Origin of the sequence: Solwaraspora sp. WMMD791, from assembly GCF_029581195.1 — a bacterium.
Lineage (GTDB): Bacteria > Actinomycetota > Actinomycetes > Mycobacteriales > Micromonosporaceae > Micromonospora_E.
Window position 1 is genome coordinate 2705001 of the sequence record NZ_CP120737.1, and the last position, 115343, is coordinate 2820343.

The 115343-nt window shown below is 70.9% G+C and carries 98 protein-coding genes, 3 tRNA genes and 2 pseudogenes (2 of these 103 cut by a window edge); 51 read left to right on the forward strand and 52 right to left on the reverse strand.

The features are described 5' to 3' along the window. From clpX to O7623_RS11930, 5 genes are all read right to left on the reverse strand, one after another. Positions 1 to 1253, reverse strand: the 5' portion of a protein-coding gene (gene clpX / locus O7623_RS11910) for an ATP-dependent Clp protease ATP-binding subunit ClpX (RefSeq protein ID WP_282228674.1). 37 nt of this gene lie to the left of the window's left edge; the window shows 1253 of its 1290 coding nt (coding positions 1-1253); the start codon lies at positions 1251 to 1253; the stop codon falls past the left edge of the window. 211 nt (positions 1254 to 1464) lie between these two features. Then, positions 1465 to 2127 (reverse strand): ATP-dependent Clp protease proteolytic subunit, encoded by a 663-nt coding sequence (locus O7623_RS11915; protein ID WP_282228675.1) that lies wholly within the window; start codon positions 2125 to 2127, stop codon positions 1465 to 1467. A gap of 11 nt (positions 2128 to 2138) precedes the next feature. Then, positions 2139 to 2783 carry an ATP-dependent Clp protease proteolytic subunit gene (locus O7623_RS11920; RefSeq protein WP_282228676.1) on the reverse strand — a complete coding sequence of 215 codons (645 nt, stop codon included), beginning with the start codon at positions 2781 to 2783 and terminating at the stop codon, positions 2139 to 2141. 213 nt (positions 2784 to 2996) lie between these two features. Next, entirely contained in the window at positions 2997 to 4349 is a 1353-nt protein-coding gene (gene tig, locus O7623_RS11925; RefSeq protein ID WP_282228677.1) for a trigger factor, read from the reverse strand. Positions 4350 to 4514: 165 nt separating this feature from the next. After that, a tRNA-Pro gene (locus tag O7623_RS11930) sits at positions 4515 to 4588 on the reverse strand. A 167-nt stretch (positions 4589 to 4755) separates the two neighbouring features. Between O7623_RS11930 and O7623_RS11935 the strand changes: the two genes are divergently transcribed. Continuing rightward, positions 4756 to 4829: transfer RNA gene (locus O7623_RS11935), tRNA-Gly, on the forward strand. A 54-nt stretch (positions 4830 to 4883) separates the two neighbouring features. On the opposite strand, the gene O7623_RS11940 is transcribed toward O7623_RS11935, so the two are convergent. From O7623_RS11940 to O7623_RS11950, 3 genes are read right to left on the reverse strand one after another with little or no spacing between them, the layout of a single operon-like run. Beyond that, entirely contained in the window at positions 4884 to 6101 is a 1218-nt protein-coding gene (locus O7623_RS11940) for a site-specific integrase (RefSeq protein ID WP_282228678.1), read from the reverse strand. Continuing rightward, a complete protein-coding gene (locus O7623_RS11945) occupies positions 6101 to 6319 on the reverse strand; it encodes a helix-turn-helix domain-containing protein (protein ID WP_123603018.1) in 219 nt (72 codons plus the stop codon). Before O7623_RS11945 ends, O7623_RS11940 begins: the two co-directional genes overlap by 1 nt. Before the next feature lie 20 nt (positions 6320 to 6339). After that, a complete protein-coding gene (locus O7623_RS11950) occupies positions 6340 to 8148 on the reverse strand; it encodes a replication initiator (protein WP_282228679.1) in 1809 nt (602 codons plus the stop codon). Between the two features lie 44 nt (positions 8149 to 8192). Between O7623_RS11950 and O7623_RS11955 the strand changes: the two genes are divergently transcribed. Further along, positions 8193 to 8507 (forward strand): CPCC family cysteine-rich protein, encoded by a 315-nt coding sequence (locus O7623_RS11955; RefSeq protein ID WP_282228680.1) that lies wholly within the window; start codon positions 8193 to 8195, stop codon positions 8505 to 8507. On the opposite strand, the gene O7623_RS11960 is transcribed toward O7623_RS11955, so the two are convergent. From O7623_RS11960 to O7623_RS11990, 7 genes are all read right to left on the reverse strand, one after another. Continuing rightward, positions 8492 to 9124, reverse strand: coding sequence for a DUF2637 domain-containing protein (locus O7623_RS11960; RefSeq protein ID WP_282228681.1), 633 nt, complete (start codon positions 9122 to 9124; stop codon positions 8492 to 8494). The genes O7623_RS11955 and O7623_RS11960 overlap by 16 nt on opposite strands. Beyond that, entirely contained in the window at positions 9124 to 10563 is a 1440-nt protein-coding gene (locus O7623_RS11965) for an FtsK/SpoIIIE domain-containing protein (protein ID WP_282228682.1), read from the reverse strand. Before O7623_RS11965 ends, O7623_RS11960 begins: the two co-directional genes overlap by 1 nt. A gap of 222 nt (positions 10564 to 10785) precedes the next feature. Next, positions 10786 to 11016 (reverse strand): hypothetical protein, encoded by a 231-nt coding sequence (locus O7623_RS11970; RefSeq protein ID WP_282228683.1) that lies wholly within the window; start codon positions 11014 to 11016, stop codon positions 10786 to 10788. After that, on the reverse strand, positions 11009 to 11182 hold the full coding sequence (locus O7623_RS11975) for a hypothetical protein (protein WP_282228684.1): 174 nt from the start codon (positions 11180 to 11182) through the stop codon (positions 11009 to 11011). Before O7623_RS11975 ends, O7623_RS11970 begins: the two co-directional genes overlap by 8 nt. Before the next feature lie 100 nt (positions 11183 to 11282). Further along, a complete protein-coding gene (locus O7623_RS11980; protein WP_123603022.1) occupies positions 11283 to 11708 on the reverse strand; it encodes a hypothetical protein in 426 nt (141 codons plus the stop codon). Between the two features lie 136 nt (positions 11709 to 11844). After that, a complete protein-coding gene (locus O7623_RS11985) occupies positions 11845 to 12576 on the reverse strand; it encodes a GntR family transcriptional regulator (protein ID WP_282228685.1) in 732 nt (243 codons plus the stop codon). 277 nt (positions 12577 to 12853) lie between these two features. Beyond that, positions 12854 to 13093, reverse strand: a complete 240-nt coding sequence (locus O7623_RS11990) for a hypothetical protein (RefSeq protein WP_282228686.1) — start codon at positions 13091 to 13093, stop codon at positions 12854 to 12856. A 962-nt stretch (positions 13094 to 14055) separates the two neighbouring features. On the opposite strand from O7623_RS11990, the gene O7623_RS11995 reads away from it, so the two are divergent. The 3 genes from O7623_RS11995 to O7623_RS12005 all read left to right on the forward strand — a co-directional run bounded on the left by O7623_RS11995 (position 14056) and on the right by O7623_RS12005 (position 16354). Then, positions 14056 to 15375 carry a hypothetical protein gene (locus tag O7623_RS11995; protein WP_282228687.1) on the forward strand — a complete coding sequence of 440 codons (1320 nt, stop codon included), beginning with the start codon at positions 14056 to 14058 and terminating at the stop codon, positions 15373 to 15375. Positions 15376 to 15390: 15 nt separating this feature from the next. Next, positions 15391 to 15942 (forward strand): GNAT family protein, encoded by a 552-nt coding sequence (locus O7623_RS12000; RefSeq protein WP_282228688.1) that lies wholly within the window; start codon positions 15391 to 15393, stop codon positions 15940 to 15942. Positions 15943 to 16015: 73 nt separating this feature from the next. After that, the gene (locus O7623_RS12005; protein ID WP_282228689.1) at positions 16016 to 16354 is read left to right on the forward strand and encodes a hypothetical protein; all 339 of its coding nucleotides are present in this window, start codon (positions 16016 to 16018) and stop codon (positions 16352 to 16354) included. Positions 16355 to 16426: 72 nt separating this feature from the next. Here O7623_RS12005 and O7623_RS12010 read toward each other — a convergent pair whose 3' ends face one another. The 3 genes from O7623_RS12010 to O7623_RS12020 form a co-directional block, all read right to left on the reverse strand. Then, positions 16427 to 19042, reverse strand: a complete 2616-nt coding sequence (locus tag O7623_RS12010; protein ID WP_282228690.1) for a tetratricopeptide repeat protein — start codon at positions 19040 to 19042, stop codon at positions 16427 to 16429. Beyond that, complete coding sequence (locus O7623_RS12015) at positions 19043 to 19456, reverse strand: hypothetical protein (protein ID WP_282228691.1); 414 nt, start codon at positions 19454 to 19456, stop codon at positions 19043 to 19045. 301 nt (positions 19457 to 19757) lie between these two features. Continuing rightward, the gene (locus O7623_RS12020; RefSeq protein ID WP_282228692.1) at positions 19758 to 19958 is read right to left on the reverse strand and encodes a hypothetical protein; all 201 of its coding nucleotides are present in this window, start codon (positions 19956 to 19958) and stop codon (positions 19758 to 19760) included. Positions 19959 to 20302: 344 nt separating this feature from the next. Between O7623_RS12020 and O7623_RS12025 the strand changes: the two genes are divergently transcribed. The 3 genes from O7623_RS12025 to O7623_RS12035 all read left to right on the forward strand — a co-directional run bounded on the left by O7623_RS12025 (position 20303) and on the right by O7623_RS12035 (position 21948). Next, a tRNA-Ser gene (locus O7623_RS12025) sits at positions 20303 to 20419 on the forward strand. A gap of 90 nt (positions 20420 to 20509) precedes the next feature. After that, positions 20510 to 20848: a hypothetical protein gene (locus O7623_RS12030; RefSeq protein ID WP_282228693.1), complete on the forward strand. Its 339-nt coding sequence runs from the start codon at positions 20510 to 20512 to the stop codon at positions 20846 to 20848. A gap of 500 nt (positions 20849 to 21348) precedes the next feature. Then, the gene (locus tag O7623_RS12035) at positions 21349 to 21948 is read left to right on the forward strand and encodes a hypothetical protein (protein WP_282229391.1); all 600 of its coding nucleotides are present in this window, start codon (positions 21349 to 21351) and stop codon (positions 21946 to 21948) included. 85 nt (positions 21949 to 22033) lie between these two features. Here O7623_RS12035 and O7623_RS12040 read toward each other — a convergent pair whose 3' ends face one another. Further along, on the reverse strand, positions 22034 to 22240 hold the full coding sequence (locus O7623_RS12040; protein ID WP_282228694.1) for a tautomerase family protein: 207 nt from the start codon (positions 22238 to 22240) through the stop codon (positions 22034 to 22036). A 25-nt stretch (positions 22241 to 22265) separates the two neighbouring features. Further along, positions 22266 to 23024, reverse strand: a complete 759-nt coding sequence (locus tag O7623_RS12045) for an SDR family NAD(P)-dependent oxidoreductase (protein ID WP_282228695.1) — start codon at positions 23022 to 23024, stop codon at positions 22266 to 22268. 104 nt (positions 23025 to 23128) lie between these two features. On the opposite strand from O7623_RS12045, the gene O7623_RS12050 reads away from it, so the two are divergent. After that, entirely contained in the window at positions 23129 to 23977 is an 849-nt protein-coding gene (locus O7623_RS12050; protein WP_282228696.1) for a helix-turn-helix transcriptional regulator, read from the forward strand. 60 nt (positions 23978 to 24037) lie between these two features. On the opposite strand, the gene O7623_RS12055 is transcribed toward O7623_RS12050, so the two are convergent. The 13 genes from O7623_RS12055 to O7623_RS12115 all read right to left on the reverse strand — a co-directional run bounded on the left by O7623_RS12055 (position 24038) and on the right by O7623_RS12115 (position 40325). Then, positions 24038 to 25162, reverse strand: a complete 1125-nt coding sequence (locus O7623_RS12055) for a DegT/DnrJ/EryC1/StrS family aminotransferase (RefSeq protein ID WP_282228697.1) — start codon at positions 25160 to 25162, stop codon at positions 24038 to 24040. Between the two features lie 30 nt (positions 25163 to 25192). Beyond that, positions 25193 to 26494 (reverse strand): oligosaccharide flippase family protein, encoded by a 1302-nt coding sequence (locus O7623_RS12060; RefSeq protein WP_282228698.1) that lies wholly within the window; start codon positions 26492 to 26494, stop codon positions 25193 to 25195. Further along, complete coding sequence (locus tag O7623_RS12065) at positions 26473 to 27663, reverse strand: glycosyltransferase (RefSeq protein ID WP_282228699.1); 1191 nt, start codon at positions 27661 to 27663, stop codon at positions 26473 to 26475. Before O7623_RS12065 ends, O7623_RS12060 begins: the two co-directional genes overlap by 22 nt. Continuing rightward, positions 27660 to 28877 (reverse strand): glycosyltransferase family 4 protein, encoded by a 1218-nt coding sequence (locus O7623_RS12070; protein ID WP_282228700.1) that lies wholly within the window; start codon positions 28875 to 28877, stop codon positions 27660 to 27662. The genes O7623_RS12065 and O7623_RS12070 overlap by 4 nt, the downstream gene beginning before the upstream one ends. Positions 28878 to 28899: 22 nt before the next feature. Beyond that, positions 28900 to 29934: a sulfotransferase gene (locus tag O7623_RS12075; RefSeq protein ID WP_282229392.1), complete on the reverse strand. Its 1035-nt coding sequence runs from the start codon at positions 29932 to 29934 to the stop codon at positions 28900 to 28902. Positions 29935 to 29936: 2 nt separating this feature from the next. Then, the gene (locus O7623_RS12080; protein WP_282228701.1) at positions 29937 to 30803 is read right to left on the reverse strand and encodes an FkbM family methyltransferase; all 867 of its coding nucleotides are present in this window, start codon (positions 30801 to 30803) and stop codon (positions 29937 to 29939) included. Next, positions 30794 to 31831 carry an NAD-dependent epimerase/dehydratase family protein gene (locus tag O7623_RS12085; protein ID WP_282228702.1) on the reverse strand — a complete coding sequence of 346 codons (1038 nt, stop codon included), beginning with the start codon at positions 31829 to 31831 and terminating at the stop codon, positions 30794 to 30796. The genes O7623_RS12080 and O7623_RS12085 overlap by 10 nt, the downstream gene beginning before the upstream one ends. Further along, entirely contained in the window at positions 31831 to 33132 is a 1302-nt protein-coding gene (locus tag O7623_RS12090; protein ID WP_282228703.1) for a nucleotide sugar dehydrogenase, read from the reverse strand. The genes O7623_RS12085 and O7623_RS12090 overlap by 1 nt, the downstream gene beginning before the upstream one ends. Before the next feature lie 26 nt (positions 33133 to 33158). After that, the gene (locus O7623_RS12095; RefSeq protein ID WP_282228704.1) at positions 33159 to 33887 is read right to left on the reverse strand and encodes a sugar phosphate nucleotidyltransferase; all 729 of its coding nucleotides are present in this window, start codon (positions 33885 to 33887) and stop codon (positions 33159 to 33161) included. A 52-nt stretch (positions 33888 to 33939) separates the two neighbouring features. Continuing rightward, positions 33940 to 35544, reverse strand: a complete 1605-nt coding sequence (locus O7623_RS12100) for a hypothetical protein (RefSeq protein WP_282228705.1) — start codon at positions 35542 to 35544, stop codon at positions 33940 to 33942. A gap of 59 nt (positions 35545 to 35603) precedes the next feature. Further along, a complete protein-coding gene (locus tag O7623_RS12105; protein ID WP_282228706.1) occupies positions 35604 to 37814 on the reverse strand; it encodes an acyltransferase family protein in 2211 nt (736 codons plus the stop codon). Positions 37815 to 37940: 126 nt separating this feature from the next. Then, positions 37941 to 38780, reverse strand: coding sequence for an IclR family transcriptional regulator C-terminal domain-containing protein (locus O7623_RS12110; protein WP_282228707.1), 840 nt, complete (start codon positions 38778 to 38780; stop codon positions 37941 to 37943). A 90-nt stretch (positions 38781 to 38870) separates the two neighbouring features. Further along, complete coding sequence (locus O7623_RS12115; RefSeq protein WP_282228708.1) at positions 38871 to 40325, reverse strand: amidohydrolase family protein; 1455 nt, start codon at positions 40323 to 40325, stop codon at positions 38871 to 38873. A gap of 277 nt (positions 40326 to 40602) precedes the next feature. Here O7623_RS12115 and O7623_RS12120 point away from each other — a divergent pair, with 277 nt between their 5' ends. The 5 genes from O7623_RS12120 to O7623_RS12140 are packed head-to-tail and all read left to right on the forward strand — an operon-like array spanning position 40603 to position 44885. After that, positions 40603 to 41823 carry a CaiB/BaiF CoA-transferase family protein gene (locus O7623_RS12120; protein WP_282228709.1) on the forward strand — a complete coding sequence of 407 codons (1221 nt, stop codon included), beginning with the start codon at positions 40603 to 40605 and terminating at the stop codon, positions 41821 to 41823. Then, positions 41808 to 42647 (forward strand): citryl-CoA lyase, encoded by an 840-nt coding sequence (locus O7623_RS12125; protein ID WP_282228710.1) that lies wholly within the window; start codon positions 41808 to 41810, stop codon positions 42645 to 42647. Before O7623_RS12120 ends, O7623_RS12125 begins: the two co-directional genes overlap by 16 nt. Positions 42648 to 42685: 38 nt before the next feature. Then, positions 42686 to 43549, forward strand: coding sequence for an extradiol ring-cleavage dioxygenase (locus tag O7623_RS12130; protein ID WP_282228711.1), 864 nt, complete (start codon positions 42686 to 42688; stop codon positions 43547 to 43549). Beyond that, positions 43546 to 43908: a hypothetical protein gene (locus O7623_RS12135; protein ID WP_282228712.1), complete on the forward strand. Its 363-nt coding sequence runs from the start codon at positions 43546 to 43548 to the stop codon at positions 43906 to 43908. The genes O7623_RS12130 and O7623_RS12135 overlap by 4 nt, the downstream gene beginning before the upstream one ends. Further along, positions 43908 to 44885, forward strand: a complete 978-nt coding sequence (locus tag O7623_RS12140) for a zinc-binding dehydrogenase (protein ID WP_282228713.1) — start codon at positions 43908 to 43910, stop codon at positions 44883 to 44885. The genes O7623_RS12135 and O7623_RS12140 overlap by 1 nt, the downstream gene beginning before the upstream one ends. Before the next feature lie 59 nt (positions 44886 to 44944). Here O7623_RS12140 and O7623_RS12145 read toward each other — a convergent pair whose 3' ends face one another. Next, positions 44945 to 45835 (reverse strand): maleylpyruvate isomerase family mycothiol-dependent enzyme, encoded by an 891-nt coding sequence (locus O7623_RS12145; RefSeq protein WP_282228714.1) that lies wholly within the window; start codon positions 45833 to 45835, stop codon positions 44945 to 44947. A 128-nt stretch (positions 45836 to 45963) separates the two neighbouring features. Further along, positions 45964 to 47307 carry an APC family permease gene (locus O7623_RS12150; RefSeq protein WP_282228715.1) on the reverse strand — a complete coding sequence of 448 codons (1344 nt, stop codon included), beginning with the start codon at positions 47305 to 47307 and terminating at the stop codon, positions 45964 to 45966. A 70-nt stretch (positions 47308 to 47377) separates the two neighbouring features. Here O7623_RS12150 and O7623_RS12155 point away from each other — a divergent pair, with 70 nt between their 5' ends. From O7623_RS12155 to O7623_RS12210, 12 genes are all read left to right on the forward strand, one after another. Beyond that, the gene (locus tag O7623_RS12155) at positions 47378 to 48349 is read left to right on the forward strand and encodes a helix-turn-helix domain-containing protein (RefSeq protein ID WP_282228716.1); all 972 of its coding nucleotides are present in this window, start codon (positions 47378 to 47380) and stop codon (positions 48347 to 48349) included. A gap of 835 nt (positions 48350 to 49184) precedes the next feature. Continuing rightward, positions 49185 to 50324: a Glu/Leu/Phe/Val dehydrogenase dimerization domain-containing protein gene (locus O7623_RS12160; RefSeq protein WP_282228717.1), complete on the forward strand. Its 1140-nt coding sequence runs from the start codon at positions 49185 to 49187 to the stop codon at positions 50322 to 50324. Continuing rightward, entirely contained in the window at positions 50324 to 51331 is a 1008-nt protein-coding gene (locus O7623_RS12165) for a D-2-hydroxyacid dehydrogenase (protein ID WP_282228718.1), read from the forward strand. The genes O7623_RS12160 and O7623_RS12165 overlap by 1 nt, the downstream gene beginning before the upstream one ends. 4 nt (positions 51332 to 51335) lie before the next feature. Next, on the forward strand, positions 51336 to 52481 hold the full coding sequence (locus tag O7623_RS12170; protein ID WP_282228719.1) for a sulfotransferase: 1146 nt from the start codon (positions 51336 to 51338) through the stop codon (positions 52479 to 52481). Between the two features lie 78 nt (positions 52482 to 52559). Next, positions 52560 to 53765: an ABC transporter substrate-binding protein gene (locus O7623_RS12175; protein WP_282228720.1), complete on the forward strand. Its 1206-nt coding sequence runs from the start codon at positions 52560 to 52562 to the stop codon at positions 53763 to 53765. Next, positions 53762 to 55471 carry a thiamine pyrophosphate-dependent enzyme gene (locus tag O7623_RS12180; protein WP_282228721.1) on the forward strand — a complete coding sequence of 570 codons (1710 nt, stop codon included), beginning with the start codon at positions 53762 to 53764 and terminating at the stop codon, positions 55469 to 55471. The genes O7623_RS12175 and O7623_RS12180 overlap by 4 nt, the downstream gene beginning before the upstream one ends. Before the next feature lie 37 nt (positions 55472 to 55508). Next, positions 55509 to 56912: an FAD-binding oxidoreductase gene (locus O7623_RS12185; protein WP_282228722.1), complete on the forward strand. Its 1404-nt coding sequence runs from the start codon at positions 55509 to 55511 to the stop codon at positions 56910 to 56912. Next, positions 56909 to 58108, forward strand: a complete 1200-nt coding sequence (locus O7623_RS12190) for an aminotransferase class I/II-fold pyridoxal phosphate-dependent enzyme (RefSeq protein ID WP_282228723.1) — start codon at positions 56909 to 56911, stop codon at positions 58106 to 58108. The genes O7623_RS12185 and O7623_RS12190 overlap by 4 nt, the downstream gene beginning before the upstream one ends. A 21-nt stretch (positions 58109 to 58129) precedes the next feature. After that, positions 58130 to 58900, forward strand: coding sequence for a glucose 1-dehydrogenase (locus O7623_RS12195; protein WP_282228724.1), 771 nt, complete (start codon positions 58130 to 58132; stop codon positions 58898 to 58900). Next, on the forward strand, positions 58897 to 60336 hold the full coding sequence (locus O7623_RS12200) for a cation:proton antiporter (protein ID WP_282228725.1): 1440 nt from the start codon (positions 58897 to 58899) through the stop codon (positions 60334 to 60336). Before O7623_RS12195 ends, O7623_RS12200 begins: the two co-directional genes overlap by 4 nt. Before the next feature lie 14 nt (positions 60337 to 60350). Next, positions 60351 to 61721, forward strand: a complete 1371-nt coding sequence (locus O7623_RS12205) for a cystathionine beta-synthase (protein WP_282228726.1) — start codon at positions 60351 to 60353, stop codon at positions 61719 to 61721. A gap of 74 nt (positions 61722 to 61795) precedes the next feature. Further along, complete coding sequence (locus O7623_RS12210; RefSeq protein WP_282228727.1) at positions 61796 to 62692, forward strand: 2-hydroxyacid dehydrogenase; 897 nt, start codon at positions 61796 to 61798, stop codon at positions 62690 to 62692. Here O7623_RS12210 and O7623_RS12215 read toward each other — a convergent pair. Together O7623_RS12215 and O7623_RS12220 are read right to left on the reverse strand one after the other, a co-directional pair. After that, positions 62682 to 63128: a hypothetical protein gene (locus tag O7623_RS12215; protein ID WP_282228728.1), complete on the reverse strand. Its 447-nt coding sequence runs from the start codon at positions 63126 to 63128 to the stop codon at positions 62682 to 62684. The genes O7623_RS12210 and O7623_RS12215 overlap by 11 nt on opposite strands. Then, positions 63125 to 63421, reverse strand: a complete 297-nt coding sequence (locus O7623_RS12220; RefSeq protein WP_282228729.1) for a hypothetical protein — start codon at positions 63419 to 63421, stop codon at positions 63125 to 63127. The genes O7623_RS12215 and O7623_RS12220 overlap by 4 nt, the downstream gene beginning before the upstream one ends. On the opposite strand from O7623_RS12220, the pseudogene O7623_RS31350 reads away from it, so the two are divergent. The 3 genes and pseudogenes from O7623_RS31350 to O7623_RS12230 all read left to right on the forward strand — a co-directional run. Then, positions 63418 to 63531, forward strand: a pseudogene (locus O7623_RS31350) (GntR family transcriptional regulator); the annotation flags it as partial. The gene O7623_RS12220 and the pseudogene O7623_RS31350 sit on opposite strands and share 4 nt — an antisense overlap. Positions 63532 to 63583: 52 nt before the next feature. After that, the gene (locus O7623_RS12225; RefSeq protein ID WP_282228730.1) at positions 63584 to 63835 is read left to right on the forward strand and encodes a winged helix-turn-helix domain-containing protein; all 252 of its coding nucleotides are present in this window, start codon (positions 63584 to 63586) and stop codon (positions 63833 to 63835) included. 64 nt (positions 63836 to 63899) lie between these two features. Then, entirely contained in the window at positions 63900 to 64451 is a 552-nt protein-coding gene (locus tag O7623_RS12230; RefSeq protein WP_282228731.1) for a GNAT family protein, read from the forward strand. Here O7623_RS12230 and O7623_RS12235 read toward each other — a convergent pair. After that, on the reverse strand, positions 64398 to 65231 hold the full coding sequence (locus O7623_RS12235) for a helix-turn-helix transcriptional regulator (RefSeq protein ID WP_282228732.1): 834 nt from the start codon (positions 65229 to 65231) through the stop codon (positions 64398 to 64400). The two genes, O7623_RS12230 and O7623_RS12235, sit on opposite strands and share 54 nt — an antisense overlap. A gap of 157 nt (positions 65232 to 65388) precedes the next feature. On the opposite strand from O7623_RS12235, the gene O7623_RS12240 reads away from it, so the two are divergent. The 6 genes and pseudogenes from O7623_RS12240 to O7623_RS12265 form a co-directional block, all read left to right on the forward strand. Then, positions 65389 to 65934 (forward strand): DUF402 domain-containing protein, encoded by a 546-nt coding sequence (locus O7623_RS12240; RefSeq protein ID WP_282228733.1) that lies wholly within the window; start codon positions 65389 to 65391, stop codon positions 65932 to 65934. Between the two features lie 522 nt (positions 65935 to 66456). Then, the gene (locus O7623_RS12245; protein ID WP_282228734.1) at positions 66457 to 78060 is read left to right on the forward strand and encodes a non-ribosomal peptide synthetase; all 11604 of its coding nucleotides are present in this window, start codon (positions 66457 to 66459) and stop codon (positions 78058 to 78060) included. 13 nt (positions 78061 to 78073) lie between these two features. After that, positions 78074 to 78550, forward strand: coding sequence for a rhodanese-like domain-containing protein (locus tag O7623_RS12250; protein ID WP_282228735.1), 477 nt, complete (start codon positions 78074 to 78076; stop codon positions 78548 to 78550). 69 nt (positions 78551 to 78619) lie between these two features. Then, positions 78620 to 79495 (forward strand): ABC transporter substrate-binding protein, encoded by an 876-nt coding sequence (locus O7623_RS12255; protein ID WP_282228736.1) that lies wholly within the window; start codon positions 78620 to 78622, stop codon positions 79493 to 79495. A gap of 3 nt (positions 79496 to 79498) precedes the next feature. Continuing rightward, a complete protein-coding gene (locus O7623_RS12260; RefSeq protein ID WP_282228737.1) occupies positions 79499 to 80386 on the forward strand; it encodes an amino acid ABC transporter permease in 888 nt (295 codons plus the stop codon). Next, positions 80383 to 81141: pseudogene (locus tag O7623_RS12265) on the forward strand (amino acid ABC transporter ATP-binding protein); the annotation flags it as partial. The gene O7623_RS12260 and the pseudogene O7623_RS12265, both read left to right, overlap by 4 nt. A gap of 24 nt (positions 81142 to 81165) precedes the next feature. On the opposite strand, the gene egtD reads toward O7623_RS12265, so the two are convergent. Genes egtD through O7623_RS12285 form a run of 4 tightly spaced genes read right to left on the reverse strand, consistent with a single transcriptional unit; the run spans position 81166 to position 85440 of the window. Then, positions 81166 to 82128 (reverse strand): L-histidine N(alpha)-methyltransferase, encoded by a 963-nt coding sequence (gene egtD, locus O7623_RS12270; RefSeq protein WP_282228738.1) that lies wholly within the window; start codon positions 82126 to 82128, stop codon positions 81166 to 81168. Further along, positions 82107 to 82883: an ergothioneine biosynthesis protein EgtC gene (egtC, locus tag O7623_RS12275; protein ID WP_282228739.1), complete on the reverse strand. Its 777-nt coding sequence runs from the start codon at positions 82881 to 82883 to the stop codon at positions 82107 to 82109. Before egtC ends, egtD begins: the two co-directional genes overlap by 22 nt. Further along, on the reverse strand, positions 82883 to 84187 hold the full coding sequence (egtB, locus tag O7623_RS12280; RefSeq protein ID WP_282228740.1) for an ergothioneine biosynthesis protein EgtB: 1305 nt from the start codon (positions 84185 to 84187) through the stop codon (positions 82883 to 82885). The genes egtC and egtB overlap by 1 nt, the downstream gene beginning before the upstream one ends. Then, on the reverse strand, positions 84184 to 85440 hold the full coding sequence (locus O7623_RS12285; RefSeq protein WP_282228741.1) for a glutamate-cysteine ligase family protein: 1257 nt from the start codon (positions 85438 to 85440) through the stop codon (positions 84184 to 84186). Before O7623_RS12285 ends, egtB begins: the two co-directional genes overlap by 4 nt. Before the next feature lie 258 nt (positions 85441 to 85698). Between O7623_RS12285 and O7623_RS12290 the strand changes: the two genes are divergently transcribed. From O7623_RS12290 to O7623_RS12330, 9 genes are all read left to right on the forward strand, one after another. Then, complete coding sequence (locus tag O7623_RS12290) at positions 85699 to 86874, forward strand: carboxymuconolactone decarboxylase family protein (protein WP_282228742.1); 1176 nt, start codon at positions 85699 to 85701, stop codon at positions 86872 to 86874. 75 nt (positions 86875 to 86949) lie between these two features. After that, positions 86950 to 87972, forward strand: a complete 1023-nt coding sequence (locus tag O7623_RS12295) for a DUF1702 family protein (RefSeq protein WP_282228743.1) — start codon at positions 86950 to 86952, stop codon at positions 87970 to 87972. A 194-nt stretch (positions 87973 to 88166) separates the two neighbouring features. Continuing rightward, on the forward strand, positions 88167 to 89141 hold the full coding sequence (locus O7623_RS12300; protein WP_282228744.1) for a DUF1702 family protein: 975 nt from the start codon (positions 88167 to 88169) through the stop codon (positions 89139 to 89141). Positions 89142 to 89144: 3 nt separating this feature from the next. Beyond that, a complete protein-coding gene (locus O7623_RS12305) occupies positions 89145 to 91091 on the forward strand; it encodes a CRTAC1 family protein (RefSeq protein ID WP_282228745.1) in 1947 nt (648 codons plus the stop codon). A 5-nt stretch (positions 91092 to 91096) separates the two neighbouring features. After that, a complete protein-coding gene (locus O7623_RS12310; protein ID WP_282228746.1) occupies positions 91097 to 92104 on the forward strand; it encodes an enediyne biosynthesis protein in 1008 nt (335 codons plus the stop codon). Continuing rightward, a complete protein-coding gene (locus O7623_RS12315) occupies positions 92101 to 97884 on the forward strand; it encodes a type I polyketide synthase (RefSeq protein ID WP_282228747.1) in 5784 nt (1927 codons plus the stop codon). The genes O7623_RS12310 and O7623_RS12315 overlap by 4 nt, the downstream gene beginning before the upstream one ends. A gap of 5 nt (positions 97885 to 97889) precedes the next feature. Further along, complete coding sequence (locus O7623_RS12320) at positions 97890 to 98327, forward strand: acyl-CoA thioesterase (protein WP_282228748.1); 438 nt, start codon at positions 97890 to 97892, stop codon at positions 98325 to 98327. 21 nt (positions 98328 to 98348) lie between these two features. After that, a complete protein-coding gene (locus O7623_RS12325; RefSeq protein WP_282228749.1) occupies positions 98349 to 98885 on the forward strand; it encodes a flavin reductase family protein in 537 nt (178 codons plus the stop codon). Continuing rightward, the gene (locus O7623_RS12330) at positions 98882 to 100246 is read left to right on the forward strand and encodes a cytochrome P450 (protein ID WP_282228750.1); all 1365 of its coding nucleotides are present in this window, start codon (positions 98882 to 98884) and stop codon (positions 100244 to 100246) included. Before O7623_RS12325 ends, O7623_RS12330 begins: the two co-directional genes overlap by 4 nt. A gap of 483 nt (positions 100247 to 100729) precedes the next feature. Here O7623_RS12330 and O7623_RS12335 read toward each other — a convergent pair whose 3' ends face one another. From O7623_RS12335 to O7623_RS12340, 3 genes are all read right to left on the reverse strand, one after another. Beyond that, positions 100730 to 101149: an SgcJ/EcaC family oxidoreductase gene (locus O7623_RS12335; RefSeq protein ID WP_282228751.1), complete on the reverse strand. Its 420-nt coding sequence runs from the start codon at positions 101147 to 101149 to the stop codon at positions 100730 to 100732. Between the two features lie 73 nt (positions 101150 to 101222). Next, a complete protein-coding gene (locus tag O7623_RS31355) occupies positions 101223 to 101711 on the reverse strand; it encodes a hypothetical protein (protein ID WP_348775141.1) in 489 nt (162 codons plus the stop codon). Next, positions 101692 to 102474: an AraC family transcriptional regulator gene (locus O7623_RS12340; protein WP_282228752.1), complete on the reverse strand. Its 783-nt coding sequence runs from the start codon at positions 102472 to 102474 to the stop codon at positions 101692 to 101694. Before O7623_RS12340 ends, O7623_RS31355 begins: the two co-directional genes overlap by 20 nt. 802 nt (positions 102475 to 103276) lie before the next feature. Here O7623_RS12340 and O7623_RS12345 point away from each other — a divergent pair. Then, positions 103277 to 103930 carry a MerR family transcriptional regulator gene (locus tag O7623_RS12345; RefSeq protein ID WP_282228753.1) on the forward strand — a complete coding sequence of 218 codons (654 nt, stop codon included), beginning with the start codon at positions 103277 to 103279 and terminating at the stop codon, positions 103928 to 103930. A gap of 30 nt (positions 103931 to 103960) precedes the next feature. Continuing rightward, complete coding sequence (locus O7623_RS12350) at positions 103961 to 104989, forward strand: NAD-dependent epimerase/dehydratase family protein (RefSeq protein WP_282228754.1); 1029 nt, start codon at positions 103961 to 103963, stop codon at positions 104987 to 104989. Between the two features lie 22 nt (positions 104990 to 105011). On the opposite strand, the gene O7623_RS12355 is transcribed toward O7623_RS12350, so the two are convergent. Further along, on the reverse strand, positions 105012 to 106091 hold the full coding sequence (locus O7623_RS12355; protein ID WP_282228755.1) for a carboxymuconolactone decarboxylase family protein: 1080 nt from the start codon (positions 106089 to 106091) through the stop codon (positions 105012 to 105014). A 57-nt stretch (positions 106092 to 106148) separates the two neighbouring features. Here O7623_RS12355 and O7623_RS12360 point away from each other — a divergent pair, with 57 nt between their 5' ends. Then, the gene (locus O7623_RS12360) at positions 106149 to 106607 is read left to right on the forward strand and encodes a helix-turn-helix domain-containing protein (protein WP_282228756.1); all 459 of its coding nucleotides are present in this window, start codon (positions 106149 to 106151) and stop codon (positions 106605 to 106607) included. 27 nt (positions 106608 to 106634) lie between these two features. Here the strand turns inward: O7623_RS12360 and O7623_RS12365 are convergent, their stop codons facing one another. Beyond that, the gene (locus O7623_RS12365; protein WP_282228757.1) at positions 106635 to 108287 is read right to left on the reverse strand and encodes a GMC family oxidoreductase; all 1653 of its coding nucleotides are present in this window, start codon (positions 108285 to 108287) and stop codon (positions 106635 to 106637) included. Continuing rightward, a complete protein-coding gene (locus tag O7623_RS12370; RefSeq protein ID WP_282229393.1) occupies positions 108284 to 108814 on the reverse strand; it encodes a DUF5987 family protein in 531 nt (176 codons plus the stop codon). The genes O7623_RS12365 and O7623_RS12370 overlap by 4 nt, the downstream gene beginning before the upstream one ends. Before the next feature lie 409 nt (positions 108815 to 109223). Between O7623_RS12370 and O7623_RS12375 the strand changes: the two genes are divergently transcribed. Both O7623_RS12375 and O7623_RS12380 read left to right on the forward strand, forming a co-directional pair. Then, positions 109224 to 110024 (forward strand): TIGR03084 family metal-binding protein, encoded by an 801-nt coding sequence (locus tag O7623_RS12375; RefSeq protein ID WP_282228758.1) that lies wholly within the window; start codon positions 109224 to 109226, stop codon positions 110022 to 110024. A gap of 234 nt (positions 110025 to 110258) precedes the next feature. Next, positions 110259 to 110528 carry a hypothetical protein gene (locus O7623_RS12380; RefSeq protein WP_282228759.1) on the forward strand — a complete coding sequence of 90 codons (270 nt, stop codon included), beginning with the start codon at positions 110259 to 110261 and terminating at the stop codon, positions 110526 to 110528. A 28-nt stretch (positions 110529 to 110556) separates the two neighbouring features. On the opposite strand, the gene O7623_RS12385 is transcribed toward O7623_RS12380, so the two are convergent. The 4 genes from O7623_RS12385 to O7623_RS12400 are packed head-to-tail and all read right to left on the reverse strand — an operon-like array spanning position 110557 to position 113738. Further along, a complete protein-coding gene (locus O7623_RS12385) occupies positions 110557 to 111450 on the reverse strand; it encodes a VOC family protein (protein WP_282228760.1) in 894 nt (297 codons plus the stop codon). 21 nt (positions 111451 to 111471) lie between these two features. Next, a complete protein-coding gene (locus tag O7623_RS12390) occupies positions 111472 to 111777 on the reverse strand; it encodes a Dabb family protein (RefSeq protein ID WP_282228761.1) in 306 nt (101 codons plus the stop codon). 10 nt (positions 111778 to 111787) lie between these two features. Then, entirely contained in the window at positions 111788 to 112309 is a 522-nt protein-coding gene (locus tag O7623_RS12395) for an aromatic-ring-hydroxylating dioxygenase subunit beta (protein ID WP_282228762.1), read from the reverse strand. 4 nt (positions 112310 to 112313) lie between these two features. After that, positions 112314 to 113738, reverse strand: a complete 1425-nt coding sequence (locus tag O7623_RS12400) for an aromatic ring-hydroxylating dioxygenase subunit alpha (protein ID WP_282228763.1) — start codon at positions 113736 to 113738, stop codon at positions 112314 to 112316. 277 nt (positions 113739 to 114015) lie between these two features. On the opposite strand from O7623_RS12400, the gene O7623_RS12405 reads away from it, so the two are divergent. Next, complete coding sequence (locus O7623_RS12405) at positions 114016 to 115122, forward strand: acetamidase/formamidase family protein (protein WP_282228764.1); 1107 nt, start codon at positions 114016 to 114018, stop codon at positions 115120 to 115122. Between the two features lie 101 nt (positions 115123 to 115223). Further along, positions 115224 to 115343 carry the 5' end (the start) of a CehA/McbA family metallohydrolase gene (locus O7623_RS12410; protein ID WP_282228765.1) on the forward strand. It continues 654 nt past the right edge of the window, so only the first 120 of its 774 coding nucleotides appear in the window; its start codon is at positions 115224 to 115226; its stop codon lies off the right edge, out of view.

The window sequence follows — 115343 nt, forward strand, 5'->3', positions numbered from 1 at the left end:
CCAGTGAACTCACGCGGCACGATGGTCGGGTTGACGTTCTCCAGAACGGCCTCGCGGGTGATGAGCACCCGGGCGGCGTCCGGGTTGCTGGGCACCTCGTACATCACGGAGAGCAGCACCTCCTCCATGATCGCGCGCAGCCCACGGGCTCCGGTGCCGCGCAACATCGCCTGGTCGGCGATCGCCTCCAACGCACCAGGATCGAACTCCAACTCGACGTTGTCCAGCTCGAACAGGCGCTGGTACTGACGCACGAGCGCGTTGCGCGGCTGAGTCAGGATGCTGACCAGAGCCTCCCGGTCGAGACTCCGGACATTCGTGATCACCGGAAGTCGGCCGATGAACTCCGGGATCAGCCCGAACTTGAGCATGTCCTCAGGCATGACCTGGGTCAGGATGTCGTCAGTGGAGCGTTCGGACACGGCCCTCAGCCGAGCACCGAAGCCGGTGCCGCCCTGTCCCGTCCGCGACTCGATGATCCGATCCAGCCCGGCGAAGGCACCGCCGCAGATGAACAGCACGTTTGTGGTGTCGATCTGGATGAACTCCTGATGAGGGTGCTTACGCCCGCCCTGCGGCGGAACGTTGGCGACCGTCCCCTCGAGGATCTTCAACAGTGCTTGCTGGACACCTTCACCGGAGACGTCCCGGGTGATCGACGGGTTCTCCGACTTGCGGGCGATCTTGTCGACCTCGTCGATGTAGATGATCCCGGTCTCGGCCCGTTTGATGTCGTAGTCGGCCGCCTGGATCAGCTTGAGCAGGATGTTCTCGACGTCCTCGCCGACGTAGCCGGCCTCGGTGAGAGCCGTTGCGTCCGCGATGGCGAACGGCACGTTGAGCATCCGGGCCAGCGTCTGCGCCAAGTGGGTCTTGCCGCACCCGGTCGGGCCGATCAGCAGGATGTTGGACTTGGCGACCTCGACGGCGTCGTTGGCACCCGGCGCGCCGGCGGCGTCTGCCTGGATGCGCTTGTAGTGGTTGTAGACCGCGACCGCGAGAGCCTTCTTCGCGTGGTCCTGGCCGACCACGTACGAGTCGAGGAACTGGCAGATCTCCATCGGCTTGGGAAGCTCTTCCCACTTCACCTCGCCGGACTCGGCCAACTCCTCCTCGATGATCTCGTTACAGAGGTCGATGCACTCGTCGCAGATGTAGACCCCTGGGCCCGCGATGAGCTTCTTGACCTGCTTCTGCGACTTACCGCAGAAGGAGCACTTGAGTAGGTCGCCGCCGTCGCCGATCCGTGCCACCTACGTTCTCCCTGCGCTCTCGGCCGGTCGCGCCGGCCCTGGCCTTGGACGGGTCTGCCTCGTCAGTGTCGAACACCTGCCGCCGGTCAACCCCGTCAGACGGTGCATCTCGACGTTACCCGCTGGCGGGGCAAACTCCGACCCCCAAAATCGGGTGTGTCAGAGGTCGGCCAGTCTACTCACCGACCGGCCGACCACTGACCGTACGTCGTCAGCTGGCTGCGCTGGCGGCCAGCAGACCCTTCTTGCGGCTGGTCAGGATGGTGTCGACCAGCCCGTACTCGCGGGATTCCTCCGCCGTCATGATCTTGTCACGGTCGATGTCTTTGCGGACCAGATCGACCGGCCGGTTGCAGTGCCGGGAGAGCATCTCCTCCAGCTGGGTCCGCATCCGCAGGATCTCCCGGGCCTGGATCTCGATGTCCGAGCCCTGCCCGTACCCACCCTCGGTCGCCGGCTGGTGGATGATGATCCGCGAGTTCGGCAGCGCCATCCGCTTGCCCGGTGTACCCGCAGCGAGCAGCACCGCGGCGGCGCTCGCCGCCTGCCCCAGGCAGACCGTCATGATGTCCGGCCGGACGTACTGCATCGTGTCGTAGATCGCCGTCATCGCGGTGAACGACCCGCCCGGCGAGTTGATGTACATGATGATGTCCCGGTCCGGGTCGGTGCCCTCCAGGGTCAGCAGCTGGGCCATCACGTCGTTGGCCGACGCGTCGTCCACCTGAACGCCGAGGAAGATGATCCGGTCCTCGAAGAGCTTGTTGTACGGGTTCGACTCCTTGATCCCGTACGAGGTGCGCTCAACGAACGACGGCAGGACGTACCGGTTGTGCACCGGCGCGAACCCGGGCGGCATGGTCAAGTCAGTCATCGTCGCCTTCCTCAGTTGCGGGTGCCGGCGCCGGTCGGGACCTGCGTGGCTCCTGTGATCACCCGGTCGATGAAACCGTAGTCGAGCGCCTCGGCGGCGGTGAACCACCGGTCACGGTCCGAGTCCGCCTCGATCTGCTCCGCGTCCTGGCCGGTGTGGAACGCCACCCGCTCCTGGAACATCCGCTTGGTGTAGAGCATCTGCTCCGCCTGGATGGCGATGTCCGACGCCGTCCCACCCATCCCGCCGGACGGCTGGTGCATCATGATCCGCGCGTGCGGCAGGGCGTACCGCTTGCCCGGCGCGCCCGCGCAGAGCAGCAACTGACCCATGGACGCGGCCATGCCCATCGCGATGGTCGCGACATCGTTGGTGATGTACTGCATGGTGTCGTAGATCGCCATGCCCGAGTAGACCGACCCGCCCGGCGAGTTGATGTAGAGGTTGATGTCCCGCTCCGGGTCCTCCGCCGCCAGCAGCAGCAGCTGGGCGCAGATGCGGTTCGCCACCTGGTCGGTCACCTCGCTGCCGAGGAAGATGATCCGCTCCTTGAGCAGCCGGTTGAAGACCGTGTCGTCGAGGTTGCCACTGAGTGAGTCACCGCCGCGGGCCTCGCTCACCCGGATGGGCATAGCTGGGATGTGCAGATCGGTCATGGCAGCCCTTCGCTCTCCGTGCGTCGTTAGGCCCGACATTAACCGTTCCGAACGGGCCGGGCGCCGTTCTCAGGGTGCTGTTCGCTTACAGCGCAGGGGGTGCGGCGACACGCCGTCGCAGGGAATACCGGCACAGGTCGTCAGCACCGGGGCCGACCACCAGACAGCTGTCACCCGGTACCGATGTACCGGGTGACAGCAAGGGGGTCACCGTCAGTGGTCGTGCCCGTGGTCGTGCTCTGCCTCGTTGGCCTCCCGGATCGCGTCCATGCTGATCGGGTTGCCGGCGGAGTCCTTCATCGTGATCCGCTCCATCACCAGGCCGAGCGCCTTGCCCCGGCGGACGTCGCCGTAGACCGCGCCGGCCGCGCCGGAGCGGGCCAGCTGGTCGTAGTACTGCTGCGGTGCCATCCCAGCCCGCTGGGCCCGGTGCACGATCTCGTGACCGAACTCGTCGTCGGAGACCTGCACGTCCTCGGCGTCGGCGAGGGTGTCCAGCAGCAGCTGGATCTTCACCGCCTTGCCGGCCGCCTCGGTCAGCTCGGCGTCGATGTCAGCTTCGGACTTCTCCTCGGAGGCCAGATAGTCCTCCCAGGAGGCGCCGATGCGCTCCAGCTGGTCGGTCATCGCCTGCTTACGGTGCTCGACCTCCTCGCTGACCACGCCGTCCGGTGCCGGGACCTCGGCCGCCTCGACCAGCTGGTCGAGCGCCTTGTCCCGGGCGGCGTAGATCTGCTCGACCCGCTTGACCCGCTCGACCCGCTGACGCAGGTCGCCGCGCAGCTCCTCAATGGTGTCGAACTCGCTGGCCATCTGGGCGAACGCGTCGTCCAGCTCCGGCAGCTGCTTCTCCTTGACCGTACGCACGGTCACCGCGACGTCCGCGTCACGGCCGGCGAAGTCGCCCCCCACGAGCTGGGTGACGAAGCTGGTGGCCGCGCCGGCGGACATACCGACGAGCACCTCGTCCAAGCCCGGCAGCAGCTGCTTGCTGCCGACCTCGTGCGACAGGTTGGTGGCCGAACCGCCCGGCACCTCTTCGCCGTCGACCGTCGCGGCCAGGTCGATCTGAACGTAGTCGCCCTCCTGCGCCGGGCGCTCCACGGTCTTCAACGTGGCGAACCGCTCCCGCAGGTTGCCGACCTGGTCCTCGATCTCGCTGTCGTCGATCTGCAGCTCGTCGACGGTGACCTCGATCGTGCTCAGGTCCGGCAGGGTCAGCTGCGGACGTACGTCCACCTCGGCGGTGAACTTCAGCGCCTCGCCATCGGTGAAGTCGGTGATCTCCACCGCCGGCCGGCCGAGGGTCTTGACCTCGTGCTCGCGGATGGCAGCCAGGATGTTCTGCGGGATCGCCTCCTGTACCGCCTCGTTCAGCACGGTGCCCCTACCGACCCGCTGGTCGATGACCGCAGCGGGCACCTTTCCCTTGCGGAAGCCGGGGATGGTGACCTGCTGGGCGATCTCCCGGTACGCCTTCCGCAGGCTCGGTTCGAGCTCGACGAACGGCACCTCGATGGCGAGCCGGACCCGAGTCGGGCTCAAGGTCTCGACGGTGCTCTTCACAGGCGTACTCCTTGATGCATGTCAGTCTTGTCCGGTCATCACTGTCGGCTCCGGGCGCTGCCCGGGGCGAGCCGCCCCGGCGCGTGGCATGGCGCAGCCCATCGAGTGTAGGCATGCCGACATGCCGGACTACCCGCACCCGGCACCCGTGCCGGCGGCTGACAGTCGGGGTGGCGGGATTTGAACCCACGGCCCCTCGCTCCCAAAGCGAGTGCGCTACCAAGCTGCGCCACACCCCGTGGCGACGATCAGTCTATGCCGTCGGCAAACCACCACGCTGCCCGGTATCCGCCGGGTGGGACGCCGGCGCCGATCGGCCACCGCAACGCCTGCCGGCGACACCCCCGTGCGGCGAGCCGGGGAGAACTTGTACGCTGGACCTTGCACCCCGCCTGCCGGGGTGTACGCGGGCGTAGCTCAATGGTAGAGCCTCAGTCTTCCAAACTGATTACGCGAGTTCGATTCTCGTCGCCCGCTCCAGACGCTCCGCCGCAGGTCAGCGGCGGTTTCTCTGGCCGGTGACCACTCCCCCGGTCAGCCCTTGTCGATCTTGCGTGCCATCCGCGTGCCATTAGCCCCGGCCGGGCCGTCAGCCGTGCCGTCCGGAGTGCTCTCCTCACGGCCAGCGGAACGCGGGAGCCCGGCGGTGATCACCCGATCCATGCCGGCCGCGATCTCCCGATCCCGCTCGCTGTTGGCGTGCTGGTAGATCAGTGCCGCCCGCATGCTGGCGTGCCCCATCCGGGACATCAGGTCACGGGTGCTCGCACCCGTCGCCGCCGCCAGGTTGTTGCCGGTGTGCCGCAGGTCGTGAAAGTGGAAGTCGGCCGGCAGGCCGGCCGCCGCCAGTGCCGCCGACCACCGGACCGCGCGGCGGAAGTTGCCGGAACGCAGCACCGCGCCCTTGTCGCCGGTGAACACCAGCGCTTCCGGGTCGTCGTCGACGAACGCGGCCAGGTGGTCGACGAGCGCCGACCGGGCAGCCGCCGGCAGCGCCACGACCCGGTTGCCGGCTTGCGACTTCGGCGGGCCGAACACCAACCCGCCGCTACGCAGCACGGCGAGCTTGCGCGGTACGCGGATCGTGCCCGCGTCGGTGTCGACGTCGCACCGGCGCAACGCGGCCAGCTCGCCCCAACGCAGCCCCGAGAACGCGGCGACGATGATCAACGCCGAGAACCGGGCCGGCATCGCTTCCGCGAGCGCGACGACCTGGGCGACGGTCGCCACCGGCCGCTCAGGCGTGTGATAGCGGTCATAGCCGGGGATACGGCAGGGGTTCTGCCGGATCAGCTCGTCTTCCTTCATCGCCGTGTTGAGCACGGCCCGCAGCAGTGAGTACGCCTTGACCGCTTGCGGCTCGGAGACCCCGTTGCCGAGCAGCCGGGCACGCCAGTCCCGGATGGTCGCTGGCTTGATCGTGCCGAGTACGAGAGCGCCGAGGTACGGCCGGACGTACAGCCGGAACAGATCCTCGTAGTTCTCCCGGGTACGCGGCTGGAGTCGACGTTGCGCGATCCAGCGCGAGCCGTACTCGCTGAGGGTGATCTGACCCGCTTCCGGCGCGTTCCACTCGCCACGGATGATCTCCGACTCGACGACGGTCAGCCACTTCGCCGCCTGCGGCTCGGTCGGGAACGTGTCGGGCGCCTTCCGCTCGACGCCGTCCGGGCCGAAGTACCGGGCCTGGTACCGCCCGGACGGCAACTTGCGGATGCTGCCGAACCGACGCCGGCCAGGCTTGTTCGCCATCAGGCCACCTCACCCAGGTAGTGACGCAGGTTCGCGCGGGTCAGCGGCGCGATCCGGTTCCGTTCGACGTACGCGGCCACCGCAGATTCCTCGAAGCGGACCAGGCGGCCCACCTTCACGTACTCAATCCGGCGGTCAGCGACCAACCGACGCACGAATCGCGGCGTTGCCCGGAGGCGAGCGGCGACCTCATCGGGGGTCAACAGCCCGTCTGCCATCCATGTCCTCCCGTTCACGATCAGGCTGCGAGGGTCAGGGGTCGAGGTGTTGCCGAGACAGCGCCGGAGGCGCGTTGTCGGGCGTTGGTGAGCGTGGTGCGCCAGCGGATCCGTTCGGAGACGGCGCGCAGGATGCGGTGTTGCAGGGGTGGGACGTCGGGGTCGTCGGGTCGGGCGAGTTCGAACCGGTAGCGGTCCGGGTTGTCGACCTGCCCGTCCGACTGGCCGTTCGACTGGCCGCCGTCGTTGTTGTCGGTGGTGGCCTGGTCGTCGGTGTCGGCGAGGTTCCGGGCGAGGATGGCGCGGACCCATGCCCGGTTGTCGGCGCGGTGGTCGGCCAGGGTCTTGCCGGACCATTGCCGGGAGACGAGCACCCGCCGGCCGGTGAAGCCGAGGGTCGCTCGTTGGTGGACCTTGCCGGTGCAGCGGCCGGGGGTGAGGCCGGGTTTGGCCTTGTCGGGTTGGACGCCGTAGAGCAGCCAGTTGGCGCAGGTCGGCGAGCACGGCAGGACGGAGAGTTCGGCGTGGAGCCGGTCGAAGTGCGCCTTCTGTGGGTCGGAGCGTGGCCGGGCCTGGTCGGTCAGGTCCTTGGTGACGTACTTCGTGACGTAGCGGATGGAGCGTTCCGCGTCTTTGGTGCCCTGGTCGATGCCGCGTGCGTCGATCCGACCCAGCCGGGCGACGTACGCGGGTGGGGTGCCGGGTTCCTCCAACTCGTCGAGCGCTTCACCCCAGGTGGGTAGCGGCTGGCGGGTTTTGGGGTCGACGTACGCCTGCCGGTCGGTATCCCACAGCGGTGGTGTGTCGACCCGGTAGACGGGCTGGTCGAAGCGTGGCCACCACACCTGGTGGTAGGTCGCGGCGGCGATCTGCTTCAACAGCTTGCGGGGCAGCGTCCCTCGAATCGCGAAGTGCGCGTGTGGGGCGAGTCGGCGTTGCAGCTCGACGGCCCCGGCGTACTGGACGTTCCAGCCCGCCGCCCGGCGCAGGTTCTGCCACCACCGGTCCAGCACGCGGGCGAAGTGGATCGAGTCCAGCGCGGCACGCCGGTAGTCGTAGCTGTCCGGATCCACCGGCGTGCTCAGCAACGGATCATGTGGTTGGTGGCGTTGCCCGCACTCGCACGGCACCACGTAGCCGCCGCGCCGAAAGTGCGAGTGCACCGGGCCGTGACTGTCGAGGGTGAGCGTGAGCAGCATCGACGGCCGATACGTTTTACCCTGCCGGCCGGTGTAGGCCCGGCCGACCGTTCGCGGGTCGACGGGCAGCCGGGGCAGGTCCGGGGTGTCCTGGCGTCGGCGGGTCGACCGGCGACGCCGAGGCCGCTCATCCCGCTCGACCGGGGTCAACCGGCCGCGCAGGTTCGATTCCGCCAACGCCTCATCAACCTCGACGATCGCCGCATCGAGGTCGGCGACCTGCGCCGCCCGCGCGTCCGGGTCCATCGGTTCGTACGCCAGCGCGTGACGCTCGAACTCGAGGTGCGCCCGCAGCCGGACCAGCGACAGCACGTCCTCACCCGGCTTGTCTGGCCGCACGGCCGGTTCGTCGGCCAGGTGCCAGCCCTCCCGGATCTGCTGGATACGTAGCCGTCGGCCGCGTTCCGCGCACGGCTTGCACTTCGCGGCGAGGGTCGCCCCGCAGGGCACTTCGACGACATCGGTTCGGCCGGTCACGGTGTCGGTGCGGCGCAGCACCACCGGCCGCACGCACACCTGATGCTGCTCCGCCAACTGCCGCAGCGCGTCCTTCGCGAGGGGTTGACGCATCCGGGCGGCCCGCGACCCCGGACGCGGTTGCGCCTCGATGTCAGGGGTTGGAAGGGTCATCGGTCGGACTCCGATCGGGAGACCGGCATGGCACGCTGCCGGGCATGACGACTGATCAGGGACCGTTCGTCAACGTGTTCCGAGGTCCAGAGCACGGCCCGCACGCGTGTCCGTGCTGTGGCTACCTGACGTTGGCTGAGCGTGGTAGCTACGAGATCTGTCCGGTGTGCTTCTGGGAGGACGACGGCCAGGACGAACACGACGCGGCTCGGGTACGCGGCGGCCCCAACCGAGGGCTGAGCCTGCTCGATGCCCGGAAGAACTTCGCCACGATTGGCGCAAGCGATCCCCGCGACCTGAAACACGTACGACCGCCACGACCCGAGGAGCATCCGCCGGCCGGTCACGACAGCACCTGACCAGCCGGGGCACCGTTACGGGTGGGGAAGACACCCGCCGCGACCGGCACAACAGCGGTCCGAACGGGCACCGCCGGTTGCGGCCGTACCGGGGCAGCGTGGTCGGTGTCGACCTGGTCGACAGCAGCAGCCGAGGGATGGCCCGGCTGGACAACGGCAGCCGCCGGCCGCTGGTTGTCCGGCTGGTCAACACCGGCCGGGACCGGGGCGGGGGTGGTGGGTTTGGTGGACAGGACGAGCTTCGACAGGCCCAGGAACGCCAACGCCGGCACCGCCGACAGCAACCAGCCCGAGATACCCGGTTTGGCGACAGCGAGTTGTGCGGCAAGGGACAGGCAGACCGCGCAGACGAGCAGGAACATCGGATAGCCGACCGGTCCACCCGTACGACGCCGCCGCCGGATCGTCAACAACGCAGCGAGGGGGATCAGTTCGGAGATCGCGGCGTTGGCCCAGCCGAACCACTCCCCCGTACCCGCCGGGGAGTTGTCCATCGTCCAGTCGTGGACGTGGGTGAACGACGCCGCCCCCGCCAGGCTGCCGACGACGAGCAGGATCAGCACCAACAGCACGCCTTCCGCCCGCTCCGCGCGGGTCGGCCCGCTGGTCGACGCCATCACGCCACCACCCCCGGCACGTCGCCACCGGTGTCGGTGTCGTCGAGGTGCTGGTAGATCCGGCCCAGGCCGCGAATGTCGTCGTCGGACAGGTAGGCGAACCGGACCCGGACGGGTTCCCTGACACCGTCGAGGACGACGTAGCCGACCCCCGGCAGCGTCTCCGGAACCCGGTCACACACCGCACCCCGATCGCGGGCACCGTCGCCGAGGACCATGTCAGCCTGCTCCGGCTCGGTCATCCGCAACGCGATCCGAGTCGGGAACAGATCCCTAAACGGCAGCACGTCCTTACGCGGGTCCTGCAACGCCGCCACCACGTGCACACCCACCGCCCGGCCCTGCGACAACAGCAAACCCAGGGCCTCTTTGATGCGGTCGCGGACCTTGCGGTCCGTCAGATAGGCGGTCAACGCCGCCAACTCGTCGACGACCACGACGATCAACGGCTCATCCCGACTCGGCGTGTGCTGACGGGTCACCCCGCGCAGCCGGTCCGCACGCACCCGCATCCGTTTCACGGCCTCTTCCAGGACACCGGCCATGGTGTCCGGGTCCTGGTAGCAGAACCGGGCGAACAACGGCAGCCCCGCCGCCAGCTCCATGCCGCCCTTCGGGTCGAACACCCACAGCTCCACCAGCCCGGAACGGACACCGCCGGCCAACGCGGAGATCAGCGACCAGATCACCGAGCCCTTGCCGGAGTTCGTCGCCCCCGTCACCAGCACATGCGATCCGGCCAGCCGCAGCCGATACGGCTCCCCGCCCTCCTGAACGCCGAGAGGGAGGGCGGCAAGGTCGGGTTCGGCCGGGACCGGCAGCGGCTCCACCACCCCGGCGAGGGGATCCCGGCGGGTGAACCGCACCGCCACCAGATCCGGCCGCACACAGGCGGATGCCCGTGCTTCGCGTTGGTGGAAGCCGTGCGCCAACCGGTCCGCGTTACGCGCCCAGTCATCCGGCACCTGACCCGGCAGCATCCGCACCGTAACCGTGTCCCCGAATCGGTCCGACACGACCCGGACCAGACGGGGCACGTACCGGACCCCGTCGAAGATCACCGCCAACCCGCACGTGGCGGTGACCGCGACCCAACGACGCCGGTACACCCACAACCGACGCCACCGCCCGACGACCGGGTACCAGCCGAACCGCCACCACGACCCCGGATGCAACCGCCACCACACCGCACACGAGGCGACCAGGCCGGCGACGACGGCGGCCAGGACCAGCGGCCCCCACTCCGCATACACCCACGCCACCGCCATGGTCGGGCCGGAGATCCACCAGTAGCGGACCGCCAACACCGACAGCCGGACCAGGCCACGGGCCAGCCACCACAACAGGAGCAGCCAGCCCGGCATCCGCCACGACGGCAGCCGCACGTTCATCGGCGCGACCGGGACCTTCTCCCCCGGAATGATGTTGATCAACGGCATGACGTCGTCACCGCCCCGACCAGCGGACCGGACGACCCAGCGTCGCCATACAGGTACGGCACGCCATGTGCAGCAGATCGAACCGACGTGGACGCACCCACCGCCCACAACGCGGACACCGGATCTCATCCACCAACGCCGGCAGATCCCGCAGCCCCACGACCCGGCGGGCCACCGCCAGCCAGGACCACAACACACCAGCGAGCAGACGACGACGCCACCTCACGCCGACCACCCCCGCCGGATGCGGTTGGCCTGTTCACGGGCGATCTCGGCCAGGTCGGACGCCTCACCGGCGACATCCGGCGAGGACGTCTCGGCGGCAGCCCGGTTGAACAGGTCCGCTTTCCGGTCGTACCAGGCAGCCCGCTCCTCAGCGGACGCCTGCCAGGTCGGCCGACAGTTGAGCAACGCTGCCAGCTCAGCGGCGAACGACCGCGTTCCGTCAGCCACGGTCGTCACCGCCCGCCGGCTGGTCGAGGAAGACGACGAGCGCGCAGGCGTCGCAGATGAACACGAGCGGCGGCATCGCGGCCAGCTCGTCGCAGATCTCGCAGTGCCGCCAGACCTCACGGCGGCGCGGTGTGTCCGGGTCGAGATTCATTAGCATGGGCGTCACAGCCCGGCCCCCTTTCACGAGGGGTTGAAGGGTTGGGAGCGCGGGACGGGCCGGGACTCTTGGCGGGGAAACGGCCCGCCCCGCGTGCGAGATGGAGCGGTCAGGCAGCGGCGGGAGCGTGGGCCGAGGCCGGCTGCATGCCGGTGGCCCGCAAGGAGTACGCCATCCGCGCCCGGCACTGACCCGACGCCCGACACCGGTGCGAATCCACGTACGGGGTCAGGGTCAGACCGTCGAACTCCACCGCCGGCGGATACCCCGGCACCGTCGACGACGGCGGCACCGGACGCTGCCCGGCAACGATCTTCACCTTGACCTCAGTGGACCGACCGAACTTGCCCGCCTCAGCGTCCAGATCCAGCACCCGGACCACCCAGACCCGCTCACCGGTCTCCTTGTCCCGCGCCTGGTTGTCCGCCTCCCCACGCCGGTCGAAGTCGACCTGAGCATCAACGCCCAGGAACAGCGCACCGGCGGGGAACACGTACTCGAACGGGACCGGGACCTTGATCGACGCAGGAACCACAGCAGATACCTCCGAGGGGAAGAGAGACCAACCCAACAAGCCGGCAAGTTGACTTGTTAAGTAGATCGAAGGTAGCTCCCATCAACTCGACTTGTCAAGTGATCCAGTGAGCGCGACGTCTCACGCTCGACTGTGGTCAGTCGAGCGGGTAGACGTCTTCCAGGTCGTGACGGGAAGCGGGAAACAGCACGTCGACCGCGAGCAGTGGGGTTGCCGTACGGTCGCAGATGGACAGCAGGGCCGTTACCACGGGATCGGTCGGGTTGACCTTCAGCAGGGATGCTTCGTCGTCGCGGGGCAGCCGGGCCGAGATTCGTTCGGCGACGTGATCGAGCTTGACGCCCTTGCGGGCCGTCAGGTGCCGCAGCAGCCCATCGGACAGCGGAGCCGTTCCGCCCACGTCCGTACCCGCAGCGAGATCAACGGGAAGGTACGCGGTGGCCAGCTCCACCGGCCCTAGGTCGTCGACCGTGACCAGTCGACGCCGCGCGACGACCGGCGTTCCCGGTTCGATGTCGAGTGCGGAGGCCGCCCGTGGTGGCGCGGGGATGACCTCAGCCGCCAGGACGGTCGAGCCGGCCGGTTCCGGCTGGTCGAGTACGGCGTACCGCTCACGGGCCGCTCTTGTCGACGGGCCACCGGGACGACCGATGACGAACCGACCCTTGCCCTGACGGGACTCGATCCACCCGTCCTGACGCAGCAGGTCCAGCGCCCGCACGACGACCGGCCGGGACGCGCCGAACTCCCGAATCAGCTCGGTTTCACTCGGGAGCATCGCGCCGGGTGGGTAGGTGCCGTCGCCGATGCGCTGCTGCATCGAGTTGACGATCACCACGTACTTGGGTTGCGCGACTTCGATCGGCACCCAACCCACCCCCAAGACGACAACTCAGCTTGTCAAGAGGCTATCCAGGTAGGCGATGATCTGTCCATCACCGCCGGGTGCCTCACGTCCGGCCGTTCGGCCATCGTCGCGGCAGGTGCCCGTGCCGGCCGAACACCCGCAGCGCGGTCCGCCGCCGGTCGCAGCCCGACACGCCGCACCCCGGACACCGACCATCACGGTCAGGTCCGGGGTGCCGGTCAAGCAGGAGTTGCGCCGCCCGGAGCTGGTCACGGACGGACGCCGGTCGCACCATCGGTCAGCGCGGCTCAGGTGCCAGCAGGGAAGCCCGCGCCATCACCAACGCGTGATCACCCCACGAGCCGTCACCGTTGAGCTTGACCCCTTCCAGCCAGATCCACTCGTCATTCTCCGGCCGGTTCGTGATCAGCCGTACGCCGGTCAGCCGCATCGCGACCGGGCCGTCCGCCGGCCGGTACCGGTCCGTCGGTTGCAGCCGGATCGTGTCGCCGAGCTTGACCCGGATATCGAACGCCACGGTTTGCCTCCATCCTCGCCACCACCGGTGGCGGTCCCGCCGCCGGTCTCCTCGCCTGTTTCGCCGGTCGCCGGCCGGACAGCAGGCGCAGCCCGTCCCGCTGGACGAACACCTCACGCCGCTCGACCGCGTCGCCGTGCCGGTCCAGGACGTACCCCGTCAGCCAGCACCAGCCCTCGTACGTCGGTTTCCGGCACACCGCCGTCACCCGCAGGATCACCGCCCGGCTACCGGCGAACTGCACCGATGCCCGCCCGGCGATGTGCACCACGTCCCCGACCTCCGGATCCACCATCGACCCGTCTCCCCCCGGTTGGATTGGATGGGCGCCGAGCCGGGCGGGGATCAGCAGTCCCCGGCAGCCCGTGTCGTTCTGCCGGTCGGGCAAGGAACCACCTACCCGGCACCCGGCCCGGCGCCCTGTCTGAGTCACCTGGTGGCCGACGCGCTCCCAGGTGTGCCGCCGCCGGTCGTTCCCTGCCCGCCGCAGTCCGGACAGGTCCGCCGCTGCAACCGGTGCGGATCGCCCGGAGCCCGCAGCGCCCGACGCGGAGAAGCCAGCTTCCAGCCCCGCCCTTCACACGCCGGACACCCCGAGCCGGCCGACCCGGACGGCGCAGGGTCCGGTATGCCCGCGTCGGAGTGGCAGCGCACGATCGGGACCCGGCCCCCGGCGAACGCCGCCGCGCCGACACCGACCAGCCGAGGCGCGATCAACAGCCCGCCGCCGGTCGGGCAGACCGCACCCGCTCCCGTCCGAGATAGCCTCACGTCATCAGGCGTAGCAATCCGTAGCCGGTTCACGACAAGAATCGTGTACCGGTCTAACAGGACAGATCGAGGACCCGGCCCGGCACATCAGACGGACCTCAACAGGACCGGATCAGGACCTGTCTTGCCGTCCGGACATCAACCGGACCAGCCTTGACAGCAGAGCCCCACCGTCCAGGAAGGCACACCGGATGGCACCACCACGGCGCGAACCCCGAACCGTGCTGGAGTACCTCATCCAGCACAGCGACCGCACCTACGAAGAACTCGCCGACGAGTTCACCCGCCACGACCCACACGCCGTGATCAGCGCCCGTCACCTCGCCCGCCTCGCCAGAGGCGAACGCGACCTCACCGGCGCCAACCCCGCCACCCGTCGCGCCCTACAGGCCATGTTCGGCCGCCCCGTCGACGAACTCCAACGCCCCTGGACCGGCAACCACCCCGTACCGCCCGCGCAGCGCACCCCGACCACCCCTCAGCCGCTGCTGTCCGGCACCGGAACTGAAAGGAACCTGCTCGCCATGGCCGCCGAACGCGCCCGCCGCTACGCCCTGCTCGCCGCCGAAGCCACCACCCCCGCCGCCATCACCAGCCTCGCCGAGGACGTGCAACGCCTCGCCCTGGCCTACCCGCAGCAGCCCGTCAGCCACATCATCGGCGACCTCACCGAAACACAGGACACCCTGTTCACGCTCTTGGAACGCCGCCAACCCCCCGCGCAATCGCGGGACCTGCACTTCCTCGCCGGCATCACCAGCGGTCTACTCGCCAAGGTCTCCCACGACCTCGCCGACCCACACTCAGCGATGCTGCAAGCCCGCACCGCCGTGCTCTGCGCCGACCAGGCCGGACACCCCGGACTGCAAGCCTGGCTCCGCGGCCTCCAATCGTTGGTCGCCTACTGGGCCGGCCGCTACGCCGAAGCCGTCCGCTACGCCAACACCGGCAGCCACTACGCCCAGCAGACCGGCGGCACCACCTCCGTATGGCTCCCCATCAGCGCCGCCCGCGCGTACGCCGCCCTCGGCAACGCCGAACAGGCCAAGGCTGCCATCACCGAAGCCGAACAAGCGTGGACACGCGTCCAACCCGACGAGATGGACGAGATGGGCGGCATCTGCACCTTCTCCCACCCGCGCACCCTCTACTACGCCGCCGACGCCCTCGCCTGGCTACCCGAGGAATCCGCCACCGCCGAGGAGTACGCCGCCCAGGCCGTCGCCGCCTACGCCGACCCCCACGACCCCGCATGGGCCTTCGGCGACCAGGCCGGCAGCCACGCCGACCTCGCGATTGCCCGCGTCGCCGGCCGGGACCTGGACGCCGCCGCCGACGCCATCGCCCCCGTGCTCGAGTTGCCCGCCGAGCAGCGCATCAACGGCATCATTCACTCCGTCCGCCGCGTGCACCAGGCCATCACCCGCTCCGGATACGCCACCGAGGCCCGCGACCTGGTCGACGGCATCGAACACTTCACGCACACCCCCGCCAACGCCCTGCCCCGGTAAGGCACCATCAGCGGCATGGACCCGATCCACCTCACCGGCAGACTCGTCGACCTACGCGACTTCCGCACCAGCGACATCCCCGACGCGGTCGGCATCGTCGGAGACGAACGCGTCACCCGCTGGCTGTCCTTCGACGCCCGCGACCAGGACCAGACCGCCGCGATGATCGACGGCGCGATCAGCCGAGCTCAGCACCAGCCACGCACCGAGTACTACCTAGCCGTCGTCGACAAGCAGGACCGGATGATCGGGTTCGGCCGCCTCGGGCTCAGCGGCGTGCAGGCCGCGAAACTCGGGTACGCCATCCACGCCGACCACTGGGGCCACGGCTACGCCACCGACACCGCCCGCACCCTCATCGCCTACGGCTTCGGGCCACTCGGGTTACACCGGATCACCGCCGCGATCGGCCCCGACAACGCCGCCTCCATCACCGTCGTGAAGCGGCTTGGGATGACGTACGAAGGCCGCCTCCGCGACCACGTCCACACCAACGGCGCATGGCGAGATTCCCTGCTCTACTCCATCCTCGCCCCAGAGTGGACACCGCAGGCAGAGCAGCCGTAACACTGAACGGCGGCAGGACCAGGACCAGCGGACGCAAGATCACTCGCAGTCCCCGCGCCGGTACCATCACGGCATGCGAGACGACCCCACCCCGGAGACGCACCCGGACCCCGAACGCCTCGCCACCCACGCCGCCGCCATCCGCGCCGCAGCCGCCGAGCTCCTCACCCGCGTCCACGAATGGCGCAACTCCCCACACTGGCAAGACACCCCCACCAACCAACACCGCTACCGCACGACCGTAGACGCCTGTGCGCAGCTCGACGCGCTACCCCACCCCACCACGCCAGACCAACTCGCCGCCATGGCCGCCACCATCCGGCCCGCATCCACAGTCTGGCTCCCCAGCCGCCCAGGACCCCAACAGGCGATCCATGCCGCCGCCGAAAGACTGTCGACCATGGGTATCTGATTTCCAAAGAGCCGGTTCCCGTCACACACAGGAAGCATAACCCCTAAACGATTAATTGCCATTGACACAGACTCAGCGCCTACCCCCCGGCTTGCGCTTCCCTTTTCCGACACGCAGATTCTTACCGCCCTTCCTCCCCCTAAAACCACGAGAACGACCCAGCCACAGGGAAGCCAGATCAGGCTTTCCGATTTTAAGGTAGTAGGACGCTAAGCGCTGAGCCGCATGCACATGTTCACCTCCGGCGTAGGCAGTCCTCCACGCGATCTCAGCATCCGCCAACTTACCTTGGACAAGGTACACCTCAGCGAGCATGCAGCCGGCATGAGTATGTCCCGCTTCCAAAGAGCATCGCAAAGCTTCCCCAGCCTCGTGGATACGAGCGGAGCGAAATAAGAGGCGTCCCAATTCACAATTCGCCAGCGCAGCCTCATCGGTAGCTCCTTCGCCAGCAAGTCGCAAATACTCCTCAGCCTCATCGAATCGCTCAGCCAACGCCAACCTGAGTCCGAGGTTATAGCTAGCTTTGCGATCGCCCCTACGGCTGCCCTCGCGATAGAGCTCCTCAGCCTCATCCTCTCGACCTTGTGCCTCTAAGGTCGCCGCAAGTAGACCATGAGAACCTTCCACTTCGGCGAGGACCGCCCTCTCAAGCCAGGAAATAGCTTGCTCACGACGCCCAAGTCTATTATACAGAATACCGAGAAAATAAAACGCCTGCACATCCTCGTCCGCAGCGGCAGCCAGAAGAGTTTTCTCGGCCTCCGTATTCCGACCACGTTCCATTAAGAAGATGCCGAATCTCCGCTCCGACTCTGGGAGCTTCAGTTCGATGGCCTTGCGATACCACTGCTCAGCCTCCCTCACCTTCTTCTGCCTTGCGTAGAGCAAAGCCAAGTTGCCGGCAGCGAACCTCGACCCTAGGGAGAATGCCCGATGCCATGCCTCTTCGGCTTCTTCTTGCCTGCTCTGATCACTCAAGACAACACCCAGACTCACCAAGGCGTCACCGTCACCCTCGTCGCCTGCCTGAGAGAGGAGGGTAAGGGCGTCATCAAGCTTGCCAGAACTAGCAAGAATATGCCCCAACGTCGCCGTCGCTTGCAGCTCGTTCTCCGCCGCTGCGCGCCGGCCCCACCGCTCCGCCTCACCCAGCCGGCCGACCTTGGAAAACAACTGGGCAAGATGCAGCATAGAATGGGCGTGCCCAAGTTCAGAAGCCTTTGTAAACCAGAGCTCCGCGTTAGGGAGATCGTTCTCTTTTTCATAGATCCAACCAAGCCTGAAAGCCGCCTGTACGCTCTTTTGCTCGACGGCGATTTCGAGCCATTGAATGGACTCTGAGCGTCTGCCAGTCCGCCACATCAAGCGCCCCAGAGCTTCGGCCGCGTCCCCGTCTCCAACCTGCGCCAGATCACGCCACACCGATTCTGCAACCGAGTCTTGGTGCTCATTCTCAGCAGCTATAGCGATCGAGTACAAACTTCCCATATCACCCTGAAAGAACTGAATAGCCGTATCCCAGGTATGACCCGGGACAGGCCGATAATCAGTAGATCTGGCATAGGCGTCCGGAAGGTAGTCAAACACCCGGTACGAATCTTGCAGCTTTCCCGGCAACAATAGACTGGTTACGCCATATCTACGACTTTGCGCCCACTCCACTCCCGCTTCGATCGACTCAGGGCGGAGAAGCGCCCCGCCTGCCTGTTCAAGGTACACATGATGCACAGCCTCAAGGAGGCGAACCGGCACCGGGCCAGTGAGGCCAACGCGAGTGCAATCAACCGCAGCAGCAACTAGAGCAGCACCCCTGGGGTTTGCTCCAACCCCCCATGCCTGCCGCCACTCGCGATACAGCTTCGGCCCGGCAGCCATGTATTCTGCTAGGCCATAGGTTTCAGCATATCCAAGAGCATCGGCAATCCGCTGATCGTCAGATTCAGCGGCTCGAGATAATTCGTCACGCGTCCACAGTCGCGGGACCAAGATTGGGATCGCCTGGTTTAGAATGTGCTCCGTGGCCGCTAAGGTTTTCCGATGCTCATCGTCTCCACCATCAGAACGTGAAAGAGATCTCGAGAATCGCTGGTAGCGCTCGGTTCTCATTGTCGCAACAACGACGACCCTTCGCGTTCGGAGTTGAGAAAGGAGCCCAGGCGTTAGTCCGTCAACCCCGAAATAACGTTCAACATCATCCAGCCATAAGACACATTTTTCACCAGCCGCAAAAAGAGCAACTATCCCAGCCCGAAGGTCAGGCCCATTGTCCGGGATAAATACTCGATATTCTGGGACCGTCCGCAGCATTGCTTCATACGCCGCACGCGACTTACCCGCAGTGGAGTCGCCGACGATCAAGATAAAACCGCCGCGTCGAGCAGCCTCTAAAATGGCATCGACGAGTTCCTGATCAACGTCGCGGCCAACATACCTTGGTACAGCATTTCCCCCCTCTATCGAGGATCGATGAACACCAAGTTGTAGCGGGTCACAATCTCGAACAACAGGCCAGGCTGCGACATTGGAAACCCAAGGGAGGAAAGGGAGAAGCTCTCCATGCGCCCCAAAGTATGCACGCTCTACATTATACTGAAAGCCATCGCCTTGCTGGAAGACGCGGCCGTGATCAGATGCATGTCCCGACACTTCGTGTTTCATGAGGTGGCGTCGGTCTTTCAATCGCAACTAGCCATTGTATTGGATACCAGAACCCTGCTGATAAACTCGCCCATTGTCATAGGCATTTGCAGAAAAGGTAGCACCGTCAGCACTTATTCCAACACTCACGGAATCAATTTCTTCAAGTACTTTGCGAAATTCTCTCACTGCGTCTTGATCTGCAACAAGCAGCATCCTGATACGAGCCCGCCACTCTCCTTCATGAATTGAGGCAATGCGGACTCGTTCATGAGTGGGGGCATTCAGTAGATCCCGCCGCGTTTCCTCGAAATCAACGAGAACTGCATTGTATGCCTGAGGCTGGGACCGGGAGAATAGGCGCGCCAGACGTTGCTTGACCACCTGCCAACCATCAGTAGCCATCGCGCCCACAATCGCACTGGCACCGGCAGCTACCAGGCCCGCGATCTCCGCTTCCATGAAGCCTCCCACAGGCTAGGGTGTGGTCATCCTGAGGATGATTCAACCACCGCACCCCAGTGTCTAGTATCCTGTCGGATTCCCGACGCTCGGAAAGACGGCTACATCGGCCCAATTCGGATCAAACCTCTGTTGCGTGCCACCTTACGTCTCAGCGTCTCACTGGCTTTGCCTCACCACTGCCGAGACGTTCTCTTCTGGATCAAGGCGCCGCGCAAGCGCGGCGCGCCGCCCGCAGGCGCTCGGCCTGCTGGCGGCCTCCGGCCGGCATCGGCCGACGCGGGCGGTCAAGAATCAAATGTCAGTCGTCACCAGGGCCACCATCGTCCTCGTCTCGGAGCAGACGATCGAGCTCTTCCGGCCTCATCCGCTTGATCTCCGCTTCGAGCTTGCGGCTGTACTGGCGGTCGTTCGGATCGCTACCGTTCCCTGCCGCCACACGACCGTACGCCCTCATGAACGACCCAAGTTCACGTCGGATCCGGTCCTGACGACGTCCCATGGGTTCCACGGTAAGGGACGGCGGTCGTTCTCTCCCAGCCATATACGCGCAGCTACGACGCCCGCCAGGCCCACCCGAACCCATGACACCTCCCCTGGGACCGGCCGAGGTCACTGCCGTGACGATCGCGGGGGTGGTCGGCCGACGTCGAGGATGGGGCGATCGGCTGCCGCGCCGCTTCGCGGCTTGCCACCGATCAACGTGGTTGAGGTCGCGGAGAGCCGCCGGCACGGCGAGCCGCCCCGGCCCGAAGGCCGGGGCGGGAACCCGTACGACGTCGGCCGGCCGCGCCCTGGCCGCCGTGCCATCCGCGTGCCATAAACCGGTGCCGCTGACGGTCACCAGCGGGCATGAGCGGACACCACCACCGGCACCGTGACCAGGGCCACCAGCAAGATCACGCCCAGGGTGGGCGATCTTCCAAACTGATTACGCGAGTTCGATTCTCGTCGCCCGCTCCAGTTGCTCCGCCGCAGGTCAGCGGCGGTCTACGACCGGTACCCACTCCCGGACCGAGCCGGCAGAGGTTCGGTACCGCTACCGTGATACCCGTGCCGATCCACGGGGCCAGCGTGACAGCTGCCGACATCCTGCTTACCGGTGCCGCCGTCGGCCTGATCGGATGCGCGGTCTGGTTGATCGTTCGCAGCCGTCACACGTCCCCGATCCGGCTGTTCGGGCAGACGGTGCGACACCCACGGTTAGTGGCCACCGGGATCATCTGTGTGAGCCTCTACGTACTTACCGGCCTGGCGGACCTCACTGAGATCACGCCCGTACGGTGGCGCACGCCGAGCCGATGGGTCAGCACAACGCTGCTTCTGGTCGCATGGGCAACGCTGGGCACCTACTGGTTCCGGCGGCACCGCGCCGAGGGCAGTCGTCAGTGACGGACTCCCGGACCCGGCTGGAATGATCCGGTCTGCCCGGTCGTTGTAACCGGCTCACCACGCGCAGCAGGCAGCCTCCGGCCCGCCCCTGCGCCTGGCGGCCCTGGGCCGACCGGTACTGCGGTAGAGCAGTATTCCTCAGAGGAATGATTATTCCTCTGAGGAATATCGCCCGGCGTGGTGTCCCGTTCGCGTCTCGTCACCTGCCGTGACTGACGTGTCGGCTGTCAGTCGCTATGGGCTCCGGTCAGTTGGGCGGGCCCTGGCCCGGTGGGGCCGGGGAATGGCCGGCCGGCCCGCGTCGTTGTACATGGTCGCGACGCACGGAAGGCCAGCCCCCGAGCGGGCGAGAAGCCACCGCCGCGTCCCCGTACCACCCGGATGACCGTTTACCGCACACCCCACACACCACCCGCCCGTTCCAGGGGCCGGGTGACGGGTGTGCCCCCTCGGAAAACGGAAGGTGGACCCCCCTTATGGCCACGATCATCAGCCGTACCCTGGCCACCAGCCTGCGCAACACCGCCCTGGGCATCGCCGGTCTCACCCTCGCCGGCGGGGCGATCGCCGCCCCCGCCCTGGCCGCCGACCACGCCCCCACCGCTCTGGCCGCACCCGCCTCGGCGGCCGCGGCCAGCGACAGCGGCAGCGGCGTCGACTCGAGCACGCTGATCCCGCACGGCGTGCAGGGCGAGCAGTCCCGGATCACCCTGTCCGGCGAGCAGACCGACAACGTCAAGGGCATCATCGCCGCCACCAAGAAGAACGGCATGGACGAGCGTGCCGCCGTCGTCGCGATCGCCACCGCCCTGCAGGAATCGAAACTGGAGAACCTCGGCCACCTGGGTGACCGTAACGACCACGACTCGCAGGGCCTGTTCCAGCAGCGGCCGTCGTCGGGCTGGGGCACGGTGGAGCAGATCACCGACGTGGAGTACTCGACCACCGCGTTCCTCAACGGCCTCAAGGCCGTCGACGGCTGGCAGGACATGCCGCTGACCGAGGCCGCCCAGGCGGTGCAGGTGTCGGCGTACCCGTTCCACTACGCCCAGTGGGAGACCCAGGCCGCCGAGCTCGTCGCCCAGCACTGGAACAGCTGACCTGGAAGTAGACACAGACACAGCCAACGTCGAGGGCCGGACCCCGTACCCGGGGTCCGGCCCTCGACGCATGCGACCAAGTCGGTCAGCTGCGGCCGAGGAGCTCCGCGTTGAGGATGGTGCCGCCCAGGCTCCAGCCGTCGTCGGCGATCTCCTCGACGATGACCAGGGTGTTCGGCCGGGCCCGTTCGCCGTACACGGTTACGAACGCGTCGGTGACCGCGTCCTGCAGTCGCTTCTTTGATTGCGGGGTGAGTGTGTCGGCGGGGATCTTCAGGTTGGCGTACGGCATGAGGTTTCCTTTCTGACGGGCTGGTTCAGCGGGCGTGCGGGTCGGTGGCGTTGAGCGTTGCCACGACCTGGTCGTAGTCGCCGCGTACCTCGGCGTACCGGAGGAACTTCACCCGTTCGACCAGAATCTCGCGGGCCTGCGGATCGGCCTTGATCAGGTCCATCACCTCGTCGGCGAACTCGTCGAGCGGCATCGCCGCCTCCGAGGTCTCGTGCCCCGGCATCAGCGCGGTCCGTACGGCGGGTGGCACGAGCTCGATCACCTGTACGCCGACCGGCGCCAACTGCAGGCGCAGGGTCTCGCTGAGCCGGTGGATCGCGGCCTTGGTGGCGTTGTAGGTGGGCGTTACCCGCAGCGGGACATGCGCCAGGCCGGACGAGACCGTCATGATCGTGGCGTCGGGCCGGGTCTGCAGGTGCCCGGTGAGGGCAGCGATCAGCCGGATCGGGCCGAGGAGGTTGGCGGTGACGATCTCCTCTGAGTCGGCGAGGAACCCGGGGGCGGTCCAGTCCTCGGCCCGCATGACGCCGGCCATGGCGATCAGGACGTTCAGTTCCGGGTAGCGCTCGACGACGGACGCGGTCGCCGTCACGATCGATGCCGGGTCGGTGACGTCGATGCGTACGGTGCCGAACCCGTGGTCGGTGGCGAGTTGGTCGAGCAGGTCGCCGCGCCGCCCGCCGACGACGACGGTGTTGCCGGCGGCCTGCAGCCGCCGGGCCAGGGCCAGGCCGATCCCAGAGGTGGCTCCCGGCACGAAGACGGTGTTTCCGGAGATGTTCATGCCACCGACTCTGGTCGCTGCGCGACGCGGGTGACAGCGACCCGGTGATCGGGGGACCGCCGATCCCTGGCTGAGCCGGCCGTCCGGACCGCAGGATGGCAGGCATGGACCGAGCTGGCCTGGCCGATTTTCTCCGCCGCCGCCGCGAGGCGCTGCGCCCAGCCGATGTCGGGCTGACGGCCGGTGCGCGACGGCGTACTCCGGGGCTGCGCCGCGAGGAGGTCGCGGCACTGACCGGGATGTCGGCCGACTACTACGTACGGATCGAGCAGCGCCGTGGGCCGCAGCCGTCGGAGCAGATGCTCGCCGCGCTGGCCCGTACGTTGCGGTTGACCGCTGACGAACGGGACCACCTGTACCGGCTGGCTGGACACAACGTGCCTCGGCGTACCCCTGAGGACAGCCACGTCGCGCCGGCGCTGCTGCGGGTGCTGGACCGGATGGCGGACACCCCGGCGCTGATCCTGTCGTCGCTCGGCGAGACGCTGGTGGCGAACCGTCTGGCGGTGTCGATTTTCGGTGACCCGGCGGCACGGACCGGGCTGGCCCGCAGCGACGTCTACCGGTGGTTCACCGACCCGGCGACCCGGATGGTGTATCCGCCCGACCACCACGACCGGCAGGCTCGCAGCCTGGTCGCTTCGCTGCGGGTGGCGTACGGCGCGGCCGGCCCGCGCTCGCGGGCCGGCGAGCTGGTGCGGGCTCTGTCGGCCGTCTCGGACGAGTTCCGTGAGCTCTGGGAACGGCACGAGGTCGCCCGCCGGTTCGCCGACCACAAGACCCTGGTACATCCAGAGGTCGGCGACATCGAGGTGGACTGCCAGGCGCTGTTCACCGAGGACCAGGCGCAGGCGTTGCTGGTGCTCACGCCCCGGCCGGGCAGCGCGGCCGAGGACAAGATCCGGCTGCTCGCCGTACTGGGAAGTCAGGATTTCGCGGTGACCGACCGCTGACCCGCCGCCGGACGCGGACCCTGACCGGCGCGTACCCTGACCGTGGCCCGGCTCCCGGATTCAGCCCAGGATGGTCCGCAACGCGTCGACCACCCGGTCCTGGTCGGGGTCGGACAGCTCCGGGTGGATCGGCAGCGACAACTCCTCGGCGTAGTACGCCTCCGCCGTCGGGCACTCGCCGCGCCGATAGCCGAGGTCGGCGAAGACCGGATGCCGGTACACCGGCAGATAGTTGACCTGTACGCCGATGCCGGCCGCCCGCATCCGGTCGTAGACCTCGCGGCGGCGGCCGTCGCGGACCCGCACCGGGTAGAGGTGCCAGACCGGCTCGACCCAGGGCCGCTGCTCGGGCAGCCGCAGCCCCGGCAGGTCGGCGAGCAGCTGCCCGTAGCGGCCCGCCAGCCGTGCCCGGCGGGCCGTGAACCGCGGCAGACGGGCCAGCTGGTTGAGCCCGAGCCCGCACAGCACGTCGGAGAGTCGGTAGTTCAGCCCGAAACTGTGCACCTCCTGGTGCCAGCCACCCTCGTCGGGTGCACGCAGCCGCTGCGGGTCGCGCACCATGCCGTGGCTGGCGAACCGGCGTACCCGGTCCAGCAGCTCCGGGTCGGTGCCGGTCACCGCGCCGCCCTCCCCCGTGGTGAGATTCTTGGTCGGGTAGAACGAGAAGGTCGTCAGGTCGGCCAACGCGCCGACCGGCACCCCCCGGTACGTCGACCCGATCGCGTGCGCGGCGTCGTCGACGAGGACCGCCCCCGCCTCGGCGGACACCTTGCGCAGCTGTTCGTACTCGGCGGGGTGGCCGGCGTAGTCGACGGCGGTGACCACCCGGGTCCGCGACGTCACCGCCGCCGCGACGGCGGCCGGGTCGAGGTTGCCGGTGGTCTCCTCCACGTCGGCGAAGACCACCCGGGCGCCGTGCAGCGCGGCGGTGGCCGCCGTCGCCACGAAGGTCAGCGGCGTGGTGATCACCTCGTCGCCGGGGCGCAGGCCGACGGCGGCGTACGCGGTGTGCAGCGCGGCGGTGCCGGAGCTGACGCTGACGCAGCCGACTCCGCCGAGGCGGGCACCGAGTGCGGCTTCGAACCGACGGACGGTCGGTCCGGCGGTCAGCCATCCGGTGCGGACGGCGTCGGCGACCGCGGCGGCGTCGGACTCGTCGAGGCAGGGCTGTCCGTAGGCGAGCATCGAGCTGACTCCTTGTCGTCGAGGGTGGCTTCACACCCGGGTCAACGGGGCGGGCTGTGGGAGCGCCCCGGCCGGTTCCGCAGCCGGGCGGCGGGTGAGTCGCCGGGTCAGCAGCCACCAGGACGAGACGGAGAGTCCGGCGTACAGCGTGACGCAGGCCAGGGCCGCCCCGAGCGCATCCCACAGCCCGACGGCGACGACGAACAGCAGCACCGCTGCCGCGCTCCAGAGCAGACCGAACGCGCCGACGGCGCCCATCCGGCCGGCGCCGAGCAGTGCCCGGCTGGCCACCGCGTACGGCACGAACGCGATCTCGGCGACGACGAGGACCAGCAGCAGCGGCCGGGCACCGACGAACTGCGGGCCGAGCAGTGGCACGATCACCAGCCAGCCGAGTGCGGTCGTCACCGCGCCGGTGGCGACGACGGCGACCGCGGTCGTCGCCACCGCCCGTACCGGGCGCAGCGGGCCGTCGGCGAGCGCGGCGTCGCGGTTGACGAGCTGGCCGATGGCGGTGGGCACCATCCGGGGCAGTTGGCCGAGGGTGGACGCCACCGAGTAGACGCCGACCGTCGCCGCACCGGTGATCGCACCGAGCACGTACCGGTCGAGTCGTAGCGTCAGCGCCAGTCCGAGGGTGAGGCCGAGCGCCCGGACCCCTTGGCGGAGCAGGGCGGCCAGGTCGCCACGGGTCGGCGGCGCGAAGCTCAGCAGGCCGGCGGCGCGCAGCCGGGTCACCTGGACGGTGACCGCCGCGAGCATACCGAGGCCCTGGCCGGCCAGCAGGGTCCAGACGGCCGGGGCGACGGCCACGGCGACGAGCAGCCCGGCGGTTCCGCCGACGGTGGTGGTGATCGCCCACAGGCTGCCGTTGCGGAACCCGCCGGCGGCGTACCAGCTGTCGGGCAGTTGGGTGTGGGCGACGTAGCCGCAGGTCAGCACGGCCAGGGCGAGCAGGTAGCGGGGGTCGGCCAGGCCCGGGTCGATCAGCGGCGCGCAGGCCGCCGAGACGGCGACGGCGGTGACAGCGGCGATGCCGACCGCCGCCACCGACCACCAGGTGTAGCTGGCGATCAGGTCGCGTCGGCGTACGTCGGCCGGGGTCGACGGGTACGCCGCCCGCAGTTGTGGACCGGTGCCCAGGCCGGCGAGCAGCGGCACGATGCCGGCGGTGGAGACGCCGAGCACCATCAGGCCGCGTCCGTGCGGGCCGAGCACCGCGCTGGCCAGCAGTGCCGCCACCATGTTGCTGCCCAGTTGGACGGCGCTGGAGCCGGTCAGCAGGGCGAGGGTGGACCGCCGGCTGCGGATCACCGGGGGTCGGCCCGCCACAGTGCCCGCCACTGTGCGGCCGCGTGCCGGGTCTGGAACGGCGACGCCGCGAAGCTCGCCCGGATCCGTGCCCGCCCGTCCCGGTCGGTCCGGGCGGCGCTGGTCACCGCCTCGGCCCACCGGTGTGCTCCGGCGGCCAGGTCGACGAGGGTGAGCCCGTCGACGTACCGGGACGCCTCCCGCAGGCAGGGCAGGTCGGTGGCGACGACCGGCAGCCCGGCGGCGAGCGCTTCGAGGACCACCCCGGGCAGTCCCTCCCAGTGGGAGGTCAGGACGAACACGTCGGCGGCGGCGAGGACCGAGGCGATCTCGTCCACTTCGCCGGCGAGGGTGACTGTCGGGTCGTCGACCACGTCGGGATGGGCCGACACGATGTCGTCGGTGCCGCACGGGCCGACGACCAGCAGCCGGGTCGTCGGTGCCGTCGGTGGCGCCTGGTCGCGGACCGCACGGTGCACGTCGATCAGGAACGGCCGGTTCTTCTCCGGTGCGGCCCGGCCGATGTAGCCGATGACGACGTCGTCGGAGGGGATGCCCCACTGTCGGCGGGCGGCCGTCCGATCGGGGCCGGCGACCCGGGCGGCGTCGACGCTGTTGTAGAGAATCCGGCAGCCGGGCAGGCCGACGCGGCGCCCGGCGTACGCCATCGCCGCGTCGCTGACCGCCACGATGTCGGTGGCGAACAGGTGCAGCAGTTTGCGCAGGACGGCGCGCAGCAGCCGGCGCGCGGCGGTGTCGCGGCGGCCGTCGCCTTCGCTCCACATCCGGGCGATCCGCACCGGTACGCCCCGTAGCATCGCCACCGCCAGCACGATCGCGCTGAACAGGCTGATGTGGGAGACCACCACGTCGACCGGTCGGGACCGCAGGTGCCGCCACAGCCGCACCGGGTGGGTGACGGTCGGGTGCTGCGGGACCTGCACGACCTCGGCTCCGGCGGCCCGGAACTGCGGGGCGAGGCTGCCCTCGCGCCCGCCCATGGTGATGAAGGTCTGCCGGACCTCGTCGGCCGGGATCGCCCGGCACATGTCGAGCGAGAGGGTCTCCGCGCCGCCCCGGTCGAGGCTGGCGATGACGTGGACCACGTGCACCGGTTCCGCCGGCACCCGGGCCGCCGCCGCTGGCGCAGCCGGTGTCCTGGTGGTCGACGGGGCGGATGGCTGGCTCACGCGTAGCTCCTCTGTGGGGTGCTGGGCTGACGGCACTGGGCGGCGGTCGCGGCGGCGACGGCCTGGTAGAAGGCGGCCCGGCGGGTGTGCAGCACGGTCGCGGCATAGTCCCCGGCGCGGGCCAGGTTGCGGGCCGACGCGGCGGCCATCGCCTCCGGTCGGTCCAGCAGCGCGGCGATGGTCGCGGCCAGCCGGTGCGGGTCGTCGGGTGCGACGGTGAACTCCGGTGGCAGCAGTTCGGGGATGCCGCCGACGGTGGAGCCGACGGCGGGCAGCGCCCGCGCCATCGCTTCGAGCATCGCGCGGGGCAGGCCTTCGGTGCGCGACGGCATGACGAACAGGTCGGCGGCGTCGAGTCGGCGGCGGACGGCGTCACCCGGTGGCAGCGCGCCGGTGAATTCGACCCGGTCGGCGACGCCGTGATGGCGGGCGAGGTCGGTCAGCCAGGGCCGGTACCGGCCGTCGCCGACGTGCACCAGCCGCAGGTCGCGGCCGGCGGCGACCAGCCCGGCGAGCGCCGTGATCAGGGTGTCGACGCCCTTGTAGCGCTGCTCCAGGGAGCCGACGCTGATCAGGGTGGTGGGTCCGGCGGGCCGAATGGCCGTACGGGGAGTGTCGACGTACGCGGCCGGGGCGAGGTCGACGTCGGATACGGCGACACTCGCTGCGCCCGGGGCGGCCGGATATCTGGCCTGCAGGAACTGCTCGGTCACGTATCCGACGGCGATGGCCCGCCGGCACTGGCGGCGCAGCTGCCGGACCCAGGTGCGGCGCAGCACCGGCCGCAGCGGGTGGTCCACCACGCCGGGGGCGAACAGGTCGTACGGGTCGCCGACGACTTCCACCGCGTACGGCAGTCGCTGCCGGTCCCGGGCGGCGGCGAGCAGGCTGCCGACCGGCGTCGGGGCCCGCAGGATCAGCGCGTCGGCGGGTCCGACGCAGTCGCGCAGCGCCCGGCCGATCGCGGCCCGGCGGGCGAGGTACTGGTAGGGGCCGAGGTAGTGCGGCACCGGCCACACCTGCACCTGCGGGCCGTCGACCCGTTTCGCCCCGGGCGGCGCGACGGTGGCGTCGCGTACCCGGGCGACCACCCGGACCTCGTCGAACGCCGTCAGGTACCGGGTCCAGAACTGGTGGTCCTGCCCGATCTCGGTCCACAGTCTGTTGTCAGGGGTCCGTGCGATCCGTCCTTCGACGGCCACCACCGCTCGCATCGATGTCTCCTTGCGTTCGAGGTCACACCTTTTGGCCAGCGGCGTGCCGGGCAGGTTCCGCTCCGGACGGGGCCGGTGGGCGCGGCGGTACGGCCTCGACCGGCGGCGTCGGCCGGTGGTAGCCGTACGCGCGCAGCAACGGCGCGGTCAGGGTGCCGATCAGCCGTCGGCGCCCCGCCGGCAACGAAGCGCGCCAGGCGTCGTCGACGCGTAGCCGCAGCCGGCCGGTGTCGAACCGCATCCGGTTGCCGGAGATGCTGTGCGGGGTGCCGAGTCGCGCGTGGTCGCTGCCCAGGAAGGACAGGTCGGCCCCGGCGAGGGGCAGGCCGGCGAAGTCTGCCAGGGCTGTCAGGGCACCCGGCGGATCGGCCAGGACGTCCTCGTAGCGCATCCGGCGCACCTGCTGGTCGACTTCGGGGGCGTCGGTGCGGCGGCCGAGGCGGGCCAGCAGGTCGTAGGCGGCGTTGTGCCCACTCCAGCTCAGCGCGCACCGGGCCGACGGGAACTTCGGCACCGGCACCAGGGCGCCGGCTTCGGGGTCGTGGACCTGTTTCATCCAGGAGTACGCGACCCCGCGCGGGTCCCGTACCAGGTGCAGGATCCGCAGGTCGGCCGGTCCGGCCCAGCGCAGGCCGTACGCCAGCGCGGTGTCCTTGGACGAGTCGACGACGACCTGTGCGCCGGTGATGGTCGCCGCCGCCGTGTAGATGCGCGCGTGGTACCCGACGTAGGTGGCGACCCGCGACCGGCGGCGGGCGGACAGCCGGGGCCCGGCGAGCCGTCCGATGTGCCGGGTACGGCCGACCGTGTCGCGGAGCCGGCGTACCCGGTCGAGGTCGACGTTGTGCCAGCCGCCGAAGGCGTACTCGCCGATGCGCCGCCACAGCGGGCAGTCGTGGAACGCGGCACCGCAGGCGCAGCGCCGGTTGTCGCGGACGCCGTTGTCCCAGACCTGCGCCACCTCGCCGAGGCCGCAGACGCCCGGTAGTTCGTTGAGAATCCGTTCGACCAGGGTGCTGCCGCTGCGGCCCATCCCGCCGATGTAGAGCAGTCGCATGCTCACCTGCCCCGGGTCGCGTACACGTAGTAGGGGATCCACGGTCGGGGATCGCCGGGCCGGGTGGTGATCGTGTAGCCGGCGTCGCGCAGCAGGGCCTTGACCGGCGCGAAGGTGCGCATCCAGGCGTCGGCGGGGCCCTCGGCCTTGAAGTCGTGGCAGGACACCACCAGGTTGTCGACGACGTCGAGCACGTCGACGGCGGACCGCAGCACCTCCAGTTCGGCGCCCTCGATGTTCATCTTGAGCAGGTCGACCCGGTCGACGCCGCAGCTGCGCAGGATCTCGTCCAGCCGTCGGCCGACGACCTCGACACCGCTGGCACCCGCGTCGCCGGCACCCGCGTCGCTGTCGTGCGGGCCGGCGCGGGTGATCCCGTTGCGGATGTGGCCGAGGGTGTCCTCGTCGAGGCGGACCGGGCCGGCCTCGCCGACGACGGCGCATTCCAGCAGGGTCACGTTCGACAACCGGTTCAGTTCGACGGTACGGCGCAGACAGCGGAAGGTGCGCGGATGCGCCTCGATGCTGAGCACCCGGCCGGTGTCGCCGACGGCCCGGGAGAAGATCCGGACCTCGGAGCCGACCCCGGCGCCGATGTCGACGACCGTGCCGCCGGGGCGCGGGTGGTGGGCGTAGAGGAAGGTGTCCCGGGCGATCCGGTCCTCCTCGGCGGCGCACACCCCACCCAGCGTGGTGTTGACCACGACCCCGCTCGGGTACCGGTGGATCCAGTCCTGGTCCTCGTAGCGCACGACGCACCGCGACCGGGACCGCAGCGACAGGGCGATCCCGCCCAGCCCGGCGATGATCCGCGGATCCACCCGGTCGTCGACCGCGTCGAGGATCCGTCGGCGCAGACTCACCGACATGGCGGCACCTGCTTTCCGGTGTGGTCCGGCCGGACCGGGTCGGTGGTGGCGCGGTGCCCGTGGTCGGGTCGCCAGTGGTCGCGGTACCAGGCGAAGGTCCGGGCGACGCCGTCGTCCAGCCCGACCTGCGGCTCGTAGCCGGTCAGCCGGCGCAGGGTACGCAGGTCGGGGCAGCGACGGTGCACCGAGCCGGCCGGTGCCGGCTCGGGTTGCAGACTGGCGTGGCTGCCGGCGGTCCGCAGCACCAGTTTCGCCAGGTCGGCGATGTTGGTCTGCTCGGCGTCGTTGCCGATGTGCACGATCTGCCCGGTCGCGGCCGGGGTGGCCATCAGCCGTAGGACCGCCTCGACCGCGTCGTCGACGTGGCAGAAGGCCCGGTACTGGTCGGCGCCGGGCACCCGGAACGGGTCCTCGCCCCGGATCGCCCGCAGCGCCATCTCCGGCACCACGTGGTCGGTGCCCATCCGTGGCCCGTACACGTTGTGGAAGCGGCCGACGACGGCGCCGGCTCCGACGGCGCGGGCGCCGTGCAGCACGGCGGCCTCGCCGAGCAGTTTGCTGGTGGCGTACGCGAACCGGGGCGCGGTGACGTCGGCCACCATGGCGGGCACGTCCTCACCGGTCGGTACGGCGGCGACGCCGGCGGCGACGGCACCGGCGTACACCTCGCTGGTGGAGCTGAAGAAGACCCGGTCGGCGGCGGTCAGCCAGTCCATCAGGTGCAGGGCGACCAGCGAGTTGACCCGGACCACCCGGGCCGGGTCGGCTTCGACGTTGCGGACCCCGACGACGGCCGCGAGCAGGTACACCTGGTCGAACCGGTGGGGCAGCGCCGCCCAGGTCGCGGCACGGGTGAGGTCACCGGTGACCACGTCGACGGCCGGGTCGGCGCAGACGCGGGCCAGTTCGGCGTCGTCGCGGCCCCGGGAGAAGTCGTCGACGACGGTGACGGTGTGGCCGTCGGCGAGCAGCCGACGGGTCAGGTGCAGTCCGATGAAGCCGGCACCGCCGAGCACGAGCGCGCGCATCACACCAGCTCCCCGGCCGGGCGGTAACCGATGCCCTCGTAATGGGCGCCGGCGGCCCGGACCAGTTCCTCGTCGAGGATGCGCCACGAGTCGTAGACCAGCCGGACGCCGGTGCCGGGCAGCAGCGTCGTCACCGGCAGTGCCCGGTAGTCGGGGTGGTCGTTGAGCACCAGCACGGCGTCGGCCTCGCTGAACGCCTTGTCGAGGCTGACCGGGTCACCGCCGTGTGCCCGGATGACGTCGTCGGTGACCAGTGGGTCGTGGCCGAGTACCCGCAGCCCGGCCCGTTGGAAGACCGGCATCATCGGCACGATCGCCGCGCCCCGCATGTCGTCGGTGGGCGGCCAGCCCTTGTAGGCCCAGCCGAGGACGGCCAGGGTCGCACCGGCGGTGCCGCCACGCAGCTGCCGCAGCCGCCCGACGACGGTCTCGGCGACCTGCACCGGCAGTTGTTCGTTGCGCTGGCGGGCGGCCGCGACGAGCAGCGGGGTGTGCGCCGGTGCGCTGGCGCCGAACAGGTACGGATCCTTGGACAGGCAGCTGCCGCCGACGAAACCGGGGCGGGCCAGGTCGGGCCGGGGATAGTCGTGGTTGGCTGCCCGGACGACCTCCAACGGGTCGACGCCGTGCGCCCCGGCGAGCAGGGCGATCTCGTTACCGTAGGCGTAGATCAGGTCGGTGTGGCAGTTGTTCGCGAGCTTCACCAGCTCGGCCGCCTCGAGGCTGGAGACCGGGACGACCTGGCGGGCGAGCACCCCGAACAGAGCCACCCCGGCGTTACGGCTGGCGTCGTCGAGTCCGCCGACGATCTGCGGCAACTCGGCCAGCTCCCGCATGGCCTGGCCCTGGATGGTGCGTTCCGGGGCCATCACCAGGCGGGCCCGGCCCCAGGCCGCGGTCAGCGCCGGCAGCACCGTCCGCCGGCTGGTGCCGACCGGTACGGTGCTGCGGACCACCACGAGGGTGTCCGGTCCGCACTGGTGGGCGATCTGTGCCGCGGCGGCGGCGATGTTCGTCAGGTCCGGTTGCCGGGTGTCGGCGCGCACCGGCGTCGACACGCAGATGATCGCCGCGTCGAGGCCCGCCGGCAGGTCCGGGTGGATGAACAGCGAGGTGCCGAGGGTCTCGGTCAGCGCGTCGGCCAGGCCCGGCTCGTAGAGGTGCACGCGCCCCTGGGCGAGGGAGTCCCGCACGGTCGGCGAGCTGTCGACGCCGTACACCTCGAAGCCGTTGCGGGCCAGGCCGGCCGCCAGCGTCAGGCCGACGTAGCCCATCCCCACTACTGCGATCCGGTTGAACACGGTCTCTCCTTTCGGGATACGGGTGGTCACCGGGGGTCGCGCAGGGCCGCCGGCAGCAGGATCGGCGCGAGGGTCGCGAAGGTGCGGTTCGCCTCGTCGTAGTCCTCGGGACGGCCGATGTCGAGCCAGTAGCCGTCGAAGTCGTAGGCGGCGGGCGGGTCGCCCCGGTCGATGAGGTCGGTCATCAGCCGGTCGAATCCGAGGGCGATGCCGACCGGGTACGCCGCGATCGTGGACTTGCTGAGCCCGTAGACGCCCATGCTGACCCGGTAGTCGAGGACGGGTTTCTCCTTGAACTCGACGACCTTGTCGCCTTCGACGGCCAGCACCCCGAAGTCGACCTCGACCTTGCGGCGGAAGGTCGCGACGGTCACCGGGGCGCCGGAGTCGACGTGGGCGCGCAGCAGGTCGGCGTAGTGCAGGTTGGTCAGGATGTCGCCGTTCATCACGAGGAAGCGGTCCGGCAGCTGGTCACGCAGGCCGAACAGGGGGCCGACGGTGGACAGCGGGGTCCGTTCCTCGGCGTAGTCGACGTGCAGGCCGAACCGGGTGCCGTCGCCGACGAAGGCCCGGATCAGCGAACCGTGGTGATTGATGGCCAGCGTCGCGGTGCGGAAGCCGTACGCGGCGAGTTGATGCAGGACGATTTCCAGGATCGCGAAGTCGTCCCCGATCGGCACCAGTGGTTTCGGCAGCGCGGTGGTGTACGGCCGCAGCCGAACGCCTTTGCCGCCCGCCATGATCACGGCGTGCATGTCATCCACGGTGCACCCTCCATCACTATTTGATCGCTTTTGAGGCTAGCACTCACTTAGAGGCATAATGTCCAACTTTGGGATTGTCGACGACTGACGCCGGCCGCCGGGCCAGCGCGCAGAACGCCACCACCGTCAACGGCAGCGCCTCGCCCACGTAGAACGCCAGGATGTTGTCCAGGTCGGCGGTCACCAGGATGACCGTGACCGCGCACAGCGGTACGCAGAGCAGCTTCGGCGTGAGCTGCGACGACCGCCTCGCCCTGTGGTGGTAGCGGCAGGCGAACCGCAGAAACAGCCCGAGGACGCCGAACGACGCCAGCGCACCGGCCGGACCGAAGTTCAGGGTCGCCTCGCCGGTGATCCCGAAGACCCGCTCGGAGCGCAGCCCCGACTCGTACACCCCGGGCCCGTACAGCGCGTTGGTGCCGACCTGGGACTTGTCCCGCAGGTCGACGTCGACCAGAGTGCTGGGCACCAGGGACAGCGGTGCGGCCAGGTAGGTGCTGCCCAGACTCCAGCCGACCGCGTCGGCGCGTTCCCGGTCCAGCAGCAACGCCTGGATGTCGGCCCGGCCGAAGTCCCCCAGCAGCACCATCGGCAGGCCCCGCCCGGTCGTCTCGGAGACCTCCTCGACGGTCCGGGTGCCCTTGGCGATGTCGACCACCTCGACACCGGCACCCTTGTACAGCCCGTAGCCGTAGACGAAGACCACGACCACGGCCGCCGAGGCGAAGAACGCCTTGCGGGTGATCGGGACGACCACCAGGTGGACCAGGACCAGGCCCAACACCAGCGGCCACAGCACGCTCGACCGGCTGCCCCGCAGCCCGCTCACCGCGAACTGGACGACGACCAGCCCCACCAGCAGCAGCACCACCAGGCCGGCGTGCTGCCGCAGCACCCGCCGCCAGCGCACCGCCACCAGACTGAACAGCAACAGCGGAAAGGACTCGCTGAGCAGCAGCAGCCAGCCCAGCCCAGCCAGCGCCTGGCGGTCCTGGGCCATCGCCGTGACGAAGTCGACCGGCCCGCCGAGCAGGGTCACCAGGGCCGCAAACGCCAGGACACCCACGGCGATCGCCGCCACGGCGAACCGCTGGAACCGCACCTCGTCGAACCTCAGGAACCGCCCCTCGTCATGCCGCTGGAACCGCACCTCGTCATGCCGCTGGAACCGCACCTCGTCGCGGCGGTCGGCCGGTGCCGGCAGACCGGGTCCGACCGACGCCCGCCGCACCCGCCGGGCCGGCGCCGACACGATCGCCCGGTAGCCGGCCAGGCCGACCGCGTTCAGCAGCGCCATCGCACCGAGCGCGGCCCGCCAGTCCGGCGTGGACGGAAACAGCAGCGGCGGCCAGAAGTCGAGCGTGACGTGCAGGATCGGGGTGAGGTAGTAGAAATGGACACCGAACAGGCCGAGGATCGCCTGCGGGTCGAACACGTCGCGCCGGCGCAGCAGCCACTCGACCGCGTCCACCCCGATCAGCACCCCGCACACGGTGACCGGGATGAGAAACCAGTGCTGCAGCAGCGGATTCGTCGCGGCCAGCACCGCACTGGTCGCCGGGACGAGCGCGGCGGCCAGCAGCCAGCTGACGACCGGGGCGTCGGACCGGCGACCGGCCGCCACCGCGCCGAGCCCTCCGTCAGGCAACCCGGCGGGCGTCGCACTGGACGACCCGGCGGGGTCGGGTCTCGCCTCGATCGCCGCCACTAGGCACCCAGCCGGCCGATCCGCTCGTCCAGCACCCGCCAGAGCAGCCGCGAGTAGGTGGCCGAGATGTGGTTGCCATCGCGCAGCGTGACGACGTTGCCGACCAGCGCCGGGCAGACCGTCGCGGTGCAGAACCAGGGCGTCGGATCGACGACCAGCGCGCCGTGCCGGGCGACGGCATCGGCGATCAGCTGGCGGCGGCGCGGCTCCAGCACCACGTCATCGACGGCACCGTGGCAGGTACGGGCGTCGTCGAGATGGACGGCGAGACAGTCGACGACGGTCGGGGGCAGCCACGGCACATCGCCGATCAGCACCACCTGACTGCCGTGGGAACGCAGCTCCGCCACCGTACCGGCCCAGCCGTCCGCCCAGACCTGGTCACGGTCGGTGAATCTGCCGACCGGGTCGCCGAAGGTGTAGTTGGTCGAGGAGGTGACCACCAGCGCCGGCCGCAGCTCGCGGATCCGGTCCAGTGCCTGGTCACGCCACTGGACACATTCGTCGTACGGGCGGTTGACCGAGTCGAGGCGGAAGCGGACAGAGGCGGCGCTGCAGAAGCCCTTGACCATGACGACCAACCGCCAACCGCGGGCGGTCACCAGCTCACGCAGGGCGGGGAACCAACTGCCGGCGTGCGAGTCACCGAACAGCACGACGGTGTGGGTCGCCGTCGGGTCGCCGTACCCGCAGGGGTGGTCGGTCCCGGTGTCGGTGATCTTCAGGACCACGCAGCCGTCCTGGAACACCGTCGGGATGTCTGTCGTGACCTGCGGCAACGGCGGTGTCAGATTCACCGGTACGGCCGGTGCGGCGACGCTGGCAGCGACCAGCCGGCCGAGGTCGCGCTCCACGTCAGTCGACGCGGACAGCACGGCGGCGGTGTCGACCGGGGCACCGGTGCCGGACACGGTCGGGCGGACCAGCACCGCCGACACCGCCACGGCCCCGACGGCCGCCGACGCCACCACGGCCAGCCCGACGGTCCGCCAGGGACGGACCGCCAGCACCCGGGCTCGGCGGAGCGGGTCCTCGACGAGCCGGTACGTCACCACGGCGGCGAGCAGCGCACCGGCCACCAGGGCCAGGTTCTGCCAGAGTGTCGCGGTGCCGCCGAGCAGTGCCGCGCCGATCACCAGGAACGGCCAGTGCCACAGGTACCACGAGTAGGACAACCGGCCGATCCACTGCAACGGTGCCCGGCCGAGCAGCCCGACGGCTCCCCCGGTATGCGGCACGCACCCGGCCGCGATCACCATCGCGGTGCCGGCCACCGGCAGCAGGGCAGCGTACCCGGGGAACCGGGTGGTGCCGTCGAACAGCACCGCCGCCGCCACCACTGCGGCCAGGCCGGCCCAGGTCAGGCCGGCGGCCAGCCGGGCCGGGATCCGCGCGACGGCCGGCAGGCCGAGCGCGAGCAGTGCGCCGGCGAGCAGTTCCCAGGCCCGGGCCGGCGAGCCGAAGTAGGCGTACCCGGGTGAGTGGCTGGTCAGCCACACGCCGAGCACGAAGGACGACACGGCAAGCGTGCCGACGACGACGAGCGCGGTGGTCGGGCCGGCGGCGCGCCGACGCCGGGCCCACAGCAGCAGGACGATCAGCAGCAGCGGCCAGCACAGGTAGAACTGCTCCTCCACCGCGAGCGACCAGTAGTGCTCCAGCGGCGACTCGCGGCGCATCGAGTCGAGGTAGTCGACACTGTTGCGGGCGAGCAGGAAGTTGACGCAGTAAGCGATGCTGGCCACCGCCTGGGTGGCGATCCACTGCAGCTGCAGCGGCAGCCACCACCAGGAAGCGATCAGGGTGGCGACGAGGACGACCATGGCGGCCGGCAGCAGGCGCCGGGCCCGCCGCGCGTAGAAGCCCAGGATCGAGACCGATCCGGTGCTGGTGAACTCGCGCAGCAGCACCGTGGTGACCACGAAACCGGAGATGACGTAGAAGACGTCGACGCCGACGTAGCCGCCGTCGAGCAGCGGCACCCCGGCGTGGTAGGCGACGACGAGCCCGACGGCGACCGCCCGCATCCCTTCGATGTCTCGACGGAATCCGCCGGTCGGCCCCCGGTGGCCGGTCGTCGGCCGACCGGTGTCCACTGCGGAGTGTCCAGGACCGGCCGCTTCCGGGCGGGCCACGGTCGCCACGGGCGTGGCGAGGGCCACTCGTGGCTCGCCGGTGGCCAGTTCGGCACTGGTCATTGCGCTGCGCACCCACTCTCCGGACCCCGACAGGTACGGACAGTTCTATCAGCGCCTTTACCACCAAGAGCGATGTTTACCGAAAAAGGGGCACAATCCGGCGAAAGCTATCCGAATGGCACAGGAGCCGCCGTACGGTCACGGGTGCGCAGGTTGAGCGGCGAACTGCCGTACGGTCGACATCGGTACGGCGGCCAGCAACGCCCAGTCGTGACTGATGTCGGCGGCGGTGCTGAGCAGCTTCGGCAGATGCTCGCCGAGCAGCTTCTCCATCGAGGTCTCGGCGGCGTGCACGGTCACGTTCACCGCCGCGACCACCCGGCCGTCGCCGTCACGTACCCCGGTGGCGACCGACCGGATCCCGGCGGCCAGGTCCTGGTCGGCGGCGGCCCAGCCCCGCGCGCGGACCTCGCGCAGCACCCGGTCGAGCTCGGCGCGCTCCGGCTGCCAGCGCGGGGCGATGCCGGAGCGACCCGGATGCGCCAGTACGGCGGTCAGCTCCTCGTCGTCGAGGGCGGCCAGCAACACCTTGCCCATCGAGGTCGCCACGGCCGGGAACCGGGTGCCGATGGTCACCGCCAGGGTGACGATCTTCGGTACGGCGACCCGGGTGACGTAGACGATGTCGCTGCCGTCGAGCTGTGCCATCGACGTCGACTCGCCGGTCTGCTCCACCAGGCGCTGCATGTGCGGGCGGGCCACGTCCCAGATGCTCAACGCGTTGACGTACGCCATGCCCAGCTCCAGCACCCGGGGGGTGAGCGCGAAGCCCCGGTCGGCGGCGCTGCGCACGTACCCCAGCTCCTCGAGGGTGAGCAGGATCCGCCGTACGGTCGGGCGGGCCAGCCCGGTGGCGGCGGCGATCTCGCTCAGCGTCATCGTGGGCCGGCCGGGCCGGAAGCAGCGCAGCACGTCCAGCCCTCGGGCCAGCGCCTCGATGAAGTCGGCGCCCGCTTCACGTCCGGCTTCCCGCGCCATGGCGACCCTCCGCTGCCGATGACCCGGCGGGTGGCACCCGGCCGGGGACGGCCCCGGCGGACGGGCGTCCGCCGGGGGTTGTCCAGAAGGTCAATGCTTCCATTGGGCGCTGCCGGCGTCCCACTCGGTGTAGGTGTACGGGTTGTCCAGCACCTTGGTCTGCGGGATGTCCGGGTTCATGCCCTTGGTCCAGGCGTCGGCGCCCATCTCGGTGGTGAGGTGCTCGATCGTGCGTTCGACGGCGGCGCGGGCGGCGGCCAGGTCGACGTCGACCAGACGGTGTTCGTGCTTGACCAGCCGGCCGTCGATCACGACGCTGTGCACGTCGCCGCGCTGGGCCTGGAACGCGACGTGGCCGTACGGGTGCAGGATCGGGAACATCACCGGCGAGGCGTCATTCTTGATCAGCACCACGTCGGCCTTGCGACCCGGGGTGAGCGCCCCGACCAGGCTGTCCATGCCGAGCGCCCGCGCCCCGCCCCGGGTGGCCCAGTCCACGACCTGCTCGGCCCGCAGGTGGCAGTGGGTGACGGTCTCCTGCCGCCCGTGTGCTTCGAGGTGTTCGCGGGAGCGGTCGGCGCTGAGCGTGGCGCGCATCGCGGAGAACAGGTCGCCGCTCCACCAGACACTGGTGTCCATCGACAGCGACACCGGGATGTCGTGCTGGCGCAGCTGCCAGGTGGGCGGGTAGCCCTGGCCGGCGCTCTGCTCGCTCTCGGTGGAGACCGAGGCCGAGCCGCCGGTGGCGGCGATCCGGTTGTACGAGTCGCGGTTGAGGGTGGCGGCGTGCACGTAGACGGTCGATTCGGTCATGAAGCCGTTCTCGTGCATCAGCCGGATGCCGTCGTCGTTGGTGGCGCCCCAGACCCCGGCATGGGTGGTGACCGGCACGCCGAGTTCCCGGGCCACTTCGAAGGCGGCCTTCTCCGGGAAGCTCGGGTCGCCGGTGACGTCGAAGGCCATCTGGAAGCCCAGCATGTCGCCCTTGCCGTGGATGCGGCGGGTGACGAAGTCCCGGAAGCCGGGGCTGGTCGCCCACTCCCACGGGCCCTGCTGCAGGTTGCCGTAGGCCAGGACGAACCGGCCGGGGACGGCTTCGAGGGCGTCCACGGCGGCGTCGGCGTGCTGTGGGGTCTGCAGCCCGTGTGACCAGTCGACGGTGGTGGTGACCCCGGCGTCGATGGCCTCGATCGCGGCGAGCAGATTGCCGGCGTACACGTCCTCCGGACGGAACAGTTTGCCGGATTCGAGGTAGTACCAGACGAAGTACTGGGTCAGCGTCCAGTCGGCGCCGTACCCGCGCATCGCGGTCTGCCACATGTGCCGGTGGGTGTCGATCATGCCGGGCATGACGATGCCGCCGGCCGCGTCGATCTCCAGCGTCCCCTCCGGTACGGCGAGCGCCTCGCCGACCTCGGCGATCCGGTCGCCGACGATCAGCACGTCGGCGCGGGGCAGCACCGTGTGGCCGTCGTCCATGGTCAGCACCAGGCCGTTGCGGAACACCACCGGCCGGCCCGCCGTCTGCTGCGCGTCTGTGCTCATCGACGCCTCTCCCATCCCGCTTCACAGGTTGTCGGACCACTGTCCGCTAGACGGTCAATCACGATCTCAGCCAGTGTGTTCCGGGTCACGAGCGGCGTCAAGAGAAGATTTCAAACTTGTTTCATCCTAGCCTTGGCAGCTTGGAGCAGTGGGTTTACCGAGACCTCGCCGGTACGGGTTGACACAACCGCATCAACGAACCGAGACTCGATTCTCGGACGATCGTCCGCTGTGCGGCTGCATGGCCGTATGGGGTCACGAGGGAGGCGACCAGAAGATGGCCGAGCGACATCCACCGGCGGCCGAGGCGGCGACGACGCACCCGTCAGCGGCCAAGGCGGCGGCGACGCGACCAGCCGGTGGCACCGGGCCGCTGCACGGGCTGCTGGTCGCCGACTTCTCCCGGATCCTCGCCGGCCCGTACGCCACGATGCTGCTCGCCGATCTCGGTGCCGAAGTGATCAAGGTCGAGGGGCCCGGCGGCGACGACACCCGCACCTGGATGCCGCCGACCCGCGACGGCGTCTCCACGTACTACCTGGGCATCAACCGCAACAAACGGTCCATCGCGCTGGACCTGAAAGATCCCGACGACCTCGACATCGCCCGTCGGCTCGCCGACCGCGCCGACGTGCTGATCGAAAACTTCAAGCCCGGCGGGCTGCGCCGCTTCGGCCTCGACTACGACAGCGTCGCCGGCCGCAACGCCAAGGTCATCTACGCGTCGATCAGCGGCTTCGGCACCGGTGCCGGCGCCGCCTACCCCGGCTACGACCTGATGGTGCAGGCCGTCTCCGGCCTGATGAGCCTCACCGGCGACGCCGACGGGTCGCCGTACCGGGCCGGGATCAGCGTCTTCGACGTCATGTCCGGGCTACACGCCAGCATCGGCATCCTCGCCGCCCTGCACCACCGCGACACCACCGGCCAGGGTCAGCACGTCGAGGTCAACCTGCTGTCCTCGGCGCTGTCCGGGCTGGTCAACCACAGCAGCGGGTACGTCGCCGGCGGCGTCGTGCCGTTGCGGATGGGCAACGCCCACCCGAGCCTGTTCCCGTACGAGCCGCTGCCGGTCGCCGACGGCGAGCTCATCGTCATCGCCGGCAACGACGGACAGTTCCGCAAACTGTGCGAGGTGCTCGGCGTACCGGAACTGGTCGACGACCCCCGGTTCGGCCGCAACCAGGACCGCACCGCCAACCGCGAGGCGCTGCGCCCGCTGCTGGTCGAGCAGCTCATGAAGCGCACCCGCGACGAGTGGTTCGAGGTCCTGCTCGCCGCCGGGGTGCCGTGCGCACCGATCAACACCATCGACGGCGGGGTGGCGCTCGCGCAACGACTCGGCCTCGACCCGGTGGTCACCGTCGGCGACGGCGACACCGCCGTACCCGGCATCCGGCACCCGATCACTTTGTCGCAGACTCCGGCGCGCTACGACGCGCCACCGCCCGCACTCGACGAACACGGTGAGGAGATCCGCGCGTGGCTGACGAGCTGAACGACCAGGGCCAGCACCAGCGGCCGGCCGGTGACAAGCAGCTGGATTTCCCGACCTCGATCGGCACCTCCGACCGGACCACGATCCGGCTGCTCGGCCAGGACCTCGCCGAGGACCTGATGGGCAAGGTCGGCTTCGGTGAGCTGGCGTACTGGCTGGTCGCCGGCCGCCGACCCACCCCCGGGCAGGTACGGGTCCTCGAAACGGTGCTGGTGGCGCTGGCCGACCACGGCTTCACCCCGACGGCGATCGCCGCCCGGCTGACGTACCTCAGCGCCCCCGAGTCGCTGCAGGGCGCCATCGCCGCCGGTCTGCTCGGCGGCGGCTCCCGCTTCCTCGGCGTCACCGAGGACTGCGGCCGGTTCCTCGCCGACGTCCTCGCCGGCCTCGACACTTACCCCGACGACGACGCCGGCTGGGACGAGGTCGCCCTGGCGGCGGTACGCGACGCCCGCGCCGCCAAGCGGCTGCTGCCCGGCCTCGGCCACCCGGTGCACAAGGACGTCGACCCGCGTACCCCGGTGTTGATCCGCATCGCGGACGCCGAGGGTCTGCGCGGACCGCACCTGCGGCTGTTCGAAGCGATCGGCCGGGTCCACCCGCAGGTCCTCGGCCGCACCCTGCCGCTCAACGGTGCCGGGGTGTGCGGTGCCGCGCTGGCCGACCTGGACCTGCCGGTCGACCTGCTGCGCGGCTTCGCCCTGCTGGCCCGCACCGCCGGTCTGCTCGGCCACCTCGCCGAGGAGCGCCGCGACCCGCTCGGCATGGAGATCTACCGCACCGTCGACCGCAACGCCCGCTACGTCCCCCCGACCGACAGCTGATCCCCCGTCACCGTCACCCCCTTCTGGAAGGAGCGGCCATGGCCAGCATCGTCGCGGTCATCGCCTCCACACACCACCCGTTCTACTACCGGGCCACCACCGCCACCGGCTCCGACCGGCCACCCTTCGCCGACGAGTGGCAACGCAAGATCCTCGCCTTCCGGGAGACCCTCACCAAGGCCAACCCGGACGTGCTGGTGATGGTCGGCTCCGACCACTTCCATCAGCTGTGGCTGGACAACATGCCGCAGTTCCTGGTCGGCAAGGCACCGTTCTACGACGCCAACTGGTACAACGAGGAACGCGAGTTCGGCCTGCCCCGGATGCTGCTCAAAGGTCAGGAGGACCTGTCGGCGCACCTGCTACGGGCCGGCCTGGACGCCGGTTTCGACCTGGCGTTCAGCAACGAGCTGCGGATCGACCACAGCATCACCTGCCCGATCATCACCCTGCGGCCCGAGGCCGACCTGCCGATCGTGCCCATCTACACCAACATCTTCGCCCCGCCGCTGCCGCAGCCGAAACGCTTCGTGCAGCTCGGCGAGGCGATCCGGGACATCGTCGAGTCGTGGCCGAGTCACCTGCGGGTGGCGATCATCGGCACCGGGCACCTGTCGCTGGAGCTGGGCGGGCCGCGCCAGTTCGGCCCGCACGGCCCGGACCCTGAGTTCGACCAGCGGGCGGTGGAGTGGATCGCCAACGGTGACCTGGACGGCTGTCTCGCCGAAGTCACCCTGGACAGCCTGCACTCCCCCGGCAACGCCACCCACGGCTTCATGGACTTCATGCTGATGATGGGAGTCGCCGGAGCCGGAGCCAAGGCGCACCACGTCGACACCCTCGACCTGTTCCACACCATGGAGGCCTACTTCACCTGGTACCCGAACGGAGCGCCGGCATGAGCAAGTACCTTGTGGACAAGTTCCTCTACACCGTCGACCGGGACCCGGAGCTCGTCGAGCGCTACCGGTCCGAGCCACGGGAATTCGTCACCTGGTGGGAGGCGGAGCGGGCGAACTCCGTACTGAACTGCCACACCGGCGAGGCGAGCACCTGGCTGCGCTTCACCGACGACGAACGGGACGCGCTGGCCGCCCACGACCATGTCCGGCTGTTCGAGCTGGGCGCGCACCCGTTCCTGACGTTGACCCTGTTCATCGCCATGTTCGAACGCGACCACGACGAGCCGTTGGCCTACCAGAAGCAGTACGGGCTACGGCTGGCCCACTTCGCGTTGCCGTACCCGGACATCGCCACCTGATGTCCGCGTCCCAGTCGATGACCGCCGCCGTACTCACCGGGTACGGCGAACCACCGGTCGTCCAGCGGCGGCCCCGGCCGACGCCGACCGCCGGGCAGGTGCTGGTCCGGGTGAGCGCCGCGCCGATCACCCCGCTGGACCTGCTCTGCGCCTCCGGCAGCTCCTACCTGGGCGCGCCGGCCCTGCCGTACGTGCCCGGCGTACAGGGCGTCGGCACCCTCGCCGACGGCTCCGGCGTGTGGTTCCCGACCCGCGCCGGGATGGCACCGGGCGACGGCGGCCTCGCCGGGTACGCCGCCGTCGCCGTCGCCGACCTGGTGCCGCTGCCCGACGGGGTGGACCACCGGCTGATCGCGGCGCTCGGCTACTCGGCGATCGCCGCCTGGTCGGCGCTGACCCTGCGGGGTGGGCTGCGCGCCGGGGAGGACGTACTGGTCCTCGGGGCCAGCGGCACCGTCGGGCAGGCCGGGGTGCAACTCGCCCGGCTGGTCGGCGCCCGGCGGGTGATCGCCGCCGCCCGGTCGAGCGCCGCCGCCGAGCGGCTGCGCGCGTTGGGTGCCGACGCGGTGGTGCCGCTGCGCGCCGACGACGACGTACCCGGTCTGGCCGACCGGCTGCGGAAAGCCGCTGGCGGCCCGCTCGACCTGGTCCTCGACCCGCTGTTCGGGGTGCCGGCGGCGGCCGCGCTGCGGGTGCTGCGCCCCGGTGGCCGGCTGGTCAACCTCGGCGGCTCGGCCGGGGCGACCGCCCCGTTCGAGTCGGCCACGCTGCGCGGCGGCGCGCTGCGCGTACTCGGCTACAGCAACAACGAGCTGACCGCGCAGCAGCGGGCGGCGGCGCTGGCCGCGATCGCCGGGCACGCGCACGCCGGCCGGTTGACCGTCGACCACCAGGTACGACCACTCGACGACGTGGCCGCCGCCTGGCAGGCCCAGGCCGACGGGTCGGCCGGCGCCCGGATCGTCATCACCCCGTAGTGGTGCCGTACGTCGTCAGATAGCAGTGCCGTGCGTCGTCAGCCGGTGGTGCCGTGTCGTCAGGCGGCGGCTTCGTCCACCGGGGAGGTGAAGAAGGTGGCCAGGTGGGTCAGGGCGGTCCGCGCCTGATCGGGTACGACATCGAGCACAGCCGCCGAGCCGCGCCCGGCCAGTGCGTCGGTCACCTCGGCGGCGGGCGGGCCGGGCTCCGGCAACGACGACGACGCTGACGGTGAGGTGACGGTGAGCGTCACCGCTCCGTCGGTGTCCAGCTCGAAGACGCCACCCCCGGTGCCGCCGAGCGCGAGACGATGGCGCACCTGGTCGCCGAACATCCGCGCGACAGCCGCAGCGATGAGCAGCCCGTACGCCGCCGCGTAGCCGGTCGCGCCGGTGTCGACTGACCCGGTCCCGGCCGGCTGTGCGGTGACGGTCGGGCGGTCGACACCGAGGGCCAGGAAGATGTCCCGTTCGTGCAGCCACGAGTCCCACAGGACGTGCAGCACCAGCACCGTCCAGTCCATCGGCCCGAACGGTAGGGCGACGTCGAACCGTTCGTCACGGGCCAGCCGACCCCGGGCCACGGCGACGACCTCGTCCGTCGTCGCGGCGAGCCGGTCGACGGTGGCGGCGGGCGGCTCGCCGGCCGATGCCGTGAGCCACAGGTTCGGGGTGATCCGCGGGTCGAACCCGGCCGCCATGTCGAGGGTGCGGTCACCAGGGTCGGCGGCGATCGCGCGGGTCACGTCACACAGGTGCCGGACGGTGTCGTGCGCGGACCAGCCGGGGCAGCGGGTCGGCGCGGACCACTCCTGCGGCCCGAACCCCTGCAGGTCCTCGAGGAGCAGTCGCCGTTGGTCGGCGAAGACGTCGAGCAGACGTTCCGGATCCAGATCGCACCCGTCAACGGTTCTGAGCAGCAGTGTGCGCGGGGGACTGTGCCAGGTCATCGACCATCCTCAAGTCGAGAATGCGACTAGAATAGTCTTTCCGTATATACGGTGACAATCAAGTGGTACACCCGCCCACACCGGACAGCTCCGATTCGGACCTTGCTACCTCACTGCGTCGCACCTTGCTACCTCACGGCGTCGTCCGGGACGGAACGTCGGTCATCGCCGCGGGGGTGCCGACGTGCGGCGGCGGAGCTGAGATACAGGTAGAACAGACAAGCGGCGGCCAGCCCGAGTGGCCACAGCAGGTAACGTCCGGTCGTGGCGAGCAGGGCTGCGGCGGCGATCACCGAGATGAGCGCGGACACCCAGCCGGCGCTGCGTCGCGGCAGCAGTCGCACAGCGGCGGCGGCACCGAGGACGTACACGGTCATGAACGCACCTGTGGTCAGCAGCACGAGCGGCTCCGGATCGGCGTCGCCGAGCAGCGTCACCCCGGCAAGCGCGGCTCCGGCGATCGCCGCCACGACTCCGACGCTGCGTAGCGGCACCTCGCCGGAGGCAGCGCCGGGTGCCAGCCAGCGGGGCATGGCTGCGTCGCGGCCCAGGGCAGCGCCGAGTTTGGCCGCACCTGCCTGGTAGGTGTTCATCACGCCGAGAGTCAGCAGTACGGCGACCGCAGCGGCTATCACCCGGCTCGGCCCTCCGACCCCGATCGCCAGCAGGTCGGCCAACGGCGCGTTGGACTCCCCTGCGGCGGCCCCGAGCACGAGGATGCTGGCTGCGGCGACGGCGAGATAGAGCACACCGACGATGGCCACGGCCGATCCGGTGGTACGCGGAATGTCCCGGGCCGGTCGCCGGAAATCCGCCGACAGGTGCGTCATCGCCTCCCAGCCGGAGAAGCTCCAGACCAGCAGCGCGGCAGCGGTCGCCACCGCCGACCAGCCGTAGGGCGCGAACGGTTGCAGATTGTCCCACCGAGCGTGTGGCAGCGAGGTGATCGCGGCCGCCAGCAGCAACGTCGCGAGCACCCCCGCGAGCAGCAGCGCGAGCCGGCCGGAGACGCGCAGCCCGAAGGCGTTCGCGATCGTTACGGTAGCGATCAACAGCGCCGCCGTCCCGACGACGGTCGCGGTGCCGCCGCCGGTGGCGCTGGCCACGTAGGCCCCGCCGAAGAGCGCGGCGGCGGCCATCGCGGGCGGTACGGTCAGGTAGAAACACCAGCCGACCAGCGCTGCCAGGCGATGTCCGAATGCGCGCCGGACGTAGGTCGAGACACCGCCGGAGTCCGGGTACCGGGAACCGAGCGCGGCGAAGGTGGCGGCGAGCGGGATGGACATCAGCACCATGCCCAGCCAGGCCAGCAACGATGCCGGACCTGCGGCCCGGGCGGCCAGAGCCGGCAGGGCGATCGCCCCGGTGCCGAGTACGGCGCCGACGTAGAGCGCCGTGCCCTGGACGAACGTCACCTGCCCGCCGGACGGCCTGACCGGGGTGGGCTTGACGTCCTGCGCACTATCGACCACGAGGCGAGAGTGGCAGGTGGACGGAGCCGGCGACAGCATGAGTAGTGCCAGATGCCGCTAAGTTTCTGCCATGGCCCATGTCGTAGCCGTGGCTGTCACGGATGAGATGCCGATCTTCGAACTCGCCGTACCCTGCGAGGTCTTCGGCATCGACCGGTCCGACCTGGTGGATCCCTGGTACGAGCTGCGGTTGTGCGCGGCGGTTCCGGGCCGGCTCCGGGGGCCCGGTGGGATGGGGCTGGAGGTGCCCTGGTCGCTGAGCGAGTTGGAGCGGGCCGACACCGTCATCGTCCCGGCGTGTGCCCGCCGTACCCAGCTGGAGCCGCCGGCGGAGCTACTCGCCAGCCTTCGGCGGGCGCACGAGCGAGGTGCCCGGATGGTAGCGATCTGCACCGGCGCGTACCTGTTCGCGGCGGCGGGGCTGCTCGACGGCCGGCGCGCCACGACACATTGGATGAACCTGACCGACTTCGCCCACCAGTGGCCGAAGGTGAACGTGGACGGCGGCGTCCTCTTCGTCGACGAGGGGGACGTTCTCACGTCCGCCGGCACCGGTGCCGCCATCGACATCTGCCTGCATCTGGTCACCCTCGACCACGGCACGACGGTGGCACGGGACCTGGCCCGGCGGATGGTGGTGCCGCCGCACCGGGACGGTTCCCAGGCGCAGTTCGTGCAGCCACCGGTACGGGTGCCGGCCGGCACCGAGCTGGGCCCGGTGCTGGACTGGGTTCGTGAGCACCTCGACGAGCCGCTGACCGTGCCGGACCTGGCCCGGCGGGCGAACATGAGCCCGCGGACGTTCGCCCGCCGGTTCGTCGAGATCACCGGGATCAGCCCGCTGCGATGGCTGGTGCAGCAGCGGGTCCGACTCGCTCAGGAGCTGCTCGAGACGACCGAGGAGCCGATCGAGTGGGTCGCCCGCCGAGTGGGTTTCGGGTCCGCCGCCACGCTACGGATGCACTTCCAGCGGGCCGTGGCGGTACCGCCGCAGACATACCGGCACGTCTTCCGGGGGCAGCGACGGCCACCCCGGCAGTGACCGCCGGTGCCCAACCTTCCCCATCGGACCGATCAAGATCATCAAAAACTACTGCACGTAGCAACAGGTTGCACTAAGTAACAAACTCGTCATCATCGGCAATCTCCCGGCCACAGTCACGGGGACGCCGGACGACCGGCGACCGAACCGTGCCCCACGGCCCGGCGGGATCAGTACCGCCACCCCGTGACCCGACCGACGGGCCGCGCCGCGCGGGCGGTGACGGCGGCCGCCACCCACCCGGTGCCTGCATGAATCCCACCGCGACGAAGCTGCCACGCAGGCGATCCATCACCACCGTCGACGACCCCATCGCATCCAATCGGACAATACCTCGGCGATGCCCCCAGTTTCCCCAAAACCGCTGGACAGAAGCGGCGATTGAATAGCTCGACAAACGATCGATTCGGGAAACGATAACCCGTTAATCATATAGAACTTCGAGGAGATCGCGCGAACACGATGCGTGATTCGCCACCCGAGATAATCGTTCAAATCGGAACAAAAAGGGCGTTTGATGTTGCTTGCACGGGTGTCAGTTACATGCTTCAATCGTCGCCACAGGCGGAGCGAGCTATCAAACTTAGGTCGCCACGGGAGGTCTGCAAAGGAACCTGACCAGCTGAAGCTGGGTGTCGGACTGCACGTCCGAAAACGATAGGAATTCGATTTCTTCAGCCAAGTCGGCTGCCATATCACGCTGCAGCGGTCCCATCCCCGGGATCGCTCGGATAGTCGTGCCTCACGACCTTAACGCAATTTTCGGCATGCCACAAGAACGGGTCACATCAACGCGCAACCACGGGTACGAACGTCGTCGAATGGGGAGGATCCCATGGGGATGCAGATGCGTATTCAGGTCACCGATCCGGAGACGGACTTCCGAGGCTTCGTCGTCATCGACGACATGGTCGACAACCGGGCGATGGGTGGCACCCGAATGACGGCCGACGTCGACATCGAGGAAGTCAGCGCACTCGCCGAAGCGATGACCTCCAAACTCGCCCTGGCCGGCCTGTCGATCGGCGGGGCCAAGGCCGGTATCGCCTGCGGACTCCCGCCCGGACCACAACGCGACCGGCAACTGACCGCATTCGGCAAGGCCGTCGCCCCGTTGCTGCACAGCGGCATCTACCTGGGATGCGACCAGGGGGTTTCCTACCGGGACCGCGACCTGTTCTTCGAGGCCGCCGCCTTCGACCTGCGTCGCGACGGCAAGGTGGAACTCCCTTGCTCGTGGAGCGAACTGTGGCGCCACTGCCATGAGGTGACCGGCTTCGGAGTGTGCGAGGCGACCGTCGAGGCCGCCGAAAGAATCGGTCTGGACGCCACCAGCGGCACCGTTTCCATCCAGGGTTTCGGCACCGTGGGTCGGGCCGTGGCGAGCGGACTCGCCGCTCGTGGATTTCGTATCGTCGCGGTCGCCGACCGCTATGGCACGATCATCAACCCGGACGGACTCCCGGTGCAGGAACTCATATCCGTCACCGATGAGTCCGGGACCATCGACCGGAGCCGGTTGCCCGACGGACAACTGCTGGACTCAGCCGCCGAGGCATGGCTGGACGTCGCCGCGGACGTCCTTGTCCTCGCCGCCAACCGCGACGCGGTCACCCGGCACAACGTCGACCGGGTCACCGCCGCGATCATCGTCGAGGGTGGCAACCTGACCTGCTCCGACGAGGCATGTGAGGAGCTCGCCAGGCGGGGTGTGCCGGTGCTGCCGGGGATCGTGGCCAACTGCGGTGCGGCGGCCGTGACCGGCCTGTTGCTGCTCGGCGCCGCGCCCCACGACCTCGGACTCGACGAACTCGTCGACTGGCTGTTCCGCGAGGTCTCGGCCCGCATCCGGGACAACGTCCGGGAACTGCTGGCGCGCTCCACTGGCGACCCGCGACCACTGACGCGCATCGCCGCGGAGATCGCCGCGCAGCGGCTGGCCACCCGCCGCGAGCGGGAACTGGTCAGTGCCTGATGCCGCAGCACCCCCGCACCGGTCCGCGAATCTGTGTCTACCACCCGACAATCGGTCCACGGCTACGTGCCAGCCTCGCCGCGCGCCATCCGGACCTGCCGGTCGAGCTGGTGACCGACGTCGACTCCGATCCCCCGGACGGTGACAGCATCGAAGTGCTGGTCGCCAACACCTTCCCCGCCGGCCTGCTCGGCAGGTGCCGCCGGCTGCGCTGGCTGCACCTGACCGGTACCGGCACCGACCACGTACCGGCCGGCGCGCCGTCACCGACGCTCCAGGTGTCGTCGTCGGCCAGGGTGCCGGCGACGGCCGTCGCGGAGTTCGCCTGGATGGGGCTGCTGGCGCTGGCCAAGGACGCCGTACGGCTGGTCGACCAGCATCGGCGGCAGCAATGGCGGCTGCCCGACGCGCTGCTGGTCACCGGGTCGCGGATGGTGCTCGTCGGACTCGGCCGGATCGGCACCGAGATCGCGACCCGGGCGCCGGCGTTCGGGGTGAGCGTCACCGCCGTCACCCGTACTCCCCGCTCCTGTCCCGGCACCGATCAGGTGCTGCCCCTGCATCAGATCGCCGATGCGGCCGACGGCGCCGACCATCTCGTCATCGCGATGCCGCACACCCCGCAGACACGGCACCTCGTGAACGGCACCGTGCTGGACCGCCTGCCGGCGCACGCGAGCGTGATCAACGTCGGCCGGGCCCAGGTGCTCGACACCGCCGGCCTGGTCAGCCGGCTGAGGGCGGGCCGGCTACGAGCGGCACTGCTCGACGTCCACGACAGCGAACCCCTTGCCGCGCGGTCCGAGCTGTGGAGCGTCCCCAACCTCTGGATCACCCCACACGGCGCGTACCGGTTCCCGCAGGAGGAAGAACGGATCGCCGACGTGCTGCTCGACAACCTCGACGATTTCCTGGCCGGGCGTCCGCTGCGGGACCGGGTGGACGTCGTCGGGGCCGCATCGTCCGACCAGGCACGGCGACCCGCCGCTGCCGTCCCCGGAAGGTGACGCCATGGTGACCACGACGGAACTGGCCACGGAGGCGATCGTGGCGGACGCCGCCGCGCGCACCGGCGTCGGGCCGGAGTCGTTCCAGTTCCTGGCCAACCTGGACCGGCTCGCGTCGAGCCTGTCCAGTGAGGCCCGGCTGACTCCGTCGGGCCGTCGGGCAGTGGCCGGCGCGCTGAGTGCAGCCCTGGTGGTGCAGGCGAGGCTGGCACAGCTGATCGAGCGGCATCCGGAGATCACCGGATGGCCGGTACCGCGGCCGGTGTTCGTCACCGGGCTGCTTCGTACCGGCACCACACTCGTGCACAATCTGCTGGCTCACCATCCGGGCCTACGGGTCCCGGCGCTGTGGGAGTTGATGAACCCGGCGGAGGACCGTGGCGACACCGAGCGGCACCGCCGGCTGGCCGACGAGGCGCAGGACTACGTCGACGAGTACAACCGGATCGCCCCGGATCTGCGGCACATCCACTACCTCGACGCGCGACGGCCGGACGAGTGCCACCGGCTGCTCGGCAACACCTTCGCCAGCATGGTCTACGAGATGCGCTACCGGATCCCCAGCTACAGCGGGTGGCTGCGGGAGCGTGACCTGACCGAGGAGTACCGCTACCACCGCCGGCAACTCCAGGCGCTGCTCTGGCGCGAGGCCGACGGCCCGGTGGTGCTGAAATGCCCGTTCCATCTGTGGTCGGTCGCCGAACTCGTCGCTGTCTACCCGGACGCACGGATCATCCAGCTGCACCGCGACCCGGCACGGACCGTGCCGTCGACGTGCAGTCTCTGCGTGGCCGTCCGGGAGGCGCGCAGCGACCAGGTCGACCGGCACGAGATCGGCCGGCAGTGGTTGGACCGCATCGGCCAGGTCATCGGTGGGGTGACCGCAGCCCGGGAGCTGGTCCCGTCCGGGCAACTGCTCGACGTCCGCTACGCCGATCTGGTCGCGGATCCGATCGGCACCGTCGGCAGGATCTGCGACTTCATCGGCGTGCCGCTGACCGGGCCGGCCGAGTCCGCGATGCGCACCTACCTACGCGAGAACTCGCAGACCAAGCACGGCGTCCACCGGTACCGGCCGGAGGACTTCGGACTCGACGGCGCCGACCTGAACCGCCGGTTCGCCCGGTACCGCCAGACCTTCGACTGCTGACGTCCACACCGGACGACCGCACCACCGCACCTCGACACCGCACCTCGACACCGTCATCGACACCGTCAGGAGACAACCATGTCAACCGGGACACCCGAGTCGCGGGCACGTGACCTGATCAGCTCCGTCAATGCCCAGGCAGGCCCGGACGCGTCGCCGCTGGGCATCCTGACCCCGCTCACCGGGCCCGGCGATCCGGTAGCCGGCGAGTTGATCGTCCGGGGTGCCAGCCTGGGGGCCACGTACCTGCGTGAGTCCGGCATCGCCGACCTCCGGTTCGTGGTGCAGAACGACCAGGCCAGCGCGGCGGACGAGGGGATGCAACGGTCGGCCGTCGCCGGCCTGGCCAAGCTCGCCGTCGTCGACGACGTGCTCGCGGTGGTCGGCCAGTGGCATCTGCGCACCGCCGAACACGTCACCCGCACCGCGGAGCTGCTCGGCGTACCGATCTTCGTGGAGAACGGGCACAACACGATCACCGCGCGGCACCGGCGGACCCTGTTCCGGACCTACTTCAGCATCGCCGACCGGGTCCCCATGATCATCGACTTTCTGGCCGAGCAGAAGCTGCTCCGCCTCGGGATCATCGCGCCGAACACGGTCTTCGGCTCGATGATGGCCGACACCGTCGAGCAGGCCGCTGCCGCCGCCGAGGGCTTCAGCACCGTACGGTTCGACTTCGACCAGGAGTCGACCACGGAGGTCTACGACGAGCTCCGCAAGATCAAGGACTTCGAACCGGATGTGCTGATCAACTGCGGAGTCGTCCGGACGAACTACATGGTGATCAACCAGGCCACCGAGATCGGGCTGCTGCCCGGTACGCAACTGCTCGTGATGTTCCCGTTCCCGATGCGCTCGGACGACTACTGGCGGCTCGCCGGTGAGGCCGGGAACCTGGTCATCTGGCCGGCGACGACGTACCGACCGTCGTGGCCCGGGCTCACCCCGATCGGCCGATGGTTCACCGACCGCTACTCGGCAAGTTTCGGTTCGTTCCCGCCGGACAACGCGCTGAACGCGTTCACCGACGTGACGGTCATCGGGCAGGCGTTGGCGGCGGCCGGTGTGCCGGACCGGGAGGCGCTGCTCACCACGCTCGAAGCCGGCACCTTCGACACCTGGCGCGGTCCGGTCAGCTTCGACCGCGGGGCCGAGCACTGGCACCACAGCCCGCCCGAGTTCATGCTCATGCAGTACCAGGCGTACGGACAGAGCTTCGACGACGCCGCAGTGATCCATCCGGCGGCGACGCGGACCGCGACGTACCTGGCGCCACGATGAGTACGGCGACGAGTACGGCGGCGGCCCCGCCCGGGTCGCCGCCGCAGAAGCGGCGTTCGGAGACACCCGCGACCGCGGCGGAGGCCCTCGTCGCCACGCTGCTCGCCCACGGCGTGGACCGGATCTTCTGCGTCGCTGGCGAGAGCTATCTCGACGTATTGGACGTCCTGCACGACACGCCTCAGATCGACGTGGTCACCAGCCGGCACGAAGGGTCAGCCGGCTTCGCCGCCCTGGCCGACGCGAAACTCACCCGGCGCGCCGGCGTGGTCCTGGTCAACCGGGGGCCGGGCGCGACCAACGCGGCCATCGCCCTGCACTCCGCCCAGCAGGACGCCACCCCGTTGCTACTCGTCGTCGGCCACGTACGTCACAGCGAGATCGGCCGGGGCGGCTTTCAGGAGATGAACTACGAACTCACCTTCGGCGACGTCGCCAAAGGGGTGTGGACGGTGACCGACGCTCGTCGTGTCGCCGAGACCGTACGGCGGGCGCTGCGACTGGCCGAGGCGGGCGCGCCGGGCCCGGTCGTCGTGGTGGTCCCGGAGGACCTGCTCGGTCAGGCCACCACCGCCCAGCCCGCCGCGCCGGTCCCCGCCGCCAGCCCCGGCTACCTGCCCGACGACGTGCTGCGGTGCGCCGCGCTGCTGTCGCAGGCCAGGTCGCCCCTGCTGGTGGTGGGCGACCGGCTCGGCGACGACGAAGGCCGCGAGGCGATCCGGTACGCCGCGCAGCGGCTGCGGCTGCCGGTCGTGACCGCCAACAAGCGGCAGGACCTGGTCGACAACGACCACAGCGGGTACGTGGGACACCTGCACCTGGGCACTGACGCCGCTCGCTGGGAGCTGTTCGACGAAGCCGACCTGGTGCTGGCGATCGGCACCCGGCTCGACGCGATCACCAGCAGATCGTTCAACTGGCCCGATCCGGCCCGCAGCCGGCTGGTGCACGTCTATCCCGATCCGGCCTGGCTGGGCCGGGTGCACCGGCCCGACCTGCCGGTCCTGGCCGACCCGGGCACCTTCCTCACCGCGCTGACCGACGCCTGCGAGGCGGATCCGGGCCGCTGGTCCGATTGGACCAGCCGACTACGGGCACGACAGGTGGAGTCGACGCGGTGGCACCCGGTGGACGCCCCGGACGGCGTGCCGTTCGGGGCCGTCGTGGCCGCGATCGACGCGGCGTTCGACGACGCCGTGTTCACTGTGGATGCCGGCAACTTCAGCACCTGGGTGCACCGGTACCTGCGGACCACCGGTCGCCGTCGGCTGCTCGGCATGTCCGGTGGCGCGATGGGGTTCGGCGTACCGGGAGGGGTGGCCGCCGCGCTGCGCGAACCGCACCGCCGGGTCGTCGCGTTCGTCGGCGACGGCGGTTTCCTGATGACCGGCACCGAGCTGGCGACGGCCGTCGCACGGCGGTCGCGGCTGATCGTGGTCGTCGCCGACAACGGCTCGTACGGCACCATCCGGCAGCACCAGGAGCGGGCGTACCCCGGCCGCCGGGTCGCCACCGACCTGGCCAACCCGGATTTCGCCGCGATGGCGTGGGCCTTCGGGGCGACCGGTCTTTCCGTGCGTTGCGTCGAGGACGTCGAACAGGCCGTGCCGGTCGCCGTCGACTGCGACGGCCCGGTCGTCGTGCACGTGCGCACCAGCCTGGAGTGGATCTCGGCCTACCAGAAGCTGCCCGGCGTCGAACGGTAGCCGGGCCGCACAGCGACCGAACAGGAGGAAACACGCCGTGACGTTCACCGCCGAGGTACGGCAGATCGTTGGCGACGAGCACTGTCTGGAAGGACCGGATCTCGATCCCCGCTACGCACAGGACCTCTGGGGCAGCGACCGCGTCGGCGACCCCCGGCTGGTGGTCCGACCGGCCGACACGCGGCAGGTGTCGCAGCTGCTGCGACTCTGCTCGGCACACGGCCGGCCGGTCGTGCCGCAGGGCGGCATGACCGGCCTGGTCTCCGGTGGGGTGCCCGGTCCCGACGAGGTGGTGCTGTCGCTGGAGCGGATGAACACCATCGAGGAACTCGACCCGACCACCCGGACCATGACCGTCCAGGCCGGCTGCACCCTCGCCCAGGTGCAGGACCTCGCCGCCGAGCACGGGCTGATGTTCCCGCTCGACGTGGCGCCGAGGGCGACCGCCACCATCGGCGGCAACGTGGCGACGAACGCCGGCGGGCTCCGCGTCCTGTTGTACGGCATGATGCGCGACCTGGTCCTCGGCGTCGAGGCGGTGCTGGCCGACGGCACGGTGATCGACGGTCTGCACAAGCTGGTCAAGAACAACGCCGGATACGACCTGAAACACCTCTTCATCGGTACGGAGGGCACCCTGGGGGTGGTGACCCGGGCGACGCTGCGGCTCTCCCCCGCCCCTACCACCCGCTACGCCGCGATGTGCGGGTTGCCGGGCCTGGACGCGGCCCGCGAACTGCTGCACCGGTTGCAGTCCGGACTGCCCGGCATGATCAGCGCCTACGAGGCGATGTGGGACAGCGCCTACGAGGTGCTGCTCCCGCTGGCGGACGAGATGGTCCTGCCACTCAAGGGCAGCTACCCCATGTACGTACTGGTCGAATGCTCCGGTGTGGACGCAGAGCGGGACTTCGAACGGTTCTCGGCAGCGCTCGCCGGCAGCGGCGACATCGTCTCCGAGTCGGTGCTCGCCCGGACACCGCAGGAGGTCGGCGCGCTCTGGGCGGTCCGGGAGCGGATCCCCAAGGAGGTGCTGAAGATGCAGCCGCTGTTCGGTTTCGACCTCAGTCTGCCCGCCGCCCGGTTGGCGCGCTACCTGCAGGAGATCCAGGAGGAGCTGCGTAGCCACTGGGCGGCCGTGCGGCTCATCGTCTTCGGTCATCTCGGCGACGGCAACGTCCACATCGCGGTGGTGACGGGCGAGAGCACCCGGCAACGCAAGTCACAGGTGGAGGAGATCGTCTACCGGGCCATCGCCCGCCACGAGGGGTCCATCTCGGCCGAACACGGCATCGGTTTCGAGAAGCTGCCCTATCTCGGCTACTCCCGCAAGCCGACGGAGATCGCGCTGATGCGGTTACTGAAGCAGACCCTCGACGCCGGCAACATCCTCAACCCGGGCCGGGTCCTGCCGGTGCAGCCCGATGGAGGTCGGAGTTGACCACCAGCCAGCAGGCCCCACTGCAAGCCGCACCGCAGGCCCCACTGCGGGCCGCGATGCGACCGTTCGGCGTCTCGGTCTTCTCCCGGGTGACCGAACTCGCCACCCGGCACTCGGCGATCAACCTGGCCCAGGGATTCCCCGACTTCGACCCGCCGGCGGCCCTGATCGGGGCCGCCGAGGAGGCGATGCGCCAGCACGTCAACCAGTACGCGCCCAGCCCGGGACTGCCCGTACTGCGCCGGGCGGTGGCGGCGCACAGCGAACGCCACTACGGCGTCGGCTACGACCCGGACACCGAGGTGACCATCACCGCAGGAGCCACCGAGGCAATGTGGTCGGCCACGACGGCGCTGCTCGAACCAGGTGACGAGGCGGTGATCATCGAGCCGTACTACGAGACGTACGCGCCGTGCGTGGTGGCGGCCGGCGGGACGGTACGGTTCGTCCCGACCACGTTCCCGGACTTCCAGATCGACCTGGATCGGCTGGCCGCGGCGTTCAGCCCGCGTACCCGGCTGGTCTTCGTCAACTCGCCCGGCAACCCGAGCGGTCGGCTGATCACCCCGGAGGAGTACGTCGTCCTCGCTGAGCTGGCCGAACGCTACGACGCGTACCTGATCTCCGACGAGACGTACGAACATCTGACCTACGACCGCCGCTCGCACCTACGGGCGTCGGCGGTGCCCGGCTGCCGGGACCGGACCCTGGTCCTGTCGTCGGCCTCCAAAACGTTCAGCGCGACCGGCTGGCGGGTCGGCTGGGTCCTGGCACCGCCGCCGGTCACCGAGGCGATCCGCCGGGTCCACCAGTTCGTCACCTTCGCCGCTCCATCGCCCCTGCAGTGGGCGGTGGCGGCGGCGCTGGACGCCAGCGGGTACGACGACTACCTCGACGAGCTGGCCGCCGATTACCACGCCCGCCGCGACGTGCTGCTGAGCTACCTCGCCCGGACCGAGTTGTCGGCCGTCGCCCCCGAAGGCGGGTACTTCGTGATGGCGCGCTGCCCCGGTGACGACGTCGCCTGGTGCGAGGACCTCGCTGCCCGGGTACGGGTCGCGGCGATCCCGGGCTCGGCCTTCTACCACGACCGCAGCGGCGGCCGGGACCTGGTGCGGTTCGCGTTCTGCAAGCAGTTGCCGACCCTGCACGAGGCCGGCGCCCGGTTGACCGGACAAACCATGCCGACGGGCTGAACCGGCACACAGGAGGACTTCATGCGGTTCACGGACCAGGTCGCGGTGATCAGCGGTGGTACCGGAGGCATCGGCACCGCCATCGCCCGCCGGCTGCTCGACGAGGGTTCCCACGCGGTCGTGGTGACCGGTCGCGACGAGCGGCGGGGCACCGCCGCCGCACGTGCGCTCGGCGCCGGCGCCCACTTCCGCGCCCAGGACGTCACCGACGAGAAGGGCTGGTCGGTGCTGCTGGCCGAGGTCGTGGAACGGTTCGGCCGGCTGGACGTGCTGGTCAACAACGCGGGTACGGCGTCCGACGGCACACCGCAGGACATCGGTTCCATCTCGTTGCAGAGTTGGCACCGGCTGTTCGCCACGAACCTCGACGGCGTCTTCCTCGGCTGCCGGGCGGCGGTCGAGGTGATGGCGGCGGCCGGCGGCGGTTCCATCGTCAACGTGTCGTCGACCGCCGCGCTGATGTCGACGCCCCGGTTCGTGGCGTACGGGGCGGCGAAGGCCGCCGTCACCCAGCTGACGAAGTCGGTGGCGGTGCACTGCGCCCGGCTCGGCAACGGGGTCCGGTGCAACTCGGTGCACCCGTCGCTGATCGGCACCGACCTCGGCGACGACATCCTGCGGATGTTCGACGACGACGTCGAGCAGGCCCGGTCGACGTACCTGACCCGGGTGCCCATGGGGCAGTTGGGCACCCCGACCGACGTCGCCGCCGCCGTGGCCTACCTGGCCAGTACCGACGCCGCCTACGTCACCGGCGCCCAGATCGTGGTGGGCGGTGGCCTGGGGGTATGAGCATGGACGTCGACGAACCACGAACACCCGACCATCCGCGGGTCGGCCGGATCCGTACGCCCGCCACGTACCTGTTGGTCGTGGTGCTGCCGTTGCTGGCCGTGGTGGCCCTGGTCGGCACCGCCGGCCGGTGGACGGGCCCGACCGGCGGGGGCACCGACGGTACGCACGGCGCCGACGGGTTGCTGGGCCGGCTGCTGCTCGCGGTGGCGATCATCGTGGCGTCGGCGGCGGCCGGCGGCACCCTGGCCCGCAGGCTCGGGCAGCCCGCCGTACTCGGCGAGCTCACCGTCGGGCTGTTACTGGGACCGTCGGCGCTGGGTGCGGTGCTGCCAGCCGCGCAGCAGTGGCTCTTTCCGGCGTTCATCCTGCCGCACCTGGACGCGCTGGCTCAGCTGGGTGTCATCCTCTTCATGTTCCTGGTGGGCGGGGAGCTCGACGTCCGACTGCTGCGCCGGGCCGGCGGCCGAGGTCTGGTGATCGGACACGCCGCGGTCGTGGTGCCGCTGCTGGCCGGGGTGGTGTTCGCGCTGACCCTGGCCGGGTCCTACCGGCCGGACGGGGTCGCGAAAACCTCGTTCACCCTGTTCATCGGCGTCTGCTTCGCGATCAGCGCGTTCCCGGTGCTCGCCCGGATCCTCGTCGAGCAGGGGTTGATCCGTACGCCGTTGGGGACCACCGGGCTGACCGCCGCCGGGGTCGGCGACGTCACCGCGTGGTGTCTGCTGTTGGTGGTGGTCACCGGCCTGCGTGGCACGTCACCGGCGGCGGCGATCCGGTCCGCCATACTGGTGGCGCTGTTCACCGCCGTGATGCTGTTGTTCGTCCGGCCGCTGCTGGCTCAGCTGCTCGCCTGGGCCGAACGTGATGGCCGACCCGGCGCCGGGCTGTTCACCGCGCTCATCGCGCTGGTACTGGTCTGCGCGCTGGCCACCGAGCTGATCGGGGTACACGCGATCTTCGGTGCCTTCCTGGCCGGCGTGGTGATGCCCCGGGGCTCAGCGACCGCCCGCGAACTGTACACCCGGGTCGAGGGGGTCGCGATGTGGCTGATGCTGCCGGTCTTCTTCGTCGTCATCGGGCAGCAGATCGACCTGACCGCGCTGCGCCTGGGCGACCAGTGGTGGCTGTGCCTGGCGATCCTGGTGATCGCCGTGGCCAGCAAGGTCACCGGAGCCGCGGTGGCCACCGTGGCCAGCGGCGGGAGCCGCCGCGACGGCCTCGCGTTCGGCGTGATGCTGAACTGCCGGGGCCTGACCGAACTCATCGTCCTCAGCATGGGCCTGCAACTCGGCGTGCTGAACCACGAGCTGTTCGCCATGTTCATCGTCATGGCGTTGCTGACCACCGCGATGACCGGACCGTTGCTGCGCCGGGTCGTTCCGGCCAGCGTCCGGTTCGCCGCGGCCGACATCCAGCCGACCCGACCCCGCTAGGCAGGTGACCTCAGATGGACTACCGGAAATCTATCCTCGACCTCATCGGACGTACCCCGTTGCTGCAGCTCAGCTCGGTGCCCGACGGCCGGACACCGCTGATCCTCGCGAAGGTGGAGTACCTGAATCCCGGCGGTTCGGTGAAGGACCGCATCGGCCTGACGATGATCGAGGCCGCCGAGGAATCCGGCGAGCTCAAGCCGGGCGGCACCATCGTGGAGCCGACCAGCGGCAACACCGGGGTGGGGCTGGCTCTCGCCGCGCAACGGCGCGGCTACCGCTACATCTTCGTCTGCCCGGACAAGGTCAGCAGCGACAAGATCAACGTCATGCGGGCGTACGGCGCGGAGGTGGTGACCTGCCCGACCGCCGTACCGCCGGACCACCCGGAGTCCTACTACCGGGTGTCGGACCGACTGGTCCGGGACACCCCTGGCGCGTGGAAGCCCGACCAGTACGCCAACCCGAACAACGCCCGGGCGCACTACCTGTCCACCGGGCCCGAGGTGTGGGAACAGACCCGGGGCCGGGTCACCCACTTCGTCGCGGGCGTCGGCACCGGCGGCACTGTCACCGGCACCGGCCGGTTCCTCAAGGAACGGTCGGCCGGCCGGGTACGGGTGATCGGCGCCGACCCGCAGGGCTCGGTGTACTCCGGCGGCGACGGCCGGCCGTACCTCGTCGAAGGCGTCGGTGAGGACTTCTGGCCGACCTCCCTGGATCGTTCGGTGCTCGACGAGGTGATCGCGGTCAGCGACGCCGAAGCGTTCGCCATGACCCGGCGGCTCGCCCGCGAGGAGGGCCTGCTGGTGGGTGGATCGTCCGGGATGGCGGTGGCGGCGGCGCTGCGGGTCGCCGACCGGGCCGGGCCCGACGACGTCATCGTCGTGCTGCTGCCCGACAGCGGGCGGGGCTACCTGTCCAAGGTGTTCAACGACGAGTGGCTGGCCGCCCACGGCTTCGACCTGCCCGGAGCGCAGGGCACCCGGGTCGGTGACCTGCTGGCCGCCAAGGACGACGCCGTACCCGCGTTGGTGTGGGCCTCCCCGGAGCACACCCTCGGCGACGCGATCGACCTGATGCGGCGCAACGGGGTCTCCCGGCTGCCGGTGTTCAACCAGCCGCCGCCGGTACGCGCGGCGGAGGTCGTCGGCGCCGTTCACGAGGACGACCTGCTCAAGTCGATCCTCGATGGCCGCGCGACCGCCGGCGACCGGGTCGGGGACCACCTCGCCGCGCCGCTGCCGATCGTCGGCGTCCGTGAGCCGGTACGGGCGGTGCTCGACGGCCTGACCCGCAGCGGCGCGGTGCTGGTGCTGGCGGACGGGCAGCCGTGCGGTGTGCTCAGCTACCAGGACGTGCTCGGCCACTTCGTCGGCAGTTGACCACCGGCCGGCCGGGCTCGACAGCACGGCCAGACCCGACGGCACGGCCAGACCCGGCAGCACGATCGCTGACCGTGCTGGTGCCGGATGAGCGCGGCGTGGCGGTCCTCGGCACCCTCCCTGGCGTACGGCCGGTTCGCTATCCGGAGCGCGGCCCGCTGCCCGACGCCGCCCGGTCCGCCGACGTACTGGTGGTCGCCTTCGGCTCGGAGACCTGGCTGGCTCCGCTCTGCGCCGACCTGCCGCGCCTGCGGCTGGTGCAGACCCTGTACGCCGGTGCCGACGGGTGGGCACGGTTGCTGCCGGACGGGGTACTGGTGTCCAACGCGCGGGGGGCGCACGGACCGCCCACTGCCGAGCTGGCCGTCGCGCTGCTGCTGGCCGTCTACCGGGACCTGCCCGGCTTCCGCGACGACCAGGCTGCCGGCCGATGGCGGCGACGGACCACGGACACCCTGTCCGGCAAGCGGGTCCTCGTCCTCGGTGCCGGCGACCTCGGCGGCAGCCTGCGCCGGCTGCTGGTCGCCTTCGACACGACGGTCACCCTGGTCGGGCGGCGGCCGCGGCCCGAGGTACGGACGTTGACGGACCTGCCCGAGCTGCTACCCGACCACGATGCCACGGTGGTGATGCTGCCGTACACTCCGGACACTCATCGGCTGGTGGACCAGCGGTTCCTGGCCCTGATGCCGGACGACGGGGTGCTCGTCAACGTGGCCCGTGGTGGCATCGTCGACACCGACGCCCTGCTGGCCGAGCTCACCACCGGCCGGCTCCGGGCAGCTCTGGACGTGACCGAACCCGAACCGCTGCCGGCCGGACATCCGCTCTGGACAGCACCCGGAGTGCTCATCACCCCGCACGTCGGCGGCTACGTACACGATTTCCGCGAACGCGGCTGGCAGGTGGTTGCCGCCCAGATTGCCCAGTTCGCCGCCACCGGCCGGACGGACAACCTGGTCACGCGGTGACCCGACGCCGCAGCGGTGTCACGGCGGCGACCATCGCGTCGACCTCGCGCAGCAACGCGTCGTAGCCGGCCGGGCTGGGCTGCTCGTCGCTGACCAGGGCGACGGTCAGCAGCGTCTGTACGGAGACGTTCTCGGCGGTGGCCGGCAGCGTGTCGTGCCCGCCGAGCGCCGCGAGGAGCAGATTCTCCGCAACCGTCGGGTCGACCAGGGTGCGCTCGGGGTCGAACCGCTCCCGGACGCTGGCCACGAACCGGATCACCGCCGCTGGGTCGTCACGGCGGAACCGCCGGTCGACGCAGAGCACGAACAGCCCGCTGAGCAGGTCAAGATAGTGCTGCCGCTCGGCGTCGGTGAACCGCTGGACCCGCCGGTCGTGGGCACCCACCTGCCCGGCCATCAGGTACGTCAGCGCCGCCACCGGCTGGCTGGCCGTCACCGCCCCATCTCCCGCTTCACGTTGCCCCACAGTTCCTGGCGCGCCAGCTGCCAGCGGGTGCGGAACCGCAGGTGCCGCCGGTGCGCGGCGACCACCGTCGCCGCCATCCGGGTGCCGACGACGACGGCGTCACCGTTCGGCCCGGTCATCGGCCGCACCGCCGCCAGCCGGGCGGTCCGCGCGGCCGGCGGATCGGCACCGGTGTCGAGGGCGTCAACGTAGCGGTCGAGGGCACCGCTGCCGAGATCGAGGCTGATCTCGACGTCACCCAGCCGGCCCAGTGCGGCGGTCAACTACAGTGGTCCGCCAAGCCGTGCTCGTCCTACAGACGCAGGGCATCGTGCAGGGCGTACACGGGCTTGGGGTGTTCGTCGCCGACCGCGACGAGGCCGCCGGGTCGTAGGTGGCGCTGGCGCATCAGGCGTACCGTCGGCGGGCCGCCCACGGGAGGGTCAATGACGGTTGCGCCTCAGTGGGAGCAGGTCGCGGACGACATCCGCGCGCAGATCGAGTCCGGTGAGCTCCGTCCCGGCGATCGACTGCCGCCCATCGACCAGCTGCGGGAACGTCATCGGGTCGCCGCCTCGGTCATCCGCCAAGCCGTCCTCGCCCTGCAGGCGGAGGGCGCGGTCCGGGGCGTACCCGGGGTGGGTGTCCGCGTTGCCGACCACGAGGGAACCGTCATTGTTCTTAAACCGCCGGTTTGACGACAATGGCGGTTCCCTCGATGCCGTCGACGCCCGATTCGGCAGCCGGCGATAGGCTGCGCTGATGCAAGATCCCACGCGACCGCCAGTGCAACTGCCGGCGCAACCGCAGGTGCGACGCGCGACTGTCCCCGACGCACCCGCCCTGGTACGACTCCGGGTCGTCATGCTGCAGGACATGGGCGCGCCGGTCGGCGACGAATCGGCAACCTGGCGCTCGGCGGCCCTCGACTGGTTCACCCGGTCACTCGGCGACCCGGGGATGTTCGCGGCGTTCGTGGTCGACGACCCGCAGCACGGCATCGTCAGCGGCGCCGTCGGCCTGTGCGACCGGCACGCCCCCTCCCCCGGCAACCCGGGCGGACTGCGCGGGCACCTGTTCAACGTGTGCACCGAGCCGGACCATCGAGGCCGCGGCTACGCGCGCGACTGCGTACGGGCGCTGCTGGACTGGTTCGCCACCGAGACCAGTGTCAGTGTCGTCGACCTGAACGCCACCGCCGGCAGCGGCAACCTGTACCAGTCGATGGGTTTCGCCCCGTCCCGCCACCCGGCGCTGCAGCTACGCCGCGACCAGATGAACGCTCACGCTGGCCCGCCGCACACGACCGCCTGACCACCGCCCGCCCCTCAGCATCCGCCCCACCAGCGTCACTGTGTCGTGGTGCCCTTCAACAGGTCGAAAATTCGACGTCGCCATCCCGGCGCACCCAATCGCCTCCTGCAGATAGCGGCGCGACTCGGCACGCCGCTCCGCGTCCAGCGCGAGCCAGCCGATCCAGGCTTCCAGGTCGCCGAGGTTGCTCTGCAGCGCGTCGCCGACCTGCCGTGGGTAGGTGGCCTCCCGCTCCCAGCGGGTCAGCCGGCGGTGCATGGCGATGGCGACGTCGCAGAGTTTGCCGCCGCCGGCCGCCGCGTCGGCCCGCTCAAGGCTCGCGATGGTGGCCGACACCTGCTGCAGGTGCTCCATGCTCAGGTGCTGCGGCACGTCCGGGGCGGTGATCCAGTCCCGCAGCGGGCTGGCGATGCCCAGACCCGCCAGAACGGCATTGATCGTGAACGCACGCCGGTCCGTAAGATCACCTCCATTGTCGTCCCCCGATGTAACGGTACCGCCCCAATCGTCGATGTCCAGAGATCGATTTTCTGGCTCCCCGGCGAGCAGGGCATCGAGTTGATCGACCGAGGTGCCGAGCGCTTCCGCGAGTCGCGCCCGAGTGAGCGGGTGTGGCTCAGCCTTACCCTGGTCCCACCGGGCGACGGTGGTCCGGTCGACCTGCAGGCGCTCGGCCAGCCCTTCCTGACTGAAGCCGGCCGCCCTGCGCCTCCTGATGAAACTGTCCCGCCGTTCGGTCGACTGGACGCCCTCCCGTCGCGGCCCGTGTCCAGGGTGCACACAAGTAACGCAGATCGGAGAGATCAATTCTACGGGCTGTGGACAACTCGCACTCGCCACCTTCGTGGAATTTCCACGGCCCTCAGCTGACGAATAGCATCCAGCGCTTCGGGAACTCCGTACCGGATAGCTCTTTACCTGCGGCACCATGCCATGCATGGACGACATGAGCATCGACGGACTGGCACCGGTCACGGTGATACGCAACGGTGAGATACGTGCAGCGGGACGGCGGCTCGACGACGTCATCGTCTACGACTGGGGCTTCCAACTCAACGGACGGCACCACGAGCAGCGCAGCTACGTCCTGCTCGATGACGGATTCCAGATCAACCAGCCGGTGATCTTTCCACCGGCACAGCAAGGGTGGTGGTACTGCGACCTGGTCCGGGTGTCAGGCACCGACACCGAGATCGTCGTCGACGACCTCTGGATCGACGTCATCGTCGGACCACCCGACCATCCCTACCGGGTGCTCGACCTCGACGAGTACGCCGCAGCGGCCCAGGATGGCGCGTTGACGCCGGCCGAGGCGGCCGACGGGCTCGTCCGTACTCAACGTTTTCTCGACCGCCGGCTGAACCGACGTCACGAGACCCTGCGCACCTGGCCCGACTTCCCGCCGGAAACCGTCACCACGCTCGCCGCCCTGCGTTTCGAACGTCGCTGGACCCGTCTCACCGGACTACCCGAGTGGGCTTGACCCGTAAGCCCGTTCGCCCTGTCGGCTCGTTCAGCCCATGAGACCAGTGACCCCCCTGGAACCTGCGGACAAAAATCGTGGGTGGCGAGCCAACAGCGTCAGGAGGCACAAGTGAGCGGAACGGGCAGCGGTTGGCAGGCGTACTCGGGGGCCGTCGACGACCACGTGGACCTGCCTCCGGTCGGGCCTGGCCGCGTCGTCGGCGTCGGCGCCATCTGCGACCTCCGACCGCATCCGGCCGATGAGGCGGACACACAGAGCTTCTCCGTAGGCGAGTGACGATGAGACCGCCGAGGCGCATCCCTGGTCGTGGCTGGCTGACCTCGCACGCTCCCGTGGTCTGGACGTGGTCGCCGACGACCTGCGGGCTCTACCGTACGAGGTGGTCCTCACCGACGACGTGACCCACTGGCTCGCACGCGGGTGACGCTCGACGGCGGCCCGTATCCGGGACCCGGGATCCGCCGCGTTCCGGCCGGTCGGACCAGGTGGGGTGTCGACCGGCTCGGCTAGGGTCTGGCCGTGCTGATCACGGACGGGCCCAACGGCGAGAAACACCTGCTCGATGTGCTGATCGCAGCCGCCGACACCGCCCCCGATCAGACGATCACGCACGTACGCGGAGACGGGGCCGAACGCGTCGTCACGCACCGACAGCTGCGCGACGAGGCGCTGAAGGTCGCCGGTGGGCTGCACGAGGCAGGGATTGCGGCCGGCACACCGGTGATCCTGCTGGCCGATGCCGGCGACGACTTCCAGCCGATGTTCTGGGGCGCGCTGGCGGCCGGGCTGGTGCCCGTACCGCTGCCGGCGGAACCGACCCGGGTGGCCGGCGTGCGTGACCTGCTCGGCGGCGTACCGGTGATCGTCGACGACGCCTGCGCCCCGGTCGCGCAAGCAGCCGACGCGCCGGCGCTGCACCTCGCCACCCTACGGGCCGACGGGCGGACGCCGCGTCGGCTGCCGGCACCCGACCCTGACGAACCCGCGTTCCTGCAGTTCTCCTCCGGCAGCACCGGCACCCCGCGGGGCGTCGAACTGCGGCACCGCAACGTGCTGGCCAACCTGCGGCAGATCGGCCAGGCCGCCGCACTGACCGCCGACGACGTCTCGGTGAGCTGGATGCCGTACTTCCACGACATGGGGTTGATCGGCACCCACCTGGCGCCGCTGGCCGCCCGGCTGCGGCAGGTCCGGATCGGCCCGCTGACGTTCGCGAAACGGCCGCTGCTGTGGTTCAGCGTCGCGCACCGGCACCGGGCCACGCTGCTGTCGGCCGCCAACTTCGCCCTCGCCCTGGCCGTCCGGCGGGTGCCGGCCGAGGCTCTGGCCGGGCTGGACCTGAGCGCCGTACGGCTGATGATGGTCGGCGCGGAGCCGATCTCGCCGGTGGTGTGGCGGGCGTTCGTCGAACGGACCCGGCCCGCCGGGCTCGACCCGGCCGCACTGCAACCGGTGTACGGGCTGGCCGAGGCGACCCTTGCCGTCACCGTCCCGCCGCTGGGCGAAACCGCCGTACCGGTGCGGGTGGACCGGGCGGCGCTCGCCGCCGGCACGGTGCAGCCGGCCGGCGAGGGCGACCCGGGCGCGGTGGGGTTCATGGACGTCGGGCTGCCGGTGCCCGGCTGCCAGGTACGCATCGTCGACGACGCCGGCAACGTCGTCGGAGGCGACGGAGCCAGCCAGCTCGTCGGAGCCGACGAGGCCGGCCGGGACCTCGGTGACAGCCGGGTCGGCCGGATCGAGGTACGCGGCCCGAATGTGGCAGCCGGCTATCACGGTGATCCGGCGGCGACCGCCGAGGTGTTCGTGGACGGTTGGCTGCGTACCGGTGATCTGGGTTTTTTGCGCGACGGCCGGCTCTGCGTGACCGGCCGGTCGAAGGACGTGGTCTTCGTCAACGGGCGCACCTTCCACGCCGCCGACCTGGAGGAGGTCGTCGCCGGCACGGCCGGGCTGCCGTCGGGGCGGGTCGCGGTGCTCGGCTGCACCGACCATGCAAGTGGCGCCGAGCGGATCGTGGTGTTCGTGCAGTGGGCCGGCACCATGGCGCCCTCAGCCGACGTCGCCGCGGTGTTGGCGCAGGTGGCGGCCCGGATAGTGGCGGCCACCGGGCACGACCAGGTACGGGTGCTGCCGGTGCCGCCCGGGGCGTTCCCGCGTACCACCAGCGGCAAGCTGCGCCGTCCTCTGCTGCGCCAGCGGTACGCCGCCGGTGACTTCGCCGCCGTCGAGCAACGCTGGGCACCCTCTCCGCTGCCGCCATCACCCGCTCAAGATCCCGACGATCTTGCACTTATCGTTGAACAATCCGGACAAAAGTTCGCGATAACTGCAAGATCGTCGGGGAGGTGGGGGGCGGCGAGGAGCCGCGACGAGGTGGAGCAGGTCGTGCGGGCAGTGTGGGCGAAGGTGCTGCGCCGACCCGCCGACGAGATCGGGTTGCACGACCGGTTCACCACGCTGGGCGGTTCGTCACTGCAGGCGATGGAGGTGCTGGCCGGGCTTGAGGACGCCTTCGGCCGCGAACTCGACCCGGCCGAGCTGCGGGAACGGGCGACAGTGGCGGCGCTGGTCGACCATCTGCTCACCCCGGGGGACGACGCGAACGGCAGGACGAGGCACCCGGCGGGCGGCGCGGCTCAGGGGGTGGCGGACGGCGCAGCCGCCGAGGTCCCTACCCGGTCGGGAGATGAGGTGGCGGTCGTCGGGTTGGCCTGCCGGTTCCCCGGTGCGGACAGCCCCGACGAGTTCTGGCGGCAACTGCTCGACGGGCGCGACAGCGTGAGCGAGATCCCGGCGCAGCGCTGGCAGCAGGACATCGGCACCGCCCGCTGGGGGGCGTTCCTCGACGACCCGGCCGGCTTCGACGCCGACTTCTTCGGCATGTCCGACACCGACGCCGACCACACCGACCCGCACGCCCGGATCTTCCTGGAGCTGGCACACGAGGCGTTGGAACGCGCCGGGTACGCCGGGCCGCGCCGGCACGGCCGCCGGGTCGGGGTGTTCGCGGCGGTCGGCGAGAGCGGCTACGCCGAACTGCTGCGCGCGCAACCGGAGAGTGCCACCCACCCGGCCGCGCTGGTCGGCAACCTGCGCAACCTGATCCCGGCGCGCGTCGCGCAGGCCCTCGACCTGACCGGGCCGGCGATCGCGGTCGACACCGCCTGTTCGTCGGCGCTGGTCGCGCTGCATCTGGCGGTCCGCAGCCTGCGCGACGGCGAATGCGATCTGGCCGTGGTCGGCGGGGTCAACCTCAACCTGACGCCGACCGGGCACCGGCTGCTCGCCGCCGCCGGGGCGCTGTCGGCCACCGGCCGGTGCCGGGTCTTCGACGCCGCCGCCGACGGGTTCGTGCCCGGCGAGGGCGGGGCCGCGCTGGTCCTGGCCCGCGCCGCCGACGCCCGCGCCGCCGGGGACGAACTTCTTGCCCTGGTACGCGGGACCGCCGTCAACAACGACGGCCGCTCGCTGAGTCTGCTGGCCCCGAACCCGTTGCGCCAAGGGGAAGTGATCACCGACGCGTACCGGGACAACGGCGTCGACCCGACCATGGTGTCCTACATAGAGGCACACGGGACGGGTACGGAGCTGGGCGACCCGGTCGAGGTACGGTCGTTGGCGTACGCCTTCCCGCCGCGCCCCGACGGCCGGCCCCGGCTACTCGGCTCGGTCAAGTCGAACCTCGGCCATCTGCTCAACGCCGCCGGGATGCCGGCCCTGGTCAAGGTGATCCTGGCGCTGCGGCACCGGCAACTGCCGCCGTCGCTGCACGTCGAGACTCCGTCGCCCCGGCTCGACCTGGCCGGCGCCGGATTCGAGGTGGTGACCGGCGCACGGGACTGGGTCGGCGACGGTCCGTTGACCGCCGGGGTGAACGCGTTCGGGTTCGGCGGCACCAACGCGCACGCGATCCTGCAGGAAGCCGATCCGGCACCAGCACCCCAGCAGGCCGGTCCGGCACCGCAGCAGGCTGCCGGGGCGGCCAGTGCCGGGCCGTACCTGGTGACCTGCTCGGCGGCGACCGAGGCCGCGTTACGGCAGTCGCTGCGGGACCTCGCCGCCCACCTCGACGCGCATCCGCAGCTGGATCCCGGCGGTGTCTGCGCCACCGTGAACACCGCCCGCGGCGACCGGCCGCACCGGGTCGCCGTCGTCGCCGACAGCACCGCCGGGCTCGCCGCCGCGTTGGCCGCCGCCGCGTCCGGCCCGGTCACCGAGGTGGTACGCCGGCCGCGTACCGCCGTGGTGTCGCTCGACGACACGGCCGACGGCGAGACCGGTCCGGCGGCGGTCTGCCGGCGGCTCGCCGACTGGGGCGTGGTGCCCGACGCCGTCGTCGGTGGCGGTGCCGACCAACTGCGGGCACTGCTCGACCAGGGTTACGACGTGCTGCTCGGCGTCGACGCGCACCGGCTGACCCTGGCCGTACGCGAGGCGTCGCCGGAGTCGGCCGACCGGGTCGAGGTGCTGTCGGTGCCGCCGCCCGACGACGACGGCGGGCTGACCGGGCTGGTCGGGGCGTTGTGGCAGCGCGGGGTCGCCGTCGACCGGGTCCGGACGTCCGGTGGTCGGCGGCGGATCGCCGTACCGACGTACCCGTTCCAGCGGCGCCGACACTGGCTACCGGAGACCACCCGCGACGAGCTGGTCCATCAGGTGCGCTGGTCGCCACTGCCACTGCCACTGCCAGCGCCGGCCGGCCGCTCCCCCGCCTCGGTGCACCTGACCGGGCTGGACAGGGCGCTCGGCGGCCCGCTGGCGGCCGGACTTCGCGACCGGCTGGCCGCCGACGGGGTCGAGATTGCCACCGGGACCGGTGACGCCGAGGTCGTCGTGTACCTGGCCAGCGGCGACCCGTTCGACGTCGACGACGGCGTGGCCGGGCTGGACGCGGCCGTCGACGCCACGCTGCACGGTGTGACGGGGCTGGTCGCCGCGCTGCCCGAGCACGGTTTCCGGCTGCTGGTGATCACCCACGACGCGGTCTGCACCGGGGTGACCGGTGAACGACCGGATCCGGTGCAGAGCCTGGTCACCGGGCTGTCGGCGGCGCTCGCCGACGAACACCCCGACAGTGTGGTGTCCGGGATGGACCTGTCGAGCGCCGATGACCTACCGACCCGGATCGATGCGCTGGCCGCCGAGCTGGCGACCATGGAGGCATCACCAGACCCGGCAGCGGTGGAGTCGCGGCTGGTGGCGTGGCGGGCCGGCCAGCGGCTGGGCCGCCGACTCGTCCCCGCCGCGCCGATCAGCGGCGAGTCCGCCGCCGGCAATCCGAGCGGCGAGGAGCCGACGGACCCGGTCGACGCCGACGGCGTACAGCTGATCGTCGGAGGCGCCGGTGGCGTCGGCGCCGCGCTCGCCGCGGACCTGGCCGCACGCGGACACCGCCGGATCGTGCTCGCCGGCCGCGCCACCGCCGCACCGGACGGGCTGGTCGACCGGCTGCGGGCCCTCGGCGCGCGGGTCGACTACCGCCGCTGCGACATCACCGACGCCGCCGACGTCGACGCGCTGATCGCCGGACTGCCCGACCTCGCCGGGGTGTTCCACGCCGCCGGCGTGGTCCGGCCGGGCCCGCTGCGGTCGAGGTCCGTGGCGCAGCTGCAGGCCGTGCTGGCGCCGAAGGTACGCGGCGGCCATCTGCTGGTCCAGGCGCTGCGCCGGTACGGTCGACGCCCGGCGACCGTGGTGGCGTTCACCTCGGTCAGCGCGCTGCTGCCCGGACTCGCCGGGGCGGTCGGCGACTACGCCGCCGCCAACGCCTTCCTGGACACGTACGCCACTGTCGAGCAGGCTGCTGGCCGGCCGCTGCGTACCGTCGGGTTCTCGGCCCTGGCCGACGCGGGGATGGCGGCTCATCCGGCGCTCGCGGCGCGGTTGGCCGCCCGGGGCCTGCCGGCGTTGCCGTTCTACGACGCCCTGCCGGCGCTGCGGTCGGCGCTGCGCCGACCCGCCGACGCCCACCTGGTCGTCGCCCGGCTGACCGCCGCGAACGCGACTGCGCCCGTCGCCGCGGTGACCGCCGGGCCGCAGGCGGTGCCGAGCGGTGACGCAGGTCGGCAGGTCCACACTCCGGGCGAGATCAGGGACATGCTGCGGCGGCTGCTAGCCGACGCGCTGGACTGCGATCCGGCGCGGATCGACGACGACACGCCGTTTCTCTCCCTCGGCCTGGACTCGCTCACCGCCATCGACCTGGTCAAGACCCTCGAAGGCGAACTCGGCCGGCCGTTGCCGACCATGCTGCTGTTCGAGCACGGCACCATCGCCGCGCTCGTCGACCGGCTCGCCGATCCGCCACCGCAGCCGTCTGCGGTTACCCCGCCGGCCGACGGCGGCGCGGAACCGTTCGCGTTGTCCGGGGTGCAGCGGGCATTCCACACACTGCACCGGCTCTACCCGCACGTGGCCGCGTACGGGTTCGTCCGGCACGCCGTCACCGGGCCGCTCGACGCCGACCTGCTCGGGCAGGCCCTCGACCAGCTGCCGCACCGGCACCCGATGCTGCGGATGCGGTGGGTCGACGGCGACGGCGACGCGACGCCCCGCCAGCTGATCGGCCCGCCGACACCACTGACCGACTGGTACGCCGTCCACGACGCCGGCCAAGCTGGCGGTGACGGTGACGTCGACGCGCTGACCGAACGGCTGTGCAACGAGCCGATCGACCTGACCTGCCGGCCGCCGCTGCGGGCCGTGCTGATCCGTACCGGTCCCGCCGACGCCCAACTGCTGCTGGTGCTGCACCACGCCGCCGGCGACGGCGCCAGCCTGAGTGTGCTCAGCGAGGAGCTGTGGCAGGTGTACGGGGCGCTGGCCGCCGGCCGCGTACCGCAGTTGCCGCCGGTGCCGACGACGTTTCGCGACCACTTGGCCGCTGCCGCCCCGGCGTCTGCGGAGGACCTGGCCTTCTGGCGGGAGACCCTGGCTGCGTGGCCGGCCGGGCTGCGGCTGCCGTGGCGTGACCCGGCCGCACCGCCCGCGCCGCCGTACGCGGCCCATCGGGTCAGCGTCGATCCGCCGACGGTGGCCGCGTTGACCCGGGTGGCCGCCGCCGCGCGGGTGTCGCTGTTCCACCTGCTGCTCGCCGGGTACGCCCGGTGCCTGGCCCGCGCCACCGGGCAGCGCATCGTCACCGTGTCGGTGGCGCGGGCCGGCCGCGACGCCCGCCTGCCCGGCGTCGACCGGGTCGTCGGACCGTTCGCCGACACCCTGCCGCTGACGGTCGACGTCGACCCGGCCGAGCCGGCGGTCGACCTCGCCCACCGGGTCCTGGCCGCCTGGCTGGTCGCGCAGCGGCACGGCACGGTGGACGCGGTCGACCTGGCGCGGGCGACGCCGCGACCTGACGACCCCGCTGGTGGCGGCGTTGGCGGCCGGCCGGTCACCGCGAGCCCGGCCAGTTTCAGCTTCGCCCGTTTCCCGGTCGTGTCCGACGCCGACCTTCCGGTACGGGTGTCGCCGGTCGCCGCCGGCACCGCGTCGGCCGGCACCCGGCTGGGGCTGCTCTGCTGGCAGGACGGTGAACGACTGCGGTTCGCCTGGAACCATCCGGTGGCGTCGCTGGACCGGGCAACGGTGGCCGGGCTGGCCGCCGAGTTCCTCGCCGAGCTGGCTGACCTGGCCAAGCTGGCTGAATCGACGTCTGCGGAGTCCGTTGAGGGCGCGTCGCCGTCGGTGGTGGAGCGGATCGGGCAGGTGTGCCGCCGGCACGCCGACGCGGTCGCCGTCGAGTCCGGCCCGGTACGGATGACGTACCGGCAGTTGGACGGCGCCGCCGACCGGGTCGCCGCCGCGCTGCGCCGCACCGGGGTCCGCGCCGGTGACCTGGTCGGGCTGCTCGCCGCGCGCGGCCCGGCCGCCGTCGCCGCCGTCGTCGGGGTGCTGCGCGCCGGGGCCGGCTGGGTGCCGCTGGACCTCGCCCACCCGCCGGCCCGCCACCGCGACCAGCTGCGGCGTGCCGGCGTACGGGTGCTGCTGCATGACGCGGCGTCCACCGTGCTGGCCGACGCGCTGGACGATGCGCAGGCCGGGCTGAGGGCGGTCGACATCGACACGATCATCGCCAACGAGACCACTGTCGAGCCGGTGGCAGACGGCGCGGCCGCCGCCGACCCGGACGGTACGGCGTACGTCATCTTCACCTCCGGATCGACCGGCCGGCCGAAGGGTGTGCCGGTCAGCCACCGGTCGATGGCGAACTACCTGCGGTGGGCGGTCGACACGTTCGGCTACCACAGCGGTGACCGGCTGGCGCAGACGTCGTCGTGGTGCTTCGACGCCTCGGTCCGGCAACTGCTGGCACCGCTGCTGGTCGGGGCGACGGTCGTCGTCCTGGATCAGCGGCTGCTGCGCGACCCCGATGAGGTGCTGCGCCGCGTCGAACACGACCGGATCACGGTCTGGAGTTCGGTGCCGACCCTGTGGAGCCAGCTGCTGGCGGCGGCGCGGCGGCGTACCGCCTCGGGCGGGCGACCGGACCTGTCGGCGCTGCGCTGGATCCACGTCGGCGGCGAGGCACTGCCTCCCGGGCAGGTACGCGGCTGGTTCGACCTGTTCGGCCCCGGGCACCGGATCACCAACCTGTACGGGCCGACCGAGGCGACCATCAACGCCGCCTGGTTCCTGATCGACCGGCGGCCCGCCGACGGCCTGCGGCGGGTGCCGATCGGCCGGCCGGTGGCCGGTGCGACCCTCGCCGTCGTCGACGCCGACGGGCGGGCCTGCCCGCCAGGAGCCGCCGGCGAGCTGCAGATCGCCGGCCCCGGGTTGACCAGCGGCTATCTGGACGATCCGGAGCAGACTCAGGCGGCGTTCGTCCACCGCGACGGCCGGCGCTGGTACCGCAGCGGCGACCGGGCCCGCGTCGGCCCCACCGGTGACCTGGAGTTCCTCGGTCGGCTCGACGACCAGGTGAAGCTGCACGGCCACCGGATCGAGCCGGGTGAGATCGAAGCGGCGCTGAGCGACCATCCGGCGGTCAGCGGCGCGGCGGTGCTGCACCAGGCGACGCCGTACTCCCGGCTCATCGCGTTCGTGCAACTGGCCGGCGACGTCGCCGACGACCCGACGCCGGTGACGGCCGGCGACCCGACGATCGCCGCCGCGCTGCGCCGGCATCTCGCGGACCGGCTGCCGCCGCAGTGGGTGCCGGCCCGGATCCGACCGGTACGGGCACTGCCGCTGACCGCCACCGGCAAGGTGGACCGGCACCTGCTGGCCGGGCTGCTCGACGACGAGCCGGACCCGGTCGCCGGCGGAGCGCCGTCGCCCGACGACGGGCAGGTGCCGGGCGCTGGCGACGAGCCGCTGCCGAAGGCTGGTGCGGGGCCGCGTACCAGCACCGAACGGCAGGTGGCGCAGGTGTGGCAGGCGGTGCTCGGGGTGCCGACCGTGCACCGCGACGACGACTTCTTCGCTCTCGGCGGTGACTCGATCGTGGCGATCGAGGTCTTCGCCCGGTTGCGGGAGCGGTTCCCGGCCGCGCCCGGCCCGGCCGTCATCTACGACCACCGGACCCTGGCCGGACTGGCCGCCGCGATCGACACGGCCACATCGGGATCCGAGACGGCACCGGACGCGGCACCGGAACCGGAACCGGCACCGGCGGTCGACGCGTACGATCCGCGGCCGTTTCCGCTGTCTGCGGCACAGCGGGGGTTCCTGCTCGCCGAGGCCGCCGCGCCGGGCAGCAGTTCGACCTGGCTGGCCCGGCTGCGGCTGGCCGGTCGGCTGGACCGGCGACGGTTCCAACGGGCCGTCGACAGCGTCGTGGCCCGGCATCCGATGCTGCGGACGGTGTTCCCCGCCGGGGCACGGCCGCCGGTGCAGCAGGAGCTGCCGGCGACGCTGCGGCTACCGGTGCGGTTCGAGCGCGTCGAGTCGGCCGCGCGGGTCGCGGACCTGGTGGCGCGGGAACGGCAGCGGCCGGTGGAGCCGTGGTCCTGGCCGTTGCTGCGGCTGCTGGTGCTGACGCTCACCCCGGACGAGCATGTCCTGGTGGTGCACGCGCACCACCTGATCGGCGACGGCTACAGCGCCGCGCTGCTCGGTCAGGAACTGCTGGCCCGGTACGACGATCCGGCCACCGGCGCGGCGGCACCACCCCGGACCACGTTCCGCGACTACGTCGACTGGCTGCACCGCCAGGTGCCCGATCCGGTGGCGCTGCGCTGGTGGCGGGAGCGGTTCGCCTCGCCGTACCGGCCGCCGACGCTGCGTGCGTCCACCGCCGACGGTGGCGCGCGGGCCCGCACCGGCGGGTTCACCCTGGACGGTACGGTCGCCGCCGGGCTGCGCCGGCTGGCCGCAGCGGCGGGCACCACCGGGTACGCGCCGGTGCTCACCGCGTACCACCGGGGGTTGGTCCGGCTGACCGGCCAGGGTGACCTGGTGGTCGGGCTGACCGTGACCGGCCGCGACCACCCGCTGCCGGACCTGCACCGGCTGTTCGGCCCGTGCGCGGTGCTGCTACCGCTGCGGCTCACCGACACTGCCCGGTCGGGTGACGCCGGGCCAGGTGACGGCAGGTCGGGTGACGGCGGGTTCGGCGCCGACCTGGCGCGGGTGGCCGCCGAGGTGGCCGCCGGCCGCCGGCACGGGCCCGACAGTGTCCCGGCCAGCGTCGACGGCGGCCCGTCCGCGCTGCTCGGGGCCCAGTTCATCTTCAGCTCGTTGGACTTCACCGGGCTCGGACCGACGGCCGCCGGAGGGTTGACCGTCGAGCCGGACGACACCGACAGTGAGCTGGAGCCACCGCCGGTCGGCACCGACGTCCTGCTGACGGTCCGGCCGGTCGGCGACGGGCTGCGGGTCTTCGTACGGGCCGCGTCGGCGGCGATGGACGCCGACCGCCTCGCCGGCTTCGTCGCCGCGATCGAAGCCGACCTGATCAGCGCCGCCGTGGGCACCGACCGGGCCGACACCGACCGGGCCGCCGGCACGACCGGCCCCGACCGGGTGACCAGCGTCGGCACCGCGTTGGACGCGGCGATCGTCGGCTACCTGCCGGCACCGGCGCAGCTGGCCGCGCTGGCCGGGATGTCAGCGGTCGAGCTGCCCCGCGAGCGGATCCGGGAGCTGCTGTTCCCGACCGGGGCACCCCGGCTGCTGGAGGAGCTGGTCACCCCGTTCGGCCGGTCCGGGTTCGTCTGCCTGCCGGTGTTCGCCGACGAGCTCGGCCCGGATCTGGCACCGGTGACCGCCGACGCGGTCCGGCTCGCGGCGCGGGCGGGTGCCCGGTGCGTGTCGATGGCCGGCATGCTGCCGTCGGTCACCGGCTACGGCTTCGACGTGGTCCGGCAGGTCGGCTCGGCGGTCCGGGTGACGACCGGACACGCGGCCACCGCCACCTCGGTGGTGCTGACCACGCTCGCCGCGCTGGCGGCTGCCGGCCGTGACCTGACCGCCGGCCCGTTGGCCGTCGTCGGCCTGGGTTCGATCGGCCGGTCGGCGGTGGAGCTGCTGCTGCGCCACGGCGGGCCACACCCGCCCCGGATCGTGCTGGCGGACCTGCCGGCGAGCCGGCAGCGGCTGGCCGACTACCCGGACCGGCTGCGCCGGCTGGGGTTCCGTGGCGAGCTGGTCTGGGCCGACTCGACCCCGGCCGTCGCGCCGGCCGTGTACGCGGCGGCGACGATCGTGGCGGCGGTGAGCAGTCCGGCCGAGATCGTCGACGTCGACCTGCTGCGGCCGGGTACGGTGCTGGTCGACGACTCGTTCCCGTACTGCGTCGACCCGGGCGCGGCGCTGGACCGGATGCGCCGCGACGGCGACGTGCTGGTGGTCGGTGGTGGCCTGCTCACCTGCGGTACGGTGCGGCGGCTGCTGCCCGCCGGGTTGCCGCCCGTCGCGGTGGCCGGGTACGCCGCCCGGGGCGCCTTGCCGGACGCGGTGGCGTCCTGCCAGGTGGAGTCGCTGCTACAGGCGGCACGGCCGGAGCTGCCACTGGTACACGGTCTGGTGCGGGCGGAGTTGGCGGCGGCGTACTGGTCGGCGGCCCGGGCGGTGGGGATCACGGCGGCACCGTTGCATCTGGCGGGCACACCGGTCGCCGACCTCGTCGCCGGCCGGTTGGGGCGTCGGCGGGCGTTGGGGCAAGGAGGACGGACATGATCACGGAGGAACCATGGTGACCTCGGAATCCGGCACCCCGGAACCCGGCACCCCGGAACCCGGCATCGACCGGCTGCTGGACAAGGTCCGCGGCCGCCTCGACCGGGTCGACGCCCGGACCGCCTACCAGGCCCAGCAGGACGGCGAAGCGGTGCTGGTCGACATCCGTCCGGCCGCTCAACGCGCGGCGCACGGCGAGATCCCCGGGGCGTACGTGATCGAACGCAACGTGCTGGAGTGGCGGCTCGACCCGCACAGCGCGGCACGGCTCGACGTCGCCGACAGCCCTCGGCTGTGGCCGATCGTCGTCTGCCAGGAGGGGTACGCGTCGTCGCTGGCCGCCGCGTCGCTTCAGGACACCGGCCTGCCGCTGGCCACCGATCTGGACGGTGGCTTCGCAGCCTGGCGGGCCTCCGGGCTGCCGGTGATCGAGCCGTCCGGCGCGGCCGTCGATGACGGCGATCATCCGGAGCGGGGCGACGCCCGTTGATCGTCGGGCCGGCGGCTGGTCGAATGTAACCGCCGGCCCGGCGCATCCACCGGACATCGAGGAGCGGTCATGCTCAGCTCACATCGGACGAACGGCCTGCTCGGCGTACTCACCGCCGGCGCGGTGGCGGTCGCACTCGCCGGCTGTTCGCCGCAGACGGAGGACCCACCGGTGGATCCGCCGACGGCGGACGCCTGCGACCCGCAGCGGCTGGACACCGTCGTGCCCGGGACGTTGACCGTCGGCACCGACCAGCCGGCGTACCCGCCGTGGTTCGTCGACGACGCCCCGGAGAACGGCTCCGGGTTCGAGGGGGCGGTGGCGTACGCGGTCGCCAACCAGCTGGGCTACGAGCCGGACAAGGTGACCTGGGTACGGGTGCCGTTCGCCACCGCGATCGCTCCCGGCCCCAAGGAGTTCGACATCGACATCAACCAGTTCTCCATCACCGAGGAGCGGCGGGCGGCGGTCGACTTCTCCAGCCCGTACTACGACGTCACCCAGGCGGTGATCGCGCTGGAGGGTACGCCGGCGGCCACCGCGACGACCCTGGCCGAGTTGCGCGAGGTCAGACTCGGCGCGCAGGTCGGCACGACCAGCTACCGGGCGATCACCGAGGTGGTCGCGCCGGGCACCGAGCCGGCGGTGTTCAACAACAACGACGACGCCAAGGCGGCGCTGCGCAACGGCAGCATCGACGCGCTGGTGCTGGACCTGCCGACCGCGTTCTACGTCACCGCCGCCGAGATCGACGACGCCACCATCGTCGGGCAGCTCGCGCAGCCGTCCGGCCAGCCGGAACAGTTCGGCCTGGTGCTCGACAAGGGATCGCCGTTGACGGCCTGCGTCAGCGCCGCCGTCGACGAGCTGCGCGACAACGGCACCCTGGACAGCTTGCAGGCCGAGTGGCTGGCCGACGTGGCCGGCGCGCCGGTCCTGTCCTGACCGGTGCACGGGTTCACGGCACCGACCGGCAGCGCTCCGCAGGTCGGCGGCTATCAGCCCAGTGAGCTGCAGCAGCGGCGGGACGCGTACCGCCGCCGGCAGAGCGTCCGGTCGGTGCTGATCGCCGCCGCCTCCACGGCCGTGCTCGGCGCCCTGCTGGTGGTGGCGGTGCGCAACTCCCCTGGCTGGCCCCGGGTCCAGCAGTCCTTCTTCGACCCGGCCGTGGCGGCCGACGCGCTGCCGGCGGTGCTGCGTGGACTCTGGCTCAACGTACGGCTGCTGGTGTTCTGCGCCGCCGGGGCGTTGGCGCTGGGGTTGGCGGTCGCGCTGGCCCGGACCCTGCGTCCGGCGGTGTTCTTTCCGCTACGGGCCGCCGCGACCTCCTACACGTACGTGTTCCGGGGCGCACCGCTGATCATCGTGCTGTACCTGTTCACCTTCGGGGTGCCGGGGCTGCGGCTGGCCGGCACCCCGTCGGTGCTGGTCCTCGGCGGCTGCGCGCTGGTCGTCACGTACGGCGCCTACCTGGCGGAGGTGTTCCGGGCCGGCATCGAGTCGGTGCACCCGGCGCAGCGGGCCGCCGCCCGGTCGCTGGGGCTCAGCCACGCGCAGACGATGCGGTACGTGGTGCTGCCGCAGGCGGTCCGGCGGGTCGCGCCACCACTGCTCAACGACCTCGTGGCGCTGCAGAAGGACGTCGGCCTGATCTCGTTGGCCGGGCCGATCGACGCGATCCGCGCCGCTCAGATCGAGACCGCGACCAGCTACAACTTCACCCCGTACGTGGTGGCCGGGGTGCTGTTCATCCTGCTGGCGATCCCGCTGGTGGCGGTGGCCGACCAGGTGACCATGCGGGCCGCCCGGCGGCAGACCTGGGCCGGTACGGCATGACGCCGGCGGCGGACGCGGGGCGGGGCGGTGGGCCGCCGGTGCTGGTCTGCACCGGGGTCCGCAAGGTCTTCGGCGAGCGGGTCGTGCTGCGTGATCTGAGCCTGGAGGTGGCCGAGCACGAGGTGGTCGCGCTGATCGGCGGCAGCGGCTCCGGCAAGTCGACCCTGCTGCGCTGCGTCAACCTGCTGGAAACCGTCGACGACGGCACGATCCATCTGGACGGCCGGGACATCACCGACCCACGGGTCGACCCGGATCGGGTACGCCAACGGATCGGGTTGGTGTTCCAGTCGTACAACCTGTTTCCGCACCTGACCGTGCTGGACAACGTCACGCTGGCGCCGCGCCGGGTGCACCGGGTCGGGCGGGTCCAGGCGCAGCGGCGGGCGATGGAGCTGCTGGACCGGGTCGGGCTGGCCGATCAGGCGAAGCAGTACCCGGACCGGCTCTCCGGCGGCCAGCAGCAGCGGGCGGCGATCGCCCGGACCCTGATCAACGCGCCCCGGCTGCTGCTGCTCGACGAGGTCACCTCGGCGTTGGACCCGGAACTGGTCGGCGAGGTGCTGGCGTTGATCCGGGAGCTCAGGGCCGACGGGATGACCATGCTGATCGCCACCCACGAGATGGGGTTCGCCCGCGAGGTGGCCGACCGGGTCTGCTTCCTCGCTGACGGGGCGATCTACGAACAGGGACCGCCGCAGCGGGTGCTCGACGCCCCCGAGCACCCGCGCACCCGGCAGTTCCTGCGCCGGCTCACCGGCACGCAGGGGGACCGACCGTCACCGGCGGCGGGACAGGCTGATCGCGAACCGGCCGACCGGGTCGGTCCACCAGTGGGTCAGCTCGAATCCGGCGGCGGCCAGCTCGGCGGTCACGCCGGCCCGGCGGAACTTCGCCGACACCTCGGTCCGTAGTTCCTCCCCGGCGGCGAACGGCACCGTCAGGTCCAGGTCGGCGATGTCGACCGTCATGGCCCGCTCGGCCCGCAACCGCATCTCGATCCACTCGTGCTCGGCGTCCCAGCGGGCGACGTGCCGGAACGCCGCCGGGTCGAAGTCGGCGCCGAGTTGCCGGTTGACCACGTTCAGCACGTTGCGGTTGAACTCGGCGGTCACTCCCTGGGCGTCGTCGTAGGCGGCGACCAGGGTCGGCTCCGCCTTGACCAGGTCGGTGCCGAGCAGCAGGCATTCACCGGGTCGCAGGGCCCGGCGCAGCGTGGCCAGGAACTCGGCCCGTTCGGCCGGCACCAGGTTGCCGATGGTGCCGCCGAGGAAGGCGACCAGCCGGTGGTCACCGGCCGGGATCCGGTCAAGGTGCCGGGTGAAGTCACCGACGATCGCGTGGACCGACAGCTGCGGGTAGTCGCGGTGCAGCGCGGTGGCGGCGTCGCGCAGCGCCGACTCGGAGACGTCCAGCGCCACGAAGCGGTCCAGGGTGCCGACCCGGCACAGCGCGTCGAGCAACAGCCGGGTCTTCTCCGACGATCCGCTGCCCAGCTCCACCAGGGTGGCGGCCCGGGTGGCGGTGGCGATGTCGGCGGCGTGCGCGGTCAGCGCGGCGCGTTCGGCCCGGGTCGGGTAGTACTCGGCCAGGGTGGTGATGCGGTCGAACAGTTCGCTGCCGTACTTGTCGTAGAACCACTTCGGGGGCAGCCATTTCGGGTCGGCGGTGAGCCCCGCCCGGACGTCGGCGCGCAACGCCTGCAGCTGATCGGCCTCGGTCAGTGCGATGTCGATCCGCACAGTTCCTCCACGGTGTAGGTGGTCGGGGTCGCGACGACAAGTCGGCGGTCCGGTACGGCGGTCCAACCCGGATCGTCGTCGGTCGGTTCGGAGGCGACGACGATCCGGTCCGGGTCGGCCCGGACGGCCAGGGTGTGGCCGACGGTGCTGGCCCAGCCCTGTGCGCCGTCGGTGAGCAGCAGGTTGAGCCGGGACGCCGGGGCCACCGCGAGCACACCGGTGACGGTGTCGGCGATCGCCGCGGCGGGTGGCGTGCCGGCCCGCAGCCGGTGGCGCACCAGCGCCCACAGCAGCGCGGCGTCGGTGGGCGCGTCGAGGGTGAGCAGGTCGGTCACCGGCAGGGTGGCGGCAAGGTCGGCGACGCTGGCCGGCCAGCCGGCCACCACCCCGTTGTGGCTGAACAACCACCGGCCCTCGGTGAACGGGGCGCAGGCCGTCTCGACCACCGGCATCCCGGGGGTGGCCGAGCGGACGGCGGCGAGCAGCGCGCCGGTGACGGTGGCCCGGGCCAGCTCGGGCAGGCTCTGGTCGGCCCAGATCGGTACGGCCCGGCGGTACCGGACCGGGTTGGCCCGGATGCCGGCGTCGGATCCGGTGCCGGCGTACCAGCCGATGCCGAACCCGTCGGCGTTGACCGTGCCACCGCCACGCATCTGCCGGGGTGCCCAGGACTGGCGGTAGAGGCTGTGCGCCGGGTCGATCAGCAGCGTCGCCAGGCTCGCGGGTGGGCCCAGGTAGAGCTGGTGGCGGCACACTAGGCGACCTCGCCGGGCAGCGGGTCCCGGGCGGTCCGGAAGCCACTGAAGATCTGCCGCCGGATCGGATAGTCCCAGTTGCGGAAGGTGCCCCGGCAGGCGGACCGGTCGGTGCCGAACGAGCCGCCACGCAGCACCCGGTAGTCGCGGCCGAAGAAGACCTGCGAATACTCCCGGTACGGGAAGGCGGTGAAACCGGGGTAACCGTCGAACCAGGTGTCGGTCCACTCCCACACGTCACCGATCAGCTGGTGCACCCCGGCCGGTGAGGCACCGGCCGGGTAGGCACCCACCGGGGCCGGGGACAGATGCCGCTGGCCCAGGTTGGCGTGCTCGGGGCGCGGATCGTCGTCGCCCCACGGGTAGCGGCGGGACCGGCCGGTGGACGGGTCGTACCGGGCGGCCTTCTCCCATTCGGCCTCGGTAGGCAACCGACGACCGGCCCAGTTCGCGTACGCCTGGGCCTCGTACCAGCTGACGTGCACCACCGGCTCGTCAGGCACGATCGCCGACCGTCGGCCGAACCGGGTGCAGCTGCCGTCGCCGTGCCAGTGCGCCGGCCCGGCGAGCGCGGCCCGCAGCCGGTGGGCCCAACCCTGCGGGCTCCACCATCGCTCGTCGTGGTAGCCGCCGTCGTCGATGAACCGCTGGTAGCGGGCATTGGTCACCGGTGCACGGTCGATGAAGAACGCCGGTACGTCGACCGGGTGCCCGGGGCGTTCGTTGTCCAGCGCCCACGGCTCGGTGGAGGTGCCCATGGTGAACGGCCCGGCGGGGACGAGTGCCTCGCCGTCGACCGGCCCGGCCGACGGCGGGGTGGGCGCGGCGGGGAGCACCGGCGGCCCGACCCGCAACTGGTGGGTGGCGAGCATCGTCTCGTCGTGCTGCTGCTCGTGCTGAACGATCATCCCGAAGGCGAAGCCCTGCTCGACCAGCGGCCGGCCGTCGAACGCCACCGTGTCGAGCAGGTCGAGGACCTTGTCCCGGACGGTACGGGTGTAGGCGCGCGCCTCGGTCGGATCCAGCAGCGGCAGCGCGGGGCGGTCGGCGCGGGCGTGTTTGAACGCGTCGTACAGGTGGTCGATGTCGGCGCGGACCGGATCCCGGCCGCCGACGTCGCGGACCAGCCAGAGCTCCTCCTGGTTGCCGATGTGAGCCAGATCCCAGACCAGCGGCGACATCAGTCGCGAATGCTGGCGGACCAGGTCGGCGTCGTCGACGGCGTCGGTGAGGGCGTTGCTGCGTCGCCGGGCGCGATCGAGGTCGTCGGCGAGTACGGCGCGTAGGTCGGTCGGTCCGGTCACAGGTCCTCCTTCGGCAGCCGGCGACGCAGCGAGTGCCGGATCGTGGTGATGGTCGTGGCCGGCAGACCGGTGTCGACCAGGTGGTCGCAGGCGAGTGCGACGACGGCTCGGGCGGCGGTGGCCAGCGCCGGGTCGGCCAGACCGACGCGGGCGGCGTCGGCCCACCGGTCGGCGACCGGGGCGGCGTGGCGCCATGCGGCGCGCAGCGTCTCGTCGCGGGCGAACAGGCTGGCCAGTACGGCGACCGGCGCCAGCCAGTCGCCGGCCGGCTGGGCGTCGAGGTAGCGGATCTCCAGGTAGCCCTGCGGGCGTACCGGTGGGAAGAGCGTGCTCAGGTGCAGCGACAGGTCGGCGTAGGTGGGCGGGCGGGGCAGGCCGCTGCGGATCCAGTCGCCGAACCCGACCCCGGCCGATCGGGACCAGCCGGACCGCCCGTCGGCGATGAACAGCGGCGGGGTGTCCAGGACGCGACGGGTCCAGTCGGCCACCGGGTCCGCCGGCGGCTGTCCCGGTGCGACGGCGGCGGGCGGGGTGGTGCGGGCCGGGTCGAGGGTGAGCCAGGTCCGCATCCGGTGGGACACCCAGCCGGTGTCCCGGTCGGCGTACCGTGCGGAGTTGGCGAAGGTCGCCAGCAGCACCGGCCCGAGTGCGTGCGCGGCCGCCCAGCGCAGCGGCAGTTGGGCGGGGGTTCCGGCGTCGAGGCACACCTGCAGGCCGGCGGTGGCGCACATCATGGTCGCTCCGGCTGCGCCGTACCGGCCGAAGGCGTCGGCCATCGCGGTGTACCGGCGGTTGTGCAGGATGCGCCGGGGCGGCCGGTGGGGGTCGCAGCCGTGGGAGCCGAGCCGCAGGCCGGCCCGGGCTAGCCGGGCGTCGAGGGCGGCGGTGTCGGCGACGGCGTGCCGGTGCAGGTCGGCGACGGAGTCGACCGGCAGGCTGGAGATCTCCACCTGGCCGCCGGGCTCGACGGTGACCTGTCCGCCGTACGGCAGGGGCCGGTGCGGGCTGTCGCGTCGCAGGGTGGGTGGGGCGTGTTCGCCGAGCGCCCGGCCGAGGATCTCCGGGTCGAGTGGACGGGCGGGGTCGTCCACGTGGTGCACGGTCCATTCGAGTTCGACACCGACCCGCCGTGGTGGTCCGGTCTTGAAGCAGATCCGCCCGATGTGGCCGACGGCAGCGGACACGTCGGCGATGACTTCGTCGCCGTCGGCCGGCCGCACGGCGTCGGACAGGTGCAGGTGCTGCACTCCCACCCCTCCAATTGTCACCGTATGTGACGTTGTGACAACAGTTCATCCCACCCTAGCGGCAGGGTCCGACAATCGGCGCCCCGGCGACCGGACAGCACCGCTATCCAGCCCCGTGACCAGCACACCTCGGCAATATGGAAGTTCCCTCAGGAGTCCAGCGGTCGGCATTCTGATGAACATGCGATCACCTTCAGTGATCGGACTGACACTGCGCCAGCCGTACGCCGCAACATCCGATCGCCGCACCATGAGGGAGCCAGGATGGTCATCCGACGGGTCGTCGCGTCGGTCGCCCAACGCCAGGTGCGACACGTCCGTCCGGTGTCCGAGCAGTCGGCGCTCGGCACGGTCGCGACCGTGTACGCCCAGTGCACCGAGGAGATGCGGCTGGTCATCCCACCGGTCCTGCTCCACTCGCCGGCACCGGAGACACTCAGCGCCTTCTGGATGCTGATGCGCGAACCGCTGCTGGTGGTGGGCACGGTGGACCGCGTCGCCAAGGAGGCGGTCGCCGCCGGGGTGTCGGTCGCCAACATCTGCCCGTACTGCGTCGACATGCACAGCACCGGGCTGTACCCGCAGGCCGGGGAGCACGACGCCGAAGCGGTCGTCGCCGACCGGCCACAGGCGATGACGGACCCGCGGCTGCGGGCGCTGGTCGAGTGGGCCCGTAGCGCCCATCTGCCGGACGCCCCGACGCCGGTGCCGTTCACCGAAGCGCAACGGCCGGAGCTGGTCGGTGTCGTCGTCGCCTTCCACTACCTGACCCGGATGGTCAACGTCTTCCTCACCAGCTTCCTGCTGCCGCCCGGACTCACCCCGGCGGCGCGGCGACGGTTCAAGCACGTCGTCGGCCGGCAGCTCGACCCGACGCTGCGGGCGGCACCCGTACCAGGGCGGTCGCTGTCGCTGCTGCCGGCGGCGGCGCTGCCGGCCGACGCCGGCTGGGCGGCCGGCGACCCGACGGTCGCCCAGGCGGCGGCCCGGTCGTACGCGGCGCTGGCCGCCGCCGGCGAACGGTGCCTGTCCGCGCCGGTCCGGCACCTGGTCGAGGAGCGGCTGACGAGTTGGCGCGGCGAGGAGACCGGGCTGTCCCGGCAGTGGTGTGAGGACCTCATCGCCCCGTTGTCCCCGCCGGACCAGGCCGCCGCACGGTTGGCCCTGCTCACCGCCCTGGCGTCGTACCAGGTGGACAACGAGACGGTCGCGGAGTTCCGCCGGCACCACCCGGGCGACCGGACGCTGATCGAGGCCGCGGCCTGGGCCAGCTTCACGGCGGCCCGGCGGGTCGGCGCCTGGCACGTCCCGACCGACCCGGCCCTGCCCGGCGCACCGTCACCGGCTCCGCCCGGAGCACCGTCGTCGGCTCGGCCCGGCGCACCGTCATCAGCTCGGCCCGGCGCACCGTCGTCGGGCCGGCACGCCCGGACCGGATAGCCGACTCAAGGGGTACCGGCCGCCGCGCCGGGGGTGCCGGCACCTGTCGGCACCCGTACCGGAATGGAGAAACTCATGGCAGGCGTCATCGGCGCCGTTCGGCGGTTGGCTCTGGCGCCACCGCTGACCGAGGTCACCTTCGCGCGCCGGGGCTTTCCCGGCGCGTCGGCACCGGCCGCCCGCCGGTTGGAGGCGGTCCCCCAGGCGGTGATCTGCGGCTTCGAATGGGCCATCGACAGCACCGACCAGTGGGAGCTGGAACGTCGGCTGGAGCTGGTCGAGCAGGAGCTGCGGGGCTTCGCCTACGAAGGGGCGACGATGGCACTCACCGTACGGGACGTCACCGGCGCCCGGCGCGGCCGGCGCACCCGCGACCTGCTCACCGGCGGCGGCCGGCCGCACCTGCTGCTGGCGTACATCGGGATCGGGTTCGCGATGGCCAGGCTGCCCCGGCCGCTGTGGCGCAAGGTGCTGCCCGACCTGACCGGGCTGCCCTACCACCCGACCATGTCCTGGCTGGCGGTCGACGGGCTCGGCTTCGACCGGGCGTACTTCCACACCCGACGCTGGGTCGTCGAGCAGCGCCAGCCCGCGCCCTACCCGTGGCTCGGCCGGCCCGACTACTTCGGCCGCGCCTTCGACCAGGGCATCGGCCGGGCACTGTGGTTCATCCACGGCGGTCAGCCGCAGGCGGTCGCCGCCGCCGTCGAGGAGTTCGCGCCGCCCCGGCGGGCGGATCTGTTCAGTGGTGTCGGGCTGGCGGCGACCTTCGCCGGCGGCGATCTCGACCTGCTACCGGAGCTGGCCGGCCCGTACCGCGCGGAGCTCGCCCAGGGCGCCGTGTTCGCCGCCAAGGCCCGCGCCGAGTCCGGCTTCGTGCCGGCCCACGTGGAGACCGCGACCCGGGTACTGACCGGGACGTCTGCCGCTGCCGCCGCCACGCTCGCCGACGAGGTCGCGGTGGCGGACACCGACGGTACGGGCGCCGACGGCACCCACTCGGGCGGTGCCCGGCCGGACGGCCCGCCGGCCTACGAGACATGGCGGCGACGCATACGGGAAAGATTTGCCCCTGGCCTGCGTTCGACCCACTACTGAACAACAGGATCGGAGCAACACCAAGATAACGGCTGTCACCGTCGACGGCCGGCTCACGCATGCCTATTTCGCATTGCCGAGCAATATCGGAGAAATTCCCCAACGGCGCATTTCCAAAGAAGGAATTCCGTCGCCCCGCTGGCCATGATACGGGGCGACGACTGCCGTTCACCGAGGACAAGTGAGGGAGAGAGTTGGCTACGTACTGGCGTAAGACGAGACGCGCGCTCCTGACGCCGAAGCTTTCCGAGACGACCTTGGAAGTCCGCGGCTTCCATGCCAAGAACTCCACCTCACGCGACGTCCTGGAGACCGTTGGGCGATCGTTCATCGCCGGGTACGCGGCGGCCATGGAGGCGGCCACACCGGCGGAGGTCGCCGTGCCCCTAGCCGAACTACCGGTGCGCTACCAGGGTTTCGCCTACGAGGGCGCGGCCATGGGTTTCGCCATTCTCGACGGGCTGCCGTTCGGTCGTTCCGACCATGTCTCCCGTTTCCTGGCCGGGCCGGGCGACGCGCACGTCTACATGGCCTATGTCGGCATCGGGTGGGCGATGGCCCGGTTGCCGAGATTCCGGTGGCGGACGCTGACCGCGCCGGACCCGCTGCTGCGCTGGCTGGCCCTGGACGGGTACGGGTTCCACCAGGCGTACTTCCACACCGACCGGTACGTCCATCAGCGCCACGAGGAGACCGACTTTCCGTGGCCGATCAGCGGCCCACGCTGGTACGCCAGACGCGCGATCGACCAGGGCGTCGGCCGGGCCAGCTGGTTCGTCGGCGGCACCGACCCGCAGCGGGTCGCCGCGCTGATCGACGCCTTCGCCCCCCACCGGCGCGCCGACCTGTACAGCGGTGCCGCGCTGGCGGCGACGTACGCCGGCGGCGCCGACGCCGACGAGCTCCGGACGTTGTGGGACCGCGCCGGTGACGCCCGGCCGCAGGTCGCCCAGGCCAGCGCCTTCGCCGCCGAGGCACGGGCGCGGGCCGGCCTGGTGGTGGCGCACAACGAGCTCGCCACCGAGATCTTCTGCGGAATGTCCGTGTCCGACGCGGCGACGGTCAGCCGACAGACCCGGCCCGACCCCGCGACCACCGGCCCGGTGCCGGCCTACGAGGTGTGGCGGGAGCGCACCGCCAACCAGTTCGTCTCTCTTGGGAGGTGCTAGCCCGTGTCGTCCACAGTTGGCTTGCTTCGCCGGCAACTCGCCGGGGTCATCGCGGTCCTGCTGGTGGTGAGCCTGTTCGTTCTCGCCCGCCAGCCCGGCTACGCCGCTGACACCCGTGCGGGCCTGGCCGCCGGCTACTCGTTCACGCCGATGTCGATCGCGATGCCGGGCGGCTTCACCCAGCAGTCGATCCGCAAGGTCAACCAGGAGTACGAACACATCGACGCCTGGATCTCCTCGGTCGGTGCCGCGATCGCCATGAACGACCTCGACGGCGACGGCCTGGCCAACGACCTGTGCGTCACCGATCCCCGGATCGACCAGGTCGTGGTGAGCCCGACGCCGGACAGTCCGGCCCGGTACGCACCGTTCGCGCTCGACCCGGACCCGCTGCCCATGCACTTCGCGATGGCGCCGATGGGCTGCGCACCGGGTGACTTCAACGCCGACGGCCGGATGGACCTGCTGGTCTACCTGTGGGGCCGCACCCCGATCATCTACCTGGCCAGGGCCGACGTCGACGAGCTCGGCCCGGACAGCTACCGGCCGACCGAGTTGATGCCGGGTCCGTCCGGAACGGGCTACACCGGCCCGGACTGGAACACCAACACGGTCACCGTCGCCGACTTCGACGGCGACGGCTACGAGGACATCCACGTCGGCAACTACTTCCCGCACAGCCCGGTGCTCGACCACACGGTCTACGGCGGGGTGGAGATGAACCACTCGATGTCCCACGGGCTCAACGGCGGCCCGGACTACATCTTCCGGTGGACCGGGGCGACCAGCGGCGCCGAGCCGACGGTGCGCTACGAACGCGTCGACGACGCCATCCCCGCCGACGCCTCGACCGGCTGGGCGCTGGCTTCGGGCGCGATCGACCTCGACGGCGATCTGCTGCCGGAGCTGTACCTGGCGCACGACTTCGGCCCCGACCGGCTGCTGCACAACCGGTCCACCCCGGGCACCATCGACTTCGCCATCGTCGAGGCGGTCCGCAAGGGCACCGTGCCGAAGTCCAAGCAGCTCGGCGTGGACTCGTTCAAGGGCATGGGCGTCGACTTCGGCGACCTCGACGGGGACGGCAACTACGACCTGTTCGTCAGCAACATCACCACGTCGTTCGGCATCGTGGAGAGCAACTACGCCTTCATCAACGACGCCGCGGACACCGAGGAGATGCGCCGCCGGCTCGCCGCCGGTGAAGCGCCCTTCACCGACCGCAGCGCGCCGATGGGCCTGGCCTGGTCCGGTTGGGGCTGGGACACCAAACTGGCCGATTTCAACAACAGCGGCCAGACCGTGGTCACCCAGGCGCTCGGGTTCGTCAAGGGCGAGGTCAACCGGTGGCCGCAGCTGCAGGAGCTGGCGACCGCGAACGACCTGCTGCTGTCCAATCCGGCCTGGTGGCCCAACGTGCGCGCCGGCGACGACGTCGCCGGTGGGCAGACCCTGCGGTTCTTCGTACCCGACGAGACCGGACGCTACGTCGACGTGGCCGCCGAACTCGGTCTGGCGGTGCCGGTGCCGACCCGTGGCATCGCCACCGGCGACGCCGACGGCGACGGGCTGCTCGACTGGGCGGTCGCCCGGCAGTGGGCCGAACCGGTCTACTACCACAACGACAGCCCGTCGCCCGGCGCCTTCCTCGGCCTGCACCTGACCCACCCGCACGACACCGTCCCCAGGCAGGCCGGTTCGCCGGCGACCGGTGCCCAGGTCGTCGCCACCACCGCCGACGGACGGGTCTTCCTGTCCCGGGTCGACGGCGGCAGCGGCCACTCCGGCCACCGCAGCCACGAGGTGCACATCGGACTCGGTGAGGTGACCGGGCCGGTGCAGGTGCAGATCAGCTGGCGGGACCGCACCGGCCAGGCACACGAACAGACCCTTGAGATGACCCCCGGCTGGCACTCCGTACAGCTCGGGTCCGAGGCCACGGTGAGGTGAACCTGATGACCACGACCACCCCGCAGACCGCCCGTCCCGCCCCCCGGCACGACCCCAAAGTCGTCACCGCGCTCCGCCGGTTCGCCATCTCGATCTCGGTGTTCAACATCCTGGGCTACACCGTGCTCGGCTTCGAGCAACCGTGGCTGTGGCCGTTCGTCGCGCTCGCCACGGCGTACACGATCGAGATCGGCCTGGAGATCATCGGTGCCCGGGCCGAAGGTCGCCCGCCCCGGTTCCTCGGCGACGGGGTACGCGGACTCGCCGAGTTCCTGTACCCGGCGCACATCACCGCGCTGGCGGTGAACATGCTGACCTACGTCAACGACCAGATCCTGGCGATGATGTTCGGTGTCGCGGTGGCGATCGGCGCCAAGTGGGTGCTGCGGGCACCGGTACGGGGCCGACTGCGGCACTACATGAACCCGTCGAACTTCGGGATCATGATGATCCTCGTCGTCTTCCCGTGGGCCAGCATCGCGCCGCCGTACCACTTCACCGAGAACGTGGACGGTTTCGTCGACTGGTTCCTGCCGCTGGCCATCATCGGCCTGGGCACGATGCTCAACGCCAAGCTGACCGGCCGGATGTGGCTGATCGGTGCCTGGCTCGGGGTCTTCGCGCTGCAGTCGGTCGTGCGCGGCATCCTGCTGGACACCTCGATCCTGGGCGGGCTGGCCACCATGACCGGCGTGGCGTTCGTCCTGTTCACCAACTACATGATCACCGACCCGGGGACCAGCCCGTCCAAACCGGCCTCGCAGATCGCCTTCGGCGGCGGCGTGGCGCTGGTCTACGGCATGCTCACCGGCGCCGGCATCGCGTACGGGCTGTTCTTCGCCACGGCGGCGGTGTGCGCCATCCGGGGCGTGTTCCTCTGGTCGGTGCACATCGTCAACAAGGTCCGTGAGGCCAACGAGGCCCAGGCCCGCGCCGCAGCCGCGGCCGCCGGTGACCCGACCGCCGCACCGCTGACCACACCGTCGAACACGAAGGAGGTGGTGGTGGCGTGACCAGGATCTCCATCGTCGGCATGGCCTGCCGCTACCCGGACGCCACATCGCCGCGGGAGCTGTGGGACAACGCTCTCGCCGGCCGGCGGGCGTTCCGGCGGCTGCCGGACGTACGGATGCGGCTGGCCGACTACTGGGACGCCGACCCGGCCGCCCCGGACCGGTTCTACGCCCGCAACGCCGCCGTCATCGAGGGGTACGAGTTCGACCGGATCGCGTACAAGATCGCCGGAAGCACCTACCGGTCGACGGACCTGACCCACTGGCTGGCCCTGGACGTCGCCGCGACGGCGCTGGCCGACGCCGGGTTCCCGATGGCCGAAGGGCTGCCCCGCGAACGGACCAGCGTGGTCGTCGGCAACAGCCTCACCGGCGAGTTCTCCCGGGCGAACCTGATGCGGCTGCGCTGGCCGTACGTACGCCGGATGGTCGCCGCCGCGCTCAAGGAGCAGGACTGGGACGACGAGCAGCTCGCCACGTTCCTGGCCGATCTGGAGACCAGCTACAAGGCGCCCTTCCCGGCGATCGACGAGGACACCCTCGCCGGCGGTCTGTCCAACACCATCGCCGGGCGGATCTGCAACCACTTCGATCTCAAGGGTGGCGGCTACACCGTGGACGGCGCCTGCTCGTCGTCGCTGCTGTCGGTGGCGACCGCCTGCAAGTCGCTGCTCGACGGCGAGGTCGACGTCGCCATCGCCGGCGGGGTCGACCTGTCGATCGACCCGTTCGAGATCATCGGTTTCGCCAAGACCGGGGCCCTCGCCCGGGGCGAGATGCGGGTGTACGACAAGGGCTCCAACGGGTTCTGGCCCGGTGAGGGCTGCGGGATGATCGTGCTGATGCGCGAGCCGGACGCCACGGCGGCCGGGCACCGCAGCTACGCCACCATCGCCGGCTGGGGCATCTCCTCCGACGGCAAGGGCGGCATCACCCGGCCCGAGGTCAGCGGCTACCAGTTGGCGCTGCACCGGGCGTACGAGCGGGCCGGTTTCGGCATCGACACGGTCGGCCTGTTCGAGGGACACGGCACCGGTACGGCGGTCGGCGACAGCACCGAACTGAAGGCGCTCACCCTGGCCCGGCAGGCGGCCGATCCCGACGGGCGACCGGCGGTGATCGGCTCGATCAAGGGCATGATCGGGCACACCAAGGCGGCAGCCGGGGTGGCCGGCCTGATCAAGGCGGCGATGGCGGTGCATCACGAGGTGCTGCCCCCGGCGATCGGCTGCGTCGATCCGCACGACGAGCTGACCCGCCCGGACGCCGCGCTGCGGGTGCTGCGGCAGGCCGAGCCGTGGTCCGCCGACGTGCCGGTACGGGCCAGTGTGACCGCGATGGGCTTCGGTGGGATCAACACCCACGTGGTGCTGGAGAAGCGCGACGCCCGGCGGCGCAGCCGGCTGGACAGCCGGACCTTCTCGCTGGCGACCTCGGTGCAGGACGCCGAACTGCTCGCCGTCGACGCGCTGTCCCGCGACGAGCTGCGCGAGCGGCTGCACAAGCTGGTCGAGTTCGTGCCGACGGTGGCGTACGCGCAGTTGGCCGACCTGGCCGCCACGTTGCACCGGGAGTTGCGCGACCTGCCGTACCGGGCGGCGGTGGTGGTGACCTCGCCGGAGGACGCGGTACGGCAACTGCAACGGGTCCTCGACGTGCTCGACACCGACCAGACCCGCCTGGTCACCGAGGACGGCCGGGCCTTCCTCGGCTACGCCAGCGGGCCCGGCCGGATCGGCTACCTGTTCCCCGGCCAGGGTTCCGGGCGGGGCACCAGCGGCGGCGCGCTGCGGCGCCGGTTCGCCGAGGCGGACCAGGTGTACCGCCGGTCGGCCCTGCCGGAGTCGGCCGACGGCGTCGCCACCTCCGTCGCCCAGCCCCGGATCGTGACCGGATCGCTGGCCGGTCTCACCGTGCTGGCGAATCTGGGACTGGAGGCGACCGTCGCGGTCGGCCACAGTCTCGGCGAGATCTCGGCGCTGCACTGGGCCGGCGCCATCGACGAGGAGACGCTGCTGCGGGTCGCGCGGGTGCGGGGCCAGACGATGGCCGCGCACAGCGCGTCCGGCACGATGGCCGGTGTCGGCGCCGACCCGGACACCGTGCAGGAGCTGCTCACCGGCACCGACGTGGTGATCGCCGGCTACAACGGGCCGCAGCAGACCGTCGTCGCCGGCCCGGTCGACCAGGTCGAGCGGGTCTGCCACGCGGCCCGGGAGGTTGCGCTGGCGGCGACCCCGCTGGCGGTGTCCCACGCGTTCCACTCGCCGCTGGTCGCACCCGCCGCCGGGGCCTTCGCCGATCAGCTGACCGGAGAGCGGTTCCAGCGGCTGCACCGTACGGTCGTGTCGACGGTGACCGGCGAGGTCCTGCCGGCGGAGACCGACGTGCCGGCCCTGCTGCACCGGCAGATCGTCGACCCGGTGCTGTTCGCGCCGGCGGCGGCCGCCGCCGCCAAGGACGTCGACCTGCTCGTCGAGGTCGGACCGGGCCGGGTGCTCAGCGGCCTGGCCGCCGCCATCACCGACGTGCCCGCGCTGGCGTTGGACACCGACAGCCAGTCCCTGGTGGGGCTGCTGCGGGTGGTGGCGGGCGCGTTCGTGGTCGGCGCGGCGGGCATCCACTCCGGGCTGTTCCACGGCCGGTTGACCCGCAGCCTGGCCGTCGGGGCCGAGTTCACGTTCTTCGCCAGCCCCTGTGAGACGGCACCGACCGTCACGATCGCCACGACGGCGACCGTGGCCCCGGCGACCCCGGCGACGCCAGCGGCCGAGGCGACCCCGGTCGACGACGCCGAGTCGACCGTGGACCTGCTGCGGCGGATGGCCGCCGAGCGGGCCGAACTTCCGATGGAGATGGTCCGTGACGACAGTCGACTCCTCGACGACCTGCACCTGAGCTCCATCACCGTGGGACAGCTGGTCAACCAGGCGGCCGCCCGGCGCGGCATCGCGGCCAGTGCCACCCCGACGAACTTCGCCACCGCCACCGTCGGTCAGCTCGCCGACGCCCTCGACCAGCTCAGCGCGACGGCGACCGACGGCGACGCGCACGCGCCGACCGTGGTCGACGGTGCCGCACCCTGGTCGAGGGCCTTCCGGATCGACCTCGACCCGGCCGGTCCGCCGGCACCGGTGGTCGCCGCCCCCGGCGCGCCGGCCGGCGGGGGCTGGCAGGTGTACGCCCGCGACGACCATCCGCTCGCCGAACCGTTGCGGCTGGCCCTGGACCGGGCCGGGCTCGGCGGCGGAGTACTGGTCTGCCTCTCCCCGCAGTGCCCCGCGGACGAGGTGGAGCTCGCGCTGCGGGCCGCCCGGGCGGTGCTCGCCGGCGGCGGCGACCGCTTCGTCCTGGTCCAGTCCGACCGGGGCGCGGCCGGGCTGGCGAAGACGCTCCGGCTGGAGGCACCGCAGCTGAAGGTGACCGTGGTGCACGTGCCGCTGATCCGCGAGGCGCTGCCGTGGGTGTGCGCCGAGGTCGCCGCGACCGACGGGTTCCTCGAGTCCTACTACGAACCTGACGGCAGCCGGCGGGTGCCGGTGCTGCGGGCACTGCCGGTACGGGCCGAACGCACCGCGCAGGTTCTCGGCGGTGACGACGTCCTGCTGGTCACCGGCGGCGGCAAGGGCATCACCGCCGAGTGCGCCCTGGCGCTGGCCGCCGACAGCGGTGCCCGGCTCGCCGTACTGGGTCGCTCCGACCCGGCCGACGACCCGGACCTGGCCGCGAACCTGCGGCGGATGACCGACGCCGGGATCACCGTCCACTACGGCCGCGCCGACGTCACCGACGCCGACCAGGTCCAGCGGGCGGTGGCGCAGGTCACCGCCGCGCTCGGCCCGGTCACCGCGGTCCTGCACGGCGCCGGACGCAACGAGCCGACGGCGTTGACCAACCTCGACATGGCGCAGGTCCGGCAGACGTTCGCCCCGAAGGTCGACGGACTGGACGCGGTGCTGGCCGCGGTCGACCCCGACCGGCTGCGGCTGCTGGTCACCTTCGGCAGCATCATCGGCCGGGCCGGTCTGCGCGGCGAGGCGCACTACGCGACCGCCAACGAATGGCTCGCCGAGCGGACCGTCCGGTTCCAGCGGGAGCATCCGCAGTGCCGGGCCGTCTGCATGGAGTGGTCGGTCTGGTCCGGGGTGGGCATGGGCGAGCGGTTGTCTGTCGTCGAGTCGCTGCAGCGTGAAGGAGTGATCCCGATCTCCCTCGACGACGGGGTGACGCTGATGCGTCGGCTCGTCGGCGATCCCGACGTCCCACCGGTGGTGGTGGTCAGCGGACGGACCACGGGCATCGACACGGTCGCGCACGACCTGCCTGACCTGCCGCTGTTGCGCTTCGTCGACAAGCCGCTGGTGCGGTACCACGGCGTGGAACTCGTCTGCGAGACCGTCCTGCACCCGGGCAGCGACCTCTATCTCGACGATCACCGGTTGGACGGCAACCTGCTCTTCCCGGCGGTGTTCGGCATGGAGGCGATGGCCCAGGTGGCGACCGCGGTGACCGGGGCGTCGACGGTGCCCCGCATCGAGCAGGCCGAGTTCCTACGGCCGATCGTGGTGCCACCGGACGGCAGCACCACGATCCGGATCGCCGCGACCGTCGTCGACGACGCGGCGGTGGACGTGACCATCCGCAGTGCGGAGACCGCCTTCGCCGCCGAGCATTTCCGGGCCAGGCTGCGCTTCGACACCGACCCGGCCCCGGACGGGCCGCCGGACCAGGTCGACGACGGGCTGCCGCCGGTGGCCCTCGACCCGGCCCGGGACCTGTACGTGGACACCATGTTCCAGGGGGCCCGGTTCCAGCGGGTACGCCGCTACCACCGGGCCGCCGCGCGGCACATCGACACCGATGTCGCGGCCGACCCGCAGACCGCGTGGTTCGCCCCGTACCTGCCGGGCGACCTGCTGCTCGGCGACCCGGGGCTACGGGACGCGCTGATGCACGCCAACCAGGTGTGCGTACCGGACGCGACGTTGCTGCCGCAGGGCATCGACCGGGTCCACCCCGGCGGGGCCGACCTGGTCGGTCCGGGCGACTTCCGGTTCTGCGCCGTCGAACGCAGCCGCGACGGCGACACCTACCGCTACGACATCGCGGTACGCGACCGCGACGGCAGAGTCGTCGAACGGTGGGAAGGGCTGCGGCTGCGTGCGGTCCGCAAGAAGGGCGGTGCCGGCCCGTGGGTCGCCCCACTGCTCGGGCCGTACCTGGAGCGCACCGTGCAGGACCTGCTGGGCAGCGACACGGCGGTGGTCGTCGAGCCGGTGCTGCCGGACGAGGACGAGGCCACGACCCGGCGCGAGCGCACCGGGCGGGCCGCCGGTCGGGCACTCGGCCGGCCGGTGTCGGTCACCCACCGCCCGGACGGTCGGCCAGAACTGCCCGGTACGGCGGTCTCGGCCGCGCACGGCGCCGGGGTGACCCTCTGCGTCACCGGCACCGGCGACCTCGGCTGCGACGTCGAACCGGTGGCCAGCCGCTCCGTCGACGAGTGGCGTGACCTGCTCGGCAACCACCTGCCGCTGGCGCAACTACTGGCCCGCGACCTCGCCGAGCCGCTCGACGTCGCCGCGACCCGGGTGTGGAGCGCGGTGGAGTGTCTGCAGAAGGTCGGCCGTCCGCAGCCGACGCCACTGTCCCAGCTCACCGGCGGGCCGGCGGGCTGGGTGGTGCTGGCCAGCGGGAGCCAGCGGATCGCCACGATGGCAACCACGCTGCGCGACCACCCGGGCCCGGTCGTCGTCGCCGTCCTGGCGCAGGGGCGGTGAGCCGGATGTCGGACTACTACGAGTACCGCCACACCGTGGGCTTCGAGGAGACCAACGTGGTGGGCAACGTCTACTACGTCAACTACCTGCGCTGGCAGGGGCGGTGCCGGGAGATGTTCCTCAAGGAACGGGCGCCGAGCGTACTCGCCGAGGTGCAGGCCGACCTCAAGTTGTTCACCCTCCGGGTGGACTGCGAGTTCTTCGCCGAGATCACCGCCTTCGACGACCTCGCCATCCGGATGCGGCTGGTGGACCTGGCGCAGACCCAGTTGGAGTTCAGTTTCGACTACATCCGGCTGGGTGCCGACGGCGAGTTGCCGGTGGCCCGGGGCCGGCAACGGGTGGCCTGCATGCGCGGACCGAACACCCGGACCGTTCCGACCCGGGTTCCCGAGGCGCTGGTACGGGCGTTGGCGCCGTACTCCGCGCTGGCGCGCGCCTGAGCACGGAAGGAGGAGGACGAGATGAACGTCGACCATCCACCGCCCGGGGAGGTACTCGACCCGGGCGCCCTACGCCAGGTATTCGGGACCTTCGCCACCGGCGTCACCGTGGTGACCGTCGGCGGCGGCCAACCGCACGGGATGACCGCCAACTCCTTCGCCTCGGTGTCCCTGGATCCACCGCTGGTGCTGGTCTGCGTGGACCGGCAGGCGGTCATGCACGACTGTCTGGTGACCGCCGGCGCGTTCGCGGTGTCGGTGCTCGCCGCCGACCAGGAGGCGGTGGCCCGCCACTTCGCCGACCGGTGGCGGCCACTGGGCCAGGCCCAGTTCGACGCGGTCGCCTGGCTGCCAGGGCCGGCCAGCGGGGCGCCGCTGATCGACGGGGCGCTGGCCCATCTGGAATGCGGGCTGTGGCGCGCCTACGACGGCGGTGACCACACCATCTTCACGGGTCGGCTGCTGTCGGCGAGGCGCCACGGCGACGACGAGCCGGTGCTGTTCCTGCGGGGACGGTTCCGCCAGCTCGACCCGCGACGCGACGAGGTGCCGACGTGACGCCGGCCCGGACCGGCCAGGCCCCACCGGGTCCGACCGGACCGGCGTCGCTGGGTACGTTGTGGAAGTTCGGCCGGGACCGGTTGGGCGTGATGAGCGCTGCGGCACGCCGCCATGGCGACGCCGTCCGGTTGGCCACCTGGCCGTGGCCGTTCTATTTCTTCAACCATCCGGACCATGCCAAGTACGTGCTCGCGGAGAACAGCCGCAACTACCACAAGGGCATCGGACTGGTGCATGCCCGCCGGGCGCTCGGCGACGGGCTGCTCACCAGCGAGGGTGAGCTGTGGCGGGAGCAGCGCCGGGCGATGCAGCCGGTGTTCCAGGCCAAGCGGATCGCCGGGCAGGCCGCCGCGGTGGCGCAGGAGGCGGCCGGCCTGGTCGAGCGGCTGCGCGGCCACAGCGGCGGGGCTCCGGTGGACGTGCTGCACGAGGCGACCGAGCTGACCCTCGGAGTGCTCGGTCGGACCCTGCTGGACACCGATCTGAGCCGGTACCAGTCGATCGGGCACTCGTTCGAGGTCATGCAGGACCAGGCGATGTTCGAGCTGGCGTCGATGAGCATGGTGCCGATGTGGGTGCCGCTACCGCAGCAGCTGCGGTTCCGGCGGGCCCGTCGGGACCTTCAGGTCATCGTCGACCGGATGGTGGCCGAACGGATCGCCCGCGACGGCGACGACGCGACCGGCGACGACGCGTTGTCCCGGCTGATCGTCTCGACCCGGCGTGAGCCGGACCCCCGGCGCGGTCAGCAGCGGATGCGCGACGAGCTGGTCACCCTGCTGCTGGCCGGTCACGAGACCACCGCGAGCACGTTGGGGTGGAGCTTCTACCTGATCGACCAGCATCCACAGGTCCGCGAGCGGCTCCGGGACGAGGCCGTGGCGGTGCTCGGTGACCGGCTGCCGACCTATGAGGACCTGCGCAGGCTGACCTACACCTCGATGGTGGTCGAGGAGGTCATGCGGCTGTATCCACCGGTCTGGATGCTCTCGCGGATAGCGCAGGGGCCGGACGAGATCGGTGGGTTTCCGGTACCCGCCGGGGCCCATGTGCTGATCTGCCCGTACACCCTGCACCGGCACCCGGGATTCTGGCCCGAACCGGACCGCTTCGACCCGGAGCGGTTCGACCCGACCCGGCCGGTGAGTCGACCCCGGTACGCGTACGTGCCGTTCGGGGCCGGGCCACGCTTCTGTGTGGGCAACCATCTCGGGATGATGGAGGCGGTGTTCGTGATCGCCATGGTCAGCCGGGAGCTGCGGCTGGTGAAGCCGGAGTCGTACCGGGTGGTCCCCGAACCGATGCTGTCGCTGCGGATCCGGGGCGGGCTGCCGATGTCCGTCGAGTCCGCCGCCTGACCCGCACGGCTCTGGCCGTTGGTCGACCAGCCGGTCGGCCAGCGGCCGGCGTCGGCTCGGGGACCAGTCCGGCCACCCGGAACCTCCACGGTGTCCCGATCTCGGCGGCGACGTCGCGAAAGAGGGACCGCGGGTCCGGCACCGTGCCATCGTCGAGATGTCCGGCACCGGAATGGGCCGGGACGTACCGGGGTACGGGAACCACGACCGGTGGTGTCCACGACCGGGTCGCCGTGCACCGTCCTCCGGCTCGCCGTCGGCGCCCGCTGTACCCCGTACCCCGGTGACCCGCTGCCGGTCGTCCGCGCGGCATGCGCTGACGATGTCCGGACCCGCAGCTCGTCACGTTCGACGACGACGACCGTGTCGAATCGCGGCGAGAGAATTCTCGTTGCCAGCAGTCCGGCCACACCTCAGCCCAGTACGACTGCACGATTCATAGGTCTTTTCCGCGTCCGGCCGACGTCGTCGACGTACGAATGATCAGGCCAGGTTGGCCGGACTGTTCTGGTACGCGGCCACCAACCATTCGCCGTTGCGCTTGACCAGCAGCCAACTGGCTCGGATCTCCCGTTCCGGGGCGAGCTCGGACTCCCCCGGCGCCAGTACACCGCCCTTGGTCAGCAACAGTACGACGCCGTCGGCGAGCCCGGTGATCCGGAACGGGGTGCCGATGACCCGGGTGCCCTTGTAGGGCCCGGCGAAGCCGCGCGCTAGGAAGGACTCCACCTCGGCCCGGCCGGCCAGCGAGACACCCGGCAGGATCATGGTGCCGTCCTCGACGAACGCCGCCGCGAACGCTGCGGCGTCGTGCTCGGCCCAGGCCGCGGTGATGCGCTGCGGGACAGCCGCAACCGCCGCCTGGTCTTCGGCGGTAATGGTGACAGTCGCCTCACTGGTCATGATGTTCCCTCTCGGTACGAATCGATTCTCTCGACGATGTGATCCGCCTGCAAGAACACGCAGAAAGCGGAGGTCACGCATCTCTGATTCTGCCTCTCGCCACGCACGGTAGGCATCTCTGATCGTGCGAGAAAGATGCGAGGCGTGTGCGGCTCCAGCCCACAGGGAATCCGGCCGTACAGCTCGAGGCTGGTGAAGGGTTCGTGATCGCGTGCAGGTTCAGTATCTGCACATCGCGGAAGATTCGCTGGATGGGCAGGTCGTGGTATTGGGAAGATCCGCCGCTGCGGTGTTGCGGATGTCCTCCGCCTCCTTGGCCCGGGCGAGCATCACGCACGTCACCGCCCTCGCCGACCCACCGATGGTCGCCGCGTTCACCTGCTTCAACGGCTACCTGCCCGAGGTCGCCCACCTCGACGACGGACGAGGTGGGCGGCTCGTCCCGGCTCCGACCGCGCAGATGGAGGCGGCTCCGACCGGGCGGCTCGTCCCGGCTCCGACCGGGACGAGCCGGCCGAGCGCGCGGGCACCTGGCGGGATGGTCAGTTCGACTGGCCGGCACCGGCCGGAATCCGTCGAAGACCCACAGCGGTCAGCGCGGCCTGCCTGACGTCGAGCAGAGCGAGCAGGACCGGTGGGTCGAGGCTGGTCATCGGGGCGAGCGTCACGTCGACGGGAACCGGCGCGTCCGGGTGCACCACGACCGGCCCGCCACTGCCGACCCAGGTGGGGCCCTTGGCACCGGTCTCGTCGTCGGCCACCCAGTACGCGAGGAGGTACCAGACCCCGGTGGGCACCGGCTCGAGCCGGTAGGGGCCGGGCCGGTCGAGCACAGCGCACTGCGCCGGCCGCCCCTGTGGGATCCGACCCGGAAACAGTCCGACGAAGACCTTGCCCTGCCGTCCGTGGTCCTCGGTACGAATCTCGCCGAACACCGCACCGGTCGAGCGGCGGGCCATGATGTACCGATCAGCGGTGGGCACATCGGTGGTGAAGCCACCGAGACGGCGGTAGGCAGTCGGGGACAGCCCGACGCTGCGCGAGAACCTGGAGCTGAATGTCCCGACGCTGGCATAGCCGACCTGAATGCTGATGTCGGCGACCTTGAGGGAGGTCGACAGGAGTAGATGCTTGGCGCGTTGCAGGCGAAGCGCGGACAGAAATCTCCCCGGCGAGACACCCGTCACTCGCTGAAACGCCCTCGAGAAGTGGAATTTGCTGAACAGCGCAGCCCGCGCCATGTCATCGACCGTCAGTTGCTCACCAAGATTCTCCTGCATGTACTCAATTACCCGTTCTGCCGCCTTCTCGATTGCTTCTCCCACCGCGACTCCCCATCTGTCCGCGACGACAAAATATCCTGAATGACGACCAAGAAGGACGCAGGAAAGATGACCCCAGGCTCGCCCTTCCACGAGAACTTCGGAAACCTGACTGAAGAAACGGGGCTAACTGGCGTAATTTCGGCCGCCGGTCATCGCAGCCGAGATTGATGCTAGCCCATCAGCTGCAACGGAGCAACGATTACCCGATCGACCGATCACAACGAGTAACCATGGAACTAAAGGTCGGCGTCACCAGACGCATTCGCACCCGGGCGCATCTAGCTGGTGGAAATCCCCACTATCCACCGAATGATTGACGGAGCAAACAATCGTAATGCACGGTATCGAACCAGTGTTTCATACCGGACCGATCGGACAAAGCGCCTTCTTGTTTGCGCAATGATCGGCGTCGGTCGCCGCCAAAAGAGCGTGACGGGCACCGATATTTCAAAACGAGGGCCAACGAGCGGAAGGGGTGAGCGGAAGCGGACGGGGTCAGCCACAGCCCGGAAGCGGCCTCGACCACTCCCCCGTCTTCACACTCCGCATCGACCTTGAAATCGAGCTTAGATCACCTTTAGTAACCCTAAGTTACACCTAAGGCAATCCTGAAGAAGCTCTTCTCCTTCCATAGCCGCCATAGCCGACAAAAGCCATTAGAAGCTCGAAAACGCATATAGATATTAAGTCGGATTGGCGCAGTACCTTTCCGGACCCGATCAAGGCATGCAACAAGTAGGCCCTTGGTCCGGGCGTATGGGAGACTGACCAATATCACTGCCCCTCTACGCCACGGAGCTCGATGCGCATCTCAGAACTGAGCCGGCAGAGCGGGCTCCCGGTCGCCACCATCAAGTTCTACCTACGGGAGGGCCTGCTGCCGCCAGGCAAACGAACAGGTCGCAACCAAGCGGACTATGGCAGCGAACATCTAAGCCGGCTGTACCTCATTTCTACGCTGACGACCGTAGGTCGACTTCCCCTCTCTGCAGTCCGGCAGATCACCGCTGCCGTCGATGACCGGGGCACCAAACTTGATGGACTGTGTCGTGTCATCAACAACGCTCTCGTTCCACTGGATCAGGAGGACAAGGCCGGCGCGATAGGGACAACAGCGCGCAGGCAAGTCGACGCCTTTGTCGACGGCCTGGACTGGAGCGTCGAGCCGGGCGCACCAGGTCGGTCCACCCTGACTCAGGTGCTGACCGCGCTGCGCCTGCTCGGCTGGAACGACGACGTCGACGTGTTCACCCCGTACCAACAGGCCGCCGCACAGATCGCCAGTCAGGAAGTCGACACCATCCCGGTCGACACCGACGACGAGCAGGCCGCCGTGATGCTGGTCGCCCGGACGGTGCTCTTCGAGGTCGCCTGGTGCACTCTTCGCGGCATGGCACATGAGCACATCATCGCCACTCGACTAAACGAATCCAGCAAAACGGATCAATCTACTTGAATCTTCGAGCAGCGCAGGGGAGGAGCAGCCATGTTGGTGGTGGTCACCGGCGGCACCGGATACCTCGGCGCCCACTCGGTCGCGGCTGTCCGAAGAGCCGGCCACCAGGTACGCCTGCTGGTCCGGGACCCGGCCCGGCTGGCGACGGCGCTACAGCCGCTCGGCGTCGACCCGGCGGACGTGGAACACCTCACCGGAGACATCTCGGATCCCGACGCCGTACGCCGAGCGGTCACCGGTGCCGACGCGTTACTGCACGCGGCCGGCTCCTACAGCTTCGACAGCCGGCGGCACGCGACGATGCGGGCCGCCAACGTGACCGGCACCGCCGTCGTCCTCGATGAGGCCCGCAAGGCTGGTCTCAAGCCCATCGTCCACGTGTCGACGTTCGGGGCACTGTTGCCTGCGGACTCGGCGACCATCTCCCCGGACGCCCCGGTAGGCCACCCAGGAGAGACCTACCTGCGAAGCAAGGCCGAGGCGGACGCGATCGCCCGCAGGCACCAGGCGGACGGCGCTCCCGTGATCATCACCTATCCGCTGGCCACCCTCGGCCCGTACGATCCGCACGTCGGCGACCAGGTCGCCCGGCTCCGGGCCACGCTGCTCGGCCTGATGCCGATCTGGCCCGACGGCGGGTTCCCGATCGGGGACGTCCGGGACGTCGCCCGGTTGCACGCCGCCGTACTCACCGCAGACAAGGCACCCCGACGGTTGCTCGCCTCCGGGCGCTACGTGTCCACCCGGGAGTACCGGGCAGCACTTCGCGCGGTCACCGGTCGGCGCCTACCGTCGATCACCCTGCCGGCAGCTGGCATGCTGCCGGTCGGGCGGTTGGCCACGGCCGCGCAACGGGTGGTCCCCGTGCACATCCCGGCGGAGTACGGGGCGATCTACACCTGCCGGGTCGCCAGCGGCGTCCAGGTCGACAACACGGCCACCGGAAGCCTGCTCGGCGATCCGGGCATCCCCCTCGACCGTACCCTGACCGACACGGTCCGCTGGCTGCACCGGACCGGCCGGTTGACCGCCCGGCAGGCCGGGCGAGCCGCGGGTTGACCCCCGCCCACGCGGTGCCGGCTCAGACCGCAGCCGGCGGCGGCAGCGAGGTGGCTGCCCAGCTGCCGACCCGACGCGCGGCCTGCAGGCTCGCCCACGACGTGAGCGCGATCAGAGCCTCGTCGTCGGCCCCCGAGCTACGGTAGGCCGCTACGACCTCGTCGTCGACCTGGTAGGACGCGAACGCGGCGAGCGCCGCGAGCTGGCCCGCCGGGCGGTCACCGGCCGGCAGGCCCGCGACGAGGTCCTGGATCCACCTGCGGCTCAGGTCGGGGTGCTGGCCGTGCCAGTCGGACACCCGGGAAACGATCAGTTCCCGTACGGTGGCCGGCACCGCTCGGCGGCCGGCGTCCTCGATGGCAGCGACGGCACGGGCGAGCGCGTCCGCGATGTCGGCCCGACCCGCCGTCCAGGCAAGATCCGCCGGCGGCACCGCCGCAGGCAGCAGCATGTCGTCAGCGCCGCCGGGCAGGCGTGCCGCGGCGAGGCGCATGACCTGGCCGAGCCCACGCCGGATGGCGCGACGCACCATCGGCGGCGCGCCGACGGGCATCGGCGACTCCCGCAGGAAGATGTTGACCATCCGGTTGAGCAGGTGGAAGGTCACCACAACCCCGACGTACTCGGCGGCGGCGTCGGCGGGAACCGGGAGCGGGGCCGGCACCGCGCCGGGCCCGGTGGTGTCCCGTGCCCAGCGGGCGAGACGGCGCAACCGACCTGGTGGTAACTCGTCGAGCCGACCCTGGCTGATCAACGTGGCGGCCCGGCCACCGCCCAGCCCGCCGAGCACCGAGCTGTGCACCTCGACGCAGTACGGGCATCGGTTGCCGAGCGAGACGGCGGCGGCCACCGCCTCCTTCTCCGCCCGGGGCGCCGCACCGGGCCGCACGAGGGTGGCCCGGAGCATCGCCCACGACGCCGCCAGTACGGCGGGGTTCGGCGAGTGCAGCACCAGTGGTGGTGCCAGGATGCCGAACTCCCGGTCGATCTGGCGGTACGTGTCGGCGACCAGTCCCTGAGCGGCGGTACGGGCGACGGGCGACACGTACCGCACCTCGGTTAGCGACCGCTCGACGCCGCTGCGGATGAGCCAGCCGCGCATGTGCTCCCTCCTCGTCTCGGCGAACTCCGCCGGGGGCGGCCCTCGTACGATCGGCAGATGCTCGGCCGCACGTACGACAACCAGATCTGCCCGGTAGCGAGAGCGCTGGAAGTCATTGGTGAGCGTTGGACGATCCTGATCGTCCGGGACGCGCTGTTCGGCACGACGCGGTTCGACGACTTCCGGGCCAACCTCGGCGTGGCGCGCAACGTGCTGTCGAACCGGTTGCAGACGCTCGTCGACGCGGACGTTCTCGACCGGGTCGCCTATCAGCAACGGCCACCGCGCTACGAGTACCAGTTGACCGAGCGGGGCCGCGCGCTGGCACCGGTGGTCATGTCGTTGATGGACTGGGGAACGCAGCAGCTCGGTGCGGACGGGCCGGGCCGGGCGCTGACGCACCACGGCTGCGGCGGCCGGGCCCAGGTGCAGATCAGCTGCAGCCGGTGTGCCCAACGGCTGGACAGTCGACAGATCGACACTCGCCGGGCGAGCCGGCCGGCACCGGACCGGTGACCGGCCGGCCGCGCCGGCCGGGCCGCGTCAGGCCCGCCGGGTGCCCACCTGCTGCAGTACGCCGCGTCGACCGGCGGTCTCCCCGCTGGGCGCCGGTGCCCCGTACGTCACGGACAGGCCCCGCTCCGCAGCTGCGGCGACGATCCCCGGCACGGCCCGCTCGGCGAGCGCGGCGATCGTCATCGCCGGGTTCACGGTGAGCGCGCCGGGCACCGCCGATCCGTCGGTGACGAAGATCCCCGGGTGGCCACGCAGTTCGTGACGGTCGTCAAGGGCCGAGGTCGCCGGGTCGTCGCCGATGCGACAGGACGCCAGCGGGTGGACGGTGTACGCACCCACCAGGTCGTTCGTCCACGGCATCACCCGGGCCAGCCCGTCGCGCTCCAGGATGTCCCGGATGTCGGCGTCGGCAGCGGCCCAGCCCCGCAGAGTGTTCGCCGTCGGCCGGTAGCGCAGCGGACCGCGGGCGAGCATCTGCTGGGACAGCCGGACCGCGTTGCCCGACGGCGGCAGCTCGCCGAACACCCCCTCGTTGTCGTCCTCACTCATGATGAAGATGGTCAACCAGGACTGCCACTTGCGGATCAGCTCCTTCTTCTCCACCCCGAACCAGGTGGGGCCGGTGGCGTCCGGCACCTGGGCCAGGATGGTGCCGAAGCCGGGTGGGAAGTAGAGCTGCTCCAGCGAGTACCGTTCGTACTCCGGCAGCGCCGGATCCAACCGGTCCCAGCTGGCCACCGCCGGTCCCTTGCCAATCTGGTACGCCTGGTATCCGACGCCGTCGGCCCGCTGCAGACCGAGCACCTCCCGGACCCGGTCGTCGTTGAGGACGGCGGTGTTCAGCCGCTCCCCGTTGCCGGAGAAGTAGCGCCCGACCGCGTCCGGCATCTGCCCGAGGTACGGCGCGGAGCGCTGCAGGATCACCGGGGTCGCGCCGGCCCCGGCCGCCACCACGACGATCTTGGCGTCGATCGTCCCGCTCGCCACCTCGATCCGGTAGTCGACCTCGTCCATCACGGTGTAGTGCACCCGGTAGCTGCCGTCGGCGTTGCGGGTCAGATGCTGGACCTCGTGCAATGGGCGGATCTCGGCACCGTGGCTGATCGCGGCCGGCAGGTAGTTCAGCAGCAGCGAACGTTTGGCGTCGAATCGGCAGCCGGACATCATCCAGTTGCAGTTGGTGCACTTCTCCTCGTCGATCGCCACCGGAACCGGGTTGGCGGTCCGACCGGCATGGTCACAGGCAGCGGCCCACAAGCCGCCCGCGTACGGCACGTGCCGCCACTGCTGCTGGGTGACCGGCAGGGCCTCGGCGACCCGGTCGTACCAGGGTTCGAGCGTGTCCCGGGAGACGGCGGCGGGCCACATCCGCCGGCCGATGCTGCCGTGACGTTCGAAGACGAATCGTGGGGCGCGTGGCATGGCGGCGAAGTAGACGACGCTGCCCCCGCCCACGCAGTTGCCACCCAGCACGCTCATGCCGTCGCCGATGACGAAGTCGAACGCCCGGGTGGTCGACGACCCGAACTTGAAGTCCTGGTCGAAGTCGGTGCCGGACAGCCATGGGCCGCGTTCGAGGACGGTCACCCGGGCACCACCGGCAGCGAGGTGGTACGCGGTGATGGCACCGCCGAAGCCGCTGCCGATCACCAGGACGTCGGTGCTCTCGATGCTGCTCATGCCGGGCTCCCTGAGGGGGTCGTGTCGGGATGCGGGCGGGCCAGCGGCCGGCCGTACGAGTAGGCGGGGAACCGCCAGAGCCCGTCGGCGTCCGGCGGGAAGTAGCCGAGTGTGGCCAGCCCGGGATGGCCGGCCGCGATGGCATCGACGGTGTGCAGGTGAGATCCGGAGTCGAAGGCGATCGTGCTGAACATCGCCAGACTGACCCAGAGCTCCCGCTCGACGTGGTCGGGCGCGGTGAGTTCCTGGATGAGCGCGACCCGCTCGGGGTAGGCCAGGGCCACGAACGGAGGCAGCGCCCCGGCGAGCGGGTGGCCACGTTCGTCGGCGAACCGGCGGGCGTGCTCGTTGAGCTGCTCGGCGAGCGTCTCCAGCACGGGTTCCATGCCGCCTTCCGGGCTGCGCAGGACCTCCAGCGCGCCGGCGGATGCCGCGCCGCCACCCTGCGCGACGCCCGCGACCGCATGGTCCTCTGGCGAACGTTTCTCGCCCGGCAGAATCGTGTCGGCGTAGGCCTCCAATGTCATGCTCATCTCGTCGTCAGCCGGGGCTGGAATCACGGAAAGCCTCCTGCAACTGCTGAATGACCGGGCCGAAGAACGCCACATCTCGACCTGACCGACAAGGTTCGCCGTCAATTGTCAGGCCGCCCCTGACTCATAATGAAGGCGGCGACCCCGGCGATCATCTTCATGGTTGCTTGAAGCAACTCAACTGCTCAACTCCGTTGCCGTGCCCGTACATGGGCACTAAAAGGCCGACCGGCTGGGCGATCGACCAATTCGCGAACAGGTCCGCAATATGCAAGACGCAACCGTTACGGCTGCCGCCTAGGCTCGGCTAAAGCCCGCGCCGTCATGGCCGCAGCAGCAATGCGCCGACCACCACGGACGGTCGAGATCGAACAGATCCTGCGATTACCGGGAAGGAAGCGCCATGTCCCAGAAACTGGACGTGATCTCCGCTCTCTCTGCCGACGGCGCGGCCGTCGACCAGATGGTGAGCGGACTCGACGCCGGCCAGTGGCGGCTGGAGACACCCGCCGCGGGCTGGACGATCGCTCACCAGATCGCCCACCTGGCCGCGACGTTCCGGATGGCTGCGCTCGCGGCGGCGGACCCGGCGGGCTTCACCGCGATGGCTGCCCGGCTGAGCCCCGACTTCAACGCGAACGTGGAGCGGGCGCTGGCGGAGTACCTCGCCGACCCGCCTCAGGTCCTGCTCACCCGGTGGCGGGCGGAGCGGACCGCCGCCGAGAAGGCACTGGCCGCGGTGCCGGCCGACCAGGTCGTGCCCTGGCTGGTGCGGCCGTTGCCGCCGGCGGTACTCGCCGCGGCCGGCATGATGGAACTGTTCGGCCACGGCCAGGACATCGCCGACACGCTCGGTGTCCGGCCGACGCGCACCGACCGGATCGGGTTCCTCGTCGGCTTCGCCGTACGGACGTGGGACTTCGGCTACCTCGCCCGGGACCTGCCGACACCGGAGGTCGAGTTCCGGTTCGAACTGACCGCCCCGTCCGGCACGGTCTGGGAGTACGGACCGGCGGACTCGTCGCAGCGGATCACCGGGCCGGCCGAGGACTTCTGCCTGCTGGTGACCCGGCGCCGGCACCGGGCCGACCTGGCGTTGACCGCCGAAGGCGACGAGGCCGACCGGTGGCTCGACATCGCCCAGGCGTACCGGGGTCCGGCCGGACCCGGACGACGGCCCGGACAGTTCGCCAACCGGGGCTGACCGCGACCGCACGTGCCGCCCGGGGCGCCGTCCAGGTCGACCGCGACGACCCGGCCGCCATCGCCACGGCCACCACCTAGGGCGGCGCCCGACATCGCCGCGATCAGCGACGCCCCGGACACCTCCGCCGTGCCGGTGGTCCAGCAGCTGTCCCACCTACACGCATGCCTGCACCGGATGTGGGTAGGAGCCCTCACATCCGGTGCAGCTGTGCCGGCGGAGAGGACCAGCGACGTGACTGAACAGGCCATCCCCGACGTCGACCGCGACGCCAGGACCGACGACCAGGCGATGCCACGGGCCGTTCGGGCCGCCCGGGCGCACGCCGAGGCGACCGCCCAGACCGCCCGCTACCTCGACCGGACGGGTGCGCTGCCTGACCCGGCCGACGTCGCCGAGTACGCCAACCTGCTCGCCCGTGAGGAGCTGACCCGCGACGAACGTGCCGACGCGCTGCGCCTGGCCGGGCTGGACGTCCCCAGCCTCGACGCGGACGAAGGCTGACCAGTCACGCGTGACCGACGACCGCCGGTCAGAAACGACCCCAGTCGTCGGCGGCCGGACGCCACACGTCGATGTTGCGCGGGTCGACGGCCATCCGCCGGGCCCGGTGCGTGGCGTGCTCCTCCGGGGTGAAGACCCGGTGCCGGTCGCACAGCTCGTAGCGCGGCCCGTGCTTCGGGTCGTGCATGTAGAACGCGATCGACGTCGACGCCGAGTGGTTGACCAGGTCGGAGGCGATCGGCACCTTCTTGTACTGCGCCCGCGCGCGGCCCCGCATCACGTGGTCGAAGCTCTTCATCTTGAAGCACAGGTGCGCGACGTAGAACTCCTTGTTGCGCTGCAGCGCCAGGCTGTGGTGGTAGCGGTCCTCGCAGCGCAGGAAGACGGTGACGTCGCCGACGTAGTCGCTGGGCAGGAAGCCGAGCACGTTGGTGTAGAAGTCGAGCGACTCCTCGTACTTGTCGGTGGCGAGGAACGGGTGCACCAGGTCCTGTGGGCGCAGCTCGATCAGCGGCGGTTCGGCGTACTCGACGAACTCGGTGAACAGCTCGACGATCAGCCCGTTGGGGTCACGTACGGCGAACCCGCGCTGGCACAGGCCCTTCATCCGTTCGTGCAGTTCGAGCACCTCGTGGCCGGCGGCGACGACCCGCTCCCGTAGGTCGTCGAGGACGGCGTCGGACTCGACGCTGAACCCGATCGCGGTGGTCCAGCTCTCGGTGCGGTGCGGAGCGGCGATCAGCTCGATGCTGTGGTGCTCGATGTCGGCGCGCAGGTACGCGTGCTCGTCGTCGTGCTGCTCCAACTGCAGGCCGACGTGGTACTGCAGGAACTCGATGGAGGCGGCCAGATCCGGCACCTCGATCCGGGCGTACTCCATGCCGTAGGGCCCGCGACGGCGGGTGGCGGCCTCGGTGGACATCTGCGACCCCTTCTCGATGAGTTACGCGTCCCCGGCGGTGGGGAGGCTGACGATGACCTGGCGTTCGACGACTGGACGCCAGCGTTCCCGGACGAACCGCTCGTGCGACTCGCTGTGCAGGTAGTCGAGCAGCTCCTGCTCGGTGGCGAACTCCACGACGAAACCGTGCGTCATCGTGGTGTCCCGGGTGCTGACGTTGACCCCGCTGCGCCAGTTGCGCATCGCCGGGTACTTCTGCGGGAACGTGTCCAGCTCGGCCAGGACCGACTCGGCGACGCCGGCCGGCAGGTCGTCGCGGAACTTGAACGCCAGCATGTGGGTGATCACGGCGGTACCCCTAGAGGATGAAGCTGAGTCGGGCGCCGGGGTCCATCGACTCCATCACCGGGATGGCGCGGCGGACCCGGAAGCGCAGCCCGTCGTCGTCGACCTTGAGCACGTGCTCGTAGCGGCCCACGTAGGTGTAGGCACCGTTGTCGCGGTAGCGGTGGATCAGGAAGTTGGCGCTGATCCACACCGTCTCCGCGCCGGCCTCCAGCAGGATCACGTTGGAGACCATCCGGTGGGTCCGCGAGTGCGGGTTCTCGGCGTGCGCCTTGCGGCTCTTCAGCCTCTTCACCCGGGCCCGGATCAGGTCGTAGTCGTCACAGACGAAGAACCCGGCGGTGGTGGCGTCCCAGCCGGCCCAGTCGGTGGTCGGCACCTCCATCCGGCCGTCCGGCTCGAACATGGTGAACCACTCGTCGAGGCGCCACTCGTCGAGCAGCTGCGCCTCCCGGTAGAGGAAGTCCTCCACCTGCGCCCGGGTCACCTCGCGGGCACCCACGTTGAGCACTGCTCCGCTGGTCGTCGCGGACATCGGGTCACTCCTTCCCGCTGGTGGTGGGCGCGGCGGTTCCGTCGGTGGCCGTGGATCCGGTCGCGAAGACGGCGGACGGGCCGGGGGTGCCCGGGTCGGCCGGCGGGTCACCGGCGACGGCGGTGGCCGCCCCGACCCGGTCGGCCCAGTGCCGCCAGAAGCTGCGCATCGCGCCTTCGTCGATGGAGCGGCCCTGGTTGCCCTGCTTCTCGTTGGCCATGCCCCGGGACATGTCTGACCAGTCGTGGGCCGGGTCGGCCGCGTCGGCGGTGGCGACGATGCCGCGCTGCACCGCCTCGTACGCCTCGATGTCGTCCGGGGTGGCCAGGCCGCCGGGGCCGACGAAGCTGACCATGGTCTTGATCCGCAGCGCGCGGACCGACTCCGGCTCGCCGGTCTCGACGAACTGCCAGGCCCGCACGTCGGTGCGGTCGGCGGCGACCGGTTCGAGCTGGCGGATGGTCAGTGCCTCCAGGTCGAACAGCAGCAGGTTCGGGAAGACGAAGAGGATCCGGCTGGCGTCGGCGATCTCGGCGGCGAGGTCCGGCCCGAGCCGGGCGATCATCTCGTTGCGCTTGGCGACGGTACGGGCCTTCTCCTCGTCGCCGAAGCGCGGCTCCCAGACCATCCCGATCCGACCGTTGTGCCCGGTGAGCACGAGCAGCCCGTGGCCGCCGCCGAGGTCGTAGGCGTACTGGTCGTCGTCGGTGACGGCGAAGCCGGTCTCCCGCAGGTAGCCGACGAAGGTGTTGTGGGTCGGCGCGAAGTGGTAGCCGTCCATGGCGTTCTCGACGGCGAGTTTCCAGTTGCCCTTGACGCTGTAGAGCTGCACGCCGGGCAGGGTCTGCATGCCGTGGGGACCGATCTTGGCGGTCAGCGACATGTAGTGCGCGGCCGGGCCGAGGTGGGTGAGCAGATCGGGCACGTCGGGGTCGAACGCGATGAAGACGAAGCCCTCGTGGATCTGCAGTCGGGGCACCTGGCGCAGCCGCATCGACTCGCGGAAGCCGGGGTCGTCGGGGTAGCTCTCGTCGCCGGGCAGCGCGGCGAGGTCACCGGAGTTGCTGAACGCCCAGGCGTGGTAGAAGCACTGGAAGAACTTGGTGTTGCCCTCGTTGTGCCGGCACAGGATGGTGCCGCGGTGGGTGCAGGAGTTGAGGAACACCTTCACCTCGCCGGCGGAGTCCCGACAGAAGATCAGCGGGCGGCCCCCGAGGGTGCGGGTCTTGAAGTCACCGGCGTTGGGGATCTCGGTCTCGTGGCCGAGGTAGAGCCAGGTGTGACCCCAGATCTTGGCGATCTCGTCGCGGAACAGACCCGGGTCGCGGTACGCCGACCGGTGCACCCGGAAGCGCATCGCCTCCCAGTCCTCGTCGATCAGCGCGCCATCGGCTCCGCCGAGCGGTCGCACCGGCGTCTGCTGCGTCATCACCCACCGCCCTCTTCCTCGTCCGGTCCGCCAACCCTCGGCGGTGCTACGAAATGCGAGACAGTATCTCGCCCTCCGATGCTGCTATCAGTGCCGGCCACCTGTCAAGAGCAGGACATCCTCCGTGACCGGGTTACCGACTGTTAACAGAGCAGCAACACATCCCGGCGGGTTCGCCGGAAACGATCCGGTCATCCACCCGTCACCCGGCCCGCCAGCGGCACGCACCGCCGCGCGCCCTGCGCCCGCCGGCCGGGTACCCCTTCCGGAGGAACCGATGCTCCAGCCGCACCAGGGACCGATCGCCGGCACCCACTACCTGCCGACCACCCCTGACACCTGCCTGTGGGGTCGGCTCCCCAACCGCAGCCACTCCGAGGTGCTGCGGGTCCGGTCCGGCGAGACCGTGACCATCGACACCCTCAGCCACGAAGGCATCCTCGAGGACCAGGGCCGCGACCCGGTCGGCTACCTCAAGCAGTACGACGTGCCCGCCGACGGTGTCCTGACCGACGCCCGGGACCTGGCCGCCTCCGACGTCGCCCACGACTACGACGACGACGGCCCGCACGTGGTCACCGGCCCGATCACCGTCGACGGCGCACAGCCCGGCGACCTGCTCCGGGTCGACGTGCTCGACCTGGCGATCCGGGCCCCGTACGGCTTCGTCAGCAGCCGGCACGGCTACGGCGCGCTGCCCGGCGAGTTCCCGCTCACCCCGACCGACACCGGACCGGGCAGCGACCCACGGGAGTACGGCAGTGTCTGCCACTTCACCGAGGTCGTCGGCAGCGGCGGCCGGCTGTACGGCGTACTGCCGTTCGGCGACGGCCGGGCCGCCCGGTTCCCGCTGGCGCCGTTCCTCGGCCTGATGGGCGTGGCCGTCGACACCGACGAGATGGTGCACTCGGTGCCGCCCGGCGGGCACGGTGGCAACCTGGACATCAACGAGCTGCAGGTCGGCTCCAGCCTCTACCTGCCGGTGCAGCTGCCCGGTGCCGGCTTCTACGCCGGAGACCCGCACTACGCCCAGGGCGACGGCGAGGTGGCGTTGACCGCCCTGGAGGCGCCGCTGCGGGCCACCGTACGGCTGACGGTGATCCCGGCGGCGCAGGCCGCCCCGCTGGTCGGCACCGGCGAGGCCCCGCTGGCCGAGACCGCCACCCACTGGATCCCGGTCGGCCTCGACGCCGACCTCAACGAGGCGATGCGCCGGGCGGTCCGGGCCGCGGTCGACTTCCTGGCCCGCACCCAGGGCATGCCCCGCGACACCGCCCTGGCCTACCTGAGCGCCGCCGCCGACTTCGAGGTCAGCCAGGTCGTCGACGCGGTCAAGGGCGTGCACTGCCTGATCCGCAAGGCCGACTTCCCGGCCCAGATCTGAGCTGACCGGGCGGGCCTGGCGGGCCTGGTGAGTCCATACCGCGACGGCGAACGTCCCCGCGCGGGGCGGTCTGCCGGGTCTGGACCGCGTAGGGTGGCACGATGGCCGGCTGGTACCGGGGCGACTGCCACCTGCACTCCGTGCGGTCGACCGGGGGCGAACTGACCCCGGCCCAGCTCACCGCCGCCGCCCGCGCGGCCGGGCTCGACTTCGTCGCCGTC

What these genes read in the sequence shown, in the direction of transcription:
- O7623_RS11915 (WP_282228675.1), bottom strand. Translation starts at nt 2,127, where the DNA reads ATGACTGACTTGACCATGCCGCCCGGGTTCGCGCCGGTGCACAACCGG.
- O7623_RS11920 (WP_282228676.1), bottom strand. Translation starts at nt 2,783, where the DNA reads ATGACCGATCTGCACATCCCAGCTATGCCCATCCGGGTGAGCGAGGCC.
- O7623_RS11940 (WP_282228678.1), bottom strand. Translation starts at nt 6,101, where the DNA reads ATGGCGAACAAGCCTGGCCGGCGTCGGTTCGGCAGCATCCGCAAGTTG.
- O7623_RS11945 (WP_123603018.1), bottom strand. Translation starts at nt 6,319, where the DNA reads ATGGCAGACGGGCTGTTGACCCCCGATGAGGTCGCCGCTCGCCTCCGG.
- O7623_RS11950 (WP_282228679.1), bottom strand. Translation starts at nt 8,148, where the DNA reads ATGACCCTTCCAACCCCTGACATCGAGGCGCAACCGCGTCCGGGGTCG.
- O7623_RS11955 (WP_282228680.1), top strand. Translation starts at nt 8,193, where the DNA reads ATGACGACTGATCAGGGACCGTTCGTCAACGTGTTCCGAGGTCCAGAG.
- O7623_RS11960 (WP_282228681.1), bottom strand. Translation starts at nt 9,124, where the DNA reads ATGGCGTCGACCAGCGGGCCGACCCGCGCGGAGCGGGCGGAAGGCGTG.
- O7623_RS11965 (WP_282228682.1), bottom strand. Translation starts at nt 10,563, where the DNA reads ATGCCGTTGATCAACATCATTCCGGGGGAGAAGGTCCCGGTCGCGCCG.
- O7623_RS11995 (WP_282228687.1), top strand. Translation starts at nt 14,056, where the DNA reads ATGGCACCACCACGGCGCGAACCCCGAACCGTGCTGGAGTACCTCATC.
- O7623_RS12000 (WP_282228688.1), top strand. Translation starts at nt 15,391, where the DNA reads ATGGACCCGATCCACCTCACCGGCAGACTCGTCGACCTACGCGACTTC.
- O7623_RS12005 (WP_282228689.1), top strand. Translation starts at nt 16,016, where the DNA reads ATGCGAGACGACCCCACCCCGGAGACGCACCCGGACCCCGAACGCCTC.
- O7623_RS12015 (WP_282228691.1), bottom strand. Translation starts at nt 19,456, where the DNA reads ATGGAAGCGGAGATCGCGGGCCTGGTAGCTGCCGGTGCCAGTGCGATT.
- O7623_RS12020 (WP_282228692.1), bottom strand. Translation starts at nt 19,958, where the DNA reads ATGGGACGTCGTCAGGACCGGATCCGACGTGAACTTGGGTCGTTCATG.
- O7623_RS12040 (WP_282228694.1), bottom strand. Translation starts at nt 22,240, where the DNA reads ATGCCGTACGCCAACCTGAAGATCCCCGCCGACACACTCACCCCGCAA.
- O7623_RS12045 (WP_282228695.1), bottom strand. Translation starts at nt 23,024, where the DNA reads ATGAACATCTCCGGAAACACCGTCTTCGTGCCGGGAGCCACCTCTGGG.
- O7623_RS12050 (WP_282228696.1), top strand. Translation starts at nt 23,129, where the DNA reads ATGGACCGAGCTGGCCTGGCCGATTTTCTCCGCCGCCGCCGCGAGGCG.
- O7623_RS12055 (WP_282228697.1), bottom strand. Translation starts at nt 25,162, where the DNA reads ATGCTCGCCTACGGACAGCCCTGCCTCGACGAGTCCGACGCCGCCGCG.
- O7623_RS12070 (WP_282228700.1), bottom strand. Translation starts at nt 28,877, where the DNA reads ATGCGAGCGGTGGTGGCCGTCGAAGGACGGATCGCACGGACCCCTGAC.
- O7623_RS12075 (WP_282229392.1), bottom strand. Translation starts at nt 29,934, where the DNA reads ATGCGACTGCTCTACATCGGCGGGATGGGCCGCAGCGGCAGCACCCTG.
- O7623_RS12080 (WP_282228701.1), bottom strand. Translation starts at nt 30,803, where the DNA reads ATGTCGGTGAGTCTGCGCCGACGGATCCTCGACGCGGTCGACGACCGG.
- O7623_RS12085 (WP_282228702.1), bottom strand. Translation starts at nt 31,831, where the DNA reads ATGCGCGCGCTCGTGCTCGGCGGTGCCGGCTTCATCGGACTGCACCTG.
- O7623_RS12095 (WP_282228704.1), bottom strand. Translation starts at nt 33,887, where the DNA reads ATGCACGCCGTGATCATGGCGGGCGGCAAAGGCGTTCGGCTGCGGCCG.
- O7623_RS12110 (WP_282228707.1), bottom strand. Translation starts at nt 38,780, where the DNA reads ATGGCGCGGGAAGCCGGACGTGAAGCGGGCGCCGACTTCATCGAGGCG.
- O7623_RS12115 (WP_282228708.1), bottom strand. Translation starts at nt 40,325, where the DNA reads ATGAGCACAGACGCGCAGCAGACGGCGGGCCGGCCGGTGGTGTTCCGC.
- O7623_RS12120 (WP_282228709.1), top strand. Translation starts at nt 40,603, where the DNA reads ATGGCCGAGCGACATCCACCGGCGGCCGAGGCGGCGACGACGCACCCG.
- O7623_RS12130 (WP_282228711.1), top strand. Translation starts at nt 42,686, where the DNA reads ATGGCCAGCATCGTCGCGGTCATCGCCTCCACACACCACCCGTTCTAC.
- O7623_RS12135 (WP_282228712.1), top strand. Translation starts at nt 43,546, where the DNA reads ATGAGCAAGTACCTTGTGGACAAGTTCCTCTACACCGTCGACCGGGAC.
- O7623_RS12140 (WP_282228713.1), top strand. Translation starts at nt 43,908, where the DNA reads ATGTCCGCGTCCCAGTCGATGACCGCCGCCGTACTCACCGGGTACGGC.
- O7623_RS12145 (WP_282228714.1), bottom strand. Translation starts at nt 45,835, where the DNA reads ATGACCTGGCACAGTCCCCCGCGCACACTGCTGCTCAGAACCGTTGAC.
- O7623_RS12155 (WP_282228716.1), top strand. Translation starts at nt 47,378, where the DNA reads ATGGCCCATGTCGTAGCCGTGGCTGTCACGGATGAGATGCCGATCTTC.
- O7623_RS12160 (WP_282228717.1), top strand. Translation starts at nt 49,185, where the DNA reads ATGGGGATGCAGATGCGTATTCAGGTCACCGATCCGGAGACGGACTTC.
- O7623_RS12165 (WP_282228718.1), top strand. Translation starts at nt 50,324, where the DNA reads ATGCCGCAGCACCCCCGCACCGGTCCGCGAATCTGTGTCTACCACCCG.
- O7623_RS12170 (WP_282228719.1), top strand. Translation starts at nt 51,336, where the DNA reads ATGGTGACCACGACGGAACTGGCCACGGAGGCGATCGTGGCGGACGCC.
- O7623_RS12175 (WP_282228720.1), top strand. Translation starts at nt 52,560, where the DNA reads ATGTCAACCGGGACACCCGAGTCGCGGGCACGTGACCTGATCAGCTCC.
- O7623_RS12180 (WP_282228721.1), top strand. Translation starts at nt 53,762, where the DNA reads ATGAGTACGGCGACGAGTACGGCGGCGGCCCCGCCCGGGTCGCCGCCG.
- O7623_RS12195 (WP_282228724.1), top strand. Translation starts at nt 58,130, where the DNA reads ATGCGGTTCACGGACCAGGTCGCGGTGATCAGCGGTGGTACCGGAGGC.
- O7623_RS12200 (WP_282228725.1), top strand. Translation starts at nt 58,897, where the DNA reads ATGAGCATGGACGTCGACGAACCACGAACACCCGACCATCCGCGGGTC.
- O7623_RS12205 (WP_282228726.1), top strand. Translation starts at nt 60,351, where the DNA reads ATGGACTACCGGAAATCTATCCTCGACCTCATCGGACGTACCCCGTTG.
- O7623_RS12225 (WP_282228730.1), top strand. Translation starts at nt 63,584, where the DNA reads ATGACGGTTGCGCCTCAGTGGGAGCAGGTCGCGGACGACATCCGCGCG.
- O7623_RS12230 (WP_282228731.1), top strand. Translation starts at nt 63,900, where the DNA reads ATGCAAGATCCCACGCGACCGCCAGTGCAACTGCCGGCGCAACCGCAG.
- O7623_RS12240 (WP_282228733.1), top strand. Translation starts at nt 65,389, where the DNA reads ATGGACGACATGAGCATCGACGGACTGGCACCGGTCACGGTGATACGC.
- O7623_RS12250 (WP_282228735.1), top strand. Translation starts at nt 78,074, where the DNA reads ATGGTGACCTCGGAATCCGGCACCCCGGAACCCGGCACCCCGGAACCC.
- O7623_RS12255 (WP_282228736.1), top strand. Translation starts at nt 78,620, where the DNA reads ATGCTCAGCTCACATCGGACGAACGGCCTGCTCGGCGTACTCACCGCC.
- O7623_RS12290 (WP_282228742.1), top strand. Translation starts at nt 85,699, where the DNA reads ATGGTCATCCGACGGGTCGTCGCGTCGGTCGCCCAACGCCAGGTGCGA.
- O7623_RS12295 (WP_282228743.1), top strand. Translation starts at nt 86,950, where the DNA reads ATGGCAGGCGTCATCGGCGCCGTTCGGCGGTTGGCTCTGGCGCCACCG.
- O7623_RS12310 (WP_282228746.1), top strand. Translation starts at nt 91,097, where the DNA reads ATGACCACGACCACCCCGCAGACCGCCCGTCCCGCCCCCCGGCACGAC.
- O7623_RS12320 (WP_282228748.1), top strand. Translation starts at nt 97,890, where the DNA reads ATGTCGGACTACTACGAGTACCGCCACACCGTGGGCTTCGAGGAGACC.
- O7623_RS12325 (WP_282228749.1), top strand. Translation starts at nt 98,349, where the DNA reads ATGAACGTCGACCATCCACCGCCCGGGGAGGTACTCGACCCGGGCGCC.
- O7623_RS12335 (WP_282228751.1), bottom strand. Translation starts at nt 101,149, where the DNA reads ATGACCAGTGAGGCGACTGTCACCATTACCGCCGAAGACCAGGCGGCG.
- O7623_RS12345 (WP_282228753.1), top strand. Translation starts at nt 103,277, where the DNA reads ATGCGCATCTCAGAACTGAGCCGGCAGAGCGGGCTCCCGGTCGCCACC.
- O7623_RS12350 (WP_282228754.1), top strand. Translation starts at nt 103,961, where the DNA reads ATGTTGGTGGTGGTCACCGGCGGCACCGGATACCTCGGCGCCCACTCG.
- O7623_RS12355 (WP_282228755.1), bottom strand. Translation starts at nt 106,091, where the DNA reads ATGCGCGGCTGGCTCATCCGCAGCGGCGTCGAGCGGTCGCTAACCGAG.
- O7623_RS12360 (WP_282228756.1), top strand. Translation starts at nt 106,149, where the DNA reads ATGCTCGGCCGCACGTACGACAACCAGATCTGCCCGGTAGCGAGAGCG.
- O7623_RS12365 (WP_282228757.1), bottom strand. Translation starts at nt 108,287, where the DNA reads ATGAGCAGCATCGAGAGCACCGACGTCCTGGTGATCGGCAGCGGCTTC.
- O7623_RS12370 (WP_282229393.1), bottom strand. Translation starts at nt 108,814, where the DNA reads ATGACATTGGAGGCCTACGCCGACACGATTCTGCCGGGCGAGAAACGT.
- O7623_RS12375 (WP_282228758.1), top strand. Translation starts at nt 109,224, where the DNA reads ATGTCCCAGAAACTGGACGTGATCTCCGCTCTCTCTGCCGACGGCGCG.
- O7623_RS12385 (WP_282228760.1), bottom strand. Translation starts at nt 111,450, where the DNA reads ATGTCCACCGAGGCCGCCACCCGCCGTCGCGGGCCCTACGGCATGGAG.
- O7623_RS12395 (WP_282228762.1), bottom strand. Translation starts at nt 112,309, where the DNA reads ATGTCCGCGACGACCAGCGGAGCAGTGCTCAACGTGGGTGCCCGCGAG.
- O7623_RS12400 (WP_282228763.1), bottom strand. Translation starts at nt 113,738, where the DNA reads ATGACGCAGCAGACGCCGGTGCGACCGCTCGGCGGAGCCGATGGCGCG.
- O7623_RS12405 (WP_282228764.1), top strand. Translation starts at nt 114,016, where the DNA reads ATGCTCCAGCCGCACCAGGGACCGATCGCCGGCACCCACTACCTGCCG.